The organism is Vibrio sp. 10N.222.55.B11 (genome assembly GCF_041473705.1).
Lineage (GTDB): Bacteria > Pseudomonadota > Gammaproteobacteria > Enterobacterales > Vibrionaceae > Vibrio > Vibrio crassostreae_C.
Genome location: NZ_JBFRST010000008.1, coordinates 107,358 through 197,601 on the forward strand (window position 1 = coordinate 107,358; position 90,244 = coordinate 197,601).

General features: G+C 45.7%; 67 protein-coding genes, 1 tRNA gene and 1 pseudogene. 47 read left to right on the forward strand and 22 right to left on the reverse strand.

The window, feature by feature from the left end; all coding sequences use genetic code 11:
* The 13 genes from AB4503_RS04710 to AB4503_RS04770 all read left to right on the forward strand — a co-directional run.
* The coding region (locus tag AB4503_RS04710; RefSeq protein WP_136974976.1) for a chemotaxis protein CheW at positions 1-925 on the forward strand (925 nt) is incomplete at its 5' end.
* 72 nt (positions 926-997) lie between these two features.
* The gene (locus tag AB4503_RS04715; protein ID WP_017064109.1) at positions 998-1,492 is read left to right on the forward strand and encodes a chemotaxis protein CheW; all 495 of its coding nucleotides are present in this window, start codon (positions 998-1,000) and stop codon (positions 1,490-1,492) included.
* A complete protein-coding gene (locus AB4503_RS04720) occupies positions 1,492-2,004 on the forward strand; it encodes a DUF2802 domain-containing protein (protein WP_017060660.1) in 513 nt (170 codons plus the stop codon). Before AB4503_RS04715 ends, AB4503_RS04720 begins: the two co-directional genes overlap by 1 nt.
* Positions 2,005-2,283: 279 nt before the next feature.
* Complete coding sequence (ccmA, locus tag AB4503_RS04725; RefSeq protein WP_017060659.1) at positions 2,284-2,901, forward strand: cytochrome c biogenesis heme-transporting ATPase CcmA; 618 nt, start codon at positions 2,284-2,286, stop codon at positions 2,899-2,901.
* A 1-nt stretch (position 2,902) separates the two neighbouring features.
* The gene (gene ccmB, locus AB4503_RS04730; RefSeq protein WP_017060658.1) at positions 2,903-3,571 is read left to right on the forward strand and encodes a heme exporter protein CcmB; all 669 of its coding nucleotides are present in this window, start codon (positions 2,903-2,905) and stop codon (positions 3,569-3,571) included.
* Positions 3,572-3,719: 148 nt separating this feature from the next.
* Entirely contained in the window at positions 3,720-4,460 is a 741-nt protein-coding gene (locus AB4503_RS04735; RefSeq protein WP_017064107.1) for a heme ABC transporter permease, read from the forward strand.
* Positions 4,461-4,474: 14 nt separating this feature from the next.
* A complete protein-coding gene (gene ccmD, locus AB4503_RS04740) occupies positions 4,475-4,681 on the forward strand; it encodes a heme exporter protein CcmD (RefSeq protein WP_009848525.1) in 207 nt (68 codons plus the stop codon).
* Positions 4,678-5,160 (forward strand): cytochrome c maturation protein CcmE, encoded by a 483-nt coding sequence (gene ccmE / locus AB4503_RS04745; protein WP_017060655.1) that lies wholly within the window; start codon positions 4,678-4,680, stop codon positions 5,158-5,160. The genes ccmD and ccmE overlap by 4 nt, the downstream gene beginning before the upstream one ends.
* Positions 5,157-7,127 (forward strand): heme lyase CcmF/NrfE family subunit, encoded by a 1,971-nt coding sequence (locus AB4503_RS04750; RefSeq protein ID WP_371721000.1) that lies wholly within the window; start codon positions 5,157-5,159, stop codon positions 7,125-7,127. The genes ccmE and AB4503_RS04750 overlap by 4 nt, the downstream gene beginning before the upstream one ends.
* 5 nt (positions 7,128-7,132) lie before the next feature.
* On the forward strand, positions 7,133-7,684 hold the full coding sequence (locus tag AB4503_RS04755; protein ID WP_017060653.1) for a DsbE family thiol:disulfide interchange protein: 552 nt from the start codon (positions 7,133-7,135) through the stop codon (positions 7,682-7,684).
* The gene (locus tag AB4503_RS04760; RefSeq protein ID WP_017066364.1) at positions 7,681-8,172 is read left to right on the forward strand and encodes a cytochrome c-type biogenesis protein; all 492 of its coding nucleotides are present in this window, start codon (positions 7,681-7,683) and stop codon (positions 8,170-8,172) included. Before AB4503_RS04755 ends, AB4503_RS04760 begins: the two co-directional genes overlap by 4 nt.
* Positions 8,172-9,392: a c-type cytochrome biogenesis protein CcmI gene (gene ccmI / locus AB4503_RS04765; protein ID WP_017064103.1), complete on the forward strand. Its 1,221-nt coding sequence runs from the start codon at positions 8,172-8,174 to the stop codon at positions 9,390-9,392. Before AB4503_RS04760 ends, ccmI begins: the two co-directional genes overlap by 1 nt.
* 124 nt (positions 9,393-9,516) lie before the next feature.
* Positions 9,517-10,302, forward strand: a complete 786-nt coding sequence (locus AB4503_RS04770) for a VacJ family lipoprotein (protein WP_017064102.1) — start codon at positions 9,517-9,519, stop codon at positions 10,300-10,302.
* Between the two features lie 89 nt (positions 10,303-10,391).
* On the opposite strand, the gene AB4503_RS04775 is transcribed toward AB4503_RS04770, so the two are convergent.
* The 4 genes from AB4503_RS04775 to AB4503_RS04790 form a co-directional block, all read right to left on the reverse strand.
* A complete protein-coding gene (locus AB4503_RS04775; RefSeq protein ID WP_372113795.1) occupies positions 10,392-11,696 on the reverse strand; it encodes an outer membrane protein transport protein in 1,305 nt (434 codons plus the stop codon).
* A 296-nt stretch (positions 11,697-11,992) separates the two neighbouring features.
* Positions 11,993-13,255: an outer membrane protein transport protein gene (locus tag AB4503_RS04780; RefSeq protein ID WP_102320197.1), complete on the reverse strand. Its 1,263-nt coding sequence runs from the start codon at positions 13,253-13,255 to the stop codon at positions 11,993-11,995.
* A gap of 297 nt (positions 13,256-13,552) precedes the next feature.
* Positions 13,553-14,281: a DUF3379 domain-containing protein gene (locus tag AB4503_RS04785; RefSeq protein ID WP_017060647.1), complete on the reverse strand. Its 729-nt coding sequence runs from the start codon at positions 14,279-14,281 to the stop codon at positions 13,553-13,555.
* Positions 14,274-14,849, reverse strand: a complete 576-nt coding sequence (locus tag AB4503_RS04790) for a sigma-70 family RNA polymerase sigma factor (protein WP_080582228.1) — start codon at positions 14,847-14,849, stop codon at positions 14,274-14,276. The genes AB4503_RS04785 and AB4503_RS04790 overlap by 8 nt, the downstream gene beginning before the upstream one ends.
* 525 nt (positions 14,850-15,374) lie before the next feature.
* Between AB4503_RS04790 and fadI the strand changes: the two genes are divergently transcribed.
* Together fadI and fadJ are read left to right on the forward strand one after the other, a co-directional pair.
* Positions 15,375-16,682: an acetyl-CoA C-acyltransferase FadI gene (gene fadI, locus AB4503_RS04795; protein ID WP_372113797.1), complete on the forward strand. Its 1,308-nt coding sequence runs from the start codon at positions 15,375-15,377 to the stop codon at positions 16,680-16,682.
* Positions 16,682-18,898, forward strand: coding sequence for a fatty acid oxidation complex subunit alpha FadJ (fadJ, locus tag AB4503_RS04800; RefSeq protein ID WP_102332825.1), 2,217 nt, complete (start codon positions 16,682-16,684; stop codon positions 18,896-18,898). The genes fadI and fadJ overlap by 1 nt, the downstream gene beginning before the upstream one ends.
* A gap of 303 nt (positions 18,899-19,201) precedes the next feature.
* On the opposite strand, the gene AB4503_RS04805 is transcribed toward fadJ, so the two are convergent.
* On the reverse strand, positions 19,202-21,979 hold the full coding sequence (locus tag AB4503_RS04805) for an insulinase family protein (RefSeq protein ID WP_017060643.1): 2,778 nt from the start codon (positions 21,977-21,979) through the stop codon (positions 19,202-19,204).
* Positions 21,980-22,284: 305 nt separating this feature from the next.
* On the opposite strand from AB4503_RS04805, the gene sixA reads away from it, so the two are divergent.
* A complete protein-coding gene (gene sixA, locus AB4503_RS04810) occupies positions 22,285-22,749 on the forward strand; it encodes a phosphohistidine phosphatase SixA (protein ID WP_017064097.1) in 465 nt (154 codons plus the stop codon).
* 111 nt (positions 22,750-22,860) lie between these two features.
* Here the strand turns inward: sixA and smrB are convergent, their stop codons facing one another.
* Positions 22,861-23,391, reverse strand: coding sequence for an endonuclease SmrB (smrB, locus tag AB4503_RS04815; protein ID WP_017064096.1), 531 nt, complete (start codon positions 23,389-23,391; stop codon positions 22,861-22,863).
* A 62-nt stretch (positions 23,392-23,453) separates the two neighbouring features.
* Here smrB and prmB point away from each other — a divergent pair, with 62 nt between their 5' ends.
* The 10 genes from prmB to hflX all read left to right on the forward strand — a co-directional run bounded on the left by prmB (position 23,454) and on the right by hflX (position 35,742).
* The gene (prmB, locus tag AB4503_RS04820) at positions 23,454-24,386 is read left to right on the forward strand and encodes a 50S ribosomal protein L3 N(5)-glutamine methyltransferase (protein WP_017060640.1); all 933 of its coding nucleotides are present in this window, start codon (positions 23,454-23,456) and stop codon (positions 24,384-24,386) included.
* Positions 24,387-24,639: 253 nt separating this feature from the next.
* A complete protein-coding gene (locus AB4503_RS04825) occupies positions 24,640-25,281 on the forward strand; it encodes a LysE family translocator (protein ID WP_017060639.1) in 642 nt (213 codons plus the stop codon).
* Positions 25,282-25,816: 535 nt separating this feature from the next.
* Positions 25,817-27,274: a protein adenylyltransferase SelO gene (locus AB4503_RS04830; protein ID WP_372058342.1), complete on the forward strand. Its 1,458-nt coding sequence runs from the start codon at positions 25,817-25,819 to the stop codon at positions 27,272-27,274.
* 159 nt (positions 27,275-27,433) lie between these two features.
* Positions 27,434-28,162 (forward strand): response regulator, encoded by a 729-nt coding sequence (locus AB4503_RS04835; protein ID WP_017060637.1) that lies wholly within the window; start codon positions 27,434-27,436, stop codon positions 28,160-28,162.
* Between the two features lie 45 nt (positions 28,163-28,207).
* Positions 28,208-29,653 carry an ATP-binding protein gene (locus AB4503_RS04840; RefSeq protein WP_372113798.1) on the forward strand — a complete coding sequence of 482 codons (1,446 nt, stop codon included), beginning with the start codon at positions 28,208-28,210 and terminating at the stop codon, positions 29,651-29,653.
* A 111-nt stretch (positions 29,654-29,764) separates the two neighbouring features.
* Positions 29,765-31,012, forward strand: a complete 1,248-nt coding sequence (locus tag AB4503_RS04845) for an ABC transporter substrate-binding protein (protein WP_017060635.1) — start codon at positions 29,765-29,767, stop codon at positions 31,010-31,012.
* A gap of 181 nt (positions 31,013-31,193) precedes the next feature.
* Complete coding sequence (locus AB4503_RS04850) at positions 31,194-32,132, forward strand: carbohydrate ABC transporter permease (protein ID WP_017060634.1); 939 nt, start codon at positions 31,194-31,196, stop codon at positions 32,130-32,132.
* Positions 32,129-32,986, forward strand: a complete 858-nt coding sequence (locus AB4503_RS04855) for a carbohydrate ABC transporter permease (RefSeq protein WP_009848502.1) — start codon at positions 32,129-32,131, stop codon at positions 32,984-32,986. The genes AB4503_RS04850 and AB4503_RS04855 overlap by 4 nt, the downstream gene beginning before the upstream one ends.
* A 6-nt stretch (positions 32,987-32,992) precedes the next feature.
* A complete protein-coding gene (locus AB4503_RS04860; protein WP_017066148.1) occupies positions 32,993-34,105 on the forward strand; it encodes an ABC transporter ATP-binding protein in 1,113 nt (370 codons plus the stop codon).
* 269 nt (positions 34,106-34,374) lie between these two features.
* Positions 34,375-35,742, forward strand: coding sequence for a GTPase HflX (hflX, locus tag AB4503_RS04865; RefSeq protein ID WP_017071725.1), 1,368 nt, complete (start codon positions 34,375-34,377; stop codon positions 35,740-35,742).
* A gap of 113 nt (positions 35,743-35,855) precedes the next feature.
* Here the strand turns inward: hflX and pfaD are convergent, their stop codons facing one another.
* Genes pfaD through AB4503_RS04885 form a run of 4 tightly spaced genes read right to left on the reverse strand, consistent with a single transcriptional unit; the run spans position 35,856 to position 53,360 of the window.
* A complete protein-coding gene (gene pfaD / locus AB4503_RS04870; protein ID WP_372113800.1) occupies positions 35,856-37,493 on the reverse strand; it encodes an eicosapentaenoate synthase subunit PfaD in 1,638 nt (545 codons plus the stop codon).
* A 50-nt stretch (positions 37,494-37,543) separates the two neighbouring features.
* Positions 37,544-43,456: a beta-ketoacyl synthase N-terminal-like domain-containing protein gene (locus AB4503_RS04875; RefSeq protein WP_372113802.1), complete on the reverse strand. Its 5,913-nt coding sequence runs from the start codon at positions 43,454-43,456 to the stop codon at positions 37,544-37,546.
* Complete coding sequence (locus AB4503_RS04880) at positions 43,453-45,501, reverse strand: PfaB family protein (RefSeq protein ID WP_372113804.1); 2,049 nt, start codon at positions 45,499-45,501, stop codon at positions 43,453-43,455. Before AB4503_RS04880 ends, AB4503_RS04875 begins: the two co-directional genes overlap by 4 nt.
* Entirely contained in the window at positions 45,501-53,360 is a 7,860-nt protein-coding gene (locus AB4503_RS04885) for a phosphopantetheine-binding protein (protein WP_372113806.1), read from the reverse strand. The genes AB4503_RS04880 and AB4503_RS04885 overlap by 1 nt, the downstream gene beginning before the upstream one ends.
* A gap of 721 nt (positions 53,361-54,081) precedes the next feature.
* Between AB4503_RS04885 and AB4503_RS04890 the strand changes: the two genes are divergently transcribed.
* Entirely contained in the window at positions 54,082-54,894 is an 813-nt protein-coding gene (locus AB4503_RS04890; protein WP_017060627.1) for a 4'-phosphopantetheinyl transferase superfamily protein, read from the forward strand.
* A 75-nt stretch (positions 54,895-54,969) separates the two neighbouring features.
* On the opposite strand, the gene AB4503_RS04895 is transcribed toward AB4503_RS04890, so the two are convergent.
* The gene (locus tag AB4503_RS04895; protein WP_372113808.1) at positions 54,970-55,377 is read right to left on the reverse strand and encodes a thioesterase family protein; all 408 of its coding nucleotides are present in this window, start codon (positions 55,375-55,377) and stop codon (positions 54,970-54,972) included.
* A 356-nt stretch (positions 55,378-55,733) separates the two neighbouring features.
* Between AB4503_RS04895 and AB4503_RS04900 the strand changes: the two genes are divergently transcribed.
* From AB4503_RS04900 to AB4503_RS04910, 3 genes are all read left to right on the forward strand, one after another.
* Positions 55,734-56,729: a TRAP transporter substrate-binding protein gene (locus AB4503_RS04900; protein WP_017071719.1), complete on the forward strand. Its 996-nt coding sequence runs from the start codon at positions 55,734-55,736 to the stop codon at positions 56,727-56,729.
* 65 nt (positions 56,730-56,794) lie between these two features.
* A complete protein-coding gene (locus AB4503_RS04905; RefSeq protein ID WP_009847290.1) occupies positions 56,795-57,550 on the forward strand; it encodes a TRAP transporter small permease in 756 nt (251 codons plus the stop codon).
* Between the two features lie 2 nt (positions 57,551-57,552).
* Positions 57,553-58,914 carry a TRAP transporter large permease gene (locus AB4503_RS04910; protein ID WP_004736074.1) on the forward strand — a complete coding sequence of 454 codons (1,362 nt, stop codon included), beginning with the start codon at positions 57,553-57,555 and terminating at the stop codon, positions 58,912-58,914.
* Between the two features lie 74 nt (positions 58,915-58,988).
* On the opposite strand, the gene AB4503_RS04915 is transcribed toward AB4503_RS04910, so the two are convergent.
* The 3 genes from AB4503_RS04915 to AB4503_RS04925 all read right to left on the reverse strand — a co-directional run bounded on the left by AB4503_RS04915 (position 58,989) and on the right by AB4503_RS04925 (position 62,525).
* On the reverse strand, positions 58,989-59,171 hold the full coding sequence (locus AB4503_RS04915) for a hypothetical protein (protein WP_017064086.1): 183 nt from the start codon (positions 59,169-59,171) through the stop codon (positions 58,989-58,991).
* A gap of 157 nt (positions 59,172-59,328) precedes the next feature.
* The gene (locus AB4503_RS04920; RefSeq protein ID WP_372113811.1) at positions 59,329-60,675 is read right to left on the reverse strand and encodes a sigma-54-dependent transcriptional regulator; all 1,347 of its coding nucleotides are present in this window, start codon (positions 60,673-60,675) and stop codon (positions 59,329-59,331) included.
* A gap of 29 nt (positions 60,676-60,704) precedes the next feature.
* Positions 60,705-62,525 carry an ATP-binding protein gene (locus AB4503_RS04925; protein WP_102429105.1) on the reverse strand — a complete coding sequence of 607 codons (1,821 nt, stop codon included), beginning with the start codon at positions 62,523-62,525 and terminating at the stop codon, positions 60,705-60,707.
* A 163-nt stretch (positions 62,526-62,688) separates the two neighbouring features.
* Between AB4503_RS04925 and AB4503_RS04930 the strand changes: the two are divergent.
* The 8 genes and pseudogenes from AB4503_RS04930 to AB4503_RS04965 all read left to right on the forward strand — a co-directional run.
* A pseudogene (locus AB4503_RS04930) lies at positions 62,689-62,871 on the forward strand (hypothetical protein); the annotation flags it as partial.
* Positions 62,872-63,165: 294 nt separating this feature from the next.
* A complete protein-coding gene (gene tig, locus AB4503_RS04935) occupies positions 63,166-64,464 on the forward strand; it encodes a trigger factor (RefSeq protein WP_017065881.1) in 1,299 nt (432 codons plus the stop codon).
* A gap of 105 nt (positions 64,465-64,569) precedes the next feature.
* Positions 64,570-65,196 (forward strand): ATP-dependent Clp endopeptidase proteolytic subunit ClpP, encoded by a 627-nt coding sequence (gene clpP / locus AB4503_RS04940; RefSeq protein WP_004736080.1) that lies wholly within the window; start codon positions 64,570-64,572, stop codon positions 65,194-65,196.
* Positions 65,197-65,277: 81 nt separating this feature from the next.
* Positions 65,278-66,558: an ATP-dependent protease ATP-binding subunit ClpX gene (clpX, locus tag AB4503_RS04945; RefSeq protein ID WP_009847283.1), complete on the forward strand. Its 1,281-nt coding sequence runs from the start codon at positions 65,278-65,280 to the stop codon at positions 66,556-66,558.
* 132 nt (positions 66,559-66,690) lie between these two features.
* Complete coding sequence (lon, locus tag AB4503_RS04950) at positions 66,691-69,042, forward strand: endopeptidase La (RefSeq protein WP_017060619.1); 2,352 nt, start codon at positions 66,691-66,693, stop codon at positions 69,040-69,042.
* A gap of 168 nt (positions 69,043-69,210) precedes the next feature.
* The gene (locus AB4503_RS04955) at positions 69,211-69,504 is read left to right on the forward strand and encodes an HU family DNA-binding protein (protein ID WP_012604504.1); all 294 of its coding nucleotides are present in this window, start codon (positions 69,211-69,213) and stop codon (positions 69,502-69,504) included.
* Between the two features lie 218 nt (positions 69,505-69,722).
* The gene (gene ppiD, locus AB4503_RS04960; RefSeq protein ID WP_372073000.1) at positions 69,723-71,588 is read left to right on the forward strand and encodes a peptidylprolyl isomerase; all 1,866 of its coding nucleotides are present in this window, start codon (positions 69,723-69,725) and stop codon (positions 71,586-71,588) included.
* A 224-nt stretch (positions 71,589-71,812) separates the two neighbouring features.
* Positions 71,813-72,112, forward strand: coding sequence for a helix-hairpin-helix domain-containing protein (locus AB4503_RS04965; RefSeq protein ID WP_017060617.1), 300 nt, complete (start codon positions 71,813-71,815; stop codon positions 72,110-72,112).
* On the opposite strand, the gene rrtA is transcribed toward AB4503_RS04965, so the two are convergent.
* Entirely contained in the window at positions 72,103-72,651 is a 549-nt protein-coding gene (gene rrtA / locus AB4503_RS04970) for a rhombosortase (protein ID WP_372113813.1), read from the reverse strand. The two genes, AB4503_RS04965 and rrtA, sit on opposite strands and share 10 nt — an antisense overlap.
* A gap of 9 nt (positions 72,652-72,660) precedes the next feature.
* Here rrtA and AB4503_RS04975 point away from each other — a divergent pair, with 9 nt between their 5' ends.
* The gene (locus AB4503_RS04975; RefSeq protein WP_017060615.1) at positions 72,661-73,260 is read left to right on the forward strand and encodes a tRNA-uridine aminocarboxypropyltransferase; all 600 of its coding nucleotides are present in this window, start codon (positions 72,661-72,663) and stop codon (positions 73,258-73,260) included.
* A 26-nt stretch (positions 73,261-73,286) separates the two neighbouring features.
* Here the strand turns inward: AB4503_RS04975 and AB4503_RS04980 are convergent, their stop codons facing one another.
* The 3 genes from AB4503_RS04980 to AB4503_RS04990 all read right to left on the reverse strand — a co-directional run bounded on the left by AB4503_RS04980 (position 73,287) and on the right by AB4503_RS04990 (position 76,847).
* Positions 73,287-74,630, reverse strand: a complete 1,344-nt coding sequence (locus tag AB4503_RS04980; RefSeq protein WP_017060614.1) for an anti-phage deoxyguanosine triphosphatase — start codon at positions 74,628-74,630, stop codon at positions 73,287-73,289.
* 55 nt (positions 74,631-74,685) lie between these two features.
* Complete coding sequence (gene yfbR, locus AB4503_RS04985) at positions 74,686-75,270, reverse strand: 5'-deoxynucleotidase (protein WP_372113815.1); 585 nt, start codon at positions 75,268-75,270, stop codon at positions 74,686-74,688.
* Between the two features lie 344 nt (positions 75,271-75,614).
* Complete coding sequence (locus tag AB4503_RS04990; RefSeq protein ID WP_017060166.1) at positions 75,615-76,847, reverse strand: pyridoxal phosphate-dependent aminotransferase; 1,233 nt, start codon at positions 76,845-76,847, stop codon at positions 75,615-75,617.
* Between the two features lie 296 nt (positions 76,848-77,143).
* Between AB4503_RS04990 and AB4503_RS04995 the strand changes: the two genes are divergently transcribed.
* The 7 genes from AB4503_RS04995 (at position 77,144) to AB4503_RS05025 (ending at position 84,865) form a co-directional block, all read left to right on the forward strand.
* A complete protein-coding gene (locus tag AB4503_RS04995) occupies positions 77,144-78,451 on the forward strand; it encodes an isochorismate synthase MenF (protein WP_065583685.1) in 1,308 nt (435 codons plus the stop codon).
* Positions 78,448-80,172, forward strand: a complete 1,725-nt coding sequence (gene menD / locus AB4503_RS05000; RefSeq protein ID WP_372113817.1) for a 2-succinyl-5-enolpyruvyl-6-hydroxy-3-cyclohexene-1-carboxylic-acid synthase — start codon at positions 78,448-78,450, stop codon at positions 80,170-80,172. Before AB4503_RS04995 ends, menD begins: the two co-directional genes overlap by 4 nt.
* 9 nt (positions 80,173-80,181) lie before the next feature.
* Positions 80,182-80,979: a 2-succinyl-6-hydroxy-2,4-cyclohexadiene-1-carboxylate synthase gene (gene menH / locus AB4503_RS05005; RefSeq protein WP_372113819.1), complete on the forward strand. Its 798-nt coding sequence runs from the start codon at positions 80,182-80,184 to the stop codon at positions 80,977-80,979.
* 105 nt (positions 80,980-81,084) lie between these two features.
* Positions 81,085-81,951 carry a 1,4-dihydroxy-2-naphthoyl-CoA synthase gene (menB, locus tag AB4503_RS05010; RefSeq protein ID WP_017064079.1) on the forward strand — a complete coding sequence of 289 codons (867 nt, stop codon included), beginning with the start codon at positions 81,085-81,087 and terminating at the stop codon, positions 81,949-81,951.
* 75 nt (positions 81,952-82,026) lie between these two features.
* Positions 82,027-83,034, forward strand: coding sequence for an o-succinylbenzoate synthase (gene menC, locus AB4503_RS05015; RefSeq protein ID WP_065583687.1), 1,008 nt, complete (start codon positions 82,027-82,029; stop codon positions 83,032-83,034).
* A gap of 64 nt (positions 83,035-83,098) precedes the next feature.
* Positions 83,099-84,532: an o-succinylbenzoate--CoA ligase gene (gene menE, locus AB4503_RS05020; protein ID WP_372113821.1), complete on the forward strand. Its 1,434-nt coding sequence runs from the start codon at positions 83,099-83,101 to the stop codon at positions 84,530-84,532.
* 165 nt (positions 84,533-84,697) lie between these two features.
* A complete protein-coding gene (locus AB4503_RS05025; RefSeq protein WP_048664248.1) occupies positions 84,698-84,865 on the forward strand; it encodes a hypothetical protein in 168 nt (55 codons plus the stop codon).
* A 133-nt stretch (positions 84,866-84,998) separates the two neighbouring features.
* Here AB4503_RS05025 and AB4503_RS05030 read toward each other — a convergent pair whose 3' ends face one another.
* The 3 genes from AB4503_RS05030 to AB4503_RS05040 all read right to left on the reverse strand — a co-directional run bounded on the left by AB4503_RS05030 (position 84,999) and on the right by AB4503_RS05040 (position 88,548).
* Positions 84,999-85,919, reverse strand: a complete 921-nt coding sequence (locus AB4503_RS05030) for a YeiH family protein (protein WP_017060176.1) — start codon at positions 85,917-85,919, stop codon at positions 84,999-85,001.
* A 146-nt stretch (positions 85,920-86,065) separates the two neighbouring features.
* Positions 86,066-87,940: an MFS transporter gene (locus AB4503_RS05035; protein WP_372113823.1), complete on the reverse strand. Its 1,875-nt coding sequence runs from the start codon at positions 87,938-87,940 to the stop codon at positions 86,066-86,068.
* Between the two features lie 17 nt (positions 87,941-87,957).
* On the reverse strand, positions 87,958-88,548 hold the full coding sequence (locus AB4503_RS05040) for a TetR/AcrR family transcriptional regulator (protein WP_017064073.1): 591 nt from the start codon (positions 88,546-88,548) through the stop codon (positions 87,958-87,960).
* A gap of 196 nt (positions 88,549-88,744) precedes the next feature.
* On the opposite strand from AB4503_RS05040, the gene AB4503_RS05045 reads away from it, so the two are divergent.
* The gene (locus AB4503_RS05045) at positions 88,745-89,653 is read left to right on the forward strand and encodes a Tim44 domain-containing protein (RefSeq protein ID WP_372113825.1); all 909 of its coding nucleotides are present in this window, start codon (positions 88,745-88,747) and stop codon (positions 89,651-89,653) included.
* Between the two features lie 491 nt (positions 89,654-90,144).
* Here AB4503_RS05045 and AB4503_RS05050 read toward each other — a convergent pair.
* Positions 90,145-90,229 (reverse strand) — tRNA-Tyr (locus tag AB4503_RS05050).
* Positions 90,230-90,244: the final 15 nt, after the last annotated feature.

A 90,244-nucleotide genomic window follows, 5' to 3' on the forward strand; every position in this document is an offset into this window, starting at 1 on the left:
GCCAGAGCCAGAGCCAGAGCGCCAATTTTCGAGTCACCACTCTAGCTACGCAGAAATACGCGCGGCTGAGTTTGAGGTTCCTAACCTTGAAGATGTTCAGAAACTACTCAGCCGTTTAGAGGCGACCAATGTTGTTGATGAACTGAACCTTGATGAGTTGATGGATCAGAACACCCAGAAAATCGCCCAGCAAGCAGACATGCAAATGTTTGATGCCGCGGTTGAGTCTGTTCAAGTGTTCGAAGAGCCAGAGATTCAGGATTGGAATCTTCCAGAACCCGATTTATCAATTGTTTTAGAGCCACCTGTTGAATCGCAGCAAATTGAAGAGTTACAAGCTGAATCGTTGGAGACGGAACAAGTAGAAGTTAAGGCTGTTGAGCCTGAACTTGACGTTCCTGATCCCGAGACAGTTATTGAACCCGAAACTCAAGCAGGAGGTGCTGACCAGTTTACCTCTTGGGAAAGTACGGTTCGCAAAGAAGACTTTCAAGTCTTGTATTTTGATGTAAACGGCGTGACCTTTGCGGTGCCACTTGATGAGCTTGGCGGCATCCATCGCCTTGAAGAGTTAAGTCATATCATTGGTAAGCCAGCTTGGTATTTGGGTTTACAAACCAACCGTGATAGTCAGCTAGATGTGGTCGACACCGCAAAATGGGTGATGTCTGAGAAACTATCAGGTGACGAATACAAAGAAAACTATCAATATATAGTGATGCTTGGAGAGAGCTTGTGGGGCCTGGCGGGCACAGAGCTCAAAGGCACCGAGCTACTTAATACAGACAAAGTACGTTGGCGAGAAATGGCAGGGAAACGCCCATGGCTCGCTGGTATGGTAAAAGAAAAAATGTGTGCTTTGATTCATGTTGAAGCATTAATCGCCATGCTAAACGCAGGGCTAGATGTAAAAGCATTAAGCTAGTAATAAGCATTGGGCTAACAATAAGCATCAAGTTAATAATAGTGGTCGGTAACGACGGCAAGAGGATTATCTATGTCTCATATGAGTGAAGTTGAAGTAAGAAAAGAGCAAACGAATGATGAAGTACTTCAATGGGTGACTTTCCAGCTAGAAGAAGAAACTTACGGCATCAACGTAATGCAAGTACGTGAAGTACTACGTTACAGCGAAATTGCTCCAGTACCGGGTGCTCCAGATTACGTTCTAGGTATTATTAACCTACGTGGTAACGTTGTTACTGTTATCGACACTCGTTCTCGCTTTGGTTTGATGCAAGGTGAAATCACAGACAACACTCGTATCATCGTTATTGAATCTGAGCGTCAAGTAATTGGCATTCTAGTAGATAGCGTTGCTGAAGTGGTTTACCTGCGTTCTTCTGAAATCGACACAACGCCAAGTGTTGGTACTGATGAAAGTGCTAAGTTCATCCAAGGTGTAAGTAACCGAGATGGCAAGCTACTTATCTTAGTAGATCTAAACAAACTACTAAGCGAAGACGAATGGGATGAGATGGCTCACCTGTAATGTTTGAAGCGCTTCCTTTAAGCCCTGTCGCTCTGATATCAGGCGTTGGGGTTTTTACGTTATTTATCCTGATTTTGATTAGCAAAGTAAAACGTGCGATTCAAAAGCAGCTCGATCAGTCACGCCTGCAAGTTCGTAACTTGGACAAAGAGCTTCAAAAATCGAGTAAGCAATTACTTGAGGTTCGCTCTGTTGTGGTTGGCCTTGGCCAGAAAGTGACTGAACAACAAGATCTTATCAAACATTTGAATGAACGTATTGTTGAGCTGGAACATGCGGATACCGATGGACGTTTGTACACACGTGCAACGAAAATGGTTCAGCTTGGCGCTGGGATTAACGAGTTAATTGAAGAATGTGAATTACCCAAAGCAGAAGCTGAGCTGATGATGTCTCTGCAGAACAAGCTTGCTGGTAAAGAGAAAATTCCTTCATTACGAAGCGACCCTTCATCGTACGATCAGCAACCCGATGCCTCTCGCGATCGCAGAGACCCGCCTCGACGTCGTTAAATTGAGCGCTTAATTCGTATTGAGCAATTGATGTTTATTACGTATTCCTCTTTAAAAGAAGCTTCGGCTTCTTTTTTTATGCCTGTCCGATCTATATAGAACGATGTTTATAAGTGCTTGTATCTACGACAATATCTTGTTTGTTGATGAAAATGTGTAAATTGTGATGAGGTGGTAACAGTTTCTTACCGACTTTGTTCTATCGAAAACGCCTAGTCCTGTTTTGTCACCATGTTGGTGTGCTACTATAGCGCTCTCATTACTCGACTAAATTTACCTATGCTAGAAGTCTCAAATTTAACTGCTATTCGTGACGACAGGATTCTGTTTGAATCGTTGTCTTTTCAATTGAAACCAGGTGAGCTGGTTCAAGTTGAAGGTCGTAACGGTACCGGGAAAACGACACTCCTTAGGATTATTACTGGCTTAGGCGATCGCGATGACGGCACTATCTCTTGGGACGGTGAGTCTATTGAATCGAGTCGAGATGTTTATCATCAAAATTTACTTTTTCTTGGTCACCAAACAGGCGTAAAGCGCGAGCTTAGTGCTTATGAGAATCTGAGCTTTTATCAGTCGATTCACAGTGGCGGTACCAGCAAAGAAGAGCTTTATCACGCGCTGGCTCAAGTCGGGCTTGCGGGCAGAGAAGACGTACCTGCGGGGCAACTTTCAGCAGGCCAACAACGCCGAGTTGCGTTGGCTCGCCTTTGGTTGAGCAAGCAAATGTTGTGGATTCTTGATGAGCCGCTGACTGCCATTGATAAGCAGGGCGTGAAAGTTCTCGAATCTCTTTTTTCTCAGCATGCAGACAACGGTGGCATTGTGTTGTTAACCACACACCAAGATATGTTTGCTGATAGCCCGAAACTAAGAAAAATAAAGTTGGGTGAGTAATATGATCTCTTCAATGACCACGATTATCCGACGCGAACTGCTTATCGCGTTTCGACGTCAAGCGGATATCTTTAACCCTTTGTGGTTCTTCATCATTGTTATCACGCTTTTCCCTTTGAGTATTGGCCCAGAGCCAAACCTACTTGCGCGTATTGCTGCGGGTATTGTTTGGGTGGCCGCTTTGCTCTCTGCATTGCTCTCTTTAGAGCGTCTTTTCCGTGATGATTTTCAAGATGGCGCCCTTGAACAGATGATGCTGATGCCAATCCCGTTGCAGTTGGTAGTATTGTCCAAAGTCATAGCACACTGGTTGTTGACCGGGTTACCATTGATTTTAATCAGCCCATTATTGGCTGTTTTGTTGTCTTTAGATTTTGATACATGGCTCTCAGTTGTGTTGACCTTGCTGGTAGGAACACCCGCATTGAGTTTTATTGGTGCGATTGGTGTTGCGTTAACCGTTGGGTTACAGAAGGGCGGAGTCCTGTTAAGCCTGTTAATCTTGCCGCTTTACATCCCCATTTTGATTTTCGCGACGTCAGCGATTGACGCTGCGGCTTTGGGCGTTGCGTACAACGGCCAATTGGCGGTGCTTGGGGCAATGTTAATGGGTGCGATGACTATGACGCCTTTTGCGATCAGTGCCGCACTTAGAGTGAGTGTGAACTGATTGGGGTTCCGTTATCGTATAGCCAATGTGAACCAAATGTGACGATTGGACTCATAGAGTCAATAAAACTGAAAGCAAGACAAATAAAATTATTATAATTATAGCTTTAATAGCTGTAAGCAATATGAAGTAAGAGTGAGATTACAACATGTGGAAATGGCTCCATCCCTATGCCAAAGCAGAAACCTCTTATCAGCTTGCTGGTAAACTTTTGCCATGGTTTTCGATCCTAGCGCTATTGTGTCTATCCGTCGGTACCGTGTGGGGGCTTGCATTTGCGCCTTCTGATTACCAACAAGGCGATAGCTTCCGTATCATCTACATCCATGTACCGTCTGCAATCTGGTCTATGGGCGTTTACATGTCGATGGCGATTGCTGCCTTTATCGGTTTGGTATGGCAGGTAAGGCTATCAGACATGGCCGCACTGGCGATGGCACCGATTGGTGCTGTGTTTACCTTCATTGCGTTACTAACCGGCGCTGTTTGGGGTAAACCAATGTGGGGCGCCTGGTGGGTTTGGGATGCGCGTTTAACCTCAGAGCTGATTCTTCTATTCCTATACTTGGGTGTGATTGCACTACACCACGCTTTTGACGACCAAAAAACAGCAGCAAAAGCGGCGGGTATCTTGGCTATCGTTGGTGTCATCAACCTACCTATCATTCACTTTTCAGTAGAGTGGTGGAACACACTTCACCAAGGCGCGACGATCACTAAGTTCGACAAGCCTTCTATTTCAAGTGACATGTTATGGCCGCTTCTTCTTAACATCTTCGGCTTCGCCTTTTTCTTTGGTGCTGTGACTATGGTTCGTTTCCGTAACGAAATCATCAGTAAAGAGAGTCACCGTCCATGGGTTCGCAAGCTTGCGGCTGAAAAAGCGTAGTAGGGTAGGTAATTATGTATTTTGAATCTTTGAGTGATTTCTTTGCCATGGGAGGCTATGCCTCCTATGTATGGAGTGCATTTGGAATCACATTTCTCGCGATGATCATTTTACTGGTCGTAAGCGTTCGTCGTGGTAAGCAATTACTAAATGAAGTACAAGCTAAGATTGATCGTCAGGCTCGTATCGATGCAGCAAAAAATATGGAGAACACTCTATGAACCCAAGACGTAAAAAGAGGCTGGGCATTGTCTTAGCGATCTTTTTTGGTATCAGTGCGACTGTTGGATTGATGGTTTACGCACTTAACCAGAACATGGATCTGTTCTACACACCAACTGAGCTGGTCAACGGCAAAGATGGTAAAAAACCTGAAGTTGGTCAACGCCTACGTATTGGTGGCATGGTCGTAGTCGGCTCTGTAAGCCGTGACAATGAATCACTACGTGTAAGCTTTGATTTGGCGGATGTAGGCCCTAAAGTAACGATTCTATACGATGGCATCCTTCCTGATCTTTTCCGTGAAGGCCAAGGTATTGTTGCTCAGGGTGTGCTTAAAAATGCAACGACAATCGAAGCGTTTGAGGTGTTGGCAAAGCACGATGAAGAGTACATGCCTTCTGAAGTTGCGGAAGCAATGAAGAAAACCCATGAGCCTTTGCAATACACGACTGAACAAAAAGAAGGAAATGCTCAATGATAGCCGAGATCGGCCATTTTGCGATGATCCTGTCCTTGGGACTTGCATTGCTGCTAAGTGTGCTCCCATTGTATGGAGCCGCTCGAAATAACACATTATTGATGAACAGCGCACGACCGTTGTCGTGGGGTATGTTCGGATTCTTAGCGATTTCGTTCTTTATCTTGTGTTACGCGTTCTACACCAATGATTTTACGATTCAATACGTAGCAAGTAACTCGAATAGCCAACTGCCTTGGTACTACCGAATTACGGCGGTTTGGGGCGCGCACGAAGGTTCATTACTGCTTTGGGTTCTCATCCAAGCGGGTTGGACTGTAGCAGTAGCGACATTCAGTCGTGGTATGCCTCAAGAGTCTGTGGCTCGCGTTTTGGCTATCATGGGTCTGATTACTGTCGGCTTCTTGCTGTTCATTATCGTGACGTCTAACCCGTTCTTACGTACATTGCCTTTCTTCCCTGTTGATGGCCGTGACCTGAACCCACTACTGCAAGATCCGGGTTTGATTATTCACCCGCCAATGCTTTACATGGGTTATGTAGGTTTCTCTGTTGCGTTCTCTTTCGCAATCGCTTCTCTAATGAGTGGTCGTCTTGATACGGCATGGGCTCGTTGGTCGCGTCCTTGGACAATCGCAGCTTGGTTATTCCTAACGGTAGGTATCGCACTAGGTTCATGGTGGGCTTACTACGAACTTGGCTGGGGTGGCTGGTGGTTCTGGGATCCAGTAGAAAACGCTTCATTCATGCCTTGGTTGGCTGGTACTGCTCTAATGCACTCACTAGCGGTAACTGAAAAGCGTGGCACATTTAAAGCTTGGACAGTACTGCTGGCTATCTCTGCATTCTCGCTAAGCTTACTGGGGACATTCTTAGTTCGTTCGGGCATCTTGGTATCGGTTCACGCATTCGCGTCAGATCCTGCTCGTGGTATGTTTATTCTAGGTTTCCTAGTCTTTGTTATCGGTGGTTCACTGCTGTTGTTTGCTATTAAAGGCGCATCGGTTCGTGTTCGCGGTAACTTCGATCTGGTTTCTCGTGAAAACGCACTGCTTGGTAACAACATCTTACTGATTGCAGCGCTTGTCGTTGTGTTAGTAGGTACGCTACTGCCATTAGTTCACAAACAGTTAGGCTTGGGCTCGGTATCTATCGGTGCACCATTCTTTGATATGTTGTTCTTCTGGTTAATGATCCCGTTCTCGTTCCTGCTTGGTATCGGTCCTCTGATCCGATGGAAACGTGACAACCTGTCTAAGCTTGTTAAACCAATGCTGATTTCAGGTGCATTCTCACTTGGCTTGAGTGCGCTAATGGTTGCTCTACTGGCTGACCGCTTCAGTGGTACTGCGTTTGCTGGTTGGGTAATGGCGTTCTGGATCATCTTCATGCACGGCTTTGAGCTGCATGAGCGTGCGACTCACCGTCATACATTCTTGAAAGGTCTAACTAAGCTACCTCGTAGCCACTGGGCAATGATGTGTGGTCACATAGGTTTAGCCGTGACAGTGATTGGTATCGCGATGGTGCAAAACTACAGCATCGAACGTGATGTACGTCTGGCGCCAGGTGAAAGCTACCAGCTTGAAGAATACAGCTTCCTGTTTACAGGGGTTCGTGACAAAGATGGTCCTAACTACGATGGTTACATTGCTGACTTTGAAATTACTAAAGAAGGCAAATACATCAACACGCTTCACGCTGAAAAACGTTTCTACACCACAGCTAAGTCTATGATGACAGAAGCAGCGATTGACCGTGGCGTAACGCGCGACCTTTACATTGCAATGGGTGAACGTTTAGACGACAACAAATCTTGGGCTGTACGTATCTACTACAAACCATTTGTACGTTGGATCTGGGCAGGTTCTTTGATTATGTCGATTGGTGGCGCTATTGCTATCAGTGACCGTCGTTACCGTTTCCGTAAGCCAACCAAAAAGTCGGCTGAAGAGCAGGAGGCTTAATTCGAATGAACAAGAAGATTTTATTCATTCCATTGATTGCGTTCATGGTTCTAGCTGGAATCTTTGCAACGCAATTAATGCGCAACCAGTCGGGCGATGACCCAACTAAGCTAGAATCCGTATTGATTGGTAAGCCTGTTCCTGAGTTTGGTCTAGAAGACTTAGAACAACCAGGTAAGTTTCATGATCAAGCGATCTTTAAAGGCGAGCCACTGCTTCTTAACGTGTGGGCGACTTGGTGTCCTACTTGTTATGCAGAGCACTCTTACCTGAACAAGCTTGCGGATCAAGGCGTTAAGATCATTGGTCTTAACTACAAAGATGATCGCAACAAAGCGGTTGGTTGGCTAAAAGAGTTGGGTAACCCGTACCTAATTAGCCTGTTTGATGGTAATGGCATGCTAGGCCTTGACCTTGGCGTGTATGGCGCGCCTGAAACTTTCCTAATCGATGCTAACGGCGTAGTTCGCTACCGCCATGTTGGTGACGTGAACCCAACCAACTGGGCATCGACGCTTGAGCCGATGTATCAAGAGTTGTTGGAGGAATCGAAATGATTAGAAAGGCACTGATTACTCTATTCGCTACGTTCGCAATTTCAGCGACTGTTTCTGCTGCGCCTATCGAGTTCCATGAATTTGATACCGTAGATCAAGAACAGCAGTTTAAAGAGTTGAGTAATACGCTACGTTGCCCTAAATGTCAGAACAACACGATTGGTGATTCGAATGCTGAGCTAGCGGTCGACTTACGTCAAAAAGTGTACGAGATGACAAAAGACGGTAAGTCGAAGCAAGATATCATTGATTACATGATTGCTCGCTACGGTAACTTTGTGACTTACAATCCACCACTGACACTAGCAACATCGATCCTTTGGATTGGTCCGTTTGCGGTGGTTGTGTTTGGATTTGGCTTGATCATTTTGCGAAGCAGAAAGTCAAAATCGAAAGCGGCAGTAGAGTCAGATAAAGACTGGGATGCAGACAAAGAAGCTCGCTTAAAAGCGTTACTCGATGAAGAGAACGACGGAGATAAGAAGTAATGACTCTATTTTGGATTTCTACCATTATCCTTTCGCTAGCGGCAATTTTCTTAATTGTTCTGCCTTTCATTAACAAGAAGGCAAACAATGACGAAATGCTTCGCGACGAGTTGAATAAAGCGTTCTATAAAGACCGTCTTGTCGAGTTAGAAGTAGAAGCAGAGGAAGGTCTTGTTGATAACCAACAAGAACTGATCGATGATTTGAAACAGTCTCTGCTTGATGATGTTCCTGCACAAGAAGAGATGAAGAAGACTCAAATCTCTACGCTTGGTGTGGTTGTACCGTCGATCATCCTTGTCGTCGTTGTGACTTATGGTATGTACTTTAAGTTCGGTGCGTTGGACAAAGTTCAACACTGGCAAGAAGTGAGCTCGAACCTTCCTGAATTGTCTAAAAAGCTAATGTCATCGGAAGGTGGTGCACTAACGGATGATGAGTTGGAAGATTTGACTCTAGCGCTTCGTACTCGTCTGCATTACCAACCAAAAGATTCAACAGGTTGGTTGCTACTCGGTCGTATTGCACTGGCTAACCGCGACGCTGAAACAGCAAAAGATTCTATGGAACGAGCTTACAAGCTTGAACCTAAGAATGAAGATGTTCAGTTAGGTTTCGCACAAGCACTGATGCTTTCTCCTGATGAAGCTGATCAAAACCAAGCTCGTTTGATTTTGAGCCGTTTGATTCAAAACGATTACGTTGACCTTCGTGTGTTCTCACTGCTTGCGTTTGATGCGTTTGAGCGTCAAGACTACCCAGGTGCGGTGAAGTACTGGAGCATCATGCAGCAGATGATTGGTCCACAAGACAGTCGCTATGAAATGCTTTCGCGCAGTATTGAAAGTGCTCAGAAGAAAATGGGCGACAATATGGGTGTCGACCAAGGTAAGACTGTTGCTGTAACGCTCGATCTATCTGCAGACGTGAATGCTGACCCTAACTCAGTGTTAATTGTTTCAGTACACAGAGCAGATGGTTCTCCAATGCCTATCGCAGCCGCTCGTTACCCACTAGGGACTTTCCCTCGTACTGTTGTTCTAGATGACGGCAACAGCATGCTGGAAGGACAAGAGCTGTCTAGCCTTGAAACTCTGATGGTTAGAGCTAGGCTTGATACAGACGGCAACGTTTCAACTCGCGAAGGCGATTGGTACGGTGAAAGTGAAGTGGTTGAACTGGGTGCTCCAGTTACCATTGATATCAATAAGCAATATTAATCATCACTTTGCATAGGTGTTAGCTATTCCGATTTGCAGATAAACGGTATAGACTTAGCCAAACAATTGAGGCCAGCGATTGCTGGCCTTTTTTATTATTTGAATTCCTTATGGAAAAGGTGATATGTCTGTCAGTGTTTTAAGACTCTCGAGTTTACTTTTTATCGCAAGCTTAACGGTTGGGTGTTCAAGTGCGCCGGACGAAAGTGTTGACGATGATAACCTCGAAACCTCTGAATACGTCGAAGAGTCCCACCCGAATGATCCTTTTGAAGGCTTCAACCGAGCGATGTGGGATATCAACTACGAATATCTAGATCCTTATTTAGTTCGCCCTGTTTCCCTCGCTTATGTTGACTACACCCCTGTGCCAGTACGTTCTGGTATATCCAATTTTCTAGCCAACTTAGACGAACCATCAAGCATGGTGAATAACCTTATTATGGGCAATGGTGAAAAAGCACTCGACCATTTCAATCGTTTTTGGATTAACTCAACGATTGGTTTGTTAGGCTTAATCGATATTGCCAGCGAAGCGGGGATCACCAAATACGATGATAAGTCGTTCTCTGATGCGATTGGTCATTACGGGGTAGGGAATGGTCCCTACTTCATGGTGCCGGGTTATGGCCCAATAACAACGCGTGAAGTAACTGAAACCGTTGATGGTATGTATGTGCCTCTGTCGTTCTTGAACTTCTGGGCTAGCTTAGGAAAGTGGGCATTCGAAGGCATGGAAACTCGTGCTCAGTTAGTGTCACAAGAAGCGCTGTTGGATGACTCGCCAGATCCATATGCGTTAACGCGAGATGTTTATATTCAACGTCGTGACTTTAAAGCCGAGATCGAGCCTGAAGAGGTCGACCTTGAAGAAGAAGATTTGATCGATGGTTATCTAGAAGATTACTAGAAACATGATTTAGAAAATCGATAAAAGAAAGGCTCGATGTTGATGCAACATCGAGCCTTTTTAATGCTTTCTACTTTTAGGGAGGTAGATTAGAAGCGGTAGTTCGCTTGGATACCTACTAGCCAGATGCTACCTGTTACTTCACCTTCGAAGTCACCACCAAATGGTGCAGAACTTGCGTCATCTTCAACCATTTTTGCGTCTTTAGCTAGAATGTAAGTGAAGCCAGCATCTAGAGTTAGTTGCTCAGACCATTGATATCCAGCACCAATGCTTAACCAAGTGCGGTCTGTTTCTGGGATCGTTGCCGTACGGTGCTCATCGCTTACCGCTGAAGTATCGTATGCGATACCAGAGCGTAGAGCTAACTTAGGCGTCATTTGGTAAGTAGTACCAAGAGCAAAGCGGTAGTTATCTTCCCAGTTCTCTTGCTTGATATCTTGAGTTCGAGCAGGACCGAATTCAGGGATGTCAGCTACTAGTTCTTTAAAGCTGCTCCAGTTAGTCCAGTTAACGCTCGCATGTACAGCGACCTTATCTGATAGTTGATGGAAGCTTGCTAGCTCGGCGGTAGCTGGCAATGCAAGTTGCATTGAGCCGTTATATTTTGACTTCACAGGAGTACCTAAAGCGCCAGCAACAGCATCAAAAGCGACACCATTTGCGTGGCCTTCAAGCGTTAGGTCTACTTCTGACTTGTAGGTAAAACCAAGGCGGTTGTTTTCATTGATCTGCCAAGCGGTACCAACTTGCCAGCCCCACGCTGTGTCATCACCTTCCATGTATTTTAAAGCTGTACCTTGAGGCATAGGAACTAGAGAGTTAACTGTAGATACCGCTCCAAAGCTACCTTCAGCCATGATGTAACGAATACCACCACCAATAGATACGCTTTCAAGTACTTGGTAAGCCGCGTTTAGGTTTAGCTCCATCGTAGTAACACTTGCTTCGTTACCGTGGTTTGCGCCACCAAAGTCTTTACCTAGGTCTGTTTCCATACCGTAGTTAGTGCCAGCAGCAAAGCCTAATGCGAACTTGTCGTTGTACTTATGAGAAACATAAAAGTTTGGGATTACTGCACTGTGCGCAAAATCGCTAGAATTTGACGAAGTAGATTGTCCCATCATGGACGTAGAAGTACCGTCGATATCGATGTTAGGGTCAACATAGATAGCACCAACAGAAACCTGAGTACCTTCTAGGTAAGTCAGCATGGCAGGGTTACGCCATTGTGCGTCTGCACCGTCTGCCATTGCTGCTTCACCAGCGTATGCGCGGCCTAGGCCTGTTGCCGAGTATTCTGCTAGTTGAAAACCTGCCGCGTGAGTTACGGTAGAAGTCGAAAGTAGTCCAACTGCCACAGCAGCAGATAGAAGAGTCTTATTCATTTTCATTATTATGTTCGCTGAATCATAAGTATTTAGTAGCGTGATTCTACTTTTAGAGTCATTACTTTAAAAATGAAATTCGAATAAAACAGTGTTTTAGGGATTTAATGAGTAAATGTGTTTAATTATTAGAGAAATAATCTAAATGTTTCGGCTGTGTTGCGAAGTTTGAGCGTACACTTGTAGTCATATATTGGTCTTGCAGGCTACAGCTGTAAGCTTAAATTGATGCGGGTCAGTGACTTAGGCAATAAAAAAGGGTCGCATAATGCGACCCTTTGAGGTTTATAACCTAGCTTTTATTAGAAGCTACGGCTGTACTGTAGACCCATTAGGATTGCATCTGCACGAGTTGTTGCTGAAATTGACGAAACAACAGAAGTTGATTCATTAACTTTAACATCGTCGCCCATTAAGTATGTGAAACCAAAGTCTACGTTTGACGCTTCGTTGATGTGGTATGTGAAACCAGCTGAGAACCATTGGCGATCTGAATCTGGAACTGAAACTGAAGTGACTTCATCTTGTGCACTTGTGTCATACATGTAGCCGGCACGAAGTGTCCAATCGCGATTCATGTAATATGTACCACCTAGAGAGTAGTGCATACCATTCTGCCATTCGTAATTGTTTAGAACACCTGCTTTGTCTGCTTCTAGCTTGTCAAATGAGCTCCAACCAATCCATTGCACTGAGTAATGAACTGCGAATTTAGTATCTTCAATCTTGTGGAAACCAGAGAACTCAACCATATCAGGTAGAGGCATATGAAGGGTATCATCTTTATATTCAGTGCCTTGGTAGCTGATATCGCCTTCAGCTTCAAGTTTCGGAGAGTAGTGGTAAGCCAAACCAAAACGGTTATTTTCATTTAACTCGAAAACAGTACCAAGGTTAAAGCCCACAGCCCAACCATCCGCTTCAGCATCAAGAACTGTTTGACCTGCTTGTGGCAAGCCTGGGATTGGCGGAGTATTAACTTCCGAGCTCATTGTTCGTTTCAGTTCGCCTTTACCGTAAATAAGGTCAAGGCCTGCACCAAAGCTCCACTGTTTGTTTAGACGGTATGAACCAGCTAAACCAAAGTTAACACTTTTTACATCTGTTAGGCCGCCGTATTCACCACCCACATAGCTATCGCTGAATTCAGTTTTTGTACCGAAGTTAGAATAAGCATTTACACCCCATGCAAATTTATCATTTACTGGAACGATTAGATGAATGTTTGGTGCAATCGAAGTATCGCCAGCATCGTCATAGTCAGCATTGCTAGAATTACCGCCCATGAAGCCTGTGTAAGTAGCATCCTTGACTTCAATCATAGAAGTGATGCTTTCAAAACCAAGAGATAGTTCAGTTTTGTCAAACAGTGCCATTGCCGCAGGGTTACGTGCCATTACTGACGCGTTATCTGCGATTACTGCATCACCAGCGAAAGCACGGCCGATGCCGGTAGCTGATTGTGCGTTAAGTTGGAAACCTGCTGCCATCGCTTGCGAAGACGCCAGTGTAATTGTTACTGCTAAAAGAGACTTTTTAAACAGACGCGTGTTGTTGGTAGTCATTCATTTATTCCTTTATATATCCGCCTCTACAGGGCGATTAATTTGAGCAATTGCTCAATGGTGGCTGATCCTATTCGCAAGTATACGATATACAAATCCGACCATTGGGAATTTTGAGTGGAAAATTATGGAAATGACGCCTATCTGGCACGAAAATGGTGTGAAATGCTGTTTTTTAGAGTTTTAACTCTAGAAGTATTGGTGGTGTGAATGGTTCTGTGGTTTATTTATAAATAAAGCCCAGCAATATCAGTAATATAATTGCTGGGCCTTTTGTGACGGGGCTTTAAGAGCGAATTAGCTCATTGGTTTGATCATTTTTGTCAGCTTTTCGGCGATTTTGGAAACATCCTCACCATTTTCACCCACAAGGATTAAGCTGCTGCCATCTACGGGTGTTACCGAGCCGGACATGCCTTTTTCATCAAAATCGATAGGTTTGTCTGTTGGAATACCGGTTAAAAACAGTGTTACTTTGCCTTTTGCGCCTTGGAAGACCATATGTACTGCGTTGGATTTACCAAAGCCACAGTGGTTTAGGTAATAAACATGGTAAGGGAAAGCGTCATCAAACTGAAAAGCAAATGGGTTCATTTTTGCGTTGATCTGCTGCGATGTAACCTGTTCATCGATGCTACTAACAAAGCTCTTCTCATCAACAACATGCTTCATCGCTGTATCAACTAAACTAGCTTGCGCAGGTGAAACGAATGCATTTCCCCAATTCACTTGGCCAACTAATAAACCTGCAACGAATGCTACTGAGGCGGCCATTGCCATTGCTCGTCTCGCAAACGTTGGCCTTACTACTTTGCTTTCTTCGCTTGAGGTCTGATTGAAAAGAATACGATCAGCAAGATCGTCTGGCACATCCACATTCATCGCAGAGTGGATCTGTTTATCAAGCGCTAGTACATCGTCTAAGAAGTTACTATTGGCTTCGCTGTTCGCGGTCGCATCAACAATATCTTGTGTACGTTGTTTAGGTTCCGACAATACACGACGACGAAATTCCAAATCATCCATTATGTTGCCCCCTCTCTGCCTCTTCTGTATCCAACAGCTCTTTCAACTGATTTCGAGCTCTGAATAAACGTGTCATCACCGTGTTTTTGTTGAGATCGAGAATATCGGCAATCTCATCACCACTAAAACCACCAATCACTTGCAAGAAGAGAGGTTCACGGTAATCAATTTCAAGTTTCATGATCTGGGCTTGCAACCACTGATGCTGATGGTGCGGGTCATCACTGACACTAGCATCGTTACCATGATCGTCGATATCAACCAGATCAAACTGTTTGCGTTCAAAACGTCGAGCGTTCTCGCGTCTCAAGATGGTAATCAGCCAAGATTTGGCGGCTTTTTCATCTTGAAGGCTATCGAGTGACTTCCATGCACGAAGGCAAGTTTCTTGAACTAAGTCTTCGGCAATGCTTTTGTCTTTGCATAACCAATAGGCGTAGCGAAAGAGGTCACGATGATAGGCGCGCACAAGTGCTTCGTATTTTCTTTGTTTGTCCATATCAGAGTTGACCGGACGCTTGGCTGTTTTCTTTCCAAACATTTTTATTATTGACACACGAGCCTCCATAATTGCTCTGCGTATAGCTGTCCTCTATACGTTGTGCTTCGTTTTTATATTTTTAGAGCTAGCGATCGGCAGGAAATCGTAAAATCACATTAAAATTGATCTACTTCAAAATCTAAGGCCTCGAACTCGTTATAGTACACCTTGTCGTCTAGTTAGTCATTCGTGGCTAGCATGTTGAGCAAGACGACACTTCCTTTTGAAGGCTGACTTTACTTTCTCCTAATCAGGAAACTGATTATTTCAATTGGCGCTAAGTTAATTGCTTTATATACATTCCGACCACACAGCTTTGTGTGGTTTTTTTTTGCCTCAAGAAAACCATTCCCTACACAGCGATAACAGTCTTTGCTTACAATAGTTTAGTCTCTTACGACAACCTTTCCCCCAAAAAGGTTCGCCTGAATGCGCAGTTATATTTTCAAACAGTGAGATACTCGTATCACGTTTATTTAAACGCTCGTTTGATTTAATTAACAACTTCTTTACAATGCTTCAGGTCAGACCTCTTAACTTTAAGGAGAAACCATGGGCAAACAGGAAGTCAAAACGCGTTCTGGAGAACGTGTTGCCGTTGTCGCTGGATTACGAACCCCATTTGCTCGTCAGAGCACAGAATTTAGCCAAGTGCCTGCGGTTGACCTAGGCAAAATGGTTGTGAGCGAAATGCTTGCAAGAACGGATGTCGATCCTGCGCTTATCGAACAAGTTGTGTTCGGCCAAGTAGTGCAAATGCCAGAAGCGCCGAACATTGCGCGTGAAATCGTGTTGGGCACAGGCATGAACATCAATACCGATGCCTACAGTGTCACACGAGCATGTGCGACCAGCTTCCAAGCGGCGGTTAACGTGACCGAAAGCATTATGGCTGGCACGATTGATATCGGTATTGCGGGCGGTGCGGACTCTTCTTCTGTATTGCCTATCGGTGTTTCGAAAAAGTTAGCGGCAAATCTATTAGCGCTGAGTAAAACGAAAACTATGGGTCAAAAGCTGAAAATTCTTAAAACACTTTCCGTAAAAGATTTGATGCCAGTACCACCTGCAGTTGCTGAATACTCGACCGGTTTATCCATGGGACAAACGGCTGAGCAAATGGCTAAGACGCATGGTATTACTCGCGAAGCTCAAGATGCACTTGCTCACCGTTCTCACTCTTTGGCTTCTCAGGCATGGAAAGAAGGCAAGATTAAAGACGAAGTGATGACGGCATTCCCGGCACCTTACAAAAAGTATCTAGCGGAAGACAACAACATTCGCCACGACTCAACGGTTGAAGGATACGCCAAGCTACGTCCTGCTTTTGATAGAAAGTACGGCAGTGTAACGGCAGCCAATGCTACGCCACTGACTGATGGCGGTGCAGCAGTGATGTTGATGCGCGAAGGTAAAGCGAAAGAACTAGGCTTAGAAGTGCTTGGTTATATTCGTGGTTATGCGTTCTCAGCGATTGGTGTTGAAACAGATATGTTGATGGGCCCGACTTACGCGACCTCACAAGTATTAAAGAAGACCGGTTTAGAGTTGTCAGACCTTACACTGATCGAGATGCATGAAGCATTCGCTGCCCAAGTTTTGGCTAACGTTAAAATGTTCGCGAGCGATGAGTTTGCACAGAAGAATCTTGGCCGCGACAAAGCGATCGGTGAGATTGATATGGAGAAGTTCAACGTGCTGGGTAGCTCGATTGCTTACGGACATCCGTTTGCAGCGACTGGCGCGCGCATGATGACTCAAACATTACGTGAACTGAAACGTCGCGGTGGCGGCTTGGCATTGAACACAGCGTGTGCGGCTGGTGGTTTAGGTGCAGCAATGATCTTGGAGGTAGAATAATGTCTACGACTCTTGATGCAACAACAGAAAAAGAAACAGTCGCTCAACCAGATTCAACCTCTGCGACTGAATCAACCAAAAAGAAAGCGACAGCATTTACTCTCAATATCGATGAGCAAGATATTGCTTGGTTAGCGATTGATGTACCAAACGAGAAAATGAACACGCTGCAAGCGGCTTTTGCTGAAGAAATGAAAGCCATCTTCGAGCAACTCAAAGAAAAGCAAAGCCGAGTTAAGGGCCTAATCGTTCATTCTCTTAAGCCAGATAACTTTATCGCTGGTGCTGATGTAAGAATGCTTGATGCGTGTAAAACGGCTGACGAAGCACAGTCTCTGGCTCGCCAAGGGCAGGAGATGTTCCAAACGCTTTCTGAACTACCGTACCCAGTAGTCGCAGCGATTCACGGCCCATGTTTAGGTGGTGGTTTAGAGCTTGCACTGGCGTGTGATTACCGTGTATGTACCGATTCAGATAAGACTCGCGTTGGTCTGCCAGAAGTACAGTTAGGTCTGTTACCAGGCTCTGGCGGTACACAGCGTCTACCTCGCCTTATTGGTTTGCTGCCATCTCTTGACCTAATCCTTACGGGTAAGCAACTGCGCGCTAAGAAAGCGAAATCGCTCGGTGTTGTCGATGCTTGTGTGCCTGAAACTATCCTGCTTGAAGTCGCTAAAAGCTTTGTTGAAAAGAATACGGGCAGTAAAAAAGGTAAGCGCCTTGCGTCGAAAAGCCAAGCGTCGACCAAAGAAAAGCTGATTTCACGTAACGGCCTTGGTCGTAAAGTGATTTTTGAACAAGCTTCTAAGAAGACCAATCAGAAAACACGCGGCAATTACCCAGCAGCGGATGCGATTTTAGACGTGATTCGTTATGGCCTTGAGAACGGCTTTGATAAAGGTCTTCAGTATGAAGCGAAGCGTTTCTCAGAACTGGTTATGACTTCAGAGTCTAAAGCCCTTCGTTCGATTTTCTTTGCAACCACGGAAATGAAAAAAGAACACGGCGCAGACGCAGAACCCAAAGCGGTTAAGCGTGTTGGTGTGCTAGGCGGTGGTCTTATGGGCGCAGGCATCAGCCATGTCAGTGTTGCTAAGGCGAAAGTGCCTGTACGCATTAAAGACGTATCAAATGAAGGTGTACTGAACGCGCTTAACTACAACTTCAAGTTGTTCGATAAGCAGCGTAAGCGTCGCATTCTGAGCCGAGCGGGCCTTGAAAGTAAGATGCTTCAACTGTCTGGTGGTATCGACTTTACGAGCTTTAATCACACCGATGTGGTGATTGAAGCGGTATTTGAAGACCTCGACCTTAAGCAGTCAATGGTTGCGGACATCGAAGCCAATGCCAAGCCAGAGACTATTTTCGCGACGAATACGTCTTCATTGCCGATCCATAAGATTGCGGAGAAGGCGCAGCGACCAGAAAACGTGGTCGGTCTTCACTACTTCAGCCCAGCCGAAAAAATGCCGCTAGTAGAAGTTATCCCTCATGAAACTACGTCAGAAGAGACGATTTCTACGGTTGTTGCATTAGCGAAGAAGCAAGGTAAAACGCCGATTGTTGTGAAAGACACGGCTGGTTTTTATGTGAACCGTATTCTTGCTCCGTACATGAACGAAGCAGCGCATTTACTGCTAGCGAACGAGCCGATTGAAAAGCTCGACAGCACGTTATTGGACTTCGGTTTCCCGGTTGGTCCTATCACTTTATTAGATGAGGTGGGTGTTGATATCGGTGCGAAGATCATTCCGATTTTAGTGAATGAGCTTGGCGATCGTTTCCAAGGTCCTGATGTGTTCGATATTCTTTTGAATGACAATCGTAAAGGCCGCAAGAGTGGTAAAGGTTTCTACACTTACAAAGGCAAGAAGAAGGAAGTGGATAAGTCAGTTTACAAGCTGCTTAAGCTGCAACCAGATCCTAAGTTGAGCGATAACGATATCGCGATGCGCTGTGTGTTACCTATGCTAAACGAAGCGGTTCGTTGTCTAGACGACGGCATTATCCGCAGCCCTCGTGATGGTGATATCGGTGCGATTTTCGGTATCGGTTTCCCGCCATTCCTAGGTGGTCCGTTCCGTTATATGGATCAAATCGGCATTAAGTCACTGGTTGAGATGATGAACGATTTCGCTAAGAAGTACGGTGATCGTTTCGCGCCATGTGATGGCCTACTGACACGTGCTGGATTGGGTGAGTCTTTCTACAAGTAACTCTCTAACTCATTGATTAAGAAGCCCGTATCAAGCAATTGATGCGGGCTTTTCTGTTTTATGAACGAGTGTGAAAGGAATGAGATTCCCGACTCAGTCGTTCCTCCTTCTCGGGAATGATGATTGAGAGATAAAAAGTAAGTTATTGCGTTGATTAGAAAGGTGGTCAAACACACGTCAATCAAAACTACCGTCATCTCCTAAAGCGACGAAGGAGCGTAATAGGAGATCTGCTTTTGGACTGCATCCAATAAAAAAGGTTGATGCTTTCACATCAACCTTATGATTTTCATTCCAGCTTTATCAGCCTAGCTCAGTATCTTTCGGGCGTAACTGAAACTCATCAATAGAGCCAATTTCAACACCTGCTGACAGCTTCTCTTCCTCATTATGAGCATTACCGTGAGCATGCATAATCAGGCGATTTGCCGTGCGTGGTTTTAGCTGGCTAACCACAAAACGCATCATGTCTGAGCGAGTTAACCCCTTAAGGTCTTCCAATACGCGCTCTCTCTGGTTGAATTCAACATCCTTATTGCCTATCGCAACCCATAAGCGCTGAGCTCGCCCTCGCAAAGTCGTATCTGGTGTCGAAATCTGATTCCAGAGACCGCGCTTACTGCTGTGCCATTGATAGTCGTTAAGCTCCAACAGCACCATGTAAAAGGCATTGAGGAACTCATCTATTGAAGCTAACAAGTCAGCAGGGGCGGCATTCGGTGATTGCACATACAACACAATACCAGGGTGTCGGTTGAGCGGCATATTGCCAGTACCGACCATGTAACCTAGCTGCTGCTTGGTTCGTATCTCATGGAAGAAAGTGGCCGACATCAAATGGTTTGCCAATGAATACAGCGCGATATTTTTAGGTGAAATATCAGGGCATTGGTAATAAACCACAATTGCTGAATCATCTTGGTTACACACCACTTCACGTTGGAAGCTGCCGTTTTCACCGAGCATGATGAGCGGACGCAGTGATTCTTCGTAAGCCTGATCTTGAACACGCAGTGCATCTTTTAGCGTTTCAGCCATCTTGTGTGCATCGGCTTTTTTCCAGTCGCCATACACAAACATCTCAACATGAAGTTCCGCCAAGATTGCTTGAACAAAAGAGGAGAGCTCATCGACCTCTATCGTTTCTAGGGCTTCAATTAACACGGAATAAGGCGGGTTATTTGGTTGAAGTATCCCAGTCATTGCATTAAACAACTGCGAAATAGGGCGATCTTGCGACGCGTTGTTCCAGTTTCTGAGCAATTGATGCTTGATGGTTTCGAAGCGTGTTGGACTAAAGTCGCGTGCTTGGAAACGTTCAAGAATCATATTGAGCAGTTGTGGCTGTTTCTCGCTAAACCCGGACAGAGTGAGCGTTACACCGCCCTGATGGGTGTACATGTTGTAGCCCATTCCGGCGATTTCAGCCTGATACGTATCTTTTTCGAGTGAGTCTAAGAACATTTCTACACACAAGCGTGTTTTAACGATATTTCTTGGGCTAGCGACTGAGTGCGGGCTATCGATAGCAACATACACCACACCTTTTGGCACCCGGAATTGATGGTCTTGCAGATGCCATAGCTTAAAGCCATCGAGCTCTTCTAACAGTTGTGGGAACTTAGCGTCACCTTCGAGTTCAGTCGGGTCTAGATCGTAGCAAATAAACGGGTTTTTGCTTGGGAGTTCAAACTGCCAACCGGGGTTAATGCACGTAAAGCACTGAACTTGTTCAGCGCTAAAAGGTGTGACCGAGTAGGGCGTAAAGTACCACTTCGCTTCCCTGTCATACTCGAATCCCTGAGCAACAATGGTTGCCCGCATGTTGTCGACGGTTAAGTAAGGCAGCAAAGCGCGCTGTAATTCGTCATCGAAATGCGACATTTTGTAATCGCCATACACCACATCTTGCTCTTGGTAGTGCTGCATGTTGATGACGAGGTGGCTGACGACATCAAGCGGTCTTGCTGGCTCTTGAAAGCGGAAAGCAGACTCTAAAACGGCGCGTTTTTCTAGGTAGCGCCACTCTTCTATGCCTTGTTGTTCGACTAACTTGATGTACTGAAATATCGCTTGGATGATGTTATCGGTTTTGGTTAAACCTTCTATGGTCAATGAGCAACTGACTGTGAAATCACGGTAGTTACTGCCACTCGCGCCACCACCTGCAGAGAGAGATGTTATCCAGCCTTTCTCTTTGAGTTGCATCATCAAACTGCCTTCACCTTCGTAACCTAAAAGGTGGGCAAAGAACGACAAAGGCTTAACGCCGTAGTGTTCGTCCATGCTTGGCATCGGGAAGGTTAAGATCAGTTTGCGCACTTCTTTAATCGGCTCAACGCGGACTTGTACACCCGTACTTAACTCGCCGACAATCGGAACTTCAACCTTTTTGCCTTGTAGGTTGTGATTGGTGATTGAGCTAAAGCGATCCTCAACCCAGCTTTGCATCTCATCTAACGACTGATTGCCAGACAGTGTCAGTGTCATCAAGTCAGCAGAGTATTGTTGCTGGTGGAAAGCCAAGATCTCTTGTCGAATCGTCTCGCCGTTTCTGTCACCCAACGTATCGATATTACCGACAGAAAACTTCGAGAATGGGTGATTGTGATTCACCAGTTCTTTGGTAACTTGGTACAAGCGTCGTGAGTCGTCGTTGAGTTTCATCTTGTATTCGGAGTCAACGGCTTGGCGTTCTTTGTCTAACGCTTCTTCGTTGAAAAGGGGAGCGGTAAAAAATTGGCTGAAGCGATCGAGTGCGGTTTCAAAGGCATTCAATTCAACATCAAAAAAGAAGCAGGTGTGCTCTGTTCCTGTCCAAGCGTTGTTGCTACCGCCATGCTGGCTGATAAAACTTTGGAACTCTCCGACCTTTGGATACTTTTCAGTTCCCAAAAATAGCATATGCTCTAAGTAGTGAGCTAAACCCTCTCGGTCTGTAGGGTCATCAAAATGCCCCACATTGACGGCTAATGCGGCTGCTGCTTTTTGAGCATTTTGATCCTGAACTAACAGTACACGTAACCCGTTATTTAAGGTTATGTAGCGGTATTGATGTTCATCATTTGGGCTTAAGTGCACAGGAGCATCTCCAGAGAAGGTGGTTTTTAAATTATGTACCCGATGATTCGGCGTGCAAACCTTGTGATCATATTTTGGGATATGAAGTGCTTTTTGGCGATTTCTAAATCACTTTTATCGATTTTTATCAGTAATTTATTTTCTTTTAACAAGATTGTTAAGAAAGTCGAACTCTTTGGCAAGTGACTTGATATAATTATTTATATTGACTGCGGTTTCTCTGGATTGAGAGCCAAACCTAAGTAGCGTTTCGCTGATATATGGGATATATCGACTTTCGACATGTTACGAAGACAGGATTGAACATGAAAATATTCATTATGCGCCACGGTGAAGCAGAACATTTTGCCAACTCGGATGCAGAAAGAGCGTTGACCAAGCGCGGGAAAATGGCTTCTCTTGCCGTGGCACAAGCTGCAAATGAGCAGGGGATTAGTCAATTCGATAAAGTGCTGGTGAGCCCATATTTAAGGGCACAAGAAACGTGGTTAGAGATCTCTCAGGCGTTTTCTGGAAAGAAAGTAGAAACCTGTGATGATATTACGCCTTATGGAATGTCCGACGATGTGTTTGATTTGACCTTAGCAATGGCTGAAGTAGAAAAACTAGAGACCATTTTATTTGTTTCTCATTTACCTCTAGTTGGCTACCTAACTGCAGAGTTTGCAACAGGCATGGCGCCGCCTATGTTTCCCACTTCGGGCCTAGCGTGTATCGACTTCAACCTTGAGACACAAAAAGGTGAGTTGCTTTGGAACATCAATCCATAAGCTCGTTGAGCTCTGTTTGATGACAAAGTTGCAGACAATTAGAAAGGGCATCTCAATATGATTGGGATGCCCTTTGTTGTTTTTTGGTGAGAGAGAGTTTGTTAACCAGAATTACTTCTCAGGAACCGAAAGCAAGACTAACAGCGCGCCATTGCCGCCAAACTCTAACGGCGCTTGGTGGAAAGCCATCACGTCTGGGTGCTGTGCTAACCACAAAGGCACCTTCTGTTTAAGGATGTGTTTACCGATACCGTGTTGAACGCAAGCACACGCCACGCTCTCTTTCACGCAGTGCGCAATCATCGCGCCAAGCTCACGTTTGGCTTCTTGTTGAGTCATACCATGCATATCGAGATACACGTCAGGCACGTAGACACCACGACGGAGGCGCTTGACCTCATATTTAGAGACATCATCACGCGCATAACGCGTCGGACCGTCTTCGCTAAGATGCGGAATGAACTCATCCGAGAAATAAAACTCGCTATCACTGGCTTGTCTTGCCGTTCGAGTAATTTCTTTTTGCTTGGCATTTCTTTTTGGCTGCTGGACTATGGTATCCTGTTGCAACTTTTTAACGCCCTTTACTGCATCGTTGAACAGGGCGAAATCGTCATCGAAGTCGGTGTCTTTTTTGCTCATCAGGTTATGAATTCTAATTAGAAACGTAATTAGCAGTATTGTAGCGCTTTTCGGAGACAATTTTGGATAAGATTTTTGTAGAAGAAGCGGTATCAGAACTACACACGCTTCAAGATGTGATTCGTTGGACTGTTAGCCGCTTTAACGCAGCGGGCCTATTTTATGGTCACGGCACTGATAACGCGTGGGATGAGGCAGTACAACTTATCTTACCTACTCTTTATCTGCCGATTGATGTTCCTTCGCATGTGATGAACTCTCGTCTAACGAGCAGCGAACGTCTACGTATTGTTGAGCGCGTAATCAAGCGTATTAATGATCGTACACCAACGGCTTACCTAACCAACAAAGCTTGGTTCTGTGGTCTTGAGTTCTTCGTTGATGAGCGCGTTCTTGTGCCTCGTTCTCCAATTGGTGAGCTGATCGAAGCTCAATTCCAACCTTGGTTAACTGAAGAGCCAACTCGCATCATGGATATGTGTACGGGTAGTGGTTGTATCGCTATTGCTTGTGCTCACGCATTCCCAGACGCTGAAGTAGATGCGATTGATATCTCTACTGACGCATTGCAAGTTGCAGAGCAGAACGTTCAAGATCACGGCATGGAGCAGCAAGTGTTCCCAATCCGTTCAGATCTTTTCCGTGATTTGCCAAAAGAGAAATACAACCTGATCGTATCTAACCCACCTTACGTGGACGAAGAAGATATGAACAGCCTGCCAGATGAGTTTACTCACGAGCCAGAACTTGGCCTAGCAGCGGGTACAGACGGTCTGAAATTGGTTCGTCGCATCTTAGCTAATGCACCAGACTACCTAACTGACGACGGTATTCTTATCTGTGAAGTTGGTAACTCAATGGTTCATATGATGGATCAGTACCCAGAGATTCCATTCACTTGGATTGAATTCTCTAACGGTGGTCATGGCGTATTCATGATCACTCGTGAGCAGCTTGTTGCTTGCGCTGATGAGTTCTCTATCTACAAAGACTAGGTTTCAATTATTAGGTTAGTGCCCCTATCTTAGGGCTGTAAGCTTAGAACCTGACATCTAGTAAGACGTTCGATTTGAAACGTTTTTATTTAAACGCCATGCAGCAATGCATGGCGTTTTTTATTGCCTAGATTAAAGATGTTTGCATTTATATCGAAGACGTTAAGCGCAATATTTAGTTGATTAATATGAGGGCTTATTACATATTGGTGTTTAATATTTAGTCGTTTTAGTGAGTTAAGGAGGATTCACGATGAGCTTTGATACATGGATTTATTATTTATTAGCGGTGCTAATTTTAACGGCATCACCAGGCCCAAGTTCTTTATTGTGCATGACCAAAGGTGTGCAATCTGGCTTTAAATTATCGATATTTACTGCCTTGGGGAGCTTAACTGCGATTACTGGTATTTTAACTTTATCGTTTACCGGGCTAGGGGTAATTATTGCTTCGTCTGAAGTGGTATTTAATGTCATAAAATGGACTGGTGCAGCTTATCTGATCTTCCTCGGTTGGAAGTCTCTGCGCTCTAGCCAACAAGATTATGACAAGTTATCGGATCAACAAGGCGGTGCTCAATCTGTCAAAGAAAGCGCTGCGCAGCATTACTTAAGTGGCTTTATTGTTGGCGCGAGTAACCCCAAAGCTATCTTGTTTTTTACTGCACTTTTCCCACAGTTTATTGATCCCTCAATTGCGCTATTACCACAGTTTACCGTGTTTGCTTTTACCTTCGCAGTGATGGAATTGTCTTGGTTATTGGTGTATGCCTACTTGGGGGCGAAGTCGTCAAATTGGTTGTTTGCGAAAGGTCGAGCCAAGGTCTTTAATCGTGTCACTGGAGGTGTCTTTATTGGGGCTGGCGCACTGCTTTCGACGACCAGTCGAGCATAACTTTCTGTTTTATCAGAGAGGTGAATGGTTACAGAATATTCTTGATGCTGTCATAAAAGGTTAATATTAATGTGCTTGCTGATTTTGGCGAAAAGCCGATATATTGTAGTTACACCATCACGTTCTCAAGGAGAGACATATGCAGCATCAAGAAATGATTCAACACAGTAACTTTGGCGTAATCAGTCGTACTTGGATTTTCTCTACCCTTTCTCTAGTGGGTATTCTTGCTCTAATGTAGTCAGCTTCATGGCTCTATAGTTTTAGTTTTTATTATGAAATCACTTGTTAAAAAGTCTTCAAAGTCAGAACTCTTTCTCTTATAAATGTGGCTTTTCTCATCAGGCTAGCCACTTAACTTTTTCTTAGTCATCTTCTTCTAGCAAGCATCCCCCAGTAATTTACTCCTAGTCACCACTTTCTTCTTGTGGAATGGTTTATCACCTTACCTCTATAAACAAGCGCCATCGCACTTCTGAAGTTGTTACGAAACTGTGATAATCTTAAGTTATCTTTTATCTACAGTGTATCTCTCATGTCTGTCTGGGATTCTATTTCATTTAACAATCGATTTACTGCATTACCTCGACTGTTCTATACCCCAATTCAACCTACACCGCTCAGCAATGTCCAATGGCTCGCATGGAATCATAAGCTTGCGGATGAACTCGGTTTTTTGTCATTTGATGATGCTTCCGAGGAATTGCTTGAAACGTTATCTGGCAATGTTGAACCTGAGCAGTTTTCGCCTGTAGCAATGAAATACGCAGGCCACCAGTTTGGTTCTTATAACCCGGATTTAGGTGATGGAAGAGGGCTGTTATTAGCTCAAATTGTCGCGAAAAGTGGCGAAACGTTCGATTTACACCTTAAAGGTGCCGGTAAAACGCCCTATTCACGTATGGGCGATGGACGCGCTGTTATTCGATCAACCGTTCGTGAGTACTTATGTAGCGAAGCGATGGCAGGGCTCAATATCCCAACCACTCGCGCGTTGGCTATGATGACCAGCGACACACCGGTATATCGAGAGAAGCAAGAGTGGGGCGCATTGTTGGTGCGTGCTGCCGAATCACACATCCGTTTCGGTCACTTTGAACATCTGTTTTATACCAATCAGTTGGCTGAGCATAAGTTGCTGGCCGATAAAGTCATTGAATGGCACTTCCCTGAGTGTCTCGATGAAGAGAAACCCTACGCTGCTATGTTTAATCAGATTGTTGACCGTACCGCGGAGATGATTGCGTTGTGGCAAGCGAATGGTTTTGCTCATGGCGTGATGAACACCGATAACATGTCGATCATCGGGCAAACTTTCGATTATGGTCCGTTCGCGTTTCTTGATGAATATGACCCAAGATTGATCTGTAATCACTCGGATTACCAAGGTCGTTATGCTTTTAATCAGCAACCTAGAATTGGATTGTGGAACCTGTCAGCTCTGGCTCATTCTCTGTCACCGCTGGTGGAGAAAGCTGATTTAGAAGCAGCGTTAGAACAGTATGAGCCACAAATGAACGGCTATTTCAGCCAGTTGATGCGCCGTAAGTTAGGGTTGCTAGCAAAACACGAAGGCGACAGCCGTTTGTTTGAATCTATGTTCGAGCTGATGTCGCAAAACAAAGTCGACTACCCAAGGTTCTTTAGAACGCTATCGAACCTAGACACCTTGTCGCCACAAGAAGTGATTGATCTGATAATTGATCGAGAGGCAGCAAAACTGTGGGTAGATAACTACTTACAACGCTGCGAATTGGAAGATAGCTCAGTGGTCGAGCGCTGCGAAAATATGAGACAGGTAAACCCGAAATACATCCTCAGAAACTACCTAGCTCAGCTAGCGATAGACAAAGCAGAGCGCGGTGATAGCAGCGATATTGACGCTTTGATGGTGGTACTGGCAGACCCTTATGCGGAACACCCGGATTATGAATACCTTGCGGCTCTACCTCCTGAGTGGGGTAAAGCCATGGAGATCAGCTGCTCTTCATAACCAACCAATAGCGGATTAAGCCCTAAAGATTCAGATAGAGGTCACTAAGTTGTGATCTTTATCTGTTTGTTCTTCTAACTTTACAAACATGTCAATAATCAAACAATCGGCCAGCCTATACACTATGTGAATAAGTTGTAAATTTAATAGGTTTGGGCGATGCCAACAAATACTCGAATTCTCGTGGTGGATGATGATCAAGAAATCCGCGAGCTGCTGGAAGAGTACCTCACAAAATCTGGTTTCGATGTTTCTTCTGTGGGAGATGGTGTTGAACTAGAAGCTCATCTGCAAAACCAAGGTTATCCAGATCTGATTCTGCTTGATGTGATGCTACCCGGTGACGATGGTTTTACCTTGTGTCAACGCGTCCGTAAGCAATCGAATGTGCCTATCATCATGCTGACTGCCGTATCGGATGAAACCGACCAAATTATCGGCTTGGAAATTGGTGCTGATGATTACATTGCCAAGCCGTTTAGCCCTCGTCAGTTAATGGCGCGTATCAAAGCGTTGTTGCGCCGCGTTCAAGTGGTGGATGACAAGACAAGTGATGCATTGCCAAAACAGATTGTTTTTGGTGATTGGACGCTTGATACGTTAGCGCATCGAATTTCCCACAATGAAAACTCGGAAGAGATGGATTTGTCGGGCAGTGATTTTTCTCTGTTGATGTTGTTCTTAACTCGCCCTAACGAAGTTCTCGACCGTGACACTATCTCATTCGCGACCAGAGGCCGTGAAGCGTTGCCTTTTGAGCGAGGCATTGATGTGCAGCTTAGTCGTCTGAGAAGCCGATTGGGCGACAGCGGCAAGTATCCTCACTACATCAAAACCATGCGCGGTAATGGCTATATCCTCGCTGTGCCTGTTCAGTATGAACACTGATAATCAAGTGATGTTAATGAGCACCTCGGCAATGAAGTATTTCCTATGAACGGGTTGAGTTGGTTGAAACCAAATTCGTTAGTCGCAAGAACCTTATTGTTGACGCTGTTAGCCGTGGTGATAGCTCAAGGTATCGCAACGTCTATTTGGTATAGCGAATCCAAACACAAAGAACTGGAGGGGATTCGTTCTGCCTCTTCAAGCATGGCCAATATGTTTGCCTCGACGGTGACTTTCTTCCAGTCTCTGCCCGTTAAATATCGCCATATCGTGTTGGATCAAATCCGCAATATGGGCGGTACGCGCTTCTTCGTTTCTTTCAATAAAGAGGTGTTGATTGTCGAACCGATCCCTGATACCCGTTTAAAAACCGCCTCGATTGAAGCGATAGAAAGTGTTTTGAGTAGCAAGCTCAATAAAGTCGAATCAGTGCGGGTTGATTTCTCTCGCCCTGAACATCTTCGTTTGCTTAAAAATGACATCTACTTGAGCGATCTCCCACGATCGTGGGCACATCATACTTTAACGTTAGAACCGCTGAATCCACCCATTCTGGTTGTACAAATCGAATTGACCAGTCACGAATGGGTATACATTGCGGCATTGTTGCCTGCTCCATATGTGAAACTCGACGATACGATTCTTGGCAGAGAGCAGGTGATCTTCTTAGTTTCTTCAACGCTTATTCTGCTGGTTCTAACTTACTTGATGATTCGTCGCCAAGTGCGTCCTCTGAAAAAGTTAGCAAGAGCAGCTAATGAGATGAGTATGGACATTCAGCAACCCCAACTGAAAGAAGAAGGGGCGACTGAACTGGTCACCGCAACCCGAGCCTTTAATCGCATGCAGCAACGGATTCGTCGCTATGTTGCCGACCGAGAGCACCTTTTTTCTGCGATCTCCCATGACTTAAAGACACCAATAACACGTCTAAGATTGCGTGCAGAGTTGTTGGAGAGTGAAGTAAAGAAAGACAAATTCAATAAAGATCTCGATGAGCTCGAGATGATGGTCAAAGGTGCTTTGCAAGCGGTAAGAGACACCGATCTACACGAGAATAATGCCATTATTGACCTCAATGAAATGGTGCTCTCTGTGATTGAATCTCATAACCAGTACCAAACAAAGGTAGAGTTCGAGCCGGTCGTCATTGAGCCATTGGTCGCGAAACCACTGGCGATTAAGCGTGTACTGACTAACTTAATCGACAACGCAGTTAAGTATGGTTCATCTGCCGTAGTGGAAGTTAGTGGTGATGAGCTTTGGGTGGTCGTGACTATTCAAGACCGTGGTAATGGCATTCCAGAAGACAAACTAGAGATGGTCTTTGAACCTTACTTTAGGCTTGCAACCGACGACCAAGGACACGGACTTGGCCTCGGGATCTGCCGAAATATCCTGCACGGACACGGCGGAGATCTCATTATTCGCAACTCCTCTCAAGGCGGCTTAGAAGCCAAAGTCTATATCCCCACAGGCTTAGAAGTGTAATGTAACAATTGTGTTACACAGGGCTTACCTTTTGTTTCAATCTTATCAATCAGAATAAGTAGACTCTTTATTGAACCGGACGTCGAGTCCGCTAAAACATGGAAGATAATAATGAAAATCAATAAAACCCTACTTACTCTATCTCTTCTTGCTGCCTCAACATTTTCTCAAGCTGGTGAAGTGGAAGTGCTTCACTGGTGGACTGCCGGTGGCGAAGCGAAATCCGCAGCGGTACTGAAAGAGATGATTGAAGAACAAGGCCATACTTGGAAAGATTTTGCTGTTGCTGGTGGCGGCGGTGAAAGTGCGATGACTGTTTTGAAAACTCGAGCAGTATCGGGCAATCCTCCATCTGCCGCGCAGATTAAAGGTCATGATATTCAAGAGTGGGGTGGTTTAGGTTTTCTGACGTCTCTCGATGCGACTGCTAAACAAGAACAATGGGATGAGTTACTGCCAGAGGTGGTGACTAAAGTGATGAAGTGGGATGGCGAATATGTCGCAGTTCCTGTCAACGTTCACCGTGTTAACTGGCTTTGGGCTAACCCTGTTGTTTTAGAAAAATCAGGCGTGACGGTTCCAACTACGTTAGATGAGTTCTTTGTTGCCGCAGACAAGATTAAAGCGGCTGGCTTCATTCCACTGGCTCACGGTGGTCAACCTTGGCAAGACGCGACGGTATTCGAAGCTGTAGCACTTGATGTACTAGGCAGTGAAGATTACAACAAAGCGTTCGTTGATCTGGATATGGACGTATTATCGGGCGACAAGATGGTGGAAGTGTTCACCAAGTTCAAAAAGATGCGTGACTACATCGACAGCAACTCGCCAGGTCGTGATTGGAACGTCGCAACTTCAATGGTTATCAATGGCGAAGCCGCGATGCAAATCATGGGTGACTGGGCGAAAGGTGAGTTTACTGCGGCAGGTAAAGTGCCGGGTAAAGATTACATCTGTGCACCAGCACCGGGCACTGATGGCCAATTCACTTTCAACATCGATAGCTTTGCGTTCTTTGAGCTGAGTGACAAAGAGAACCAAAAAGCGCAGCAAGACCTAGCGAAAACCATTCTTACCAAAGATTTCCAAGAAGTCTTCAACCTTAACAAGGGTTCTATCCCTGTACGTCTAGATATGGACATGTCTAAGTTCGACCAATGTGCGTTGGATTCAATGGCAACCTTCAAAGCGAGTGCGAAATCTGGCGATCTTGTTCCGAGTATGGCTCACGGCCTAGCGACAACAAGCTACGCTCAAGGCGCGATTTACGACGTGGTAACCAACTTCTTCAACGAAAAAGATGCCGATCCAAAACAAGCGGCGGCTAAGTTAGCGAAAGCTGTGAAAGCGGCTATCTAATATAACTTGATAAGCGACACACAACGCACGTGAGTGACGGGTTGTGTTGCTTTACCAAACCCCCAGGGTGGGTAGGCTCGTAGGGAGCCTATCTACTCTTCACTCCCAATTCTGATATGCGTGATGCTGATGTGGTGCCGAAAGGTAAGCCATTGGCTCGATTGTGCAACAAGGATAAGTTATGGAGCATGTTTTGACTGAGTCGACTCCAAAACCCACAAGGAGCCAGCCTGCGCCCAAGCCTAGCTTTGCTGACAGGTTGCAACATTGGTTACCCAAGATTGTACTGGCGCCGACCGCGTTAGTGACCGTGGTGTGTATCTACGGCTATATATTCTGGACGGCGGCGCTGTCGTTTACGAATTCTCGATTTTTACCGAGCTTCAACTTTGTTGGTTTAGCTCAATATGAAAAGCTGATGGACAACGATCGCTGGATCACCTCAATCACCAACCTCGGTGTGTTTGGTTTTCTGTTCATGGCGATTGCTATCTTGTTGGGTGTGGGTTTGGCGGTATTGCTTGACCAGAACATCCGTCAAGAAGGCGCGATTCGTACCATTTATTTATACCCAATGGCCTTGTCATTCATCGTGACGGGTACCGCTTGGAAATGGATTCTCAATCCGGGTCTTGGCATTGAAAAACTGATGCAAGATTGGGGCTTTACTGACTTCAAATTCGATTGGTTAGTCGACTCTGAAATGTCGGTCTATACCTTGGTTATCGCAGCTCTTTGGCAGTCGTCAGGCTTCGTGATGGCGATGTTCTTAGCCGGTCTGCGTGGCATTGATTCTTCAATCATCAAAGCCGCTCAAATTGATGGGGCAAGCTTACCCACTATTTATCTGAAAATCATTCTACCTTGCTTGCGCCCTGTGGTTTTCAGCGCGGTGATCATCACCTCACACATTGCGATTAAGAGTTTCGACCTTGTGACCGCGATGACAGCGGGTGGCCCAGGTTATTCATCGGATCTTCCTGCGCTATTCATGTACGCACACTCATTTACGCGTGGACAAATCGGCCTTGGTGCTGCCAGTGCCATGATGATGCTTGCTGGTATCTTAGCGATTCTCGTGCCTTATCTTTACTCTGAACTTAGGGAGAAAAAGTCATGATGAATAACATCAATTTTGCTCGAATCTTTATTTATTCAGCACTGCTTTTCTTCTGCTTGGTGTATCTAATGCCATTGTTTGTCATGGCGCTGACCTCATTCAAAACTCTGCCAGACATTAAGGCAGGTAACTTGATGAGCTTACCGAAAGAGTGGGTGTTTGATGCTTGGTATAAAGCGTGGGACACCGCCTGTACGGGCGTGAAATGTGAAGGCATCAAAGGCTACTTCTGGAACTCGTTCCAAATGGTGATTCCTGCGGTTGCGATTTCAACATTGCTCGGTGCATTCAATGGTTATGTAGTGACGAAATGGCAATTCCGAGGCTCGAATCTGTTCTTCAGCTTACTGTTGTTTGGTTGCTTCATTCCGTTCCAAGTGGTGCTACTACCAATGGCAACCATGCTCGGCAAGATGGGGCTAGCGAACACAACCATCGGCTTGGTGATTGTGCACGTTATCTACGGCATGGCGTTTACGACCCTGTTTTTCCGTAACTTCTATATCTCGATTCCTGATGAATTGATCAAAGCGGCAAAACTGGATGGTGCAGGCTTCTTTACCATTTTCTTCAAGATCTTATTACCGATCTCAACGCCAATCATCATGGTGACGGTGATCTGGCAGTTCACCGCAATCTGGAATGATTTCTTGTTCGGGGTGGTGTATTCGGGCTCAGAAACTCAGCCGATCACCGTGGCATTAAACAACCTAGTCAACACCAGCACGGGCGTTAAAGAATACAACGTTGATATGGCTGCCGCGATCATCGCCGCGCTGCCAACGCTGTTGGTGTATGTCTTCGCAGGAAAATATTTTGTTCGTGGCCTAACGGCAGGATCAGTAAAAGGATAATTACCCATGGCAACATTAGATTTAAAACAGATCCGTAAAACCTATCGCAACGCGGACAACGAAACGTTAAAGGGCATCGACATCAGTATCGATTCGGGGGAGTTCTTGATACTTGTCGGCCCTTCGGGGTGTGGAAAATCCACCCTAATGAACACCATTGCTGGGCTAGAAAATATTAGCTCGGGTGAAATCGTGATTGATGGTGTTGACGTGGCCCAGGTTGAACCTAAAGACCGCGACATCGCGATGGTATTCCAGTCGTACGCACTTTACCCAAACATGACGGTACGCGGCAATATCGCCTTCGGCTTGAAGATCCGCAAGATGCCACAAGACGAAATCGACGCAGAAGTGAATCGCGTCGCTGAAATGCTACAAATCGAACAACTGCTTGATCGTAAACCATCGCAGCTATCTGGTGGTCAGCGTCAACGTGTCGCTATGGGGCGCGCTTTGGCGCGTCGTCCTAAGCTGTATCTGTTCGATGAGCCGCTTTCTAACTTGGATGCCAAGCTACGTGTCGAGATGCGACACCAGATCAAACGTCTGCACCAAAAGCTGAACACCACCATTGTCTACGTGACCCATGACCAAATCGAGGCGATGACCTTGGCTGACCGTATTGCGGTGATGAAAGATGGTGAACTGCAGCAACTCGGTACGCCGCAAGAGATCTACACCAAGCCAAATAACATGTTCGTGGCGGGCTTTATGGGTTCACCATCTATGAACTTCATTAAGACCATGGTGGATTTGGATGATGAGCAGAATCCGATCATCAAAGTAACGGGTACAGCTGAGCAAGAGCACCACATTCGATTACCACAAAGCATGCGTGAGCAAGATGGCAAAGAAGTGGTGATTGGCCTGCGCCCTGAACATATTACCGAGCAGGAAAGTGAAGATGTGTCGGCAACGACCAAGCTAGACTTGCAGTTAGAAGTGCTAGAACCAACAGGGCCAGATACGATTGCGATGGTGAAAGTGAACGACCAAGAAGTGGCATGTCGCTTGTCGCCAGAATTTGAAGTGTCAGTTGGGCAAATGGCGCCGCTGCATTTTGACTTATCAAAGGCGGTATTCTTTGATGCTCAGACTGAAGCGAGAATTGATTTTTAGTTTTTGAGACAGTAGCTCAATGAGAGTCTAAGCTTAAGCAAAGGCAGTATCACTAATTACTAATAAGTAACGTGATGCTGTCTTTTTTGTGTTTTAGCCTGTTTTATTTCCTCACGAAAACAGAGGGATAAACGAGATAAATGGATTAACTGCAATAATATCGCTAATTAGCCTCCGTTAGCTCTATAAAGCTGACCGAGAACAGCGTAGGATCGCGCTACTTTAGACCAAATATTAGGTTGCACATTAGTGCATAAACAGAAGAATACATGAAACTAACAGCAAAACCCTCAGCTAGTAACGCTTTACTTATTTCTATTACGACACCGGACTTCAAAGGTGACGAAGCAAAAGAGTCTCTTGCCGAACTTGCTCGCTTAGTAACAACCCTAGGGTTTAAAGTGGTCGGTACACAATCACAGCACCACAGTTCAACACAACGACAAAACGTGTTGGGCGCAGGTAAGCTTGCAGAAATTGCACACTTAACCGGTTACCAAGGTTCGATTGAAGAAGCCGAAGATGAAGATTTTATCGATGAGTCTTTTGATTTTCGTGCTGGTATCGATGAGTTAGATTTTGATGATCTTCCATCTGAAGACGTGGAGTTTGGTACTGCTGACGTAGTGGTATTCGACTGTGATTTGAGCCCATCTCAACTGCGTAATGTAGAAGCTCACTTGGGTGTCGAGGTGTTTGACCGTACTGGTATCATCATTGAGATCTTCAGCCGTCATGCTCGTACTCGTACCGCACGTCTGCAAGTTGAAATCGCTCGACTAAACTACCTAGTGCCTCGACTGCGTGAGACGGCCGACGGTGATAAAGAGCGTCAAATGGGTCAGGGTGCAGGGGAAACTTCACTAGAGCTAGACCGCCGTAAAGTACGTGACCAAATTGCTGCACTTAAGCGTGAGCTGGTTAGCGTACAAGACGAAATGAAGAACCGACGCACTCAGCGTTCGGAGCTTTTCACTGTTGCTCTAGTTGGTTACACCAACGCGGGTAAATCTTCGATGATGCGTGCAATGACCGCAACAGAAGTGAGTGGTGAAGACAAGCTATTCGCGACCTTAGATACCACGGTTCGTGCACTTCAGCCGATCACTCAGCCGCGTATCTTAGTGTCAGATACGGTGGGTTTCATCAAGAAACTGCCACACGATCTGGTTGCTTCATTCCACTCAACACTAGCAGAAGCGCATGATGCTTCATTACTGCTTTATGTGGTTGATGCTTCTGATGTTTCATTCCGCGCACAGCTTGATGTGGTACACGAAGTATTAGCGCAAGTGGGCGTTGAAGGCAGCGAAAAACTATTGGTACTGAACAAGTGCGATAGATTGAGCGAAGAAGAACAGTTAGAGCTGATTGAAGAATTCCCAGATGCAATGCTGACCTCGACTCGTGACCCGCTCGATATCACCAAACTACACAAGTACATTGTGGGTGTGGCTGAACAAGGCATGATCGAAGAAGAGATCACGATTCCTTATTCTGGACAAGGCATTATCGGTGAGATTCGCTCAAACATGAGTGTGGTGAAGGAAGAATACGACTACGAATGCATCAAGCTTACTGTACGCTCAAGTGCAATTGATTTAGCGCGCTTGAAAAAGCGTATGCAGAAGTCTTAATTTTGTAGCGAGCCTGGCAAGAACAACCAAAAGAAAAGCGACCCGATAAGGTCGCTTTTTTGTTTCCTGTCGCTGAGTAATTAGTTACTCGTCAACCAGTCCATTTAGGTCATTTACGCCATTCTTTGAGTTGGCTTCCATCGTGCTAGTTCTGGATCAAGCTTGATGCCTTGCGAAGTCAGCAGGTTAACACGAGCTAAGTAGGCAGCACCGTGCATCAGATGCTTAGCAAGATCAACCGCATTACGCTGTTGGTAATCATCTAGGTAGCTGTCTTTTGCCCATGCGTTGAATGCGCCAAGTGCAGGGCCTGCCCATACTTGGTAATCCATTTCACGACCTTGTTCACCTGTGTTTGACCAACGGCTAGAAAGCCCTAAGTACCAACGGAAGATCAGTGCCATTTTACGTTTAGGATTGCCTTCAGCTCGCTCAATCTGTTTTGGATCGCGCTCGTTAAAGTGCGCCACAGTCCCTGCCCAAATGTCATCCAGTGTTGAACGGAAGACTTGCTTCTCAAGTTTCAGACGCTCTTCTACTGGAATCGCTTCAATTGAGTCGTAGCGAGTGTATAGCTCATAAAGTTTGTTGGCACGCATTGGGAACAAGGTGCCGCGCTTAACCACTTGCAGTTTCACGCCCATTTCGAACATGTCTGCTGCCGGAGCCATAGTCACGTCAGCCATTTCGGTTGTCGAAAGCAGCTTACGAGTGTGTTCGCTCGCGCCAGCCTCAACACACGCTTGGTTGATAGAGCCGGTAACAATGTATGCCGCACCCATGTTAAACGTCGCTAGAGCAGCGTCAGGCGTACCTACGCCACCACCACAACCGACACGTAGCGGAGTTTTGAATTGGTACTGTGCTTGGATTTGCTCTTTCAGTGCAAGAATCGTTGGCAGTAAGGTAACCAGTGGACGGTTATCGGTATGACCACCAGAATCGGCTTCTGCAGTAATGTCATCAGCCATAGGAACCAGCTGTGCCAGTTCCATCTGTTCTGCTGTGATTCGGCCTTCATCAACCAAAGCTTGCAGCATTTTAGCTGGAGCTGGTTGCATGAACTTACTCGCGACTTCAGTACGGCTTACCTTAGCAATAACCTTGTTGCCAATCTGAATCTCACCTTGTGCATCGCGGCTAAGGCCAGCGGCACGGTAGTGAACGATTTGCGGTGTTAAACCTAAGAATGCTGAAGCCTCAACGGTTTTCACTTTGTGCTTCAAAAATAGTTCAACACTGCCGCGCTCTAGCGCGGGTTCGCTTGGGCTGTGAATCAGGTTAAACGCATAAGGACCGTTTGGCAGTGCTGCTTGAATACGGTTGATCGCTTGCTCAACGCGAGACGGGATTAAGCCCGCCGCGCCAAATGAACAAAGAATGCCAGCTTGGCCAAGCGCAATCACCAACTCTTCAGATGAAATGCCGTTTGCCATTGCGCCCGCATAGTAAGCGTATTTCACGCCGTGACAGCGACGAAAATCTTCGTCGCCTAGGCTTTGTGTACCAAGAGCAGGAGCAAAGGCGCTAACTGGTTGGTTGTTCGCTGAACTTGCTGAATCACCCGATGCAATCTCTGCTTGTTGGCTAACACCTAACCCTTTTTCTGGGTGGTTCACTACGTAACAAGCAAGGCTTAAATCTTTCAAAATTGTCGACATTGCCGCGTTATCAAAGTGAGTTGTGTTCTCTTCAATCTGCCAAGGCCACGGAGATAGCTTTTCGTTATTGATAGTGGTTTGAGTTGTCATAATTAATTCTTTCCTAGTTCTCTGTCTCTGTCTCTGTCACTAATGGCGGCTTATGCTTTATCGTTCGCAGGGGCTTCTTCGATACAAATCGCAATGTCTTTCACTTCGTAAATACGCAGACCATCTTTGCTCAGGTTTGCGTCGCCAACGATGATGCGTTTGCCGTCTTCGTCTTTGATTGCAGTGATGTGTACATCCAGAGACATCTGTTTGTTCAAAGGGTTAATCTGACCACGGTATTTCCATTTCACTTCCGATTGGATTTGACCAAATTTCGGATTGCGGAAACCAGCGCCAAGATCTTTGTTTAGCGCATAGGTTTGCATTAACTCGATGATCGCTTCGACACCTAGAGAGCCTGGCATTACCGGATCTTGATGGAAGTGGAACTGGAAGAACCAATCGCTTGGGTCAATCGTACGCTCAGCGTATAGGTAACCTAGGCCATCTTTACCACCATCGCTGGTGATCTGTACCGTATCGATAAAGTTCAAACGACCGCCAGCCAGTTGGTAGTGCTCTTGCACTTCGCCAGTGGCAGAAACAGGTGCATTGAAGTAACGCGTCGTTTTGTCTAGCAGATTGATGTTTACATCCGGCGTGCGGTTGTTATCAACGTGCCAAGGGTGAGTCACTTTACCGTTGTCCAAACCAAGTTGGTCTTTCAGTGCTGCGCCTTTGAAGTAACCAAATACCGCTGTACCTTGGTAGAAAGGCACGCCGTCAGTACTCAGTTCGAAGCTGAAGCTCTGTACGATGTTGGTGCCCATCATTACGGTTGAAAGCAGGCGAGAATCATTGGTGATCGTTTTGCCACGCAAGTCGACGTTACGCAGCATTTTGCCGCTGCCGTCTAGGTTACGGAAAAACAGTTCTTCACCTGGGAAGCCTAGTGTGGTGCCCATGTAGCCAGAGATGAAGCCGTTTGGCTGCAGTGAAATCTCCATCAACACCGAATAAGGCATCAAGGTATGGTGGCTGTTTTCATCAAAGTACCATGCATTTTCTGGCACTTCGTATTCTGCGATACACGATGACGGTTTCTTGAAGTCGCCACGCTTACCGTCGATTTCTACGACACGAGTGGTTAACTGCAAGTCGCCACACGGAGTACGTGGTGGAATCATTCCACGGTAGATAGAGAAGTCAGGGCCGAAACATTTTTCGATATCTCCAGTCGCGAATTCGAACATGTGATAAGGGGTGAACGGAACCGTATCGGGTGTGCGGTTCGGGTAATCAGGCGTTACCGGCGCTTCAACGTGTTGAAGAGGAATCACGCCTTTATTTGGCGTTGTTTCTAGGTCTTCAATTTGCGCCATCAGTGGTGCATTCGCTGAAGCTTGTTGGTTCACTGCTGGCGTATGGCCCAAGCTTTTATGGCCCAAGTTTTCGATAACAGGGGTCGCGACAGCTGTTTCTAAAGAAGGCAGGTAACGAGTACATTCGTCATCTTCTTTGATCATCACACCCAAGTTTTGGAAATCAACAATCACTTTGCCATTCAGTAAAATATCGATGTTAGCTTTCGCGTATGGGCGAGGGCTTAGACCAATCTCGGTCACTTCCATGCGGTAAGTCAGTTCTGCCGATTGTGGTAGAACTTGACCACGACAGCGTACTTGTTGAGGGGCATTTTCAAGCGGTTGGAAACGACCATTTTGAACAAGCGTGTGCATGCCAAGGTGCATCATGAAGAATTGCAGCAGTTGACCACAACCTTCTGCCATCAAAGAGCCAGCCATTACTGAGTCATCTTTGAAGTGACAAGGGAAGTACCAGTGCTCAGGCTCTAGCTGTTTGTGACCTTCAATCAGACCAAGTCCCCATGTGCCACCTTGCGGTTCAACACGGCTAACCTTTTCGATCATCATGAACTTCTCTGCGCTGAAGCACAAAGAAGGCTGGTGGCGATCAGATTGGTGAGTCGGGCCAAAACACTCTGCAATGTTTGCAGTCAGTAGGTGGCGCAGTTCTTGGTGGTTAAACTGGGTTTTAGGGCAGTGCAACATAGGGTCGAAACGTTGCTTAGTGGCAAGTTTACGAGCCTTGATTTCATCTTCAGTGTGAATCACGCCCTTGCCATCGGCTAGCTCTTCATCAGTGAAGAAGCCCGCACAACCGTTATCCATTTTCAGGATCATCTTGTCGCCAACGAAACATTCGTACGAGAAGAAGAACAGTAGCGTGTCGCCATTGCGAGCAAAGCTGTTGATTGAGATGTCGTAACGCAGCGTATCGCCACCACGAGGCAAGTCGCCAAGGAAGGTCAGCGTACAATCAAGCAGGCGATAAACACGTTCGCCTTTGTTTTCGAAATCAATGCCTAAGTAGCTGATCAGCATGAGGTCACACTGACCTGATTCTACCGCCACTGCCCAAGGGATTTGACCATCAACAAGATACGGCGCATCAACTGGGATGTCGTACTCTGTGGTCATAGTGCTTGGCTTGTACTCATTCACTGTCGCGTTGAGCTTAGTAACACGAGATACCAATAGGTAGTCTGTAGTTGGTAGGCGAACGCGGCGCGAGTAGCTATCGATGATCGCGTAGTCAGGGCCAAATACATTGGCGATGTCGCCTTCAGCGTATTCAACCAGATCATCGTAATCCCAAATGCATGGTTTACGGATAGGTTTTACTGGTGCAGGTGTCGCAAGTGCGTTTACTGGTACTGACTGAACCTGAGCTGGTGTTTCGGCTGAGCTATCTAAACCAGACGTCACTGCGTTTAGCTGTGCTTTTAATAGCGCATCAGCCATCTGCATGCCTTGGGCACGAGTGTGCAGGAATGCTTTGTGTACCTGTTGAGCTGCTTGCTGATTTTGAGCAAAAGCTTGGTTGTGTGGTGTTACAGACGGCTGTAATGCTGCATCCGTCTTAGCGTCGATTTGAGACGCGCCATTTTTAGCGGATAGGACATGAGTCATATTGCTGTGGTTACCTGTTAGCTGACTGTGGCGAGTTGGCGCCAGAGTAGGGGATACTGATTTAGGAGTTTCGATTACTGGTTCTACCGCGTTTTGCGCTAGTGCTTTCTTCTCTAACTCTTTTTGCGCAATCGCTGCTTGAATGCTTGCTGTCGTTGGAATTAACGCCACTCTTGCCGCTCGTTTACCAGAAGCTTTCTGTTGAATCGTTGCTAAGTTGGTTACTGGGGTTTGGGCAATATGTTGATAGATATCGCGACCACCAAGAGTCACTTGCTTAACCAATTGACGTTTAGCATCGCTCGCCAGTTCATTGCTTAAACGAACGGAAAGTGACTGAGATTCAACACTCGACTGGCTTAGTAGCAGCTGTGAACATTGTCCTTCGCTGATGTTGGCAACAATCGCGCTCTTAGAGCTGATATTTGGATTCAGAGACTCAAGGTTCAGGTTGAGGAGACCGTGTAGCAGACTTGCCATGCCAGAAGCTGCAGAGCAGTGACCAACACGTTGGCTCGCTTGAGTGGTCTTGGTAACTTCTAAGTTGAGAGATACAAGCTCGTGTGACAAAGACTCAGGTGCATGGTTAAGCTCAAGCAGAGAAACATCGTTTGAGCTCATACCGACTTGAGTCAGTAACTCATCAACAACGGCGTTGTTACGCTCGCTTGAGCCAAAGGCCAAGGCGTTAATGCTGCCGTAAGCTGTGTCTTGGTTGCTCGCGACTCGACCTTCTTCCACAAGAACAATTGCACCTGCGCCTTCGCCCACATTCCAACTGCCGTCTTGCGGTTGTCCGAATTTTGGATCAAGCGACACTGGGCTCACGCTGTTCTTCAGAATCACATGTTCCGCACTGCCGCTTAGGTCGACGGCTGCAATCACGACTGCATCCATGGATTCTTGCGACATCAGGTTTTGCGCGACATCGACACAACGAGCAACTGACTGTTCGGCGGCTGAAATCGTAAAGGCAGGGCCATTAAAGTCCCATAATGAAGAGATGCGCGAAGCCATGATATTGCCGATGAAACTGGTGTATTGGTTCAGTTTGGCTGCGTCCATCACACTGTCCATCGCGATGGTTTCTAGCGATTGGTATTCGTCTTGTGTTAGCTCAATACCCATGTTGGCAAAGCTGTCAGCCAATTGGCTATGCAGGTTTACGCGTCCACGGAATTGGTGCATCTCAAGCTCAGTTTCCATCGCTACCAGTACTGCAACCTTTTGGCCTGCCACAAGCTTGGCATCTTTGATCGCTTCGTCTGCAACTTTCATCAGTAGCAACTGCTGAGAGATCAAACGGTCATCTTCATTCGGCGGTACTTTGAAGCGTAGGAAATCGAGGTCGAATTGATCGATGTAAGCCCCGTTTGGAATGCCGTGTAAACCAAACTGATTCAGCAGTTCTGGATGTTGGTCTAAACCTTTCCAGCGCTTCTTAGGCAAAGCAATGAAAGCATCGTTGTTGGTTTCAATCGCAGTGCTCAGCGCGTTGATGCTTTGCAGAGAACCGAAGTGAGACGCTAGGCCAGTAATGCTTAAATTAGACGGCTGTAGGCTTGGAGATGCCGACTCTAGAGTCTGGTTTACATGACTCTTATCTGAGTACGCTTCAAGCAGTAAGTGTGCGTTACAACCACCGAAACCAAATACAGAAACACCCGAACAGCGCTCTGAGTTGCCCGCTTTACTTGGCCAAGGTTGAACTTGCGTTGGTAGCGTCTGTGAGCCAAATAAACCTTCTGGCGACGATAGCGGCTTGTCCAAATTAATACTTGGCGGAAGAACACCTTCTTTCATCGCAAAAATCATCTTCATGATCCCCGGCATACCCGCCGCAGTCAGTAAGTGACCGAGGTTGGACTTCGCAGAGCCAATCAATGGCGGGTTAGAACCATTCAGTTTGTCAGCAAAGAAACGTTCCATTGAGGTTAGCTCAACCTTGTCACCTAACGGTGTGCCGGTTGCGTGACACTCAATTACTTCGATGCTGTCTGGTGTTAGGTTAGAAGCTTCGTAAGCGCGTTCAAAGGCTTGGACTTGTCCTTTGCTATTTGGGCTTAATACGAACTGACCACGGCCATCGTTCGACAAGCCGATTCCACTGACGACTGCGTAGATGTTGTCGCCATCACGCTCTGCATCAGCCAAACGTTTTAGGACTAAAACACCGGCACCTTCGCCAGCAAATAGACCTTTACTGTTGCTATCAAACGGAACCGACACACTGTGGTCAGGGTAAGCGTGGAAGATGGAAAAACCCATGTTGATAAAGAATGGGTCAGCACCGGATACTGCGCCCGCCAACATCATGTCGGCTTTGCCCGTGTTCAAGTAATCACACGCTAACTTCAATGAATACACGGAACTTGCACATGCGGCATCTAGGCTAAGTTGGACGTTGCCTAAACCCAATGCATCAGCCACTAACTTAGAGGCGTTATGTGCAGCAGCGCCGTTGATCGGGTTGAGGTCTTGAGCGGTTTCATTGGTTGGTAGCAGTGAAAACTGGTCATTAGCCAATTTAGCTTGTAGTGCTTTCTCGACCACCGAGTGATATATCGGCAGAAACAAGTCGTTTGAGCGTGTGGTTGGGAACGAAAGGGCACCCATGATCACGCCTGTGCGCTCTAAAACATCGGCATTCAGATCAATGCCAGCGTCGACTAAAGCCTTACGACTGGTGTCCAAAGCCCATAGGAAACTTTGGTCAACACCGTTGAATGACTCAGCTGTTAAGCGGTAGCCATTGCTGTCGAAATTGAAGTTTTCGATGTAGCCGCCTTTATCACAGTAAAAGCGGTCTGATTCGCCTTGCACGCCCTGATAGCTTTCAGGTTTAGCACCTAACTTTTCAGCGCTTAATGTGGTGCGAGAATCTTTTTTATTGAGCAAGTTTTGCCAAAAGTCTTTTGGCGTATCCGCTTCTGGATACTGGTTAGCAATACCAACAATCGCGATCTTATTGCACTTCACTTGCTGCTTATTCTTAGTTTGAGCCTGATACTGGTTCGATTGAGAACTCATACTAGCTCTCCTTGATGATTCACTGCGCTGCCTTGAGGCACACCACGTAATTGCTTAGCGGCGGTGATCTGTTGTTCTAGCCCTTGAATAAGTGGCTCGACAGACAGTGGAATTTGATGAGTAATGAGCTGGCCAATACACTTGATGAGCGTGACAATATCGTCACCACCCTTGGCATTGGAAGCGATTGTGCAGTGCTGGTCGGCTACGTTGTCGCTACGATTGATCTTGTCGATCAATGTGCTGGTTTGACGATCGGCACCTACTTCGACAAACAGACGAGCACCTTGCTGACGCACACTCTGGATCAACGCGGTGAAATCCAGCGTCGAACAGAAAGTATCGGCAATTGAAAGGGCGATGCTGTCGCTGTCGATATTGATTGGTGCGCCCGTCGTTAGACCTGCTGCGCTGATAAAGCGGATATGCTTTGGCAATTCGTCGAACAGTGGTTGCGTGTAAAACTTACGCACTTGGCTATGTTGGCTCAATGCTGGTGTGGTGTGCATTGCGGTAACACGATTCGCGGCAATGCCACGTTTACCCAGTTTTTTGAGCAATGCACGACATGTGCTTTCACAACCTGCCAGTACGCAAGTGTCACCTTGGATGATAGCGAGATAAGCGCGTGGAAACTCTGGTAACAGAGCCTCAATCGCTTGCGCATCACTGCGAACCACAAAGCTGTTCCATTGGATGCTTTCGTCGCCGTTCAGCTGCCAATCTTGACGCACTGCAGTGAGTTCGCCAGAAATTGCCGTGGTGAAAATAGGGCTAGTTTGAGTCATCTCAATCAGCGCATGTGGGTTTTTCCAAACATTTAAGCTGGCCCACATGGAAGCCTCACCCTTGGAGTAACCCAAAGCGAAATCTGGCTGCACTTTGAATTCATCACATAGCAGTTGTGTTAACAGGTAACTACTGCCTACACCGGCAATTGCCAATTCACTAAGCGACATTTCTTGCGAATCTTCAGCGTAGGTTTTCTCTGCCTGCAGCATCTCTTTCAAGTTACCCTCACGTTCTAAACGAGCAAATAACTGTGGGAAATGGTGGTGAAAATCGCGCAACATACCGGGATAAACCGTGCCAACACCAGGGTAAACAAATGCAACGCCACCTTTGCTTTGAGGCTTTGGTGAGAAACAACTGCCTGATGGAGTCTTGTATTGGCTATTGTCAGCCATTATTTTTGGCAACGCATTTTCTAGCGCTGTGATCTCTTGCAGTGCAGCATCGATTGAAGCCGCCTGAATCACGATATTCGCACCACAGTCAGCATTGTGTTGAGCGCTTTGGAAATGACTTAGGTTTGAATACATCAAGCTGGCGATAGCAAGTTCTCTGTCTGCCGAATCACTAACGCATTTAAGCTCAGCTCTTAGTGAGGCCAACTGAGAAACCAATTCAGTTTGCTCGCAGCCAGAAACCACAAACATCAAACTCTCGCTGGATAGCAATGGCTTTGGCTCGTGCAAACCGGTCGCTTGAGTCAATATCAGGCTGGTGGCTTTTGGGCTATCGTCACTGAAAGTTAACGCAGCAACACGTGCTTTGTTTGGCTCAGTGAACCAGTAATGGTTAGGTAATGAATGGCTCGGTAATGAACGGCTCGATATCGCATTAACTATATTCAACAATTCATCAAACTGCTGCGAAGCCGATAAGTCAGAGTGTTGCTGTTGATGACTTAAATCTGAAGCGGGGCGGCGTGCAATATCCAGAGCTAGCTGAATGCTATTTCCGGTAGCTGTATCTACAAAGCTCGCCAAATTCGCGTGTGGGTGAATCTTATTCTGAGCAGCATTCAGCGCACTTAACATCAACAATGATGGTGAGTGATGATCCAAACAGAGCTTAACGACATTACCTTGATTGACTGTCTCGATGGCGTGAGCAAGTGCTTGATTAAAATTGCCATCAACCACAACAGTTATCATCTCTGGGAACGAGGGAAATAAGTCGGCAGAAAGCTCAGCCGCGTTTGCTGGCTGAGCTAAAAGAGCGATGCGCAATGGCATCGCTTTATTAGTAGGAACAGTCACTATGACAATTGCTCCTTTTCTGGGTTCTTAGTCGCTTCTTTCTTCGGCACTGCTGAGCTAGATTTTGGCAAAAATGCGTCATTTAAGCTCTTGCTGATGGTGACTTTGGCACCTTTCATTACTGCGCTTAAACGACCATCTTGGTGGTAAAGCGAGATATCAGCTTGCAGTGAACGAGTCGTGCTTTTTATCACGCTCAGTTCTAGCCAACCTTGGTCACCATTGTGCATCGGTGCGTAACACACAAACTCACCGATTGCAGACGGTAGGCTTGCCGCGCCGTATTTCAATCGAGCCCATACCAACATGGCTTGCAACAGATAATCTTCAGCAAATGGTTGGCTATCGCCAAAGCCTTGCTTAGGAATAAATGATCCGCAGTCGCTGTTTTCAATCTGAGGCAACTGGCACTGAGCCAATAAGCCTAAGTCGTCAAAGCGCTCAACTGAGGTAATACCTTGCAATCTTGGTCCATGAAACAGAGTGCCGTCACTGTATAGAGCTTGTGCCGTTGTTACAGGTGCTGAAGTGCTGGCTTCAAAGCGTTTTGTCGACGCTTGTTGAACATCTTCAGACATTTGCACAGAGGCAACTTGCAACTGAGCTTGATACTGTGGTCGTCCTTGGCAGCTGATTACTGCTTTTAGCTGATCTTTTGATTTAGCATCAGAGGAAAGAACCAGTTTCAGCTCTTTCACTTCATCAGTATCAAAAATCACACCTTTCAGCAGTTTGTAGTTGTGAACGCTAACGTTCACCCCTAACAGTTGCTCTGCGACTTCACGCATCCATTGGATGGCACACACTGTCGGTAACACTGGGTTACCGGCAATGCAGTGATCTTGAATGAAAGGCAATGCCTTTGGATCAAGATGACGTGTCACAGTGATGCTTGTATTTAGCGGACTCTTTGCAAGATGCACAGACTCCGCATTAAGCTTTTTTACAGCAGCTTCCTTGTTGTCAGAACCTTGCATGCTCGTACCAACCAGCAATTGAATGCCAGTTTCGTTCAGTAGTTGAGAACTAAATAGCTCTGCACCCGCCTGAAGAGGAATCACGTACACGCCGCGCTCTGTAAACATACGTTTCAGTGCTGCGTTTACCATGCCACCGTCCCACGGTCCCCAGTTGAAGCTCATCACTTTCGCTTGAGGGTTACGCGCAGACAACTGTAGAGCCGCTTTGTTCAGGATCTCATTAGACATTGAGTAATCGCTTTGGCCTGTGTTTCCGTAGAAACCCGCCGCCGAAGAGAACATCGCAATCAGTTTTAGCTTACTGCTATCAAGACCACCAAGAACCGCTTCTAGTCCGCCCACTTTCGTGCCGTAAACCATGTTCAGTTCATCAAGTGTTTTATCTTGAATGTGCTTGTCAGCCAGTACGCCTGCACCGTGGATAAGACCAGTGATGCCGTCGAAATTCGCCAGCGTTTTCGCTACTGACTCATGGTTCGATACATCTAGGCTTAGGTATTCAGCGCTCGCGCCAATCTCGTTGAAAGCGGCAAGTGCTGCGTTGATTTCAAGGCTGCTCAATACCGGTTTTAGCAAGGCATCAACTTTCTTAGGCGTTGGTTTTTCACCTGTTGCTTGTAGGTGAGCGATAGCCGCTGGTTTTAGCTCTTTCTCTTGCTTACCTTGTGCCCACTGAGGTAGCTCAGCTGAAGTAATATGCTTACTACGACCTGCAAGAATGAAATGAGACTTACATTGCTTAGCAAGCGTCAGTGCGCATTCAAACGTCACGCCTTTAGCACCACCCGTCACAAGAACTTTGTCGCTCTTGGTGAGTTGAGCGCCTGTGTTTTTGGTTTGTGCAGCACCTGGTGTTGCAGCAATCAATGTTGCACGACCAGATTCACCGTTTTCCGCATGGCTAAGGCCGATTTCAACCGTGTTGGTATCGATATCGAACAGTTCACCTGTGATAGCTTCAGCTAGGTGACGAGCATCAATAGAAGCGTCAGCATCCAATGCACGGCAGAATACGTTTGACCATTCATGGCTTAGTGTCTTAGTTAGACCAGACAGCGCGGCTTGGTTAAGTTCCGCATTCATCAATTGCTTAGTATCTAGGTAACCAAAGCCACCGTCGATACGGCTTAGTGTGAAGAACACACTGCGACCAGAAACGGTATTCAGCTGACCATTTAGGTGCTTCGCGAATAAGAACGCTGTGGTTAGTGAAGCTCTTGAGTCTGCATTCAAGTTGACCGCTTGCTCGTTGCTTTGTTTTGCATCAACGATAGCTTGTAGGTGAATGAAGCCAGCAATCACTTTATTCGACGTTTTCAGGTCTGCTTCGATGTCGTTAATCACCGCAGTCACACCAGCATCATCGATGCTGTTGAGTGTGTAGCTTGCGATTTCACTGTTTAAAGGTGACGCGGCAGAAAGAGCACTACGCACTACAGCAACTTGAATGCCGTTAGCGGTCAACTTTTCTGCTAGAACACCAGCGTTGTGACCATCATCTGTGATCACGACACAAGCGTCTTTTGAGAAACAATCGACGAGTTTATCTGCCGCTGGTAGCTTTTTTAGCGCCACCTCATTGTGTGGAGGAAGTTCCGCTGTCGCTGTTTCTGCGATAGGCGTTACTGATTCAGCTTTTGGAGTCGCTACGGGTGCAGCTGCGGATAGCTTGCTTTGCATATAAGTAACGATTTCACCAAGCGTACGACACTCAGCTAGGTCTTCAGGGTTTAGCTCTGGCAGCGTTGGCGGTTGGTCTTGAACCGTACCTAGAATTTCAACGCGTTTGATAGAGTCGATACCAAGGTCTGCTTCCATGTCCATCGCGAGGTCGAGCATTTCTGCTGGGTAGCCTGTTTTGTCGGCAACCACTTCCATCATTGTTGATTGAACATGAGCAGGGTTTAGGTCATTGCTTGCGCTTTCTACTGAGGCTGTAGCTGCTTCTGGAGCAGGCGCTGCGTTAGGAGCTTCATTCGCGCCTAGCTTGCTGTTCATGCTTTTAGTATTCATGTAAGCAACGATTTCACCCAGAGTACGACACTCAGCTAGGTCTTCAGGGTTTAGCTCTGGCAAGGTTGGTAGTTGGTCTTGAACCGTACCAAGGATCTCAACACGTTTGATTGAGTCGATGCCAAGGTCAGCTTCCATGTCCATTGCTAGGTCGAGCATTTCTGTTGGGTAGCCCGTTTTATCCGCTACTACGCTCAACATTGTGCTTTGAACTTGCTCGGCGTTTAAACCGTTTGATACTGCTGGCGCAGATGCTTGAGCTGCTACTGGAGCAGAAGCTGGAAGCTTGCTGTTCATGTAGGCTACGATTTCGCCTAGAGTGCGACATTCAGCTAAGTCTTCAGGGTTTAGTTCTGGAAGAGTCGGTAGTTCATCTTGAACCGTACCAAGAATCTCAACACGCTTGATTGAATCGATACCAAGGTCGGCTTCCATATCCATTGCTAGATCTAGCATTTCAGTCGGGTAGCCCGTCTTCTCTGCTACCACTTCTAACATCGTCTTCTGAACAACAGCTGCATCTAGTCCGCTAGTTGCTTGCACTGAAGTTGTTGCAGTTTGAGCGACTACAGGAGCCGAAGCTGGAAGCTTGCTGTTCATGTAGTTAACGATTTCGCCAAGAGTGCGACACTCAGCTAAGTCTTCAGGGTTTAGCTCTGGAAGAGTAGGCAGTTCATCTTGAACCGTACCAAGAATCTCAACACGCTTGATTGAATCGATACCAAGGTCAGCTTCCATATCCATTTCTAGATCAAGCATTTCCGTTGGGTAACCTGTCTTCTCAGCAACCACTTCTAGCATGGTTTGTTGAACGACTTTCGCATCAAGGCCATTTGCTGCTTGAACAGGAGCGGCTGCGCTTGGCTGTGCTGCAACAGGCGCTGATGCTGGCATCTTGCTGTTCATGCTTTTACTGTTCATGTAGCCGACGATTTCGCCAAGAGTACGACACTCAGCTAAATCTTCAGGGTTCAGCTCAGGTAGGTTTGGCATTTCGTCTTGAACGGTACCAAGGATTTCTACGCGCTTGATTGAGTCGATACCAAGGTCTGCTTCCATGTCCATTTCTAGATCAAGCATTTCCGTTGGGTAACCCGTTTTCTCAGCGACCACTTCTAGCATCACTTTTTCAGCATCGGCTGATTGTACTGCTACTGGTGCAGCCACAGGAGCCGGTTGTGCTTTAACTGGCACAGGCTGAGCTGCAACCTGTGCTGCCGCTTGAGCCGCTACTTGTGGTGCAGGAGCTGCTTTCTGTACTGGAGCTTTCTGAACTGTTGTATTTTGAACCGGCGCAGCTTGTACAGGAGCTGTTTGCACTTGAGCTACAGGCTGTTGAACGATAGCTGCTGGAGTAGTTTGAGTAGCTGGAGCTTGAATCACTGGCTGAGCATTTACTGGCGCAACGAAGGTTGGTTGTACCGTTTGTACTGAACCTTGTGTCAGCATATTAAGTGCTGAGTTGTTGCTGTGCGCTTGCATTTCTAGGTAATGAGCGTGAGCTTTTAGCGTTTCAGCTTGGTGCTGGTGGAACATCTCCATAGAACGCTGTAGGTTCTCAGGAATTGCTACGCCTGCTGTTGCCATTTTCGCTTGCTCAGACATTAGGGTGTTGAACGTGTCACCGTATTGCTGAGGAATTGCAAGGAACTGCTGATGTACTTCTGCTGCTTGTTGTTGAGCATTGAAGAATGATTGCAGTGAAGACTCATCAACCGTTACTGAAGCTGTTGGTTGAATAGTCGCCGATGCAGGTTGTGCCACTTGAGGTTGCTGAGCTGCTTGTGCACTTGGCGCTGTTGCAACTGACTGTTGTACATTTGAAGCTTGAGGAGCAGCCACAGGTACTTCAACGATTTCTGTTTTAATCACTTCTTTTTCCACGATTTTCTCGACTTCAACTTTCACTTCAACAATCTCAGTCTTTTCGGTGACGTTGCCCGAAGCCAATGATTGATCCATTTTCTTACGAGTAGCAGGGCTGATGTAGTTGGTTGCATTCAGCTTGATGTTCATTGGTGATGCCTTTGCAGGTTCAGCAATGTCAGCTTGGTAAGGGTCAATGTTGTCTAATGAAACACCTGTCACGCACAGTTGAACCGCAGCTAAACGAAGCTGTTGGTCACTGTCTCCTTTAGGGCTTGGGTTGATGCTGATTGCGTAAAGTTCTTCGTTTTTATCAGCCAGTGTTTTCTCAACCAGCTTTTGAAGAATGTTTTTCGGACCGAACTCAACGAATACGCGCGCGCCTGCTTCATACATCGCTTCAATTTGCTCGCTGAAACGAACCGATTGCAGCATGTGTTGTTTGAATGCTTTCTTAATCGCTTTAGCGTCTTTGCTGTGCAGTTTGCCCGTTGCGTTTGAGTAAAGCGGCAGCGTTGGAGCGCTAAATGAAGCTTTATCAATTGCAGCTGCAAATGGCTTTTGAGCATGAGCAACAAGCGGGGTGTGGAAAGCACCAGATACTGGCAGAGCAATTGCTTTGAAGCCTTGCTCAGTTAGCGCTTGGGCTGCCTGCTGAACGGTTGCTGTTGGACCAGCAATAACCAATTGAGTCGGAGCGTTGTAGTTGGCAATGCTCACGCCTTCGAATTGGCTGATGCAGCTTTCAACGGCTGGAAGTTTGTCTGCGTCTAGAATGACCGCAAACATAGTACCGCTGTCGCCTTGTTCAGGTGTCGCCGCCATCGCATCGCCACGAGCGAAAGCTAGTTGGTAGTAATCGTCTTGCGAGATAACACCCGAAGCACATAGTGCGCTTAGTTCACCAAAGCTGTGGCCTGCAACCATGTCTGCTTTGAAGCCAGCTTGAGTCATGATGTCGAACTGACCCATAGACACAGTACCAATTGCACTTTGCGCATTGGCCGTGTTGGTTAACACCGCTTCTTGAGCTTTGGTTGCTTCTGGTGTGAAGGTTGGAATGGGGAATAGAATTTGGGACAGAGCCGTCTTCTTGTGCTGACCAAATACTTGGTCCGCTTGAGCAAGCTGTTGGCGCATCTCTGGGTAATGACAAGCAAGCTCGCGACCCATGTTGAGATATTGCGAACCTTGACCTGCAAATAGCGCTGCTACTTTACTAGTGCCGTTTTCAGCAATCAGTGCTGACTCACGGTAGCTAGTACCGTTTGGCATCTGCCAATGTGCTTTGGTTTGGCTCTCAAGCATAGGAATCGCTTGAGTCAGTTGCGCTTGAAGGTCTGCTTGGTCAGTTACAACTAAACCAAGACGAGCATGCTTAGCGTCAACTTCGCGTAGAGCGTGTTGCTCAGCAAGCGCTTCCAGTTTGAAAGCTGCATCTGCAGTTTGAGTTGAAACCTGTTTAAGTTCATTGATCAGTGCTTGACGAGATTCTGCGCTGAATAACAGAGTTTGCGGCACTTGGCGTTGACGGTATTTGTCACCGCGAGTGTGCTCTGGTGTGTACTCTTCCAATACCACGTGGAAGTTAGTGCCACCAAAACCGAATGAGCTGATACCTGCACGGCGTGGTGTGCCGTCGACACGTTTCATCCAAGGGCGCGTTTGTGTGTTTAGGTAGAACGGCGAGTTTTCGATATCCAGTTTAGGATTCGGAGCCGATACGTTAATCGTTGGCGGCAGTACTTTGTGGTGCAGTGCTAAGGCAGCTTTGATTAAACCTGCAGTACCCGCGGTTGATTTAGTGTGACCAATTTGAGATTTCACAGAGCCTAACGCAATGTGTTGCTTCTCTTCATTGTTCTCACTGAATACCGAGTTTAAGCCACCAAATTCAGCAACATCGCCTGCTGCAGTACCTGTGCCGTGCGCTTCTAGTAGGCCAAGCGTGTGCGGTGCGAAACCTGCATCATCATAAGCACGTTTGAGTGCTTTTGCTTGTCCTTCAGGGCGAGGCGCGTAAATACTCTTGAACTTACCATCCGAAGAAGAACCGACACCTTTAATCACTGAGTAGATTCTGTCGCCGTCACGTTCAGCATCTTCAAGGCGCTTAAGAGCAACCATGCCGATGCCTTCACCAATCATCATGCCTTTTGAATCGATGTCGAAAGGTTGAATGGTTTCGTTTGTAGTGAATGCTGGGGTTTTAGAGAAGCTCATGTACATGGTTGGTGAGTTATCAGTACACACACCACCAGTGATCATCATTTCACTGCGGCCTTCAACCAGCTCGCTCAGTGCCATGCGCATTGCGGCTAGAGAACCTGCACACGCAGCATCTACTACACAGTTGATGCCACCAAGGTCAAAGCGGTTAGCAATACGACCTGAAATTACGTTACCTAATGAACCAGGGAATGAGTTCTCTTCCCAGTGGATGTATTGGTCTTGGAATTTTTTGATCAGCATTTCGCTGTCTTCGTCGTTGATGCCACTGCTCTTGAAGACTTTTTTCAAAACAGGGTATTGAAGACGAGCATTCAAGCTTTGAGCGATCTTCTGACCACCGCCTACACCGAGTGTAATACCGATCTTATCGCGATCGTAACCTTCAGGAAGTTTCGCATCTTCAAGTACTTCTTTTGCCACGATCAGAGATAGCAGCTGTGACGTATCAGTCAATTCTAGGATATTTGGCGGAAGGCCGAATTCCATAGGGTTGAAGTCAACTTCTGGGAGGAAGCCACCGCGCTTACAGTAAGATTTGTCTGGCGTAGTACGATCTGAATCGTAGTAATCTTCTGGGCGCCAGTGTGTATCAGGCACTTCGGTAATTGCATCGATCTTTTCGCTGATCAAATCCCAGAATTTGTTTAGGTAGCGAGAGTTCGCAAACATGCTTGCCATACCAACGATAGCAATAGGCATGTCTTTAAGACGTTTATTAAGTCGAGTGTCGTCGACTGATTCCGGTGTATTTTTTTCGGGTTGGCTCATTATGAGTCTCCACTTGAAATCACTGAGGGCGATGTCGTGTTTTGAGGCTGCGCTTTTAATTGAATCGAAAATAAATCTGAAACAGATTTGGGCAAACGCAGCTGAAGAGTAAGGCTGCCGAAAGTTGGCCACCTGACTGAAATAGGGGGTGCGAAGTTCATTGACTTGCAGACGTTGAGAACGTGTTTCATGCGTGAAGGGGGTATTCGAATGTGAGGTTAATGTCCATTTAAATCCTGTCCAAAGTACTGCTTTATGCAAAGCAGGTATCCGCAATAAAAACGTGTGAATTTGTTTAATGGTTGAGCAGGCTACCCGAGGTGAGTGGCCGATACAATGCTCCCAGAGGCCACTATGATCTGTTCAGACCAGATGATTTTACTGAACTTTTGTTTTTTGTATTTTTAATGCAATTAACTTATTGATAATTAATGGATATGAGTGGTTTTTTAGTGTTTATGCTCTATTTTTTGACTTGGTGAGATCTATGTCAGATTTTTGTAAGTAACATTTAATAGATGACTGTTCCGTAAGGCTAAGTGTGATCTGTGTTTTAATTTGTTATTATTTGAAAAATTAGTTTTAAGTCCGCATATGAAGGGTGTTTCCTGCCCAAATTCTCTATGTTTCCCTCAAAACATAGGTGAGTTAAATTTGTTCGTTTTGATGTTTTATTGATGGCTTTATGAATAGTGATTTTTAAGAAGTGAGTGCTCAAAAGATGGAAACACCAGTCGTTGATTTGTGGCTTTGTTCTCTAAGCAATTTGGATGAAGGTACTGATCATGTGTCGTGCCTTAAACAGAAACTGACCGACGATGAAGTCGCTAAGGTTGAGCGTTATCGAATGCCTTCATCTCAGATCCAAGCGCTCTATGTTCGTAACTACTTACGAGAGGTTCTGTCGATCTACTCTGATTTGACGGCTGAAGAGTGGCGATTTGAGTATGGTGAAAAAGGCAAACCAAGCTTGATTGCAGAGCAGCAACACAAAACCGGACTGAATTTCAATATTAGCCACAGTCAAGATCATTTACTGATTGCTGTCTGCCGAACGAAAGGGCAACCACTACAGCTTGGGGTGGATATAGAACATGCAAGAAGCTCGACCAACATCGCGGCGATCATGAAGCATTACTTTTCGGAATTTGAGATTAACGATTTACTCGAGCTGGATGAGGTATCTCAAAGAGAACGTTTTTTTGATTTGTGGGCACTGAAAGAGTCGTACATCAAAGCGACAGGTAAGGGGTTGGCCACATCATTGAAAAGTTTTTCGTTCGATTTTTCCAATCTAACTCAACAAACGCTGCCAGTTCATTCGTCGGGTTTACGACCAGAGTTACATGGAGGAATCATTGTCCATAACGGTGTAGGGTTGGATGCTGCTGAAAATGACAATACTTCAACAGATTGGCAATGCAGTTTAGGAAGGCTGGATAACCAGTTTCGATTTGCCGTGACGCTTGGTGGTGCAACGCTTCCTATGCAATTAGAGATTAAGTGCTTCCCCAAATCGAAGCTACTTGGCTGAGTTTACGTTCGTTACACTAGAACCTTTAGCTTCTAATCTTGAACACGGCTCGCTCTCAGACATTCGTAATATTGGCTAACTCGTGTCGCCAAGCATCGCTTTTAATACTTCTGCGGGTACAGGCTGAAGTTGTTTGTCTTTATCTAGGCAAACCATCTCGATATCACCAATCACGGCAGGTTTGGTTGCATCTTTACGCCAAACCTCTTGTCGCCATAAGGTTTTGTATTTTCCATCGAGTTCAAAAGAGGTTCGGATGTCGCAGATCTCAGCGAACTCAACCCCATCTTGAAAAGTCATGTTGGCTTTATAGACTGCAAAACCTAGTCCGTGCTCATTCCACAACTCCGCCAGTTTATCGCTGCCCAAGACATGTTCGCGCGCACGCTCGAAGTATTTAAGAAAGTTAGGGTGATAAACCACACCAGAGTGATCGGTATCTTCATAGTAAATTTGTACTGGGTGATGGTAGATCTGACTCATTGGTATCAACTCTTGTTAAGTAGTGGAGTGGTAAATCTGGCTAAGTTGAGCAGCACTCTACAGGATAGGTTGAAATTACTTCAAGGCATCATCGGCAATGTGGCTCTTGGTCAGACCTCATTCGGCTGTATCCATTAGTGATACGTTGGTCAACTCCCACCCATTTACAAATATTCTATGTGTCATTTCCCACCCATTAAATTTTGCAAACAACTGGCGACTGATGTTGGCAACTATGATGAAGCCTTGTAGTTAAAGGGTTGTTAATGTTTTGTATCAACGTGGCGCGCTAATTGCCTTAGTGAAAGCACGCAGTTCCCATTGAAGGGCTGCTTTGTTTACTAAGGAGAATAATAATGTTTAAGCCTCTTACCCTACTGTCTGTATCTGCTCTGGCGCTCACCAGTTTTAATGCTGCTGCAAACTGTGACCCTGGTGAAATCGTAATTAAATTCAGTCATGTAACCAATACCGATAAGCACCCGAAAGGCATCGCCGCTTCTTTACTGGAAGAGCGAGTAAACACGGAAATGAATGGCAAAGCTTGTATGCAAGTTTTCCCTAACTCAACACTTTACGATGATAATAAGGTACTGGAAGCCCTGTTAAATGGTGATGTTCAAATGGCGGCGCCATCGCTGTCTAAATTTGAGAAGTTCACTAAGAAATACCGCATTTTTGACCTTCCTTTTTTATTTGAAGACGTAGAAGCCGTTGATCGTTTCCAAAACTCAGAATCTGGTGAAAAGCTGAAAAATGCAATGAAGCGTCGTGGCCTACAGGGTCTAGCGTTTTGGCACAATGGTATGAAACAGATGTCGGCGAACAAACCTCTTATTAGCCCTGAAGACGCGAAAGGTTTGAAATTCCGTGTTCAAGCATCAGACGTATTGGTGGCTCAGTTTGAACAACTAGGCGCTAACCCACAGAAGATGTCTTTTAAAGAAGTATACGGCGGCCTGCAAACTAAGGTTATCGATGGCCAAGAGAACACATGGTCAAACATCTACGGTAAGAAGTTCTTTGAAGTACAAGACGGCGTGACAGAAACTAACCACGGTATTCTTGATTACCTGGTAGTAACGTCGAACGACTTCTGGAAAGACCTACCTGAAGATGTACGTACGCAACTTGGCACAATCGTTCAAGAAGTGTCTGAGACTCGTAACGCAGAATCTTCAAAAGTTAACCTAGCGAACAAAAACAACATCATCGAAGCTGGTGGTGAGGTTCGTACGCTTACGCCTGAACAGCGTGAAGCATGGGTAACTGCGCTTCAACCAGTATGGAAGAAGTTTGAAAAAGACATCGGTTCAGATCTTATCGATGCAGCGTTAGCTTCAAACCAATAACACCGCTAAGGGAGTGGCGTGCATTTCGCCACTCCTTATTAAAATAACTATAAGCGGAGTCAATTATGGATAATCCTCAAATGGAACAGCCAAATTCTAGCGAATCAGCACTGGAAACCTCTTTTTTTTCCAAAGTCGGAAGAGTTACCGATGTGATTGAAGAGTCATTAATCGCATTTTTCCTTGGCGCAATGACGCTACTTACTTTTGCCAATGTGGTATTTCGATACGCATTCAATGGCAATATCTTATGGGCACTAGAACTGACGGTGTTCATGTTCGCTTGGATGGTGTTAGTGGGCGCATCTTATGGCGTTAAAAAACACTTCCACATTGGTGTTGATGTGATCATCAACCTTGCCCCAGAAAAGCTACGCAAAGTGTATGCGTTAATCGCCGTCACAAGCTGCCTAGCATTCTCAATCTTACTTCTTATAGGTTCTTGGAATTACTGGTACCCGTTCGCGACTGAGCGCGCTTGGTACGAGACCGATGATATTCCAATGCCAGAGATGCTTCAGTTCCTTGCCGACTGGATGAATGAAGGCGAGCGATACGAGAAACTGCCACGTTTTATTCCTTATATGGCGCTGCCGATTGGTATGGCAATGCTAACGTTCCGTTTTGCTCAAGTTGCTTACCAAGTCGTAACAGGCAAGCTTGACCGCATGATTGCGGGGCATGAAGCCGAAGAAGAGCTGGATGCATTGAAAGCAGACGTGCTAGCGGGTTCTGATGAAGACGCGACAGCGGTATTGGATTCGACTAAGCAAAACAAGGCGAACGAGTCGGGTACAAAATCTAACGGTAAGGAAGATTAATCATGGCAATGTTATTTCTATTTTTAATGGTAATTGCTTTCATGTTGGTCGGTGTACCAATTGCGATTTCCCTCGGTTTATCAAGCGTCATATTCTTATTGATGCATTCAGATGCTTCTTTGGCATCCGTTGCACAAACGCTGTTTAATGCATTTGCAGGCCACTACACTCTCTTAGCGATTCCTTTCTTTATCTTGGCCTCTAGCTTCATGTCCACAGGTGGTGTGGCGAAACGTATTATCCGTTTTGCTATTGCAATGGTGGGTTGGTTCCGCGGCGGTTTAGCAATGGCATCGGTTGTGGCGTGTATGATGTTCGCAGCGTTATCTGGGTCGTCTCCAGCAACGGTAGTGGCAATCGGTAGTATTGTTATCGCGGGTATGATCAAAAACGGCTACACGAAAGAGTTCGCGGCAGGGGTTATCTGTAACGCGGGTACGTTGGGTATCTTGATTCCACCATCTATAGTTATGGTGGTTTACGCTGCGGCGACGGATGTATCTGTCGGTCGTATGTTCTTAGGTGGCGTGATTCCTGGACTGTTGGCGGGAGTGATGTTGATGATAGCTATCTACATTGCAGCACGTATTAAGAAAATTCCTGCACAGCCATTTGTAGGCTGGGGTGAGATGTTCGCAGCTGCAAAAGACGCAAGTTGGGGTCTGCTACTGATTGTCATCATTTTGGGTGGTATCTACGGCGGTATCTTTACACCGACGGAAGCGGCGGCTGTTGCAGCGGTATACGCGTTCTTTATTGCCAACTTTATCTATAAAGATATGGGGCCGTTTGCGGACAAGAAAAATACAAAGCCTGCTTTGGTTAAAGTGTTCCAAACCTTCTTCCACAAAGATACCAAAGACACGCTCTATGATGCAGGTAAGCTGACGATCATGCTGCTGTTTATCATTGCCAATGCTCTGATTCTTAAGCATGTACTGACCGAAGAACGCATTCCTCAAATGATCACTGAGTCTATGCTATCTGCGGGCTTGGGTCCGATCACCTTTTTGATTGTAGTAAACGTTTTACTCTTGATTGGTGGGCAGTTCATGGAGCCATCAGGCTTGCTGATCATCGTTGCTCCGCTGGTTTTCCCAATCGCGATTGCACTCGGTATCGACCCAATCCACCTAGGTATCATGATGGTAGTGAACATGGAGATAGGGATGATAACGCCGCCTGTCGGGCTCAATTTGTTTGTGACCGCCGGGGTCGCCAAGATGTCGATGATGAACGTGGTGAAAGCGGCACTGCCTTGGGTAGGCGTGATGTTCCTGTTCCTGATTATCGTCACTTACGTGCCGTGGGTATCTACATGGTTACCGACCACATTGATGGGACCGGAAATCATAACCAAGTAGTGGGCTGTTTAGTTACACGGCTAGTGTAACGAACGGTTTCATTATCAATGTAAATAACGGCGATAGATGAAGAGTTACACCTTTTCATCTATCGCTTTATTTTTCCCGCGCCTTATTGTGCCGCTTAAACGCCTGTCATAACCTTTCCAGCGTACTTTTTTCTTTCTTCGCTCGCGCCCAGATCTTCTTTCTACTTCATAATGGTCATCAATCAGCACTGTATCTACAATGACAGGAATGGTCGTTTTTTCATTCATATGCAACTTATCCTTAAAGTCGACATATAAATTATGGAAGATGAACCTTATCTCTGCCAGTTTCGATATACATTCAGATTAAGCTACGCTTTGCGTTTTATTTCGTGTTTGATTCTTTTATCTCACAGCTTAATTATTCACTTCGAAATCTATTGTTTTACTTAAAATTATCTTTGTCGATTTGATAACGCTGCATTTTGTCGTAAAGCGTTTTTCTTGGGACATTTAATTGAGACATAGTTAATTTTATACTCCCTTCATTCTCAATCAACGCGCGTTCGATCACCGCTTTTTCGAACTCTGCCACTTGGTCCGATAGGCTAATGCTGGTGTCTGAGTGGCTCTCTGAGTTCGCACCATCACCCAGTTGAGCTAATTTCCCTAGTAAGATGAAGCGTTCAGCGCTGTTACGTAATTCTCGAACATTTCCCGGCCAATCATGAGCCAAAAGCGCGTGCAGCTCCTTTTGTGGAAGGGCAGGGGCAGTCTTGCCATAACGCGCCGCAGCGACCAGTAAGAAGTGGTGGAAGAGTGCTGGGATATCTTCTTGTCGGCTTCTTAACGGCGGTAAATCTAAGGTCACAACATTGAGTCGATAATAGAGGTCTTGGCGGAAAGTGCCTTCTTCAGCGGCTTTCTTTAGGTCGACTTTAGTTGCCGCAATCACTCGAATATCTAGAGGGACTAAACCATTAGACCCAACCCTTTCGATGACGCGTTCTTGCAAGACGCGCAACAGGCGAATTTGTGCCTGCATTGGCATGGACTCAATTTCATCTAAGAATAGAGTTCCGCCCTGAGCAAATTCAAATTTACCGACACGTTTGCTTTCTGCGCCAGTGAATGCCCCTTTCTCATGGCCATACAGTTCACTCTCAATCAGATTTTCAGGTACTGCGCCGCAGTTGACTGCGACGAAGTTTTGTTCTCGCCTGCTGCTTTGTTCATGCAGAGAGCGTGCAACTAATTCTTTGCCAGTGCCTGTTTCGCCAAATAGCAATATGTCGGCATTGGTATCGGCAACGTGAGTGATGATAGACCGCAGCTCCGTCATTGATTGCGTGTCACCAATGATCCTTGGACCAAGTGCTTGGCTGGCTTTAAGTGAACGTTTTAACTCAAGGTTCTCGAGGGTGAGCTGACGTTTTTCTATCGCTCGCTTAGTGGTTTCGACTAGGCGTTCATTAGCGAAAGGTTTTTCAATGAAGTCATAGGCGCCGTATTGGATGGCTTGAACGGCCATTGAAATATCGCCGTGACCAGTAATCATGATCACAGGGATCTCTTTGTCTTTGTGCATTACGGTGTTGAGCAGATCATGCCCGGATAGACCCGGTAAACAGATATCAGTGATGATCACGTGAGGTAAGCCGTTTTCTTGAATCGCGAGCAGAGCAGACTCCGCGTCGGGAAAGAATTCGGCATCAATGTTGGCGAGCTCGAAGCTCTGTTCTATCGCCATTCTTAGGTCGGATTCATCATCAATGAAATAGACGTGACACATAGTGATTCCTTTACTTCTTTGTATTCTGGTTATTGCTGAGTTTTTGCTTGCTGTTCTTGTTCAACAAGGGGCAGCTCTATGCTGAATCGAGCACCGCCTTGAGGGCTACTACCGGTAACGAGCTTGCCATTTATTCCGCTGATTATTTGTTGAGAAATCGATAGTCCAAGTCCAAGTCCGTTTTTCTTGGTGGTATGAAAGGGTTCAAAAAAGTTTCCGTTCGAAGGGGAGGTGAAGCCGGGGCCGTTATCATCGACATGAATCAACAAGGTATTGGCCTGTTGATGGTCGGACTCTCTAATCTCTAACAGAATAGCTAATTGTTTGTCATCTTGTTGTTCCACCGCCTGAATCGCGTTGGTCAGCAGGTTAATGATCACCTGTTCCAGTTGAATGGCGTTGGCGAGCACGCAAGCATCAAAGGTCTCAGGGAGTTCGTTGACCTTAACTCGCTCGCTCTTGAGTTGTGGCTTCATCAGCTCTTTCGATGAATGTAAAACTGGGAGTATTTGTAAGGTGTGTAGCTCTTCCGCAGTAGATTTTTTGGCGAACGAGCGAAGCTGGTGGCTGATTTTCGCCATACGATCAGTGAGTGCCGAGATTCGCGATAGATTGTCATCGACACGATCGGTTTTTTCTTTGGCAAGAAACAATCGGCCGTTGTCGGCATAACTGCGAATCGCGGCAAGCGGGTTATTCAGTTCGTGACTGATGCTCGCTGACATCTGCCCTAGCACTGCTAGTTTGGCGGCTTGGATGAGCTCGTCTTGGGTTTGCCTCAGAACATGCTCGGTTTCGATACGGTGTTTGATCTCAACATGTAACTCCGATGTACGTTCAAGCACTTGAAATTCGAGTTTTTGCTTGGCTTCGGATTGCAGCCTGTCTATCTGTGCTCGTCTTTGTTGTCTATGGTGGTTGAGCTGCATTGTTAGATAAATAATCGCAAAGATTAGGCTCAAAACAACAAGGTAAGCAACCAAGTCCCACCAAACTAAGTGGGTTGGAGAAAATACCCGTATGGTGAGTCTTGGTTCGGCTAGGAAACGCGAAGAACTAAAGAACTGCTCTTGGACGAGTTTGTGTGGCGACTCAATACGACTGGTGGCACTGTCTAAATCGCCGGAGAAGTGCAGGCTTTCTATTTTTGTATCGAGATACTGCCTGCTTTCTTGAATTCGAGTGTGTTGTACTTCGCTTAGCGGCTGAAGGCTTTTGAACAGCCACTCAGGGTTACTCGACATAAATACAATTTGATCTTTATCGTCAGCAACAAAAAAACTCTGTTTGCCTTTCCAACTTGCTTCAATCAGCGATAAATCCATCTTTACGACAATGACGCCAATAATCTCGGCGGCATAGGAGACGGGGTAAGAATAATAATAGCCTCGCTTTCCAGAGGTTGAACCTAGCGCAAAATATTGATTTTCATTGCCAATAATCGCTTCTTGAAAGTAGGGGCGGAAAGCAAAGTTACGACGAATAAAAGAACGCGGTTGATTCCAGTTACTGGCTGCAATGGTGGTGCCGATACTGTCTAGTAGGTAGGTGTCGGATGCTTGAATCACCGAGTTTACGTGCTCTAGATAACGATTAGTGAGTTCGATTTGCGCAGAGTTACTTGGAGAGTGCAGGGCATCGACCAGCTCTTTGTCTTTTGAAAGCAGCTCGGGAATGTGCGCGAACTTATCCAATTGGCTTGAAATATGAACAGAAAAGCGGTCCAGCTTAGATTGATGATCATTTAACAAACTTTCATGGCTCGTGCTCCACACCCAATGACCGCCAAACACCATCAGTAAACTGTATGTGACCATTAACAGTATTGGGATTTTAAAAGCTTGAAACATGAAGGCTCTCCGCTGATTTCTTTGGTAAACAATCAAGCCTGTCTTCTCTCGTTTATGGTAGCAAATAGCGGTAGTTTTTGCTGAAAGCAGAGAGTGAACAGATGGATGTAGGTTAAGGGTTTGTAACGGGGATTGTTGAAAAAGTTATCGACTCTGAGGGGTAAAACAAGAGCAAGATCTCTTTTTAAGGTTTTTAGCAAAAAAAGCCCTCGATTCCCTTGAAAAAGTCGCTATTGTCCCCATTTCTGTTGTGCTAAGTGATGATTTGATCGTTTTTGTATCACTTAGTTGGACGAATTTAGAGCATTCATCATCATGCAGAGGTGAACGGCTCGACAGAGATTAAACAGATCGCTAGAATGTCGCGTCTAAAATTTCTGTCCTGAGGCTAATCGGAGATACCTTTCTTGTTTCTGAAAACAAGCTTTATTGCGTTTTAATCGACGTGTGAAGAACGAAGATATCGCTGATTAGTCTGGTGTTTGGTTGAATAATCAATTCAGACATCAATGCTCGATTTTAAATTAGGTGTTCGGATAGAGCACTACACAAGGATGCAGCCAACAACGTCTGCTTTTGAATTAAAGCTAAGTTACGGCTCATATGCTCAGATTACTGAGCCAGTTTTGAGGTTTATATAATGCAAGTTACTGTTGAAACGCTAGAAGGCCTAGAGCGCCGTCTTAATATTACTGTTCCTGCTGCTAACATCGAAGATGCAGTTACAGCTGAACTACGCAACATCGCGAAAAACCGTCGTTTCGATGGTTTCCGTAAAGGCAAAGTGCCAATGAAGATGGTTGCTAAAATGTACGGCAAAGCAGTACGTCAAGACGTGATGGGCGAAGTAATGCAACGTCACTTCATCGAAGCGATCGTTAAAGAGAAAATCAACCCAGCTGGCGCACCTACTTTCGCACCAGTTGAAAACAACGAAGGCGCTGACCTAGTATTCAACGCAACTTTTGAAGTTTACCCAGAAGTTGAGCTGAAAGGTCTAGAAAACATCACTGTTGAGAAACCAGCAGTAGAAGTTAAAGAAGCTGACGTTGAAGAGATGATCGAAACTCTACGTAAGCAACAAGCAACTTGGACTGAAGTTGAAGCTGCTGCTGACGCTGGTTCTCGTGCAACTATCGACTTCGTTGGTTCTATCGACGGTGAAGAGTTTGAAGGCGGCAAAGCTGAGAACTTCCCACTAGAGATGGGCGCTGGTCGCATGATCCCTGGCTTCGAAGACGGTATCGTTGGTAAAACAGCAGGTATGGAATTCGAAATCGACGTAAACTTCCCAGAAGATTACCACGCTGAAAACCTAAAAGGTAAAGCAGCTAAGTTCTCTATCAAGCTGAACAAAGTTGAAGCTCGTGAACTTCCAGAACTAAACGAAGAATTCGTTGCTAAGTTCGGCGCAACTGACGGCGTTGAAGGTCTTAAAGCTGAAGTTCGTAAGAACATGGAGCGTGAGCTTAAGCAAGCTGTTAAGAACCGCATCAAAGAGCAAGCTATCGACGGTCTAGTTAACGAAAACAACATCGACGTACCTTCTGCTCTAATCGATCAAGAGATCGGTGTTCTACGTCAACAAGCTGCTCAACGTTTCGGTGGCAACACTGAAGCTGCTGACCAACTTCCACGTGAGCTGTTCGAAGAGCAAGCTAAACGTCGCGTAGTTGTAGGTCTTCTACTTGGTGAAGTAATCAAGACTGAAGAGCTAAAAGCTGACGACGAGAAAGTTAAAGCTATCATCGAAGAGATGGCTACAGCATACGAAGATCCAACAGAAGTTATTGCTTACTACGAGCAAAACGAGCAAATGATGAACAACATGCGCAACGTTGCTCTAGAAGAGCAAGCTATTGATGCAATCATCGCTAAAGCTCAAGTTTCTGATAAAGAAGTTAGCTTCAACGAGCTAATGAATCAGCAACCTGCTTAATATAGTAATATCTGACGTAGAAGGTTGACGTACGGTCAACAATTCTGCTAACAATGGTCCGTATGATTTAATCATTCGGGCCATTTATTTTAGGGACATAAGAATATGAGCTACCAAGAAAAAAATACAATGCCATCGATTATGGACGCACTAGTTCCTATGGTGGTTGAACAGACTTCCCGTGGTGAACGTTCTTACGATATTTATTCTCGTCTATTAAAAGAACGTATCATTTTCTTAACAGGTCAAGTGGAAGACCACATGGCAAATCTTGTCGTGGCTCAACTGCTTTTCTTGGAATCAGAAAACCCAGACAAAGATATCTATCTTTACATCAACTCACCTGGCGGTAGCGTAACAGCAGGCATGTCTATCTACGACACAATGCAGTTCATCAAGCCAAACGTGAGCACAGTATGTATGGGTCAAGCTTGCTCTATGGGTGCATTCTTACTAGCGGGTGGTACTCCTGGTAAGCGTCACGTGCTTCCAAACTCACGTGTAATGATTCACCAGCCACTTGGCGGCTTCCAAGGCCAAGCGTCTGATATTCAAATTCACGCGCAAGAGATCCTAACGATCAAACAAAAGCTAAACAAACTATTGGCAGAGCACACTGGTCAGCCTCTAGAAGTTGTTGAGCGCGATACAGATCGTGATAACTTCATGTCTGCTGATCAAGCAGTAGAATACGGCTTGGTGGATTCAGTTCTTAATCACCGCGGTCAATAATTGCAGGGCAATTGTTTAACGCAAAGTGATTCAAATTGATATACACTCAAGCATAGAGAGTTAAGGCTAAGAGGTTAGCGAATGACAGATAAAAGCAAAGAGGGTGGTAGCGGTAAACTGCTTTACTGCTCTTTCTGTGGCAAAAGCCAACACGAAGTTCGCAAGTTAATCGCAGGTCCTTCTGTTTACATTTGTGATGAATGTGTCGATCTTTGTAACGACATTATTCGTGAAGAAATTAAAGATGTTCTTCCTAAGAAAGAATCGGAATCGCTGCCAACGCCGCGTGAGATTCGTGAGCATCTTGACGACTATGTAATCGGTCAAGAATACGCGAAGAAAGTGCTAGCAGTTGCAGTTTATAACCACTACAAGCGTTTACGTAATGGTGATACGACAGCTGAAGGCGTAGAGCTAGGTAAGAGTAACATTCTTCTTATCGGTCCTACTGGTAGTGGTAAAACACTACTGGCTGAAACATTGGCTCGTTTCCTAGACGTTCCTTTCACAATGGCAGACGCAACAACACTAACCGAAGCGGGTTACGTGGGCGAAGATGTTGAAAACATCATCCAGAAGTTGCTTCAGAAATGTGATTACGACGTAGCGAAAGCGGAACGCGGCATTGTTTACATCGATGAAATCGACAAGATTTCTCGTAAAGCTGAAAACCCATCAATCACGCGTGACGTGTCTGGTGAAGGTGTACAGCAAGCTCTACTAAAACTTGTTGAAGGTACAGTAGCTTCAGTTCCACCTCAAGGTGGTCGTAAGCATCCACAGCAAGAGTTCTTGCAAGTGGACACGTCTAAGATCTTATTTATCTGTGGTGGTGCGTTTGCAGGCCTAGATAAAGTGATTGAACAGCGTGTAGAAACAGGTTCAGGTATCGGCTTTGGCGCAGAAGTGCGTTCAAAAGATGAAACCAAAACTATCGGTGAATTGTTCACTCAAGTAGAACCTGAAGATCTAGTGAAATATGGTCTGATTCCAGAATTCATTGGTCGTCTACCTGTGACAACAACACTGACAGAGCTTGATGAAGAAGCGCTAATCCAAATCCTATGTGAGCCAAAGAATGCACTTACAAAACAGTACGCAGCATTATTTGAGCTTGAGGATACAGAGTTAGAATTCCGTGAAGATGCTTTACGTGCCATTGCTAAGAAAGCAATGAACCGTAAAACAGGTGCTCGTGGTCTACGTTCTATCTTGGAGGGTGTTCTACTAGAAACTATGTACGAACTGCCATCTTCAACTGATGTAAGCAAGGTTGTGATTGATGAGTCGGTAATTAATGGTGAGTCAGAACCACTATTAATTTACAGCAACTCAGATAACCAAGCAGCTGTTGCAGAGTAGGTCTTTTTTAGACAAGTCACTCAAATTGAAAAAGGAGGTAAGCAATTACCTCCTTTTTTTTATTCTTCCATTGAATCCAGTCGTTTAAGCCCCATATACTGCTTTATAAGTTAAAGCGGAAGAGAGAAATATATGAACTTGGAACGTTCCGAGCGTATCGAAATCCCCGTGCTACCTCTACGTGATGTAGTGGTTTACCCACACATGGTTATTCCATTGTTTGTTGGTCGTGAAAAATCGATTACTTGCCTTGAATCGGCAATGGAAGCTAACAAACAAGTACTACTTGTAGCGCAGAAAGAAGCGGACACTGATGAGCCTTCAATTGACGACCTATTTAAAGTAGGAACTGTCGCTACCATTCTTCAGTTACTAAAGCTCCCTGATGGTACTGTTAAAGTGCTTGTCGAAGGTCAGCAGCGTGCAAAAATTCACCAATTCAAAGAAAGTGAGTTTTTCTTAGCGGACGCAGAATACGTTGTAACCTCAGAACTTGACGAAAAAGAACAAGAAGTGGTTGTTCGCAGCGCGATCAATCAATTCGAAGGCTTTATTAAGCTGAACAAAAAGATTCCACCAGAAGTTCTAACATCTCTGAACGGTATTGATGAGGCAGCTCGCCTTGCTGATACGATTGCTGCACACATGCCACTGAAACTGGTAGACAAGCAGCACGTTCTAGAAATCTTAGATGTGACTGAACGTCTGGAATTCTTGATGGGCCAAATGGAGTCAGAAATTGACATCTTGCAAGTTGAAAAACGCATTCGTGGCCGCGTTAAGAAGCAAATGGAAAAATCTCAGCGTGAGTACTACCTGAATGAGCAAATGAAAGCGATTCAGAAAGAACTTGGCGAGATGGACGACGCTCCTGATGAATTCGAGACTCTGAAGAAGAAGATCGAAGACTCTAAGATGCCTCAAGAAGCTCGTGAAAAAACCGAGCAAGAACTGCAAAAACTGAAAATGATGTCGCCAATGTCTGCTGAAGCAACAGTAGTACGTAGCTACATTGATTGGATGGTGGGCGTTCCTTGGGCTAAGCGTTCAAAAGTGAAAAAGAATCTAGCGAAAGCGGAAGAGATCTTAAACGAAGACCACTACGGCTTAGAGCGTGTTAAAGAACGTATTCTTGAATACTTGGCAGTACAAAACCGTATCAACAAGCTAAAAGGCCCAATCCTTTGTCTTGTTGGTCCTCCTGGTGTAGGTAAAACCTCGCTAGGTCGTTCGATTGCTGCGGCAACGGGTCGTAAGTACACGCGTATGGCACTTGGTGGCGTTCGTGATGAAGCTGAGATTCGTGGTCACCGTCGTACGTACATCGGTTCACTTCCGGGTAAACTGATCCAGAAGATGTCTAAAGTTGGTGTTAAGAACCCACTGTTCCTATTAGATGAGATCGATAAGATGTCTTCTGATATGCGTGGCGACCCATCTTCAGCACTTCTAGAAGTTCTAGATCCAGAACAAAACAACGCATTTAACGATCACTACCTAGAAGTAGATTACGATCTGTCAGATGTTATGTTCGTGGCAACATCGAACTCGATGGACATTCCTGGGCCTCTACTGGACCGTATGGAAGTGATTCGTCTATCTGGTTACACAGAAGATGAGAAGCTGAACATTGCTAAGAGCCATTTACTGGACAAGCAAGTTCAACGCAACGGTCTTAAGCCTCATGAAATTGAGATTGAAGACTCTGCAATCATCGGCATCATTCGTTACTACACGCGTGAAGCGGGTGTACGTAGCCTAGAGCGTGAAATCTCAAAGATCTGTCGTAAAGCAGTGAAGAACATCTTGCTAGACAGCGATCTTAAGTCTGTAACGGTTAACATTGATAACCTGAAAGAGTACTTAGGTGTTCAACGCCACGACTTCGGTAAAGCGGATGAAAGCAACCGTATCGGTCAAGTAACAGGCCTAGCGTGGACTCAAGTGGGTGGTGATCTACTGACTATCGAGACCGAAGCAATGCCGGGCAAAGGTAAGCTAACGCAAACTGGCTCACTTGGCGACGTGATGAAAGAGTCGATTCAAGCGGCAATGACAGTGGTTCGTTCTCGTGCTGAAAAACTGGGTATCAACTCAGATTTCTACGAAAAACGTGACATTCACGTTCACGTACCAGAAGGTGCTACACCGAAAGATGGCCCGAGTGCGGGTATCGCAATGTGTACTGCACTTGTCTCTAGCTTGACGGGTAACCCGGTTAAAGCAGAGGTCGGTATGACAGGTGAAATTACCCTTCGTGGTGAAGTTTTACCTATCGGTGGCTTGAAAGAAAAACTGCTTGCTGCACACCGTGGCGGCATCAAAACTGTACTGATCCCTAAAGACAATGAGCGTGATTTGGAAGAGATTCCAGACAACGTAATCGCTGACTTGAAGGTGATCCCGGTTCAGTGGATTGATGAAGTACTCAAAGTCGCGCTAGAACGAGATCCGTCAGGGGTCGAGTTTGACGTGAAAAAATAGTGATGCATAGCAAAAATAAGTAAAGAATTACGCTGATAGGCCCGAAAAGGCTTGTCAGCGTTTTTTTTGGACGCTAAGTTATTGATCAAAGCGGCAGCCCTTTTGCAATAAGGCTTGCGGCTAAATTAAAACCAAAATGGAACGTACAGTCATCAGAAGTAGTCACAGATGACACATAGGGGAAAAACAGTGAATAAAACACAACTAGTAGAATCAATCGCAGAAAACGCAGACATCTCTAAAGCTTCAGCTGGCCGCGCTCTAGACGCATTCATCGAAGCAGTTGGCACAACGCTACAATCTGGTGACCAAGTTGCACTTGTTGGCTTTGGTACTTTCAGTGTTCGTACTCGTGCTGCTCGTACAGGTCGTAACCCAAAAACTGGTGAAGAGATCCAAATCGCAGAAGCTAAAGTACCTGGCTTCAAAGCGGGTAAAGCACTTAAAGACGCATGTAACTAATTTTCACTGCTGAAACCTCCATTTAAGAGGGGAAGGCAGTAAAATGCGTTTACTGTTTGAAAAATGATGTTTCATTCTTAAACAGTATGTGTACAAAGCACATTGAACTTATTTAAATTATGCGCATCCTACTGATGCGCATTTCTTTTTCTGATAATATCGCGTGAATAGATTTTTATTTTGAAGCCAATGCTTCATATCCGGAGAGCACTTAAATTATGATGGATCGATTACGCGAAGGCGTGAATAGCATCGCGGTAAAAATTATCCTTGGGTTGATTATCCTGTCATTCGTATTCGCAGGTGTAGGCAGCTACATCACCGGTGGCGGTAACAACGCAGCAGCTAAAGTTGGCAACACAGAAATTGCTCGTGGTGAGTTCGAACAGGCTTACCAAAACGAACGTAATCGTATGCAGTCTCAACTTGGCGATTACTTCGCGCAAATGCTTGCAGACCCTGCTTACGTAGAGTCTTTCCGTAAATCAGTACTTGATCGCATGATCAATGACGTACTGCTTGAGCAGCAAGCTGAGTCTCTAGGCCTACGAATCAGTGATTCTCAAATCCGCACCATGATTCTAGAAATGCCTCAGTTCCAAACGGCGGGTCAATTCGACCAAGAAGTTTACCAATCGGCACTACGTCGTGCAGGTTTCAGCGCAGAGAGCTTCGCTGAATACATGCGTCGTGACCTTATGCGCAACCAGCTTGTGACTGCACTTCAAGGCAGTGAATTCGTTCTTCAGGGCGAAATCGATACTCAGAGCAAGCTTATCGCACAAACTCGTGACATTCGCACAGTGACACTGTCTGTTGCTGACCTTGCAAAAGACATCGAGTTAACTGACGAGCAAATCGAACAGTACTACCAAGAGAACCCAGCAGCTTACACTCGTCCAGAGCAAGCTAAGGTATCTTACATTGAGCTTTCTGCTGAAGCGCTTAAGTCTCAGCTTGAAGTAAGCGATGAAGAAGCACAGAAATACTACCAAGAGCACCTAGACAAGTACTCAACGGAAGAGCAACGTAAAGTTAGCCACATCCTAGTTCAAGGCGATGACGAAGCGAAAGCTCAGGCAATCCTAGACGAGCTAAATTCAGGCGCTGATTTTGCTACGCTAGCGGAAGAGAAATCTGACGACTTCGGTAGTGCAGACGTTGGCGGTGACCTAGGTTGGATTGAGCGCGATGTTATGGACCCTGCATTCGAAGACGCGGCTTTCGCTCTTGAGAATATTGGCGATACTACTGGCCTAGTTAAATCTGATTTCGGCTACCACATCATCAAGCTAGACGAATTAAAAGCGTCTCAAGCTCAGCCTTACACTGAAGTAGCGGCAGAGATTAAGACAGAGCTTCTAGACCAACACGCAGTTGATCAGTTCTACGAGCAACAAACTGAGCTAGAAAAAGTAGCGTTTGAATTCCCAGATTCTCTAGATGATTCTGCAGAAGCTATCAACGCGAAGATCACAACGACAGATTTCATCTCTCAAGTTGACGCTCCAGAAGTTCTGATGACGCCTGCAGTTATGCAAGCTATCTTGAGCCCTGAAGTGAAAGAAGACGGTCTAAACTCGGAAGTTATCGAAGTTGCACCTGAGCACGTAATTGTTGTTCGTGTAGAAGAGACTCGTGATGAGACAGTTCTTCCTCTAGCTGAAGTGAAAGATCAAGTTGTCGCTGCACTGTCTGCTGTACAAGCAGAGCAGCAAGCGGTTGAGCTAGGTGTTTCTCTAGTGAACGAACTTGAGCAAGGCAATGAAGCAGTACTAGCGGACAACAACCTTGAGTTCACTGAACTTGAAACGATTGACCGTAACTCGCCATTAGCGGCATCTGTATTCGCTCTAGCGAAACCAGAAGCAGGTCAAGCTGTGTTCGGTCAATCTAAAGACCAAGACGGTAATATCGTTGTTGTTGAGCTTTCTAAAGTAACGGCTGAGATCAACCCAGCCTACAGCACTCAAATTGGTGCACAGTTGGAGCGAGTTGGTAACCAGCAAGACCTGACTAACGTATTAAACGTACTTCGTAAAAACGCAGACGTTGAATACTACGTAGTGGGTCAAGGTCAGTAAGCGTTTGATTACCTCAGTAGCAAGCTCAAGTTAGAGCTTACTACTGAAATCAATACGTGATTGTTAGGCTTTAATTCAGATTTGTGAGCCAACAAACAAGCTGATGAAAATAAGATGTATAACGAAGCGGGTCACTTAGGTGATCCGCTTTATTTTTATCTGGTGATTGTGTTATCTAGCGCGGCAAATGCATAAGTTACGTTTTTTGAACAAAGGAACTATTTATGCGCACGATATATTCAACACTAATTCTTTCATTTCTGATGCTCTTAAGCCCTGCCGTGTTTGCAGACAGCCCAACCAAGGCTGAGCTTTACGAAGGCATTGAGATTACGGTCAACATCAATACCGCGACGGCAGAAGAACTTTCAGCACTATTGGTTGGCGTGGGTGACAAGAAAGCCAAAGAAATCGTCGATTACAGAGATCAGAACGGGGCATTTACTACTGCTGATGATTTGGTGAGTGTCAAAGGGATAGGTGAAGCGACGGTTGAAAAGAACCGCGAAAGAATTCAACTTTGACCCGTTTTTCTACTTGTTAGAAATGAAGCGATAGATATGAAGCCTCCGGCCAATGCACCTGCTAGGTGGGCTTCAATCGCGATACGAGCATTAATCAGTTCACCAGTCGTGCTAGAAGGGCCAATAAGCTGCTCCCAAGCGATTTTAGCGACTAATCCGAATACTAACAGCCAACTAGACTTCCTGCCGTTTAAAGCCTCTCTGAGCGCGCATAAGCCAAACAACCCATGCAAAGTGCCCGATAGGCCAACGTAGATCTGAATACTTGAAAACAACAGAGCGACGCCAGTCACTAAACTGATCACAAGCAAAGCAACAACAAGCTGTTTTTTACTCGGTTGAAACAGGTAGCTGATGATCCACAAGCCTGCTAGATTCATCAGAAGATGCGAGTAGTTGGTATGTGAAAAGTTTCCTGTTAGGATTCGCCACCATTGCCCATCGGCAATCGCATTGCTATCCCAAACGACCCAAGCTTGTATTGGCTCAAATTGGAATAAGACGCATAAAAGTGAAATGAAAATTAAAACAGGGTACACATTAAATCCATGTCTCGTTATTGCCCCCAATGCAGCAAGGCTTTGAAAGCTTGTATTTGTCAGTGGGTTACACCACTCGAATCGAATGTTGAGCTTATCATTCTTCAGCACCCATCAGAAGAGCATCGTCCGATGGGAACAGCGCGTATTCTCTCGTTATCTCTTAATAACAGCGTGACGTTTGTTGGCGAAGACTTTTCAGACAACGAACAACTCAACGCATTGTTGTGCGATGAACAGTATCAACATGTGATTTTATACCCAAGCGAAAACTCTGTTTCAGTTGAGTCGGCGACATCTCCCAATAAGAAGCTGCGTGTGATTTTATTGGATGGCACGTGGAAGAAAGCATTCAAGATGTGGCAAGTATCGAGTAACTTGCATGCGTTGAACACGGTTCATTTACCGAAAGATCTCAAGGGTAATTACCGAATTCGCAAAGCACCCAGTGAAAATAGCCTTTCAACCGTTGAAGCTGGCTATCATTTACTTAGCTTGTTAGAGCGTGATGGCGACTTTAGCCCTTTGCTAACGGCATTTGACCAAATGATTCAGTTTCAAATCAATCAAATGCCGCCGGGCGTGTTTGAGAAAAACTACTTAGATTAAGCCGTTTTAGTAAAGTGAGTCAGGAATTAAAACTCGGTATGAGCTGAGAACAATTGCTGATGCATTTTCTGCGCAAGATCATCAGTCATCGATGAAATGTAATCGGCTATCACGCGCATTTTTCGAGACTCATCTTGATGTTGTAGCCATTGCTTCTTGATGGGCAGTGGCAGCAAGCGTTCAGGATCTGCGCTGAATGCTTCAAACATATCCATGATGATCTGTTGACCTTTGTATTCGATGACCTGAACCTGTGGCACTTGAATAACGAACTCGCTGACAAAGTGTTTCAGCTTATCGAGTGTGCCGTCCATGCTCGGCTCGAGCACCGCATTGTAAGCCAACAGTACATTCTCAAAGTTAGCCTCCACTCGCTTAATCGAGATACTGGTCAACAGTGCGTTGACTATCCCACCAATCGCATCCTTTCGACGATACTGTTCACCAGAGAAAAGCATCTCTGTAATTGAATCTAGGTGTTCACAAATCCATGGGTCGGCCATCTCTTTCAGTTGAGGGTAAGCCGATTCGACCCACTGAGCTTTGGTCACAGAGCCAAGCACAATCGCATCTTCTAAATCGTGCACGCCATACGCGATGTCGTCAGCAAGTTCCATGATCGAACAATCCAGTGACTTATATTTGGTCTTGTTGTGCTCAAGTGGCTCGGTATGCGTTTTTCTTTTCTGTTTTAGGAGCTGTTGGTCGCTGCTTGAAAGCGGTTCAAGCACCCAGTTAAACAACTCTTCATCATGATCGTAGATGCCTTTTGCTGGCATCCAATCTTTAGCTCGGAGTTGTCGTTGATGCTTAACGGGTTCAGACTGCAATTTAGCTTGAACCTCACTCAGCAGAGAAGGGTACTTAATTAGACCTAACAAAGTGCGTCGAGATAGGTTCATCCCGTGATGTTCAGTGTAAGGTTCTAGCTGTGTGACTATGCGAAACGTTTGAGCGTTGCCCTCAAAGCCGCCGTGGTCGCGCATCATGTAGTTGAGTGCGACTTCGCCGCCATGTCCATAGGGTGGATGACCGATGTCGTGAGCCAAACACAGTGAATCAATCAAACTGTCTGAGGGTAATAGGTCTCGAAATTCGGGCTGCTTTTTCTTCAGTTGAGCGACGATACCGGTGCCAAGCTGAGCGGCCTCAAGAGAGTGGGTAAGGCGCGTTCGGTGAAAGTCGTTGACCGTGGTGCCATGGATCTGGGTTTTCGCTTGTAAGCGACGGAAAGCAGCAGAGTGAAGCACGCGCGCACGGTCACGCTGATACGGGCTGCGGTGGTCATCCCGTCTTATTTTATGTTCATCGTCATTTCGATGCTGCCATTCTTGTTCGAGTACAAAGGGTGGTTCGAGTTGAGAATTCAAAATAGCACCTATCAAATTGATTTTATTTAGCTAATTAAAAACAACTTATACCCAGCTAGCTTATCTCGTCTAGTGATAATTCAAAGCTCGGTGCGAATGTGGTGAGAAAGTAGTCCATTTCTGGGCTTTTGCGTTGTTCGAGTGTCTCTTCCAATCGGCGCTTGGCTTGCTCGTATTCATGATTGCCCGCACTGAGCTCTTCCAAGCATTTCAGGTACGCACAGATAGTATCTGCCTGCTTGACGATGCTTTGCTCTTCTTTACTCGCAGTACCAGATATTAAGAAGGGGGCGAAGTCGTCTCTGAACTCTTCTGGCAACATCGAAAGCAGTCTTTGTTCTGCCGCGGCTTCTATCTTCTTATACTCTTGTGCAATATCCGGGTTGTAGTATTTAACTGGCGTTGGCAAATCACCCGTCAGTACCTCACTGGTGTCGTGGTACATGCCAAGCAGAGCAATGTGCTCGGGGTTAAGCTGACCATCAAACTTCTTGTTTGTGATCAGTGCCAAGGCGTGTGCCACGAAAGCAACCTGTAGGCTATGTTCTGAAATGTTCTCGCTTGATACCGAACGCATCAGGGGCCAGCGTTGAATTAGCTTCATGCGTGCGAGATGGGCAAAGAAATGGCTCTGTTTCATAAATGTCCTTATAGTACCAATCGTAGTAAATAACTGGTCATCCTAGCTTGTTAAAAAACTCGATAACTATGTTAGAATTTTTGATTGTAGAATAACTACTTATCGAAGCTGCTTGTCGAAAATAGCTGCCTTGTTCTCAAGCTTTTTCCCTACGCTATTTCTGAACACTTACTTACTGTGATTGGTATAAACAATACTCCACTCGTATCTTGTGTTTGCACAGGGATACGAGACAGCGGATACAAAAAAGGCTCCTAAACAGGAGCCTTTTAAGCATAGAAGTGAATGAATACAAGTTAAAGTCTTTTAAAACAGCAAATTGTAGCCATCTTTCTTTGTGCTCATTAACCTTCGATGAGGTCGTCTTGGCTGTAAGTCTGTAAGAAGCGCTCTAAACGACCAATTGCGATTTCTAGATCTTCGATGTGCGGCAGAGTCACGATACGGAAGTGATCCGGTTTCGGCCAATTGAAGCCCGTACCTTGAACCAATAGCACCTTCTCTTGCTTAAGGAAGTCGAGTACAAACTTCTGATCGTCTTTGATGTTGTACATGTTGGTGTCGATTTTAGGGAACAGGTACATTGCACCTTTCGGTTTCACACAAGAAACGCCAGGGATCTTGTTGATCAGTTCCCATGCACGGTCACGCTGTTCAAGCAGTCGACCGCCTGGAAGAATCAGCTCATTGATACTCTGATAGCCACCGAGTGCGGTTTGGATAGCGTGTTGCATCGGAACGTTGGCACACAAACGCATTGAGGCCAGCATTTCTAGTCCTTCAACGTAGCCTTTCGCTAGGTGTTTAGGGCCTGTTAAGAACATCCAACCACCACGGAAACCACATACACGGTAAGCTTTAGATAGGCCGTTGAACGTGACCATTAATACGTCTTCAGCAAGCGTTGCCACTGAAGTGTGTACCGCACCGTCGTAAAGTACTTTGTCGTAGATTTCATCGGCGAAGATGATCAAACCGTGCTCACGAGCAATCTCAACCACTTGTAATAGGAAATCACGGCTGTATACCGCGCCTGTTGGGTTGTTCGGGTTGATAAGAACGATGCCGCGCGTCTTTGGTGAGATCTTCGCGCGCATGTCGTCTAAATCTGGATACCAATCAGCATCTTCATCACACATGTAGTGAACCGGTGTACCACCAGAAAGCGCAACAGACGCTGTCCATAGTGGGTAATCCGGAGCGGGAACTAAGATTTCATCACCGTTATCCAGTAGCGCTTGCATAGACATAACGATAAGCTCTGATGCGCCGTTACCAATGTAAACGTCTTCTACATCAAGGTTACGTAGGCCTTTTTTCTGGTAGTGCTGAACAACCGCTTTGCGGGCTGAATAGATGCCTTTTGAGTCGCAGTAACCTTGAGATGTCGGTAGGTTACGGATTACGTCAACAAGGATTTCATCAGGGGCGTCAAAACCAAATGGGGCGGGGTTACCAATATTAAGCTTCAGTATTTTATGCCCTTCTTCTTCCATGCGCTTAGCATGTTTGAGTACAGGCCCCCTGATTTCGTAGCATACGCTGTTGAGTTTTGACGACATCCCGATATTTTGCATTGCCGATTTCCTGAAATTAATTTAAATACTTTATTAAAGTACCGCAAAATGGCGTTTGATAGAATAAAAATCTGATGAATGTCGCATTTCAGTGTCACGTTTAGCCTTTTTGTTGTCACTCTTTTCTAAATTTTAATTAATCGCTTTCTTGGTTATTGGCTAAGATGAATAAAGGGGCGGGATCGCTTAAAATCACAGGAATGTTGAAAAGATATAGTACATTCTTGATCTAAGTGGGTACTGCCCATAAAGTATCAAACTAATATAATAATAATTTAGATGTGAACGAGGTCGATTTGTCACATTTCCAGCAAACTATCTCCGCTTTGATTGAGCGAGTACAAAATGCCCAAGCAAGCGAAGTTCGTTGTGTTGAAGTTCTAACGCAAAAACCATCGTTTGCATTTATAGAATGGCTTCATGCTCAACCGCTCTTTCCTAAGTTCTACTGGCAGTCACGCGACACTCGTGAAGAGGTTGTTGCGCTCGGACAGTTACATACGTTTTCAGATCCTGCACCCGCGTACGCTATTCTTGGTGAAGACCAACGAATCTGGGGTGGACGCTCGTTTGATGGGCACACCGCAAAGAACCGTCGCTGCATGGAGTCGTTTTTCTTCCTTCCTCAGGTTGAATTGATCCGCTTTGACAATACTTGGTCGCTGGCGGTTAATTTGTCCCCTGATCGCGTTTCTTCTATTAATGCTTTGAATAAGCTTTCTGTAGAAGCCGCGATATTGGCGCCTTTGTCTGCCCATATTGAACAGATCAATCACGTTCCAGAAAGAGAGCAGTGGGGCAACCTTGTCGATAAAGTGCTGCAAGGCATTAGCGATGAAGAGTACAAAAAAGTCGTTTTAGCACGTAAAACCACACTGCAACTCGATGCGCCTATCTGCGCAGCTCAATTACTTAAAGCCAGCTATCTGCAAAATCACCACAGTTTCCACTTTATGTTGGTGCTGGATTCTAAACACAGTTTCATTGGCTCGACACCAGAGCGCTTATATAGCCGACATGGTACGGAGCTTGATACCGAGGCGCTTGCTGGAACCATTGGTCGCGGAGAGAACGCTACTGAGGATATGGAACTGGCCAACTGGCTTTCTCAAGACAGCAAAAACCTCAATGAGAACCAGTATGTGGTCGACGACATCATTGAGCGTCTCACTCCTCATTCTCAAACGGTCCATGTTGAAAAGGATGCGCGTCTAGTGCGCTTGCGTAAGGTGCAGCATTTGAAGCGCAATATCCATGCTCAGCTCAACAATGGCGTTAATGGTGTGCAGTTGCTTGCTGCCTTACAGCCAACTGCTGCGGTGGCGGGTTTACCTCGTAAAGAGGCGATGGATTTCATTCTTGAACACGAACCGTTTGCACGAGGTTGGTATGCAGGCTCTGTAGGCTATATCAGTCATCAGCGAGCGGAATTCTGCGTGGCGATTCGAAGCGCCTTGATTGTAAACGATCAAGTACAACTGTTTGCTGGCGCGGGGATCGTGCCGGGATCGGTTGCCGAACATGAGTGGCAAGAGCTGAATAAGAAGATGTCGACTCTGCTTAGCTTAATTTCAGATCACCCTCCATTGGGTGTCGCGTCATGAATCACGACCAAGCCGTATTAAACAGAGTTTGGTGTCAAACGTTACTAGAAGAGCTTACTCGCAATGGCGTTGAACATGTTTGTGTTGCGCCGGGCTCTCGCTCAACGCCGTTAACTCTCGAAGCTGAAGCTAACCCCAAGTTAACCTTACACACGCACTTTGATGAGCGTGGTCTTGGATTTTTAGCGTTAGGTTTAGCAAAGGCTAGCAACAAGCCGGTTGCAGTGATTGTGACATCGGGAACTGCTGTGGCGAATTTGCTTCCTGCGACCGCTGAATCTGGATTAACGCGAGAAAAGCTAATCTTGTTGACCTCCGATCGACCGATTGATTTAGTCGACTGTGGTGCCAATCAAGCGATTCAGCAGCAGGGTATCTTTTCGTCTCACGTTGAAACGGCACTAAACCTTCCAAGTCCAACGACACAAGTTTCTTTGAATTGGCTTTTGACGTCGGTTGATAACGCACTGGCGAAACAGCGCAGCGTCGGTGGGGCTATTCATATCAACTGTCCGTTCCCAGAACCGCTTTATTCCGCTAATAGCGCCGAGATGTATGCGGATTATACAAAGAGCGTGGCAGCTTGGAGAGCTTCAACCTGCCTTTACTCGAACACTTATTTGCCCAGTCATTTAATCGCTCAGCCTGTCTCAGCAAGTGATTATGTCGCTCGTAAAGGCGCAGTGATTATTGGTTCTATCGAGAATGAAGCTGCAATTAAAGCCAAGCAGTTTGCGACAGCTTTGGGCTGGCCAGTATTCTGTGCCCCTCAATCGGGTGTCAGTAGTCACTGGAAACACTATGATTTATGGATGCAAAGTGACGCAGCCAAAGCACAGCTTAGTCAGTGTGATTTTATTATCCAGTTTGGTGAGCGCATCGTATCTAAGCGTCTTAACCAATGGGTAAAAGAACAAGCTGCCACATTTTGTTCATCGCAGTACATCGTTGTTTCACCAGATGCACATCGTATTAATCAAGATCATCTGCCTCAAACTCATATTGTCGCTGATATCGAACATTGGTTATCAGAGCAACATCTACCAACGCTGTTGGGAGAACATGCTGGCTGGGCGGCATCTTTGGCGAAAGTCGCGAATACGGTTCAGCAGTTAGCGTTGGCGCAAATCTCTAATAACGACCAACTGACAGAGTTGAGCGTTGCCGTTGACTTGTCGTCTAGACTTAAGGGCAGAGAGCTTTTTGTGGGAAATAGCTTGATGGTAAGGCTGGTGGATATGCTGTCATCAATCTCTGCGACTCAAGTCTACAGCAACCGCGGTGCATCGGGCATTGATGGCTTGGTGGCGACGGCTGCGGGAGTGATAAAAGCCAACCAGAATCCTTTGATGATGCTGATTGGTGACACCTCTTTGTTGTACGACCTAAATTCGCTGGCGCTACTTACTCACAGCACAACACCAATGGTTATTGTGGTTACCAATAACGATGGTGGGGCAATCTTTGATTTTTTGCCGGTTCCTGAGCAACAAAAACAGTCTCTATATCAAATGCCTCATGGTTTCAATTTTGAACATGCTGCTGCGCAATTCCATCTTGGTTATGCGGCGCCAGAAACCTTGAATTGCTATCAAACGCTCATCGAACAACATTTTGAACAAGGTCAGGGTACCTTGCTCGTAGAAGTTAAGACGCCTCCCGAACAAGCGTCTACTTTGCTGAAGCAATTCAGCTCAATGCTCACCGAGGCATTAGCCTAAGGACTTTACATGCTTTACTCCAATTATTACCCAGCAGTACAAGAATCTTCTGACAAACCTTTGCTTGTTTTTTTACATGGTTTACTCGGAAGCGGGGATGATTGGAGTGCATGCCACCCCTTCCTCGAAGACTTTCCTCGTCTTTGCATAGATTTGCCCGGACACGGACAAAGTCGCTTTATCGATCCGGTAGGGTTTGATCATTGCTGTAAGAAAATTGTCCAGTGCATCACATCCCAACTGGCTCTCAACGATCTTCCTGCCGATTATCCTATCGTGGTGATTGGGTATTCTATGGGCGGAAGGCTCGCTATGTATGGGGTGACAAGCCCTTGCTTTGAGGCACTCAACCTAGAGAAAGTCATCATTGAAGGTGGCAACTTTGGCTTGGAATGTGATGAAGAAAGAGCACAAAGGTTAGTACACGATACGCAATGGGCTGTTCGCTTTGCACAGCAGTCGATTGAAGATGTTTTAGACGATTGGTATCAACAAAGCGTCTTTTCTTCACTAAATCATGAGCAAAGACAAACTTTGGTCATAAAGCGTAGTGGTAACCTTGGAGTATCCGTAGCAAATATGTTGTTATCTACTTCGTTAGCTAAGCAACCGGATTTACGTGCCACATTGAAATCTCATGAGCATTTATTGCATTATGTATGTGGAGAAAAAGATCGTAAATTCATGGAGCTAGCTGAGAATAGTGGCTTTGAATATAGTCAGGTGGATTACGCGGGTCATAATGTTCATTTTGAGCAACCAGAGATGTTTTCAAATCTGATCATCCAATGTATCGCCAGTCGTTGATGAACTGACTGAGCGAACCTCTCGTATCAAGCGCTATAGAAAGCAGAGCAACACCGTCGCGACTCTACGCTAGTCGCGCTCTCTAATAGAACAATGGGAATCATCATGGCTAAAACAGTAGGCATCACAGAAGAAGAACTTTACGCAGCCGTTAACTGGCGCGATGAAAGCAGTCAATATGAAGATATTCAATACCACAAGTCTGATGACGGTATTGCGAAAATCACGATTGCTCGCCCTCAAGTGCACAATGCGTTCCGTCCACAAACCGTAAAAGAGATGATCAATGCACTGGCTGATGCTCGTTATGACGAGAAAGTTGGCGTAATCATTTTGACTGGTCTTGGTGAGAAGGCGTTCTGTTCTGGTGGTGACCAAAGTATCCGTGGTGACTACGGCGGTTACCAAGATGACTCAGGTACGCACCACTTGAATGTACTTGATTTCCAACGTCAAATTCGTACTTGTCCAAAACCAGTTATCGCAGCGGTATCGGGTTGGGCAGTCGGTGGCGGTCATGTACTTCACATGATGGCAGACCTTACTATTGCAGCTGAAAACGCGCAGTTCGGTCAGACGGGTCCTAAAGTGGGTTCTTTCGATGGCGGTTGGGGTGCTTCTTACATGGCTCGTATCGTTGGTCAAAAGAAAGCACGTGAAATCTGGTTCTTGTGCCGCTTCTACGATGCACAAGAAGCACTGGACATGGGCCTTGTAAACACCGTTGTTCCTGTTGCTGACCTAGAAAAAGAGACAGTTCGTTGGTGTCGTGAAGTGCTTCAACACAGCCCAATGGCACTGCGTTGCTTGAAAGCGGCACTGAACGCTGACTGTGATGGTCAAGCAGGCTTACAAGAGTTGGCTGGTAACGCAACCATGATGTTCTACATGACAGAGGAAGGCCAAGAAGGCCGCAACGCATTCAACGAGAAACGTCGACCGGACTTCGACAAGTTCCCGCGTAATCCATAGTCTTTCTCCTCTTCAAAATGAGTCGCTAATAGCGGCTCGTTTTGTTTTGATGTTCCCCGTTTTTTAGGAAACTTTATGAACTCAGTGAATTCTCAGCGTCACGCTAAACTTTACCGTTATCAATTACCTATGGATAGTGGTGTGGTTCTTCGTGACAATAAGTTGAACGAACGTGTTGGCTATATCATCCAACTTGAGTGTGATGGTAAAACTGGTTTTGGCGAAGTTGCGCCTTTGCCCGGTTTTAGCCAAGAAGATGCCGAACAAGCTGGCATTCAGCTTCAACACGAATTAGAGCTTTGGAGCCACAATAAGCCTCAAACGCCTTTCGACGAGCTGTATCCTTCTGTCGCGTTTGGCTTTTCAATGGCGATGATGGAATTGCGAGGCGATCTTAACGCTCAAGGTAACTACCAAGCGGCGCCTTTGTGTACAGGCGATCCAGATGAACTGATTCCTGTATTGAATGAGATGGTAGGCGAGAAGGTCGCGAAAGTGAAAGTCGGCCTCTACGAAGCGATTCGCGATGGCATGTTGGTTAGCTTATTCCTTGAGTCGATCCCTGATTTGATTCTAAGACTTGATGCCAACCGTGCGTGGAAGCCAGAGAAAGCGAAGCAATTCATTAAATACATTTCGCCGTCAATGCGCCAGCGTATAAGCTTTATCGAAGAGCCTTGCCAAAAGCCAGAAGACAGTTTGGCCTTTGCCATTGACCATGGTGTGGCGATTGCGTGGGACGAGACACTGCAAGAAGCGGTGCGCAGCCCGGAATTTGATCTTAGCGACCTTACTGGTGTTAAAGCAGTCGTGATCAAGCCAACTCTTATTGGTTCTGTCGAGCGTTGCGTGGCAATCATTGAGCGAGCACAGAAGCTTGGAATGAAACCTGTATTGAGCTCAAGCATTGAGTCGAGCCTAGGTCTGACTCAGATTGCTCGTCTGGCGCAGCAATATTTGCCAAATGAAGTGCCGGGGTTGGATACGATTGGCTTGTTCAAGCAGCAGCTAGAGGTTTCTTGGCCGGGCTGTCAGTTGCCTGTCTCTACGCTTGAAAAGCAACAATTGATTTGGTCTTCTTAGACCGAGCTATTTGAATGGCTATTTAGTTAGCTTAACAAGTTCTTAATCTATTTTTGGTTATCATATGATGCGCCCACAATCTAATCATCCCCCGCTCTGGGTAAAGTGGGCGCAGCAAAACCCACTTCAACCAGCGTTAGTGACCACTCACCGCACTTATACTTGGCAGCAAGTGTTTGTGTTGGTTAGTGAGTACCAACAACAGCTATCTCATCAAGGCCTATCTGAAGGTGATGTACTGACGATTGTTGGTAAGAATCAAGCTGAAGTGATCCCTGTTTATCTTGCCGCACTCAATTTGGGTGTGGTTTGTGCGTTTACGATGCCTCAGCCTAGTTTACGCCTGAAGCAAAAGCTCGATTCCTTATATCAAGCAGATCAACAGAGCTACCTTTGGCTCTTGGGCAATAGCGGAATAGAGCAATCAGAGACTGCCGATTTGAATACTCAGTTGGTGACCTTGCCTTGCCTAAGTGAACTGAAGTTTGATGGTGATGATGAGCAGATAACGACACCTCAAGAATCCAATTTCAATCCGCAAAATCTAGCGAGCATCGTATTCACTTCAGGTTCTACCGGAAACCCAAAAGCGGTCGTTCATACACTTGAGCAGCACCTATGCTCTGCGTCAGGGCTGCTTGAGGTGTTTCGTTATCAACAAGGTGACACGTGGTTACTGAGTTTACCTATGTACCATGTGTCGGGGCTGGCGATAGTTCATCGTTGGTTGGCGGCTGGTGGTTGCATCAAAATAGGCACAGGTCAGCTTGAAACCGATATAGAAGAATGCAGTCATGCTTCATTGGTCGCTACTCAACTACATCGATTGTTAAAGAGTAAGCAAGCACTTACTTTAACGCATGTACTTTTGGGTGGTAGTCATATACCAGAAGCACTTGGGCTCGAAGCTCAACAAATGGGCATCGAAACATGGCTTGGATACGGCATGACTGAAGCGGCTTCAACCGTGACCGCGAAGCCCGTTGATGCCGGCAGCACCGCCGGTTTTGTCCTTAACCATCGCCAGCTAAAAATTGAAGAACAACGTATCTTTATTGGTGGCGAGACGCTCGCGTCCGGGTATTACTATCAAGGTAACTTAACGCCATTAGTTGATAAGAGCGGTTGGTTTGATAGCAAAGATCTTGGTGAGTGGCTTGGCGAACAAGTGTCGATTATTGGTCGGGCTGATAATCAGTTCATTTCTGGTGGTGAGAACATTCATTGCGAAGAGATTGAGCGAGCACTCAATCAGTTGTCTGTGGTTAATCAGGCGTTTATTGTTCCTATTGAAGACGATGAGTTCGGGTTTCGACCTGTCGCTATTGTGGATTGTGCTGATTTGCCAACCAAAGAGTGGTTTGTTGAGCAATTGAATGGCCGTCTTGAACGGTTCAAATTTCCTGTTGAGTATTATCGAATGCCTAAGCAAGAACAACAGGGTATTAAGGTCTCACGCGCTGGATTGGCATCTTGGTTGTCTCAGCATAGGAGTTAAAGGTAAGCGCTTACCTCGACGTTATTTGCGAAGTTGTTAGGTGACTAAGCTGTCAGGCGGTTAGTTAATTTAGCAATTAGATAGTTCAAAACAGAATTTATTATCTTTATAACCATCCATCATAATAAGCCCTATAAATAACGGATTATAGAATAAGGTCTTATTATGAAAATTGCCCTCATCATTGCGGTTTTACTGCAGATAGGCCAAGCGGTCACTTCGTCAGGATTGACTCGCTCGTTGGCTGAACTCACCGCATTTGTGTTGGTTGTGGTACTTGTTTTAATGAAAAGAGAGAGCAAGAAGAGTGATAAGCCCCTGTTTGATTCGTGATTGTTACAACAAAGAATACCCTTACCACAAACGATAAAGGCAAAGCCCATTGGAGCTTTGCCTTTTTGTTTTGTTGCTCGCTAACTTGAGTGTCTAGTTCACCGAACAAACATCTAAAGCGTTTCTATGCGGGCTAAGCGAGAGTTAACCACGCCAATGAACCCGTTGAGATCATGACCCACATTGTAATACCAAACATCAGTGGTTTCGGCCCTGCCGCTTTTAACTTCTCAACTGAAATACCACAGCCAATTAAGAACAAACACACGACCAGTGCTCGCTTAGACACATCAAAGATTCCTTGATAGACCATCTCAAATTGTGGCAGTAAGTCACTCACCGCGATAGCGGCGCAATAGAAGAAAATGAAGTAGGGAACCGTAATCTTCTTTTGATCGTTCTTGAAGATCATCGCACTAATTAAAGCGATAGGGATGATCCAAAGTGCGCGAGCGAGCTTCAATGTTGTCGCTGTCGTCAGTGCTTCTTCGCCATACGCTGAAGCTGCACCTACTACAGAAGACGTATCGTGAATCGCTATCGCTGCCCAAGTACCAAATGTTTGTTGGCTGAGCTCAAGCGCGTGACCAATCATCGGGAATAAGAATAGAGCAACCGAGTTCAACACGAATACGGTAGCTAATGCCAAGCCAATCTGTTCATCGTCTGCTTTGATCGCGGGTGCCACTGCTGCTATCGCGCTACCACCACAAATCGCGGTACCAGAAGATATAAGATAGCCCGTAGTGCGGTCTAGCCCCATTTGTTTCGCCAAGAACCAACCAATGACTAATGTACCGATAATCGTCGTTACAATGAGCCCAATACCATCGCCTGTTACTGCTAATGCTTTTTCAAACTGAATACCAAAACCCAAGCCAACAATAGAGTAGGCCAGTAGCTTTTTGGTAAGCTTGCCGACTTCCAAGTGTTCAGGGACTAATCCTAAACTAGCAAGCAGGAAACCGATAACCAGGGCTGTCGGTGAGCTAACCCAAGGCGTTAAGCAAAACAGTGCAGCAAGATAAAATGGAACGGACTTTTTTAGGTTCATTGTATTTAGAGTCTTGTTTTGTTGTGGCGTTATTGTGATGAGACCACTATACGTTCAATAAAATGATAAGTAAGTCTAAATGAATTGAACAAACGTTAAGGAAAACTTAACGCTTGTTCAACTGATATGAATAAAGGGCTGGTTAACTAGCGTAATGATCCGCGAAGGTCAGAGACTGACTGTCGAAGCGTTTCACAAGAGGCTTGTTTAGGTGAAATCGGCTCGCCAGCTTCTATCTCTAGCTTAGTCCAGAAGCGAGTGGGTAACCCTTTGCAGGCACGGCCTTTGTAACGACTAAAGTAGCTACCCCATAATCCTTTAAGAGCCATAGGAATCACTGGGACAGGGGAACGTTTGATGATCAGCTCCATACCACGCATGAACTCAGCCATTTCGCCATCAGAGGTGAGCTTTCCTTCTGGGAAAATACACACGATGTGACCTTCATGCAGGGCACGCTCTACTTCTTTGAAAGCGTTTCGAATCGAGTTGCGGTTGGTCGCGGAGATTGGAATCACCCCAGCTCTTTTCAAGAAGCGTCGAATTGGCGGCAACTTGGTGTAATCCTCTTCCATCACAAAACGGATCAAGCGAGGGCAAACCGCACTCAGCAGCAGTGCATCCATATAACTCACATGGTTGCAGACAATCAACGCACCGCCCTTTTCTGGCAGGTGATGTAAGTTCTTATGTTTAACTCTGTACATGGTGTGAGTGACCACCCACGTAAAGAAGCGGAAAGCGTAGATAGGCACCTGATAAAACAGGTACAGCATCACCAAAGTGTTGCCCACTGCGAGCAAGATAAACAGCTGCGGAATTGAAAGATCTAGAACACTAAGGCAAACAATACCTAATACCGCACTTCCCACCATGAACAGTGAGTTGTAGATATTGAGCCCGGCAATCACTTGGGCACGCTCGTCGGGCTTGGCACGTAACTGCATCAGTGAATACAGAGGAACAATAAAGACACCGCCAGAGATACCCAGAAGCAGAAGGTAAGCAAACAGTGGCCACAGCTCTGAGTAGGTTACGAATTGATGGAAAGAACTAAAGTCAGGCAAAGACTCCGGGATGGATATCGCCATCAGAAGACCGAAGATCGAGATACCTAAGCTGCCCATTGGCACGATGCCGATTTCAATTCGGTGATTAGATAACTTATCACAAGCTAAAGAGCCGATTGCAATGCCTACCGAGAATAGTGCCAGTAAAAAGGCGACGGAGCTTTCAGTGCCGTTTAGATGCAGTTTAGTGAAGTTGGGAAACTGAGTTAGGTAAGCCGCACCAAGGAACCAGAACCAGCTGATAGACATCAGAGCTTGAAAGGTCGGGCGATCTTTTTTTGCAATCGCCAGTGTCGCGCGGGTCAGTTTTACAGGTTGCCACTTTACTTTAAGGTCTGGTGCATTACTTGGCGCTTGTGGGATAAACCAGCTTGATACATAGCCAAGCACGGCGAACGAAACAATACACACCGCAGCAATGAGCTTCGCGCCTTCTTCAGATGCAATGATGCCTGCGCCGAGAGTTCCAATCAGGATGGCTAAGAATGTACCTGTCTCGACGAGAGCGTTACCAGATACCAGTTCTTTTGTTTCTAACTGCTGTGGAAGCAGGGCATACTTCACCGGACCAAAGAAAGCACTCTGCGTTCCCATAAGGAACAGGAGCAGAAGTAATATTCCGTAGCTTTCGTAGATAAAACCGACCGCACCCAGTGACATGATCACTACTTCGAGGAGCTTAACTTTACGGATAAACCACGATTTTTCGTATTTGTCAGCCAGTACACCGGCTAAAGCAGAGAATAGGAAGAAGGGTAGAATAAAAAGGCCAGCGGCCAAATTAATGAATAGATTGGTGGAAATAGGCAGCGTGTCTACGCTTGCGAAAGCAACAAACAGTAACAGGACATTTTTGAATATGTTGTCGTTAAAGGCTCCTAGAAATTGGGTAATAAAGTAGGGTAGGAACCTTTTTTGCGTTAACAGCGAAGATTGGCTGCTGTTGTTCATTGTCTTTCCTTGGATGATTACCAGTTGGTTAAGTAGTTTGAGACTAGGTTATTGATCAGCTCTTTACCATCAATAGGCTCAGAGGCGAAAAATTTATCATCAACGCTAAGTAGAGTAATTCCGTGTACTCCAGACCATAATACACGGCTGGCTTTAACGACTTCGCTTTTCGTATGTTCAGGAGCAATCGCTACTAGCAACTGCTCTAGCATGCCTGTCATTCTATCGATGCGGTTCGATTGCCATTCAGGAAGGTTTTCACCGTTCATGTTGTGCTCAAAGATAAGTTGCCAACGGTGAGGGTGTCTCTGTGCAAAATCGTGGTAGCAGTAGGCAAGGTTGAATAGAGCTTGTTGAGGGTTGCTCGATTGTTCAACAGCTGCAGCGGATTCTGACGCCAGTTCATCTAATGTTTGAGCGACCACATGCAAAAGCAGTAGGTTGTAGTTACCAAATACATTTACTAAGGTACTTGGAACGTAACCAATCATATTGGCGATTTTACGTAGACTTAGCTCGTGATAAGAGTGCTCTTCTAAGAAGTCGGTTACCGTTTTTAAGGTTAATTGCACTAATTGTTCGCGAGTATGATCGTTTCGTCTTGCCATGGGGACTTTCTATTAAATGAACATCGTTCAATATTTTAATGCTGCCCTTGAGTGCCGTCAATCCCTTCGCTAGTTTAGTAATCAATTAATAGCCGCAATATTATGATACATGTGTAAACACGGTGAATATTTCATTGTTCTTTGTTAACGAGTATGATTAAGGTGTCGAAAGATAAAAAACCTATAAAGGATAATAATGAAACGATTTTTCTCACTAGTCGCGATCCTGTTGGTAACAGTCGCGGTGACGCCAATCGCGGAAGCGAAAAAGTTTGGTGGTGGTAAGTCATTTGGCAAAAGCTTTAAAACGGCTCCAGCACCAAAACAACAAAACACGAATTCGATCCGTCAAGATCAAACAGGTAAGAACACAGCAGCTAACTCTAGCAAGAAAGGCCTTATGGGCGGTCTGCTAGGTGGTTTACTTGCTGGTGGTCTTTTAGCTGCATTCTTTGGTGGCGCATTTGAAGGTATCCAGTTCATGGATATTCTGATCATGGGTCTGATTGCTTTCCTAGCGTTTAAATTCCTACGTGGAATGTTGGGCGCGAAGCAGGGCTCAATGAATCAGCAGAATGCACGTGGCCAACAGCCAGCATTCGGCGGCATGGGTCAGAACAAGTTTGAACAACCTAAGCAACAACCAAATGTTCATAACTTCGAGCAAGCACAACCTCAATCACAAGGCACTGCTGGTGGTTTCGGTTTTGGTGCACAAAGCGATGTTCCACATAACTACCCACCGGGCTTTGATCAAGCGGCATTCATCAACGGTTCTCGTGAGCACTACCGTACACTGCAAGGTGCATGGAACCACAATGAGCTAAACACGATTGAAGAATACGTATCTCCAAGCCTATTTGAAGACCTAAAAGCTGAGCGTAATAAGCTAGACGGTGATCAGCACACAGACGTAATGTACGTTGATGCTGAAATCGTTCGCGCAGACCACGATGGTAGCAAAGCACAGCTAAGCCTTCAGTTTAGCGGTCGTTACCGTGACACAGCGGATGGCATCGAAGAAGATATCACTGATATCTGGCACCTAGAGCGTGACCTAACAACTAACAATGCACCTTGGTTAATTGTTGGTATTCAAGGTTAATTCCAGGATTTAACTCAACATCAATAGAATGTAGTTATTCGGAATGACACCAAATAATAGAAAGCCCCTGCTGAGAAATCAGCAGGGGCTTTTTTGCGTCTAATGATATGTATCTTAGTTAAAGATTGAATTAACCTGAGACTAACTAACTGATTTTATTTGGATGTAATGAGTAATGACAAAGTTCTTTGAACCCGTATTGGAGCCTGAGGTTACTTTGCAGCAGAAACAGATAATTGCGAACGAATGCGAAGAACATATATCGACCCATTGTTTAGGCTGCGCTGCTTATCTGGCTTGTGAGCGTCATGCAGAAGTATGGGATCACTGATGTTTGAATGGGCTAGATCGCTTAGTTATTTGTAGGAGCGGGTTAGTGTTTAGGAAGTTGAGGGTTGTTTTAGAAGACACGTTTAGTAAGAGATAAAGCTCAGAAACGAAAAAAGCCAACTCAATGAGTTGGCTTTTCGATTTTCCAATTAAGGAGAATATGGTGGAGGGAGACGGATTCGAACCATCGAAGGCAGTGCCGGCAGATTTACAGTCTGCTCCCTTTGGCCACTCGGGAACCCCTCCAGGGTGTGTCTTACT

Bases quoted from the DNA above. Each gene is read 5' to 3' on its own strand.
- AB4503_RS04715 (WP_017064109.1), top strand. From the start codon at position 998: ATGTCTCATATGAGTGAAGTTGAAGTAAGAAAAGAGCAAACGAATGAT.
- AB4503_RS04720 (WP_017060660.1), top strand. From the start codon at position 1,492: ATGTTTGAAGCGCTTCCTTTAAGCCCTGTCGCTCTGATATCAGGCGTT.
- ccmA (WP_017060659.1), top strand. From the start codon at position 2,284: ATGCTAGAAGTCTCAAATTTAACTGCTATTCGTGACGACAGGATTCTG.
- ccmB (WP_017060658.1), top strand. From the start codon at position 2,903: ATGATCTCTTCAATGACCACGATTATCCGACGCGAACTGCTTATCGCG.
- AB4503_RS04735 (WP_017064107.1), top strand. From the start codon at position 3,720: ATGTGGAAATGGCTCCATCCCTATGCCAAAGCAGAAACCTCTTATCAG.
- ccmD (WP_009848525.1), top strand. From the start codon at position 4,475: ATGTATTTTGAATCTTTGAGTGATTTCTTTGCCATGGGAGGCTATGCC.
- ccmE (WP_017060655.1), top strand. From the start codon at position 4,678: ATGAACCCAAGACGTAAAAAGAGGCTGGGCATTGTCTTAGCGATCTTT.
- AB4503_RS04750 (WP_371721000.1), top strand. From the start codon at position 5,157: ATGATAGCCGAGATCGGCCATTTTGCGATGATCCTGTCCTTGGGACTT.
- AB4503_RS04755 (WP_017060653.1), top strand. From the start codon at position 7,133: ATGAACAAGAAGATTTTATTCATTCCATTGATTGCGTTCATGGTTCTA.
- AB4503_RS04760 (WP_017066364.1), top strand. From the start codon at position 7,681: ATGATTAGAAAGGCACTGATTACTCTATTCGCTACGTTCGCAATTTCA.
- ccmI (WP_017064103.1), top strand. From the start codon at position 8,172: ATGACTCTATTTTGGATTTCTACCATTATCCTTTCGCTAGCGGCAATT.
- AB4503_RS04770 (WP_017064102.1), top strand. From the start codon at position 9,517: ATGTCTGTCAGTGTTTTAAGACTCTCGAGTTTACTTTTTATCGCAAGC.
- AB4503_RS04775 (WP_372113795.1), bottom strand. From the start codon at position 11,696: ATGAAAATGAATAAGACTCTTCTATCTGCTGCTGTGGCAGTTGGACTA.
- AB4503_RS04780 (WP_102320197.1), bottom strand. From the start codon at position 13,255: ATGACTACCAACAACACGCGTCTGTTTAAAAAGTCTCTTTTAGCAGTA.
- AB4503_RS04785 (WP_017060647.1), bottom strand. From the start codon at position 14,281: ATGGATGATTTGGAATTTCGTCGTCGTGTATTGTCGGAACCTAAACAA.
- AB4503_RS04790 (WP_080582228.1), bottom strand. From the start codon at position 14,849: ATGGAGGCTCGTGTGTCAATAATAAAAATGTTTGGAAAGAAAACAGCC.
- fadI (WP_372113797.1), top strand. From the start codon at position 15,375: ATGGGCAAACAGGAAGTCAAAACGCGTTCTGGAGAACGTGTTGCCGTT.
- fadJ (WP_102332825.1), top strand. From the start codon at position 16,682: ATGTCTACGACTCTTGATGCAACAACAGAAAAAGAAACAGTCGCTCAA.
- sixA (WP_017064097.1), top strand. From the start codon at position 22,285: ATGAAAATATTCATTATGCGCCACGGTGAAGCAGAACATTTTGCCAAC.
- smrB (WP_017064096.1), bottom strand. From the start codon at position 23,391: ATGAGCAAAAAAGACACCGACTTCGATGACGATTTCGCCCTGTTCAAC.
- AB4503_RS04825 (WP_017060639.1), top strand. From the start codon at position 24,640: ATGAGCTTTGATACATGGATTTATTATTTATTAGCGGTGCTAATTTTA.
- AB4503_RS04830 (WP_372058342.1), top strand. From the start codon at position 25,817: ATGTCTGTCTGGGATTCTATTTCATTTAACAATCGATTTACTGCATTA.
- AB4503_RS04835 (WP_017060637.1), top strand. From the start codon at position 27,434: ATGCCAACAAATACTCGAATTCTCGTGGTGGATGATGATCAAGAAATC.
- AB4503_RS04840 (WP_372113798.1), top strand. From the start codon at position 28,208: ATGAACGGGTTGAGTTGGTTGAAACCAAATTCGTTAGTCGCAAGAACC.
- AB4503_RS04845 (WP_017060635.1), top strand. From the start codon at position 29,765: ATGAAAATCAATAAAACCCTACTTACTCTATCTCTTCTTGCTGCCTCA.
- AB4503_RS04850 (WP_017060634.1), top strand. From the start codon at position 31,194: ATGGAGCATGTTTTGACTGAGTCGACTCCAAAACCCACAAGGAGCCAG.
- AB4503_RS04855 (WP_009848502.1), top strand. From the start codon at position 32,129: ATGATGAATAACATCAATTTTGCTCGAATCTTTATTTATTCAGCACTG.
- AB4503_RS04860 (WP_017066148.1), top strand. From the start codon at position 32,993: ATGGCAACATTAGATTTAAAACAGATCCGTAAAACCTATCGCAACGCG.
- hflX (WP_017071725.1), top strand. From the start codon at position 34,375: ATGAAACTAACAGCAAAACCCTCAGCTAGTAACGCTTTACTTATTTCT.
- pfaD (WP_372113800.1), bottom strand. From the start codon at position 37,493: ATGACAACTCAAACCACTATCAATAACGAAAAGCTATCTCCGTGGCCT.
- AB4503_RS04875 (WP_372113802.1), bottom strand. From the start codon at position 43,456: ATGAGTTCTCAATCGAACCAGTATCAGGCTCAAACTAAGAATAAGCAG.
- AB4503_RS04885 (WP_372113806.1), bottom strand. From the start codon at position 53,360: ATGAGCCAACCCGAAAAAAATACACCGGAATCAGTCGACGACACTCGA.
- AB4503_RS04890 (WP_017060627.1), top strand. From the start codon at position 54,082: ATGGAAACACCAGTCGTTGATTTGTGGCTTTGTTCTCTAAGCAATTTG.
- AB4503_RS04895 (WP_372113808.1), bottom strand. From the start codon at position 55,377: ATGAGTCAGATCTACCATCACCCAGTACAAATTTACTATGAAGATACC.
- AB4503_RS04900 (WP_017071719.1), top strand. From the start codon at position 55,734: ATGTTTAAGCCTCTTACCCTACTGTCTGTATCTGCTCTGGCGCTCACC.
- AB4503_RS04905 (WP_009847290.1), top strand. From the start codon at position 56,795: ATGGATAATCCTCAAATGGAACAGCCAAATTCTAGCGAATCAGCACTG.
- AB4503_RS04910 (WP_004736074.1), top strand. From the start codon at position 57,553: ATGGCAATGTTATTTCTATTTTTAATGGTAATTGCTTTCATGTTGGTC.
- AB4503_RS04915 (WP_017064086.1), bottom strand. From the start codon at position 59,171: ATGAATGAAAAAACGACCATTCCTGTCATTGTAGATACAGTGCTGATT.
- AB4503_RS04920 (WP_372113811.1), bottom strand. From the start codon at position 60,675: ATGTGTCACGTCTATTTCATTGATGATGAATCCGACCTAAGAATGGCG.
- AB4503_RS04925 (WP_102429105.1), bottom strand. From the start codon at position 62,525: ATGTTTCAAGCTTTTAAAATCCCAATACTGTTAATGGTCACATACAGT.
- tig (WP_017065881.1), top strand. From the start codon at position 63,166: ATGCAAGTTACTGTTGAAACGCTAGAAGGCCTAGAGCGCCGTCTTAAT.
- clpP (WP_004736080.1), top strand. From the start codon at position 64,570: ATGAGCTACCAAGAAAAAAATACAATGCCATCGATTATGGACGCACTA.
- clpX (WP_009847283.1), top strand. From the start codon at position 65,278: ATGACAGATAAAAGCAAAGAGGGTGGTAGCGGTAAACTGCTTTACTGC.
- lon (WP_017060619.1), top strand. From the start codon at position 66,691: ATGAACTTGGAACGTTCCGAGCGTATCGAAATCCCCGTGCTACCTCTA.
- AB4503_RS04955 (WP_012604504.1), top strand. From the start codon at position 69,211: ATGACACATAGGGGAAAAACAGTGAATAAAACACAACTAGTAGAATCA.
- ppiD (WP_372073000.1), top strand. From the start codon at position 69,723: ATGATGGATCGATTACGCGAAGGCGTGAATAGCATCGCGGTAAAAATT.
- AB4503_RS04965 (WP_017060617.1), top strand. From the start codon at position 71,813: ATGCGCACGATATATTCAACACTAATTCTTTCATTTCTGATGCTCTTA.
- AB4503_RS04975 (WP_017060615.1), top strand. From the start codon at position 72,661: ATGTCTCGTTATTGCCCCCAATGCAGCAAGGCTTTGAAAGCTTGTATT.
- yfbR (WP_372113815.1), bottom strand. From the start codon at position 75,270: ATGAAACAGAGCCATTTCTTTGCCCATCTCGCACGCATGAAGCTAATT.
- AB4503_RS04990 (WP_017060166.1), bottom strand. From the start codon at position 76,847: ATGCAAAATATCGGGATGTCGTCAAAACTCAACAGCGTATGCTACGAA.
- menD (WP_372113817.1), top strand. From the start codon at position 78,448: ATGAATCACGACCAAGCCGTATTAAACAGAGTTTGGTGTCAAACGTTA.
- menH (WP_372113819.1), top strand. From the start codon at position 80,182: ATGCTTTACTCCAATTATTACCCAGCAGTACAAGAATCTTCTGACAAA.
- menB (WP_017064079.1), top strand. From the start codon at position 81,085: ATGGCTAAAACAGTAGGCATCACAGAAGAAGAACTTTACGCAGCCGTT.
- menC (WP_065583687.1), top strand. From the start codon at position 82,027: ATGAACTCAGTGAATTCTCAGCGTCACGCTAAACTTTACCGTTATCAA.
- menE (WP_372113821.1), top strand. From the start codon at position 83,099: ATGATGCGCCCACAATCTAATCATCCCCCGCTCTGGGTAAAGTGGGCG.
- AB4503_RS05025 (WP_048664248.1), top strand. From the start codon at position 84,698: ATGAAAATTGCCCTCATCATTGCGGTTTTACTGCAGATAGGCCAAGCG.
- AB4503_RS05030 (WP_017060176.1), bottom strand. From the start codon at position 85,919: ATGAACCTAAAAAAGTCCGTTCCATTTTATCTTGCTGCACTGTTTTGC.
- AB4503_RS05035 (WP_372113823.1), bottom strand. From the start codon at position 87,940: ATGAACAACAGCAGCCAATCTTCGCTGTTAACGCAAAAAAGGTTCCTA.
- AB4503_RS05040 (WP_017064073.1), bottom strand. From the start codon at position 88,548: ATGGCAAGACGAAACGATCATACTCGCGAACAATTAGTGCAATTAACC.
- AB4503_RS05045 (WP_372113825.1), top strand. From the start codon at position 88,745: ATGAAACGATTTTTCTCACTAGTCGCGATCCTGTTGGTAACAGTCGCG.